This window comes from Citrobacter sp. R4 (assembly GCF_026719175.1).
In the GTDB taxonomy this organism is placed as follows: Bacteria; Pseudomonadota; Gammaproteobacteria; order Enterobacterales; family Enterobacteriaceae; genus Citrobacter_A; species Citrobacter_A sedlakii.
This window is the reverse complement of the sequence record NZ_JAPPSU010000010.1, coordinates 1-115343: the sequence shown is the minus strand read 5'-3', so window position 1 is coordinate 115343 and position 115343 is coordinate 1. Positions and strand designations below refer to the sequence as shown.

Sequence of the window (115343 nt, the reverse complement as noted above, 5' to 3'; positions counted from 1 at the left end):
ACGCGCAAACGTCTTATCGCCGGCCATATGACCGAAATTATGCAGCTGCTTAATCTCGACCTGAGCGATGACAGCCTGATGGAAACGCCGCATCGCATTGCGAAAATGTATGTCGATGAAATTTTCTCTGGTCTGGATTACGCCAACTTCCCGAAAATTACCGTCATAGAAAACAAAATGAAGGTGGATGAAATGGTGACGGTGCGCGATATCACGCTGACCAGTACCTGTGAGCACCATTTTGTGACTATCGACGGTAAAGCGACGGTCGCCTATATCCCGAAAGATTCGGTGATCGGCCTGTCAAAAATCAATCGCATCGTGCAGTTCTTCGCACAGCGTCCGCAGGTGCAGGAGCGCTTAACCCAGCAGATCCTGACCGCCTTGCAGACCCTGCTCGGCACGAACAATGTCGCGGTATCGATTGATGCTGTGCATTATTGCGTGAAAGCGCGCGGCATCCGCGATGCGACCAGCGCCACCACCACCACTTCGCTCGGCGGTCTGTTCAAGTCCAGCCAGAATACGCGTCAGGAATTCTTGCGCGCAGTGCGTCACCATAACTGATCGGGGCAGAGGCTATGGCGCGAAATGTCACGCTGGATGTTGTTCGTGGCGTCGCCGTTCTGGGCATTCTGCTTCTGAATATCAGCGCCTTTGGTTTACCAAAGGCGGCTTACCTTAATCCTGCCTGGTATGGCGAGATTACCGCGCAGGATGCCTGGACCTGGGCTGTACTCGATGTGTTCGCCCAGGCCAAATTCCTCACGCTTTTTGCCTTGTTGTTTGGCGCCGGACTGCAAATGCTGCTGCCGCGCGGAAAACGCTGGATCCAGGCGCGACTGACCCTGCTGGTTTTGCTGGGTTTTTTGCATGCCCTGTTGTTCTGGGATGGCGATATTTTGCTGGCTTATGGCCTGGTCGGGCTGATTTGCTGGCGGCTGGTGCGCGATGCGCCTTCGGTAAAAAGCCTGATGAATACGGGCATTCTGCTGTATCTGGTCGGTATTGGCGTATTACTGCTGCTCGGCGCGATCTCTGACAGCCAAACCAGTCGCGCGTGGACGCCAGACGACGCGGCGCTTCTGTATGAAAAATACTGGAAGGTGAACGGGGGTATGGAAGCCATCAGCAACCGGGTTGACGCGTTGTCCAACAGTCTGCTGGCGCTGGGCGCGCAGTATGGCTGGCAACTGGCCGGGATGATGCTGGTCGGGGCATCGCTGATGCGCAGCGGTTGGCTGAAAGGGCAGTATAGCCTTGCCCACTATCGACGCACCGGTTTCCTGCTGATTGCCGTTGGCCTGCTGATTAATCTGCCTGCCGTGGTTGCGCAGTGGCAACTGGCGTGGAGCTACCGCTGGTGCGCGTTTTTGTTACAAGCGCCGCGCGAGCTGAGCGCGCCGTTACAAACGATCGGCTATGCCGCGCTGCTGTTCGGCTACTGGCCGCAGCTAAGTCGTCTAAAACTCGTATTTGCCATCGCCTGCGTTGGGCGGATGGCGCTGACCAACTACCTGCTACAAACGCTCCTCTGTACCACGCTGTTTTATCAGTTTGGCTTATTTATGCAGTTTGATCGTAGCACGCTGCTGCTGTTCGTCATCCCCGTCTGGCTGGTAAACCTGCTGTTCTCCGTTTTCTGGTTGCGCTTCCTGCCGCAGGGGCCGGTGGAATGGGTATGGCGTCAGTTAACCCTGCGGGCATCAGGAGCGCGCATCTCTCATACATCCGGATAACGATCTGGATCACAATCATTAACAAAACGGATGTAAGCGCTTTCATCCCTGTGACCTTACTCACGTAGCGCTTTTCCTACCGCTGACAAAATAGCCGCCAGTTGTGCAGTGAACCACTGCATTGTCAAACAGGGTAGTGAATATGATCACCATACGTGATGTGGCGCGTCAGGCTGGCGTATCCGTGGCGACGGTTTCCCGGGTTTTAAACAACAGCGCGCTGGTCAGTCCCGATACGCGCGAGGCGGTAATGAAAGCGGTGACGCTGCTGGGCTATCGCCCCAACGCCAATGCGCAGGCGCTGGCGACGCAGGTGAGTGAAACCATCGGCGTGGTGGTGATGGATGTCTCTGATGCCTTTTTTGGCGCACTGGTGAAAGCGGTCGATATGGTCGCCCAACAGCATCAGAAATATGTCCTGATCGGCAACAGCTATCATGAGGCGGAAAAAGAGCGCCATGCGATTGAAGTGCTGATCCGTCAGCGATGTAACGCGCTGATCGTCCATTCAAAGGCGCTGAGCGATCGTGAACTGGGCGAATTTATGGATCAAATCCCCGGCATGGTGCTGATTAACCGTATCGTGCCTGGCTATGCTCATCGCTGCGTCTGCCTGGACAACATCAGCGGCGCGAAAATGGCGACCCGGATGCTGCTGAACAACGGTCACCAGCGGATTGGTTATTTGGCCTCCAGCCACGGTATTGAAGATGACGATATGCGCAGGGAAGGGTGGCTGAGCGCGCTTGGCGAGCAGGGGATAACGCCGCCGGAAAGCTGGACAGGCGTGGGCTCGCCGGACATGCAGGGCGGGGAGTCTGCAATGGTCGAACTGCTGGGGCGCAACCTGCAACTGACCGCCGTCTTCGCCTATAACGACAGCATGGCCGCCGGCGCGCTGACGGCACTCAAGGATAACGGCATTGCTATCCCGCTGCATCTTTCGATCATTGGTTTCGATGATATTCCCATTGCCCGTTACACCGATCCACAACTGACAACGGTGCGTTATCCCATCGCGTCAATGGCGAAACTGGCGACCGAACTGGCATTACAGGGCGCGGCGGGGACGCTGGACGCAACGGCGACCCACTGTTTTATGCCGACGCTGGTCAGGCGGCATTCCGTCGCCGCCCGGCAGAATGCGGTGGTGATCACTAACTCATGACGTCGGCAGATGTAACCGTTTTCAATATGTGAGTAAATTCACAGTATATTAACATTGCCGTCGCTATGATGGCACCGCTTAGCGCAGTGTAACTACGATGTAACCGTGAGTAATCACTTTTAACGAATAAAAGCTGCTTTAAGCAAAATTAAAGCCTACTTCTGGAGCGTTACCGGGCAAGGAAGAACGATTTTTTTAAAAAGAGCCTCGGCGTTCAATTAACACTTCATTAACGTTATGTCCCGCCGGGCATTTATCTGAAGCACTACCCTGCATAATAAAACCGGAGTTACCATGAATAAGAAGGTGTTGACCCTTTCTGCTGTAATGGCAGGCATGTTGTTCGGCGCGGCTGCGCACGCCGCGGATACTCGCATCGGTGTGACAATCTATAAATATGACGATAACTTTATGTCCGTGGTGCGTAAGGCTATCGAAGCAGACGCGAAAGCGGCGCCGGACGTCCAGTTGCTGATGAACGACTCGCAAAACGACCAGTCCAAACAGAACGATCAGATAGATGTCCTGCTGGCGAAGGGGGTGAAAGCGCTGGCGATCAACCTGGTCGACCCGGCGGCGGCTGGCACCGTTATTGAAAAAGCCCGCGGCCAGAACGTGCCGGTGGTTTTCTTCAACAAAGAACCTTCCCGTAAAGCGCTGGACAGTTATGACAAAGCCTATTACGTCGGCACTGACTCCAAAGAATCCGGTATTATCCAGGGCGATCTGATCGCGAAACACTGGGCGGCGAATCAGGGCTGGGATCTGAATAAAGACGGTCAGATTCAGTTCGTACTGCTAAAAGGCGAGCCGGGTCACCCGGACGCGGAAGCGCGTACCACTTACGTGGTTAAAGAATTGAACGACAAAGGCATCAAGACCGAACAGCTTCAGTTAGATACCGCCATGTGGGATACCGCTCAGGCGAAAGACAAAATGGACGCGTGGTTGTCCGGCCCGAACGCTAACAAAATTGAAGTGGTTATCGCTAACAACGATGCGATGGCAATGGGGGCGGTAGAAGCGCTGAAAGCGCACAACAAAACCAGCATTCCGGTCTTTGGCGTGGATGCGCTGCCAGAAGCGCTGGCGCTGGTGAAATCCGGAGCGATGGCCGGTACTGTGCTGAATGACGCCAACAACCAGGCGAAAGCGACATTCGATCTGGCGAAAAACCTGGCGGATGGCAAAGGCGCCGCAGACGGCACCAGCTGGAAAATTGAAAACAAAATTGTGCGCGTTCCTTACGTGGGCGTAGATAAAGATAACCTGGCCGAGTTCTCCAAAAAGTAAGACTGTTGGGCGCGATTGTGATCGCGCCCTTTAATCACGCACTCTGCGAGGCCGACAAGGTATAATTATGGTCAGCACAACGACACCGTCCTCAGGCGAATACTTGTTGGAAATGAGCGGTATCAACAAGTCTTTTCCCGGCGTTAAGGCACTTGATAATGTTAATTTAAAAGTCCGTCCACACTCTATTCATGCATTGATGGGAGAAAACGGCGCGGGGAAATCGACACTATTGAAATGTCTTTTTGGCATCTATCAAAAAGATTCTGGCAGCATATTATTTCAGGGGAAAGAGATCGATTTCCATTCAGCGAAAGAAGCGCTGGAAAACGGTATTTCAATGGTTCATCAGGAATTAAACCTGGTATTACAACGCTCCGTGATGGACAACATGTGGCTCGGGCGTTATCCCACCAAAGGCATGTTTGTCGATCAGGACAAAATGTATCGCGACACAAAAGCGATATTTGACGAACTGGATATTGATATCGACCCGCGGGCGCGCGTCGGGACGCTTTCCGTTTCGCAAATGCAGATGATCGAAATTGCCAAGGCGTTTTCCTATAATGCCAAAATCGTCATCATGGATGAGCCGACCTCGTCGTTAACCGAAAAAGAGGTTAATCATCTGTTTACGATTATTCGTAAGCTGAAAGAACGCGGCTGCGGCATTGTGTATATCTCGCATAAAATGGAAGAGATTTTCCAGCTCTGCGATGAGGTCACGGTGCTGCGCGACGGCCAGTGGATTGCCACTCAGCCGCTCGAAGGGCTGGATATGGACAAGATCATCGCCATGATGGTTGGACGCTCGCTGAACCAGCGTTTCCCGGATAAAGAGAACAAACCCGGTGAAGTGATACTGGAAGTGCGTAATCTGACGTCGCTGCGCCAGCCGTCGATTCGTGACGTCTCTTTTGATCTGCATAAAGGTGAAATTCTCGGTATTGCCGGGCTGGTAGGCGCAAAACGTACCGACATCGTCGAAACGCTGTTTGGTATTCGTGAGAAATCTTCCGGCACCATTACCCTGCACGGCAAAAAAATCAATAACCATAATGCGAACGAAGCCATCAATCACGGCTTTGCGCTGGTTACCGAGGAGCGACGCTCTACCGGTATTTATGCCTATCTGGATATTGGTTTTAACTCCTTAATCTCCAATATCCATAATTATAAAAACAAGGTCGGTCTGTTAGACAATTCGCGGATGAAAAGCGACACCCAGTGGGTTATTGACTCCATGCGGGTAAAAACCCCTGGCCACCGCACGCAAATTGGTTCGCTTTCCGGAGGCAACCAGCAGAAAGTGATTATTGGTCGCTGGCTGCTGACCCAGCCGGAGATATTAATGCTCGACGAACCCACGCGTGGAATTGACGTTGGCGCCAAATTTGAAATCTATCAGTTAATTGCGGAACTGGCCAAAAAAGGAAAAGGGATCATCATTATCTCCTCCGAAATGCCGGAATTGTTAGGGATAACCGATCGTATTCTGGTCATGAGCAACGGACTCGTGTCTGGAATTGTTGATACTAAAACGACTACGCAAAATGAAATTTTGCGTCTTGCGTCTTTGCACCTTTAAGATCAGGGGCTCCTCATGAGTGCGTTAAATAAGAAAAGTTTTCTCACTTATCTGAAAGAGGGCGGTATTTACGTCGTTCTTTTAGTGTTACTGGCAATTATTATTTTTCAGGATCCCACGTTCTTAAGTCTGCTTAACCTGAGTAACATTCTGACTCAGTCCTCGGTGCGCATTATTATCGCCCTCGGTGTGGCGGGGCTGATCGTCACCCAGGGGACAGACCTGTCAGCCGGGCGTCAGGTCGGGCTGGCGGCGGTGGTTGCGGCAACACTATTGCAGTCGATGGAGAACGCCAATAAGGTCTTTCCGGAAATGGCGACCATGCCGATTGCGCTGGTGATCCTGATTGTCTGCGCTATTGGCGCGATTATCGGCCTGATCAACGGCATCATTATCGCCTATCTGAACGTGACGCCGTTTATTACCACGCTGGGTACGATGATTATCGTGTACGGTATTAACTCCCTGTATTACGACTTCGTTGGGGCATCGCCGATTTCCGGCTTTGACAGCGGTTTCTCGACCTTCGCGCAGGGCTTTATCGCGTTAGGCAGCTTCCGGCTTTCCTATATCACGTTCTATGCACTGATCGCCGTGGCGTTCGTGTGGGTGTTGTGGAACAAAACCCGCTTCGGTAAAAACATTTTCGCTATCGGCGGCAACCCGGAAGCGGCGAAAGTGTCTGGCGTCAACGTCGCGCTGAACCTGCTGATGATCTATGCCCTCTCCGGCGTGTTCTACGCGTTTGGCGGTTTGCTGGAAGCGGGGCGTATCGGCTCCGCCACCAATAACCTCGGCTTTATGTATGAACTGGATGCGATTGCCGCGTGTGTCGTAGGCGGCGTATCGTTTAGCGGCGGCGTTGGGACGGTGTTGGGCGTGGTGACCGGGGTCATTATCTTTACGGTTATCAACTACGGTCTGACCTATATCGGCGTTAACCCGTACTGGCAGTACATTATCAAGGGCGGCATTATCATTTTCGCCGTTGCGCTGGACTCCCTGAAGTACGCACGTAAGAAGTAACCGGCAGGACAAAAAAACCGGCGCAGAGCCTCTGCGCCGGTTTTTTATTTAAAGAACACTAACCAGACGCCGACAACCAGCGCGCCAACGGCAACGCCAAAATAGGCGATAACGTAGCTCCAGTAGACGCCCGGTTGCCCGGTCCGCTGAATGATAAGCGGCGTCTGCGAGCCTTTTACCGTTTTTTCTACACTGCCTGCGCGTAGCGCTTTGAGCCCTTCACGAAAGGTCCACAGGACGATCATCAGTACGCCAATGACGATAAAAATCGTTTTATCTTCCATGTTATTTTCCCAGTTTCTTTTGCAATTCCAGCAACTGCTCTGGCGTAACCGCCGGGTAACCCTGCGCGTCATCGGGGATCTGATGCTGTGTCGGGATAGGCACCAGCGGGCCGAGGAAACGCGGTTCACGCTTAAACAAGTACAGGTCCGCCAGCGCGCCAAAGCGTGCGCCAAACTCGCGAACCCGAACCGTCAGCATATCCTTCGGCGACGGGACGGCGTAGCACTGCGCCTGAATGCCCATATGCAGAGCGATAAACAGCGCGCGCTCGCAGTGGAAGCGCTGAGTGATGATAATAAAGTCGTTGGTGTCAAAAACCTTGCGGGTGCGGACAATTGAATCCAGCGTGCGGAACCCGGCATAATCCAGCACGATGTCCGCCGGATCGACGCCTGCGGCAATCAGATCCTTACGCATGGTTCTCGGTTCGTTATAACTCTGCAGGGCGTTGTCGCCGCTAAGCAGCAAATAGTTCACTTTCCCGCTGTTATAGGCGTTGAGCGCGCCCTGAATGCGGTAACGGTAGTACTGGTTGATGACGCCAGCGCGATAATATTTCGCGGTGCCGAGCACCACGCCGACCTGACGATAGGGAAGGTCCTGCAGTTCATCATAAATATAAGGCGCGGTTTTCCAGCTCATCCAGCGGTCAAGGCCGAGCACGGTCAACAGCAGCAAGCCGATCAGGACTAACAGGCTGTAAAAAACGCGCTTTAGCATGAAGAAAACTCGGTAACGGGATGAAATTTCAATCAGGCTACTTTACCCGCCTGCGAAGCGCAAGAAACGGCAGTCTGATTGAAGGGATTTTCAGCAATACGCCCGGGAAAAAACGCGTAACATCCAGGCAGGAAAAAGCAACGGCAATTGTGCGGGAGGGGGACGTTGCTCACGCCGGCCTGGATGATGACAGGTTTATGCTAACAATACGCGGTCGATATTATTGCAGCCCAATGCCTTCAGCGTTGCGGCGGTGGCATCCCACTGAATCAACGAGGCGTCCGCTTTTTCCGCCAGCACCGCCCGCTGAATATCGGCAAAATCATATCCGTTGAGATTCAATAAATTCAGCGCGCCCTGAAGCGGCGGCAGAGTCGGGTTAAACGCCGCATTTTCGGCGTAGCTTCCGCTAAAAATGTTGCCGTCTTTGCACGCCAGCGCCACGCCGCTTGGTGACTGGCTGTAAGGCATATGTGAGCGGTTCGCCGCGGCAACGGCCGCCTGCGCCAGCGCGTCGCCTTCGGCGGAGAAGCCATGATCCTGCTCGTCCATCAAGAGCGTCTTAATGTCCAGATCTTTAGGGCCGAAGGCGTCCGGCAGATAGTCGCGCAGGGTATGCGGTTCGCGTCCTGGCAGATGAATGCGCAGATCCAGCCCGCTGTTCAGTTCATTCATAAACTGACGACAGTGACCACATGGCGTGTAGTTGACAGTGATCGCCGCAAGGCCTTTTTCCCCGCGCAGCCACGCGTGACTGATAGCGCTTTGCTCGGCATGGACGGTTTGCTGCATGGTGGCGCCCAGATATTCCATATTGCCGCCGAAATACCACGTGCCGCTGACGCCGCGCGCAATCGCGCCGACGTTGAAATGGGAGAGCGGGGTACAGGCGCAGGCCGCAGCCAGGGGCAGCAGCGCAAATGCCAGCGCGTCTTCGTCAAGTCCCGTGGCGCTTTTCAGCCACGCGACCTGCTCTGCGGTCAGCAAGGCGGGGAAATGCGTTTCCGCCAGGATCGGCGCCAGCGCTGATTGCAAATTATCCGCAAGTTGGCCAAAGGCAGTGTGAAAACGTGGGTGCATGGCGTTGCCTCAAAATAATGTAATGGGATCGTAGTGTACGGGCCTGCCAGGGCTTTATATGTGATATGAATCTCATTATTTGTGCAACTTATGAAACTTAAATGAAAAATGCGCGACGTATCGCAAATTTTAGCCGGCTACCGCCAGAATGAGCGGAAACAAAAACGGCGCGATCAGGGAGGTGATGATCCCGCAGATCACCAGCGCCAGCGAACTGAACGCCCCTTCCTGATAATCCAGCTCCGCGCAGCGGGCGGTGCCGAGGGCGTGAGAAGCCGTTCCCATCGCCAGGCCACGCGCGGCTTTAGTACGAATACGCATGGCATTTAACAGGGTGTGGCCAAAGACGGCGCCGAGAATACCGACAAATATCACGCAAACCGCGCTCACTGCCGGGATGCCGCCAATGCTGCCGCCCACCGCCATTGCGATTGGCGTGGTGACGGATTTTGGCAACACCGACGCGGCAATTTCCGGAGTTGCCCCCATCAGCAGCGCAACCGAGGTGCCGGTCACCATCGCCACAACGCTGCCGACAAAGCAGATGGTGATGATGGATTTCCAGCGGGCGCGGATTTGGTGCAACTGTTCATATAGCGGATAGGCCAGCGCCACGACCGCCGGTTGCAGCAGATCGTTTAACACTTCACTGCCTTTGAAATAGTGATCGTAGGGAATCCCCGTAAGCAGCAAAAACGGAATGATGACCACCATCGCCACCAGCAGCGGGTTCAGCAACGGAAACTTAAAGCGCGCCGCCAGCTTCCGCGCGGCAAAAAAGACCGCTAAGGTCAGCGGCAGCGACCACCAGATATAGGCCATCATTCTTTTGATCCTTTCTGTCCAACCACTTTACGTTCACCGTGAACCAGGTGCGAACTCCAGCTGACCACCAGAAAAACCACCAGCGTACTGATGGCGCACGAGACCACCACCGGGCCAAACTGCGCGCGCAGTAAGTCAAAATACTGCATCACGCCCACGCCAATTGGCACAAACAGCAGCGCCATATAGCGAATCAGGACATAGCAGCCAGGATTGACCCATTTAGCGGGGATGATTTGTAGCGCCAGCAGGACAAACAGGATCAGCATGCCGATAATGCTGCCGGAAATGGCGACAGGAAGCAGAGTTGCAATAAAAATGCCCGCATACAGGCAGGCATAGATCAGCACGAAAGCGCGTAAATATTGCCAGATGATATTCAGTGTCTTACTCATGGGATACGCCTTAAATGAGATGGATTCATCATACAATTAAACGTTAAAACGTGCTACCGATCACATCATGAATTCTTAGCATACTGAGGATAGACAACGGGAACATCGTGCCATGTTCTCCTTTCGTCGGGCTAGACCTGTGTCAAAAAGTGCAGAAAGCGGCTGAGCGCCGCCGAAGGCGTTTCGTTGTTGCGCCAGAACACGCCGACGCTGCCTTTCTGCTCTATCTTCGGCAGGTTCAGGATCACCAGTTGCTCCTGGCTGGCATAGCGCTGCGCCAGCCGTAAAGAAAGAATAGAGATCATGTCGCTGCTTTGCAGCAGGTTAGTGCTGACGTTCATGGATGCCGATTCAATGGTGTTTTCTGGCAGCATCACGCCGTTATCGACCAGCGCGTTATCAATGCTGATGCGGATGGGCGTCCCCGTGGGCCAGACGATCCAGCGCCAACTGGCGAGATCGTTCCAGGAGAGGCTGGCATGGCTGGCCAGCGGGTGATCCGGCCGCGCAACAAAGCAGACGGGTTCGGTATACAGGACCTGATAGTTCAGCGGAAGCTGGAGCGCCCGCCCGCCAACCCGGCCAACCACCACATCCACTGACCCCGCCAGCAGATCGTGCAGCAGCGGCGTCATCACTTTTTCTTCGATGTTGAGGTGCAGCGTCGGCATCTCGCTGAGCAAACCGAGGATCGCCTGTGACACACAGTCAGTCGCCACCGGCGAGCAACCGATTTTCAGGCTGCCGACCAGACCACCGGCCTTAAAGCGGGCAATTTCATACTGGGATCGCTCCATGTCGTTGATTAAGCGCTGAGCATGCTGCAACAACAATTTGCCGCCTTCGGACGGGCGCAGGCCTTTACTGTGACGTTCGAAGAGCGTGATCCCTATCTCATCTTCGAGCTGTGACAACCATTTCGACAGCGCGGGCTGGCTGATATTCATCATTCGCGCCACCTGCGTGAGATTGCCTTGCTCGCCCAGCGCCATCAGCGTTTGCAGGTGATGAAGTTTCAATTTCTGCGCCCAGTTTGCCATCCGCGATAACCTCCAGGTTATGTCTCTGCATGAAAAGCCATTGTACATTTTATCGCCCTATCTACAAACTCGTAACATACCAAAAACAAAAGAACCTCTTACCTTACCTGCACCGAGGCATACACAATGACTCAACGACGTGAACTACAGGCTCTGATCGATGCCGCCCCCGTCGGCAAAACCCAGTGGCGGGTGATCATCTGCTGCTTTCTGGTGGTGATGCTGGACGGCTTTGATACTGCCGCGATTGGCTTTATTGCACCCGACATTCGCAGCCACTGGCAACTGACCGCCGGTGACCTCGCGCCGCTGTTTGGCGCGGGACTGCTGGGGCTGACGGCGGGCGCGCTGCTCTGCGGCCCACTTTCCGACCGCTTTGGCCGCAAACGGGTTATCGAGCTTTGCGTGGCGCTGTTCGGCGCTCTGAGTCTGATCTCGGCGTTTTCGCCGGATCTGCAAACGCTGGTATTCCTGCGCTTTTTGACCGGGCTTGGGCTGGGCGGCGCGATGCCGAACACCATCACCATGACCTCTGAATATCTGCCTGCGCGGCGGCGCGGCGCGCTGGTGACCCTGATGTTCTGCGGCTTTACCCTCGGTTCGGCGATGGGGGGGATCGTCAGCGCCCAACTGGTGGCGGTCATTGGCTGGCACGGCATTCTGATCCTTGGCGGGGTGCTGCCGTTAATGCTGTTCGCCGCGCTGCTGTTCGTGCTGCCGGAATCTCCGCGCTGGCAGGTTCGTCGCCAACTGCCGCAGGCCACCATTGCACGCACGGTCAGCGCCATTACCCGTCAGCGTTACGAGGACACGCATTTTTACCTTAACGAAGCGGCGGCGATCGCCAAAGGCAGCATTCGTCAGCTTTTCGTGGGTCGCCAGTTGCCCATTACCCTGATGTTATGGGTGGTGTTCTTCATGAGCCTGCTGATTATTTATCTGCTTTCAAGCTGGATGCCCACGCTGCTCAACCACCGCGGCATTGACCTCCAGCAGGCCTCCTGGGTGACGGCGGCTTTCCAGATTGGCGGTACGCTGGGGGCGCTGGCGCTGGGCGTACTGATGGATAAACACAACCCGTTCCGGGTTCTGGCGGTGAGCTATGCGCTGGGCGCGGTGTGCATCATCATGATTGGCCTGAGCGAAAACGGCCTGTGGCTGATGGCGCTGGCGATTTTTGGTACCGGGGTAGGGATCAGCGGATCGCAGGTGGGACTGAACGCCTTAACCGCCACGCTCTACCCGACGCAAAGCCGCGCGACAGGCGTCAGTTGGTCAAACGCGGTGGGTCGCTGCGGCGCCATCGTCGGATCGCTCTCCGGCGGCGTGATGATGGCGATGAATTTCTCATTCGATACGCTGTTTTTCATTATCGCTGTCCCGGCGGCGATCAGCGCGGTGATGTTGACCCTGCTGATCGTGGTTGTCCGTCAGTCAGCCTCTGTCCCCGATAACGTACCGCGCACTGGCGGTATGGTAAATGAATAAGGAGAATCCCTATGTCTGAACATAACCAGGATGTCAAAAACAGCCGTCAGCAGTTCTATCAGCATATTTCGGGGCAAAACCTGACCCCGCTGTGGGAGTCGCTGCATCACCTGGTGCCGCAAACCCCGAACGCCAACTGCGCGCCGGCTTACTGGAACTACCAGGAAATTCGTCCGCTGCTGCTGGAGAGCGGCAACCTGATTGGCGCAAAAGAGGCGGTGCGCCGCGTGCTGGTGCTGGAAAACCCGATGCTGCGCGGACAATCCTCTATCACCTCGACGCTGTATGCCGGGCTTCAGCTGATCATGCCGGGAGAGGTCGCCCCGAGCCACCGCCATAACCAGTCGGCGCTGCGGTTTATTGTGGAAGGGAAAGGGGCGTTCACTGCCGTGGATGGCGAGCGTACGCAGATGCACGTCGGTGACTTTATTCTGACGCCGCAATGGCAGTGGCATGACCATGGCAACCCGGGCGATGAGCCGGTTGTCTGGCTTGACGGGCTGGACCTGCCGCTGGTGAATCTTCTCGGCTGCGGCTTTGCCGAGGATTACCCGGAAGATCAGCAACCGGTGACGCGCAAAGAGGGCGATTACCTGCCGCGCTATGCCGCTAACATGCTGCCGCTGCGTCAGCAAAAGGGGAATTCATCACCGATCTTCAACTATCGCTACGATCGCAGTCGCGAAGCGCTGCACGATCTGACCCGTTTCGGCGAGGCCGACGAGTGGGACGGCTACAAAATGCGCTACGTCAACCCGGTCACCGGCGGATACCCGATGCCATCGATGGGCACTTTCCTGCAGCTGTTGCCGAAAGGCTTTGTCTCGCGGATGGCGCGCACCACCGACAGCACCATTTACCACGTGGTGGAGGGCAGCGGCGAAGTGACCATCGGCAATGAAACCTTCACCTTTACCGCCAAAGACATTTTCGTGGTGCCGACCTGGCACGGCGTGTCGTTTACATCCTCCGATGACACCGTGTTATTCAGTTTTTCAGACCGGCCGGTACAGGAAGCGCTCGGGTTATTCCGCGAAGCACGTTATTAATAAGGGAGAAAACAATGACTCAGTATGTATTTGAACCGCAAGCGCCCGTTACCGTACCGGTGGTCGGCAGCGATGAACGCTTCCCCGTCCGCCGCGTGTATTGCGTCGGACGCAACTACGCCGCCCATGCCCGGGAAATGGGCTTCGACCCGGATCGCGAGCCGCCGTTCTTCTTCTGCAAGCCCGCCGATGCCGTAGTGCCGGTGCCGGCAGGTGAAACGCTCGAACTGCCGTATCCGGCGCAAACCGACAATTACCACTATGAAATTGAGCTGGTGGTGGCGATAGGCAAAAAAGGCAGTGATATCCCGTTAGAAAACGCCCATGAATATGTCTGGGGCTATGCCACCGGACTGGATATGACCCGCCGCGATCGGCAGATGGAGATGCGCCAGATGGGCCGTCCGTGGGAGATTGGCAAAGCGTTCGATCTCTCTGCGCCTATCGCGCCGCTGCATAAAGCCAGCCAGGCGCCGGACGTTAATGCCGCGCCTATCTGGCTCCAGGTCAACGGCGAAGATCATCAGCGCAGCGACATCCGCCACCTCATCTGGTCGGTGAACGAAACCATTAGCTATCTGTCCGGCTTTTTCGAACTGCAACCGGGGGATCTCATTTTTACCGGCACGCCGGAAGGGGTGGGGGCAGTGGTGAAGGGCGATGTGATCACCGGTAACGTGGACGGGTTAACCCCCCTCGCCGTGAAGATTGTCTGAGGTGAGACATGAAGCTGTACAGTTTTTTCAATAGTTCGGCCTCGTACCGCGTGCGCATTGCACTGGCGCTGAAAGGTATCGACTACCAGACGGTGGGCGTCAATATCCGCATTGGTCAGCAAAATGAACTGGCCTACCGGCGGATGAATCCGGTGGGGCTGGTGCCAACGCTGGTGACCGATGACGGCGACGCGCTTGGCCAGTCGCTGGCGATTATCGACTGGCTGGACCGGCATTTCCCGCAGTCGCCACTGCTGCCGGCCAGCGATCCGGCGCGCAGCCAGGTACTGGAGATTGTCTACGCTATCGCCTGTGATATTCATCCGGTGAATAATTTGCGGGTGCTGCGCTATCTCACTGACGAACTGAAGATCAGCGAAGAGGATAAAAAACGCTGGTACGCGCACTGGATCCAGCAGGGGCTGAGCGCTGTTGAACAGTTGTTGCGTCAAAGCCAGTCTCAGTCGTACTGCGTTGGAAACCGTCCAACGCTTGCCGACTGTTGCTTGATCCCGCAGTGGGCGAACGCGCTGCGTATGGGGTGTGACTTAAGCGCCTTTCCGCGCTGCAATGCGGTGTATGAAGCCTGCACACAGCTTCCGGCGTTTATCGCCGCCGCGCCCGAAAATCAACAAGATAAACTCTCAGCCTGAGAAGGAGAACGACAATGGCTAAAGTGAAGAGCGCAATTATCGTTGGCGGCGGCATCGGCGGGGCAGCAACCGCGCTTTCGCTGGCGCGCCAGGGTATCAAGGTGATGCTGCTGGAAAAGGCGCATGAGATTGGCGAGATTGGCGCAGGCATCCAGCTTGGCCCAAATGCCTTTTCGGCGCTGGACAGCCTCGGTGTTGGCGACGTAGCGCGCCAGCGGGCGGTATTTACCGACCATATCACCATGATGGATGCGGTAAACGCGGAGGAAGTTGTCCGCATTGAAACCGGCCAGGCGTTTCGCGACCATTTCGGCGGGCCGTATGCCGTGATTCACCGCGTCGACATTCATGCATCGGTCTGGGAAGCGGTGCTGACCCATCCTGATGTTGAATACCGGACGTCCACCAATGTGGTGGATATTCGCCAGACGCCGGACGACGTCACGGTATTTGATGAGCAGGGAAACAGCTGGACAGCCGATATTCTGGTGGGCTGTGACGGCGTGAAGTCGATTGTGCGCCAGAGTCTGCTGGGGGATTCCCCGCGGGTGACCGGACATGTGGTCTACCGGGCGGTGATTGACTGTGACGATATGCCGGAAGATTTACGCATTAACGCGCCGGTACTGTGGGCGGGGCCGCACTGTCACCTTGTTCACTATCCGCTACGCGGCGGCAAGCAGTACAACCTAGTGGTGACGTTCCATAGCCGTCAGCAGGAGGAGTGGGGGGTGAAGGACGGCAGTAAAGAAGAGGTGCTCTCGTATTTTGCCGGTATCCATCCTCGTCCACGTCAGATGCTCGACAAACCCACCTCCTGGCGTCGCTGGTCCACCGCCGATCGCGAACCGGTGGAAAAATGGGGAACGGAGCGCATTACGCTGGTCGGTGACGCCGCGCACCCGGTCGCGCAGTATATGGCCCAGGGCGCATGCATGGCGCTGGAAGATGCGGTGACCCTCGGCAAAGCGCTGGAAATATGCGAGGGCGATGCGGCAAGCGCCTTTGCGCTGTATGAGTCGGTGCGTATTCCGCGCACGGCGCGAATTGTCTGGTCGACCCGCGAAATGGGGCGCGTCTACCACGCTGCGGGCGTCGAACGTCAGGTGCGTAATCTGCTGTGGAAAGGCAAATCGCAGGCCGAATTTTATCGCGGCATGGAGTGGTTATACGGCTGGAAAGAGGATAACTGTCTGCTGCCGCGCTAGCGCTGTGCTTCATCTCCGGCCTGGGCAGCCGTTTTACCGCCATCCGGCAAAAGGTTTTGATCCTCGCAGAGAGGCGCTATGATAGCGCCTCTTTTTTTGCGGATAACCTTATGCGTGTTTTACTGGCGCCGATGGAAGGCGTACTCGACTCCCTGGTACGCGAGCTTCTGACGGAAGTGAATGACTACGATTTATGCATCACCGAATTTGTGCGCGTGGTGGATCAACTTCTGCCGGTAAAAGTGTTTCATCGCCTGTGTCCGGAACTGATGAACGGCAGCCGAACGCCTTCCGGGACGCTGGTGCGCGTGCAACTGCTGGGCCAATATCCACAGTGGCTGGCGGAGAACGCCGCCCGCGCCGTTGAGCTGGGATCCTACGGCGTCGATCTCAACTGCGGCTGCCCGTCGAAAATGGTTAACGGCAGCGGTGGCGGCGCGACGCTTCTGAAAGATCCGGAGCTGATTTATCAGGGCGCCAAAGCGATGCGTGAGGCGGTACCTGCCCACCTGCCGGTGACGGTAAAAGTCCGTCTCGGCTGGGACAGCGGCGATAAAAAATTTGAGATCGCCGACGCCGTGCAGCAGGCCGGGGCCAGTGAGCTGGTGGTGCATGGCCGCACGAAAGAGCAGGGCTACAAAGCCGAACACATCAACTGGCAGGCTATCGGCGAGATTCGCCAGCGTCTGACCATTCCGGTGATCGCCAATGGGGAAATCTGGGACTGGCAAAGCGCGCAGGCCTGCATGGCGGCAAGCGGCTGTGACGCGATAATGATTGGCCGTGGCGCGCTGAATATTCCTAACCTCAGCCGGGTGGTGAAATACAACCAGCCGCGGATGCCGTGGCCGGAGGTGGTGGCGCTACTGCAAAAATATACCCGTCTGGAAAAGCAGGGAGATACCGGGCTTTATCACGTGGCGCGCATCAAGCAGTGGCTGGGGTATTTGCGTAAAGAATATGATGAAGCCACCGTTCTCTTTCAGCACATCCGCGCGTTAAATCATTCACCGGACATTGCACGGGCGATCCAGGCGATAACCCTCTGATAACTGGCCGGGTAAGCGAAGCGTCGCTACCCGGCGCAGCCGTTAAAAAATCATCTTAAACACGCCGGTGACCACCAACAGCCCAATCAGAAAAATAATCAAAATCACCCACAGTAAAATCTTCATTGCCGTTCCCTTATTGGTAAGTTCAGATTAAGTATAGGAAATCTTCTGCAACCTGCCGCCGGGATATCGTCCGTAAATAACAAACACATAAATCAGATAAATAAATCCAATTAATGATATTTATTTGAAAAATACATTGCCGGATATGACGGTTATTTGCCAAAGATGTTATGCCACGCGTAACTAAAAAACCGCATTCAACAACGGGTAAGCTCCGCGCACCCTTTCTAAGCAGAACTTCTTCATGAATCGTAACTCTTTTCACGCTGTGAAAGCGTGCTTCCCCTTAGCACTTTTGCTGGCGGGATGCGCCCCCATGCATGACAGTCATCAGACGCTGGCGCAGCAAACCCCCGCGACTCACGTTGACGCCTCACTGCCTGCGTCACTCAAAAAAGGGTGGCCGGAAAGCCAATGGTGGCAGGTATATCACGATCCCCAGCTCAACGGTCTGATTGAGCACGCCCTGCTGCACTCGCCGGATATGCAGGTGGCTGAACAACGCATTCAACTGGCGGAAGCGCAGGCGAAAGCGGTTGAAACCCAGGACGGTCCGCAACTGGATTTTTCAGCGGATCTCGAGCGGCAGAAAATGTCAGCGGAAGGGTTAATGGGGCCGTTCGCACTGACCGATCCCGCGGCAGGCACCACGGGACCGTGGTATACCAACGGTACATTTGGCTTAACCGCCGGTTGGGATCTGGATTTATGGGGGAAAAATCGTGCGGAAGTGACGGCGCGAATCGGCGCGGTGAAAGCGCGGGAAGCGGAACGTGAGCAGACCCGCCAGTTGCTGGCAAGCAGCGTCACGCGGTTGTACTGGGAATGGCAAACGCAGGCGGCGTTAAGCACACTGCTCCAGCAAATCGAAGACGAACAACGCAATATTATTAACAGCGATCGCCAGCTGTACCAGAACGGGATAACGTCTTCGGTCGAGGGTGTTGAAACCGATATCGATGACAGCAAAACACAACAGCAACTGAATGATGCTGCCGGAAAGATGAAGGTCATAGAGGCGCGGCTCAGCGCGCTCATTAATGCCCAGTCGACCTCGCTGGCGCTTCACCCGGTGGCGCTGCCGAACGTGGAAAGCCGACTGCCGGATTGCCTGGGCTATGAATTGCTGGCGCGCAGGGCAGATTTGCAGGCGGCGCACTGGTATATCGAATCGTCGCTCAGCAGCGTGGAGGCGGCGAAAGCGGCGTTTTATCCTGATATCAACCTGATGGCTTTTCTGCAACAGGATGCGCTGCATTTAAGCGATCTGTTCCGCAGTTCCGCGCAGCAGATGGGCGTTACCGCCGGGCTGACGCTACCGATTTTCGACAGCGGCAGACTGAACGCGAATCTGGATATCGCCCAGGCGCAAAGCGATTTGTCGATCGCGAATTACAACAAAGCGGTGGTGGCGGCGGTAAATGACGTCGCACGCGCCGCCAGTCAGGTGGCAACGCTGGCGCAAAAAAATGCCCATCAGCAGCAGATTGAGCACGATGCCCGGCGGGTGGTAACGTTGGCTGAAGCGCGTTTCAGGGCGGGGATTATTGCCGGTTCCCGCGTTAGCGAGGCGAAAATTCCGGCGCTGCGCGAACAGGGTAAGGGCCTGATTTTACAAGGCCAGTGGCTGGACGCCTCGGTACAGCTCACCAGCGCGCTCGGCGGCGGCTACCCGCACTCCTGATCTTTCCGGCTCTCTCAGACTGAGCTTCTATACTTAGAGCCTGATGAGACAGATTCTTAAGGTTCAGTTTGATTCAACCGGAGATATTATGAGAAAAGTGGCCATTGTCACCGCGTCTGATTCAGGTATCGGCAAAGCCTGCGCCCTGCATCTGGCGCAGCAGGGATTTGATATTGGCATCACCTGGCATTCCGATGAACAGGGCGCGCGCGCGACAGCGCAAGAGGTGATGAAGCACGGCGTTCGCGCTGAGACCGTCCAGTTAGATCTCAGCCAGCTACCTGCGGGGGTACAGGCGCTTGAGCAACTGATTACCCGGCTGGGCCGGATTGACGTGCTGGTGAATAATGCTGGCACAATGCGCAAAGCCGCGTTTCTTGAGATGCCCTTCGATGACTGGCGACAGATTTTCACGGTGGACGTCGACGGCGCATTTCTCTGTTCCCAACTGGCTGCTCGCCAGATGGTAAAACAGGGGGAGGGCGGCCGTATTATCAATATCACCTCGGTACATGAGCATACGCCGCTGCCCGAGGCCAGCGCTTATACCGCCGCGAAACACGCCCTTGGCGGGCTGACCAAATCCATGGCGCTTGAACTGGTCAAACACAATATTCTGGTCAACGCCGTGGCGCCGGGAGCCATCGCCACCCCGATGAATGATATGGACGACAGCGACGTGAAGCCTGGCGCTGAACCGTCGATCCCACTGGGCAGAATGGGGGCGACGCGCGAAATTGCCAGCCTGGTGGCGTGGCTGTGTTCGGACGGGGCAAGCTACACCACCGGCCAGTCGCTGATCGTCGACGGCGGATTTATGCTCGCCAATCCACAGTTTACACCGCAGTAGCGTTCGTATTAGTCGGCTTTGCGGCGGCTGCGGCGTTTTAGCCACCCGCGAACGCCGACCACCAGCGCAATGGCAAGAAACAGCCAGACCAGATGTTTTAGATGGTGATCAAGGCTGTGCAGCCAGGGGGCAATGACTTCACCACCCGCGTAGCCGAGTATGGTGAAGATCAGCGCCCAGATCAGCGCCCCGAGAATATTCAGCGGCAGAAAAATTTTTGGCGGCAGATGGCTTGCGCCAATCAGCAGCGGGCCAATGACGCGAAAACCGTACATAAAGCGCGTGCCGATGACGAACAGATATGGACGACGCTGGATCATCTTTTGCGCCTGGCGGATTTTGTCACGATGACGGGAAAAACGGCGCAGGAGCGAGTCACCGTAGCGGCGCCCGAGCAAATACAATACCTGATCGCCAATCATGCCGCCTACGGCGACGGCCAATACCACCAAAGGAAACTTCAGTAATCCCTGATGAGAGGCGACGCCGCCCAGCAAGGTCACAGTTTCGCCTTCCGCCAGACTACCGATGACCAGCGCGGCATAACCGTATTGTGCAATAAGACTGTTTATATCCATATGTCTGAATGACCTCCGCACGTTTAAGCATACACCTTGTGAATTTATGTTGCTGAATGAAAAAGGAGGGAGGGGAGCGTCTGCCCTGACATTTCCTGATCTGTACATAAAATAATCGAAAAGCGAATTATACTTGAGGTGTTAGGGGCCGGAACTGACACAAGGGGGCGGTATGAACCATGTCTGGGGGTTGTTTTCCCATCCCGATCGTGAAATGCAGGTGATCAAAAGCGAGAATGAAACGGTATCGCATCACTACACCCATCATGTACTGCTGATGGCGGCGATTCCGGTTATCTGCGCGTTTATTGGCACCACGCAAATCGGCTGGAATTTTGGCGACGGCAACGTGCTGAAGCTGTCGCCGGTAACGGGGCTTGCGCTGGCTGTGCTGTTCTACGCCGTCATGCTCGCTGGCGTGGCGGTGATGGGACGGGTGATCTGGTGGATGGCGCGTAGCTTTCCGCAGCGCCCATCGCTGGCGCACTGTATGGTGTTTGCCGGTTATGTTGCGACCCCGCTGTTTCTGAGTGGGGTGGTGGCGTTGTATCCGCTGGTCTGGCTGTGCGCGCTGGTGGGAACGGTGGCGCTGTTTTATACCGGTTACTTACTGTATCTCGGTATACCGACCTTCCTGAACATTAATAAGGAGGAGGGGCTGAGCTTCTCCAGTTCGACGCTGGCGATTGGCGTGCTGGTGCTGGAAGTGCTGCTCGCGCTGACCGTTATTCTGTGGGGATACGGTTACCGGGTCTTCTGAGGTCATTCTCTGCATTGTTGGTGTAAAAGCCAGCAATGCAGCCTTTCCTGACGATTCTCTTATGGCGGCAACGTTATTAGCTCGCTATGATTCTTTCGCTAGCTTAAGTAAATTCTCACTCAAGCGGTGCGTGTTATCACACGTGTGAATCATTTTCTGAAATCTCATCATGCTGACATTCCGAGTTTCTGTTCTTAGCCTGGCGTTAATGCTGGCGGTGCCTTTTGCACCGCAGGCGATGGCCAAAGCGGCGGCGACGACCGCGGCCTCCCAACCGGAAATCGCCTCCGGTAGCGCGATGATCGTCGATCTGAACACCAATAAGGTGATCTATTCGAACCATCCGGATCGGGTGCGCCCGATCGCCTCGATAACCAAATTAATGACCGCGATGGTCGTGCTGGACGCGCGACTGCCGCTGGACGAGAAGCTGAAGATCGATATCAGCCAGACGCCAGAAATGAAGGGCGTCTATTCCCGCGTGCGGCTGAACAGTGAGATCAGTCGTAAAAACATGCTGTTGCTGGCGCTGATGTCCTCGGAAAACCGCGCGGCGGCAAGCCTGGCGCACCATTATCCGGGAGGCTATAACGCCTTTATTAAGGCGATGAATGCGAAGGCGAAAGCGCTCGGCATGACCCATACGCGTTTTGTCGAGCCGACCGGGTTATCCATTCACAACGTATCTACCGCGCGCGATCTCACCAAAATGCTGATTGCCAGCAAGCAGTATCCGCTGATTGGACAACTGAGTACGACGCGTGAGGATATGGCGACCTTCTCGAACCCGGCGTATACCCTGCCGTTTCGCAATACCAACCATCTGGTGTACCGCGACAACTGGGACATTCAGTTGACGAAAACGGGCTTCACGAATGCGGCGGGGCACTGCCTGGTGATGCGCACGGTAATTAATCACAAACCGGTGGCGCTGGTCGTGATGGACGCCTTTGGCAAATATACCCATTTTGCCGACGCCAGCCGTTTACGTACCTGGATTGAGACCGGCAAAGTGATGCCGGTTCCGGCGGCGGCATTAAGCTATAAAAAGCAAAAAGCCGCGCAGATGGCGCAGCAGACCGCGCAAAACGATTGAGCTGAAAGCCGAATAAGGCGGTTCTCCGCCATCCGGCGACATCAACGTTATTCCGGCAGCGTCCAGTCACCCTCGTTAAGCGGGCGCTGCATAATCAATGTGTCCCGCCAGTCGCCTTTCTTGTAGCCGACGCTGCGAAGCTGTCCGGCAATTTCAAAACCATGTTTTTTATGTAACCGTAATGAGCCAGGGTTATTGTGCCCGTCGCCGATCACCGCCACCATTTGTCGCCATGGGCCTGCTTCACAGCGACTGATGAGCGTGGACATTAACAGGCTACCGATACCGCGCCCGGTCATGCTGGCGTCAACGTATATCGACTCTTCCAGGGTATAACGGTAGGCGGGGCGAGGGCGGTACTGAGTGGCATAGCAATAGCCCACCACCACGCCGCGATACAAAGCCACCAGCCAGGGCAGGCCATACTGCGCGACCTTGAGCATTCTCTGGCGCATCTCTTCTACCGTCGGGGGGATCTCTTCGAAAGAGGCGCGACCATTCAGCACATGCCAGGCGTACAGCGCGGAAATGGCCTCTACGTCGCCGGGCGATGCGTCGCGCACCACAATATCATCACCAGAAAGCGTATCGGCAGCAGACATGGTTATCACCTTCAGGATAAAAAGCCGGAGTCATAGCTCCGGCACATGTCGTTACTTTTGCACGATATTTCGAGCAGATCCAGCCTGCACGGCGGGCCTGCTTACGCGGTTTGCCCGGTAGAGGGGTCTTTCCAGAATTTCTGCTTGCTGGTTTTGCCAATTCCGGGATTCATACTGTTGGTCGGGTCATTTTCGCGATAAAAACGGGTCAACGCCTCCGGTGCTTTGTACAGATGCCCGACGTTGTGCTCGGCGGGATACTGCGCGCCGCGCTGGTGAAGCAGTTCAAGCATCTGCGCTTTCAACGCATGTACGTCAACGCCTTTTTTAACGATGTAATCCTGATGAAAGACGTAGCACATAAAGTGTCCGTAATAGAGCTTATGCACTAACTGGCTGTCAAGTTCCGGCGGCAGATGTTCATACCACTCGGTGTCATTACGACGCAAGGCGATGTCCAGCGCCAGAATATCTTCCACGTCATCGGCATGCACTGCCTGATAGCGGATTGCCGCGCCCGCCGCCGCGAAACGGTGCAGGAATGCTTTGCTGCCTTCCTCCGGCGTACAGGCGAAGAAGTCGCCTTCTGCGGTTTTAAAGAATTCGCTCAGCCAGTTTTGCGCTTCCGCCACGCCGTCCCCGGCCATTTTTAACAGCAGATGATGCTCGTATTTATCGCGCCAGCTTTTCATTCGCGGCGGCAAATGACTGGGGAACAGATGACCGAACTTCTGCATTGCGCGGTCAGTGAAGTGCGGACGGAAAAATTTCACTTTCTCCAGCATTGCATCGGTACGGCCCTTCAGGGTAAAGAAGAACGGCATTTTGTCGGTACCGAGCTTGTCGATCATCAGGAACGTATCTTTACCGTACTGCTCCGCGATATCGTAAATATCACGATGCATATACTCGCCCGCGACCGGCAGATTCTCAAAGTTTGCCAGAATATGGCGGCGGATTTCGGTCAGCACGTCAGGCTGATTGGTGCCGATGTAAAACACCTGCTGGTTTTTTTCCGCTTCAAAAGTGTCGAGGCGTACCGCAAACACCGCCAGCTTTCCGGCGCAGCCGGAGGCTTCAAACAGGCGGTCCGGGTCGGCGTTATAACGCGCCGGCGTGTCAGCCTCGATATCGCGCACGCGGGTTACGTAGTCGTGATCGTGGGCGTGACGCCCGTCGTGACGCACGTTTTCTTCTTTGATGCGCTCATCGTCCAGTTGACTGAGGATCTGCTCCGGCGTTTGACCAAGGTCGATGCCGAGATGGTTAACCAACTGGAGCTTGCCGTTTTCATCAATACGCGCAAACAACGACATTTCGGTATAGGCAGGGCCGCGCTGAACCAGCGAGCCGCCGGAGTTATTACAGATGCCGCCAATCACCGAGGCGCCAATGCACGACGAACCAATGACCGAATGCGGTTCGCGTCCCAACGGTTTCAGCGCTTTTTCCAGTGAATACAGCGTGGTGCCCGGCCAGGCCAGCACCTGCTCGCCTTTGCCAAGGAGGTGCAGCTTGTCGAGGCGCAGAGTGCTGATAATCACAATATCGCGATCGTAGTCGTTGCCGTTTGGCGTTGAACCTTCGGTCAGGCCCGTGTTGGCGGCCTGCATCAGAATAATTTTGTCGGCATTCACGCAGGCGTTAAGGACGCGCCAGAGTTCAAGCAGCGAGCCGGGAAAGACCACCGCCAGCGCATCGCCCTGGCCGGAACGGAAGCCCTTGCGATAGCGGGCGGTTTTCTCAGGTTCAGTCAGCAGGTGTGAATGACCCACGAGACGGGCGAGTTCATTCAGAAAGGCTTTATTATCAGTTGTTGTCAGGGAAGACATTTTCCACTCCTTGTGGTGGGACAAAATATCACGTTCAAGCATAGCGCTTTGTCTGACCCTGCGCTTACTCATTTACCCTGTCTGTGAATCAGCGGCGGTGAAAATTAAGAGAATAACCTTCGCTTTCTGCGTGGCGGCCAATTAGGCTTATGGCAACGTGCGGTTTTTGTTATATTTTCGCAGCCACGTCGGGCTAATGAGAAAGAGAGAAACAACATGAAATGGCTATGTTCTGTAGGTGTCGCGGTGAGTCTGGCGTTGCAGCCAGCGCTGGCGGAAGATCTGTTTGGTAACCACCCGCTGACGCCGGAAGCGCGGGATGCGTTTGTGACTGAACTCCTGACCAAAATGACCGTTGACGAGAAGATTGGTCAGCTTCGCTTGATTAGCGTCGGCCCGGATAACCCGAAAGAAGCGATCCGTGAAATGATCAAGGACGGACAGGTTGGGGCGATCTTCAATACCGTCACCCGCCAGGATATCCGCAAAATGCAGGATCAGGTGATGGAACTGAGCCGCCTGAAGATCCCTCTCTTTTTCGCGTATGACGTGTTGCACGGTCAGCGTACCGTTTTCCCCATCAGCCTGGGCCTGGCTTCCTCTTTTAACCTTGAGGCGGTGAAAACCGTCGGGCGCGTGTCGGCATATGAAGCGGCAGATGACGGCCTGAATATGACCTGGGCGCCGATGGTCGACGTTTCCCGCGACCCGCGCTGGGGACGCGCTTCCGAAGGCTTTGGCGAGGACACCTATCTCACATCGATCATGGGCAAGACGATGGTGGAAGCGATGCAGGGTAAAAGCCCGGCGGACCGCTATTCGGTGATGACCAGCGTGAAGCACTTCGCCGCCTACGGCGCGGTGGAAGGCGGCAAAGAGTACAACACCGTCGACATGAGTCCACAGCGTCTGTTTAACGACTATATGCCGCCGTACAAAGCGGGGCTGGACGCGGGCAGTGGCGCCGTCATGGTGGCGCTGAACTCGCTGAACGGAACGCCCGCCACGTCTGATGCCTGGCTGCTCAAAGATATTCTGCGCGACAAATGGGGCTTTAAGGGGATTACCGTTTCCGACCACGGCGCGATCAAAGAGCTGATAAAACACGGCACCGCCGCCGATCCCGAGGATGCGGTGCGCGTGGCGCTCAAGTCCGGCATTAACATGAGCATGAGCGACGAGTATTACAGCAAATACCTGCCGGGGCTGATCAAATCCGGCAAGGTGACGATGGAAGAACTGGACGACGCCGCCCGTCATGTGCTGAACGTCAAATATGATATGGGGCTGTTCAACGATCCGTACAGCCATCTGGGGCCGAAAGAGTCTGACCCGGCGGACACTAACGCCGAAAGCCGCCTGCATCGTAAAGAGGCGCGAGAAGTGGCGCGCGAAAGTCTGGTACTGCTGAAAAACCGTCTGGAAACCCTACCGTTAAAAAAATCCGGCACCATTGCGGTGGTAGGCCCCCTGGCAGACAGCAAACGTGACGTGATGGGCAGTTGGTCCGCGGCGGGGGTGGCGGATCAGTCTGTGACCGTACTGACCGGCATTCAGAACGCCGTGGGTGATAAAGCAAAAATCGTTTACGCCAAAGGCGCGAATGTCACTGACGATAAAGACATCGTCACGTTCCTCAACCAGTACGAAGAAGCGGTGAAGGTGGATCCACGCACGCCGAAAGCGATGATCGACGAAGCGGTGAACGCGGCGAAACAGTCCGACGTGGTGGTTGCCGTCGTCGGTGAAGCGCAGGGCATGGCCCACGAAGCCTCCAGCCGGACCGATATCACTATTCCGCAGAGCCAGCGCGATCTGATCGCGGCGCTGAAAGCGACCGGCAAGCCGCTGGTGCTGGTGCTGATGAATGGCCGTCCGCTGGCGCTGGTGAAAGAAAATCAACAGGCCGACGCGATCCTGGAGACCTGGTTTGCCGGTACCGAAGGCGGTAACGCCATTGCCGACGTGCTGTTTGGCGACTACAACCCGTCCGGTAAACTGCCGATGTCTTTCCCGCGTTCCGTCGGGCAGATCCCGGTCTACTACAGCCACCTTAATACCGGTCGTCCGTATAACGCCGATAAACCCAATAAATACACGTCACGCTACTTTGACGAGGCTAACGGCCCGCTGTATCCGTTTGGCTACGGTCTGAGCTACACCACGTTTACCGTGTCTGACGTCAAACTTTCCGCCCCGAGCATGACGCGTGACGGCAGCGTAACCGCGAGCGTGCAGGTGACGAACACCGGTAAACGGGAAGGCGCGACGGTGATTCAGATGTACCTGCAGGACGTGACGGCGTCTGTGAGTCGTCCCGTGAAAGCGCTGAAGGGCTTTAAGAAGGTGACCCTGAAACCGGGGGAAACTCAGACCGTCAGTTTCCCGATCGACGTCGAGGCGTTGAAGTTCTGGAATCAACAAATGCAGTATGATGCCGAACCGGGCAAGTTTAACGTCTTTATCGGCGTAGACTCAGCGCGGGTCAAGCAAGGGGAATTTGAGCTGCTGTAACAGAGACGAGAGGCGGGCGTAATCCCGTCTCTCTTTTTTGCGCTGGCGCGAAAAAACTGAATTCTCCGGTTAAAGAGATACTTTTCGACTATGCTTTTTGCTCAAGTCGCTGAAAAGGGCGGCAAAAGGATGAGGAAAGCATAATGACACTCTCAAAGATCTGTGCGGGCTCGCTGGCGCTGTTAGCGGCGGTGAGTTTACCCCTGCAGGCGGCGTCGCCGGTGACGGTGGGGTCGAAAATCGACACCGAAGGGGCTCTGCTCGGCAATATCATTTTGCAGGTGCTGGAAAGCCACGGCGTTAAAACGGTCAATAAAGTCCAACTGGGCACGACTCCGGTTGTGCGCGGGGCAATCACCTCCGGCGAACTGGATATTTATCCGGAATACACCGGCAACGGGGCCTTCTTCTTTAAAGATGAAAACGACCCGGCGTGGAAAAACGCCAACGCGGGCTATGAGAAGGTCAAAAAGCTCGATGCCGAACAGCATAAGCTGGTGTGGTTAACGCCAGCGCCGGCCAATAATACCTGGACCATCGCAGTGCGTAGCGATGTCGCTGAGAAAAATAAACTCACTTCGCTGGCCGATCTCGGACGCTACCTGAAAGCGGGTGGAACCTTTAAGCTGGCCGCCTCGGCCGAGTTTATTGAGCGCGCCGATGCGCTTCCCGCTTTTGAAAAAGCCTACGATTTTAAACTGAGTCAGGATCAACTGCTTTCGCTGGCGGGCGGCGACACCGCGGTAACGATCAAAGCGGCAGCACAGCAAACGTCTGGCGTAAACGCGGCGATGGCTTACGGTACGGACGGTCCGGTGGCCGCGTTGGGGTTGCAAACCCTGAGCGATCCGAAAGGCGTACAGCCGATCTATGCCCCTGCGCCGGTAGTGCGTGAAGCAGTGCTGAAAGACTATCCTCAAATGGCCGAATGGCTGCAGCCGGTATTCGCCAGCCTTGATGCGAAAACCCTGCAGCAGTTAAACGCCAGTATTGCCGTGGAAGGGCTGGACGCGAAAAAAGTCGCCGCAGATTACCTGAAGCAAAAGGGATGGGTGAAGTAAAAGGACTGAAATAAGGCTGGGTGACGTGGCAAAAGTCAGTATTAACCGCGTGCTGTTGCTGCTGGTGGCGCTCACCGCAGTTGCCGCCGCGCTGCCGTTCGTAAACTATGCTCCTAACCGACTGGTTTCTGGCGAGGGGCGTCCGATCTGGGCAGTCTGGCCCGGTTCGGTTTCGCTGCTGGTGGGCGCCGGGTGCGCCTTGCTCACGCTGTGCTTCGTGCCGGGAAGACGAGGCGCTGCGCTCACGCTTGCTGTTGCGCAACTGTTGGTGATCCTGATGCTCTGGAGCGCGGGAAAAGCCGCCAGCCATCTGGCTGAAACGGGCTCGCCGTTGGCGCGGACCAGCCTGGGAAGCGGTCTGTGGCTGGCGCTGGCGTTAGGGCTGCTGGCCTGTAGCGACGCGATTCGCAGAATCACCGTCCAGCCGCTCTGGCGCTGGGTTCTGCATGCCCAGATCGCCATCGTGCCGCTGGCGCTGCTGTTTTCCGGCGCGTTCGACGCGCTTTCTCTGCTTAAAGAATACGCCAACCGGCAGGACGTCTTTGACGACGCGCTGGCGCAGCATCTGACGCTGCTGCTGGGAACCGTTTTGCCTGCGCTGGCGATTGGCGTGCCGCTGGGCATCTGGTGCCACTTTTCCGCTGCCCGTCAGGGACCGGTGTTTACCGTGTTAAACGTGATCCAAACCATTCCGTCGGTGGCGCTGTTTGGTCTGTTAATTGCGCCGCTCGCCGGGCTGGTAAAGGCCTTCCCGTGGCTTTCATCGTTGGGCGTCGCGGGAACCGGTCTGACGCCGGCGCTGATCGCGCTGGTGCTGTACGCGCTGCTGCCGCTGGTGCGCGGCGTGGTCGCCGGGCTGGACCAGGTGCCGCGTGACGTGCTGGAAAGCGCGCGCGCGATGGGCATGGGCGCCGCCCAGCGCTTTTTTCACGTCCAGTTGCCGCTGGCGTTACCGGTATTTTTGCGCAGCCTGCGCGTGGTCATGGTACAAACAGTCGGGATGGCCGTGATTGCCGCGTTGATTGGCGCGGGCGGCTTCGGCGCGTTGGTTTTTCAGGGACTGCTCAGCAGCGCCATCGATTTAGTGTTGCTTGGCGTGATCCCGGTGATTGTGCTGGCGGTAGTGATTGACGCGCTGTTTGACTTAGGGAGCGCTTTGCTGAAGGTAACCCATCATGATTGAATTTAACCACGTGAGTAAAACCTTCGGTGAGCAGAGAGCGGTTAACGATCTCAATCTGCATTTTAAAGAAGGCAGTTTTTCGGTGCTGATTGGCACCTCCGGTTCGGGAAAATCAACCACGCTGAAGATGATCAACCGCCTGGTGGAACATGACAGCGGACGAATTCGCTTTGCCGGTGAGGAGATCCGCTCTCTGCCGCTGCTCGAACTTCGCCGACGTATGGGATACGCCATTCAGTCGATCGGTCTGTTTCCACACTGGACCGTGGCGCAAAACATTGCCACCGTGCCGCAGTTGCTCAAGTGGTCGCGACAGAAACGTGACGATCGTGTCGATGAACTGATGGCGCTGCTGGGGCTGGAGCCGGGGCTGCGGGAACGCTATCCGCATCAGTTGTCCGGCGGGCAACAGCAGCGGGTGGGCGTAGCGCGCGCGCTGGCCGCCGACCCGCAGGTGCTGCTGATGGATGAGCCGTTTGGCGCGCTGGACCCGGTTACCCGTGGCGCATTACAGCAGGAGATGACCCGTATTCACCGCCTGCTCGGGCGAACCATTGTGCTGGTGACCCACGATATTGACGAGGCGTTACGCCTGGCGGAACATCTGGTACTGATGGACGGCGGCGAAGTGGTGCAGCAGGGCACGCCGCTCCAGATGTTGACCGCGCCGACCGATGATTTTGTTCGCCAGTTTTTCGGACGTAGCGAACTGGGCGTACGTCTGCTGTCGCTGCGTAACGTCGCCGACTATGTGCGGCGTGATGAGCACACTGACGGCGATGCGTTAACGGAAACGATGACGCTACGCGACGCGCTCTCCCTGTTTGTGGCGCATAACCGGGAAATCTTACCGGTGGTTAACCAGCAAGGCGTTGCCTGCGGTACGCTGCACTTTCGCGATTTGCTTTCGGAGACGTTGCGTGATGAAACGACTGACTGATCCGCTGCTCTGGCTTATCGTCGTATTTGTGCTGATGCTGGTAGGCTTGCCGCATAGCGAGGCGCTGTTCGCTCGCCTGTTTCCTGAACTGCCGCGTCCGGTCTACCAACAGGAGAGCTTTGTCGCGCTGGCGCTGGCCCACTTCTGGCTGGTCGGCGTGTCGAGCCTGATTGCGGTGCTGATTGGCGTCGGGGCGGGGATCGCGGTCACGCGACCTGCCGGGGCGGAGTTTCGTCCGCTGGTGGAAACCATTGCCGCAGTAGGACAAACCTTTCCGCCCGTCGCCGTGCTGGCAATCGCGGTGCCGGTGATGGGGTTTGGCCAGCAGCCGGCGATTATTGCGCTGATCCTCTACGGCGTGCTGCCGGTGCTACAGGCGACGCTGGCGGGGTTGGGGTCTGTCCCGGCAAGCGTACGGGAAATCGCCAGCGGGATGGGAATGAGCCGCGGCCAGCAGCTGCGAAAGGTCGAACTGCCGCTGGCTGCGCCTGTCATTCTGGCGGGGATCCGCACCTCGGTAATCATCAATATTGGCACGGCGACCATTGCCTCTACGGTTGGGGCGAGTACGCTGGGCACGCCGATCATTATCGGCCTGAGCGGCTTTAATACCGCCTATGTCATTCAGGGGGCGTTACTGGTCGCGCTGGCGGCGATCGTCATTGACCGCCTGTTTGAACGATTAGTTCAGCGGCTTAGCCAGCACGCAAAATGAAGGTATAACCCGCGAGCATGACGCCGCCGATACCGCCGATAGCCATGAGTAAAAAGAGGGCGATAACGCCGATTTTCGTTGCGCTCATGATGTTCTCCTTATGTTAACCAAGAGATTATACAGAGAAGCGCTCCTGTTAATGAATCATTAAATGCCAAGTGGATAAATATCGTATCCCTGGGCACGCCAGGTCGCCAGCTGCTGTTGCTGCGCCGGTGTCTGGTTTTCGCCGCACCACACCAGGAGGGTGCGGCCTTCAAACTGTTCCGGGCGAAGCTGGTTCAGGGAGTGCGCCAGTACGTCAACGCGCCAACCCTGCTGGCTGGCGATCCAGCCCTCAAGCCATAATCGGGTGGTGTCGTGAATATTCCAGCCTACCACCAGCGCGTCTTTGCCCTGTTTCTTTCTCGCCGAGGCGAGACAAATCGCAATGTAGTTAATTAACACGCCATCGAGAATGCCCAGCAGCGCCTGAAGCGTCGGCTGCGGGCACTGGAGACGGCGGCGTAGCGGAATAAACAGATGGCTGGTGAGCGTTTGCGCCGGATAATCCTGGCCGCGCTCTTTAAGCCAGACTCTGATGCTGTGCAGATTATTGTTTTGCAGGTAATGCAGGAGCGTTTCCTGATGCTCGCGCCAGCCGTTTTGCCGATCGAACGTGTCATTGCTCAACAGCACTTTGACTTTGCTGACCTGGACGCCGTTGTCGATCCAGCGTTTGATCTCGCGGATGCGGTCGATATCCGAGTCGTTGAAAAGACGATGTCCGCCGTCTGTTCGCTGCGGTTTCAGTAATCCATAACGCCGCTGCCACGCGCGAAGCGTGACAGGGTTGATATCACAAAGCAGAGCCACTTCACCTATGGTGTAAAGCGCCATCTTTTAATCCTTGCTCGCGAGGTCCCAGTTTAACTTTAGACGCTCTTTTTCGAACCAGGTAGTTTTGTCTGTTTTTTAATCAATTTAGCGGTAAAAATCTGAGAGTCGGCGGCGACATTGAGTGATCGTACTCACGATTTCATCTTTTTTTGCAACAGTTCAAAGAAAGATCAACGCAGTCGATGTATGTTACGCGGTTTTAATAGAAGTGTGGTCTGCGGGTATGTACGAGTTTAATCTGGTGTTGCTGCTGCTTCAGCAGATGTGCGTGTTTTTGGTTATCGCATGGCTGATGAGCAAAACGCGTCTGTTCATCCCCTTAATGCAGGTCACTGTCCGCTTACCGCACAAGCTGTTGTGCTACGTCACCTTCTCCATCTTTTGCATTCTCGGCACCTATTTTGGCCTGCATATCGACGATTCTATCGCCAATACCCGGGCGATAGGCGCGGTGATGGGTGGGCTGCTCGGTGGGCCGGTGGTCGGCGGATTGGTTGGGTTAACCGGCGGCCTTCATCGCTACTCCATGGGCGGGATGACCGCCCTGAGCTGCATGATCTCCACCATCGTCGAAGGTTTGCTCGGCGGGCTGGTACACAGCGTTCTGACGCGGCGGGGGCGGACCGACAAAGTCTTTAATCCGCTGACCGCAGGCGCGATTACCTTTGTCGCCGAACTGGTGCAGATGCTGATCATTTTGCTGATCGCCCGGCCTTTTGACGATGCGTATCGGCTGGTCAGTAATATCGCCGCGCCGATGATGGTGACCAACACCGTCGGGGCGGCGCTGTTCATGCGCATTCTGCTCGACAAGCGCGCCATGTTCGAAAAATACACTTCGGCGTTTTCCGCTACCGCCCTGAAGGTGGCGGCCTCGACGGAGGGGATTTTGCGCCAGGGCTTTAACGAAGTGAACAGCATGAAGGTCGCGCAGGTACTGTACCAGGAGCTGGATATCGGCGCGGTGGCGATTACCGACCGGGAGAAGCTGCTGGCCTTTACCGGCATTGGCGATGACCATCACCTGCCGGGCAAGCCGATCTCATCGAGCTATACGCTGCGGGCGATTGAAACCGGCGAGGTGGTTTACGCCGACGGTAACGAAGTGCCGTACCGCTGTTCGCTGCATCCGCAGTGCAAACTGGGATCAACGCTGGTGATCCCGCTGCGCGGCGAAAACCAGCGGGTGATGGGCACCATCAAGCTGTATGAAGCCAAGAACCGCTTGTTCAGCTCCATCAACAGGACGCTCGGGGAGGGGATTGCCCAGCTGTTGTCCGCCCAGATTCTGGCCGGACAGTACGAGCGCCAGAAAGCGATGCTGACCCAGTCGGAAATCAAGCTGCTGCACGCCCAGGTGAATCCGCATTTTCTGTTCAATGCGCTCAATACCATTAAAGCGGTGGTGCGCCGCGACAGCGAGCAGGCGGGCCAACTGGTGCAGTATCTGTCCACCTTCTTTCGCAAAAACCTGAAGCGACCCTCAGAAATTGTGACGCTTGCCGATGAAATTGAGCACGTCAACGCCTATCTGCAAATTGAAAAGGCGCGATTTCAGTCGCGCTTAAAGGTGAATCTGAACGTGCCGGAGGCGCTGGCTCACCAGCAACTTCCGGCGTTTACCCTTCAACCCATTGTGGAAAACGCCATCAAACACGGCACATCGCAACTGCTGGAGACGGGCGAAGTGTCCATTACCGCCCGTCAGGAGGGACAACACCTGATGCTGGACATAGAAGATAACGCCGGGCTGTATCAACCGACGACCAATGCCAGCGGCCTGGGAATGAATCTGGTGGACAAACGCCTGCGTGAGCGTTTTGGCGATGACTATGGCATTAGCGTGGCCTGCGAGCCTGACCGCTTTACCCGAATAACCCTACGACTTCCGCTGGAGGAGAACGCATGATTAAAGTGCTGATTGTGGATGATGAACCGCTAGCGCGGGAAAATCTGCGGATCCTGCTACAGGAACAGAGCGATATTGAGATTGTCGGGGAGTGCGCGAATGCGGTAGAAGCGATTGGCGCGGTGCATAAATTACGCCCGGACGTGCTGTTCCTCGACATTCAGATGCCGCGCATCAGCGGACTGGAGATGGTCGGTATGCTCGACCCGGAACACCGTCCATATATCGTTTTTTTGACCGCTTTTGATGAATACGCTATCAAAGCCTTTGAAGAACACGCCTTTGATTATCTGTTAAAGCCCATTGAAGAGGCGCGTCTGGAGAAAACCCTTAACCGCTTGCGCCAGGAGCGCAGCAAACAGGACGTTTCCGTGCTGCCGGAAAACCAGCAGGCGCTGAAGTTTATTCCCTGTAGCGGACACAGCCGGATTTATCTGTTGCAGATGGATGATGTCGCTTTCGTCAGCAGCCGAATGAGCGGCGTTTTTGTCACCAGCAGCGAAGGAAAAGAAGGCTTTACCGAACTGACGCTCAGAACACTGGAAAGCCGTACGCCGCTGCTGCGCTGCCACCGGCAATATCTTGTGAACATGGCGCATCTTCAGGAGATTCGGCTGGAAGATAATGGCCAGGCGGAGCTGATTTTACGCAACGGATTAACCGTGCCGGTGAGCCGGCGCTATCTGAAAAGTTTGAAAGAGGCGATTGGCCTGTAAAACTGGTACACTGCGCGCCAATGCATCATCGACAGTTGAAGGCTCTATGCTTAGTAATGATATTCTTCGTAGCTTGCGCTACACCCTGAAAGCCAATAATAACGACATGGTACGCATTCTTGCGCTTGCCGGTATGGAATCGACCTCTGCGGGTTTTGATACCTGGATGACCAAAGAGGATGAAGACGGTTTTGTGCGCTGCCCGGATATTGTCCTGAGCGGATTCCTCAACGGCCTGATTTATGACAAGCGCGGAAAAGACGATTCTGCGCCGGAATTGGCCCTCGAACGCCGCGTGAATAACAACACGGTGCTGAAGAAACTGCGCATCGCGTTTTCTCTGAAAACGGACGATATCCTCGCCATCATGACCGAACAGAATTTCCGCGTATCAATGCCGGAAATTACCGCGATGATGCGCGCACCGGACCATAAGAACTACCGCGAGTGCGGCGATCAGTTTATGCGTTATTTTTTACGCGGGCTGACGAACCGGGAACATAGTGCGAAGCCGCCACAGGGCAAGAAGGCGTAAAAAAAGCCGGAGACGATCTCCGGCTTTTTGGTTATTTAACCTGCTGACCCGGCTTTGCGCCTTCGTCAGGGGTTAACAGAAAGATATCTTTCCCGCCCGGGCCTGCGGCCATCACCATCCCTTCCGAGATGCCGAAGCGCATTTTACGCGGCGCGAGGTTAGCAACCATCACCGTGTGGCGGCCAATCAGCGCCTGCGGGTCAGGGTACGCGGAACGAATGCCGGAGAAGACGTTACGCTTCTCGCCGCCGAGATCCAGCGTCAGGCGCAGCAGCTTGTCCGAACCTTCCACAAACTCGGCGTTTTCAATCAACGCCACGCGCAGATCGACTTTGGCGAAGTCGTCAAAAGTGATGGTTTCCTGAATCGGATCGTCAGCCAGCGGACCGGTGACCGGCGCTGTCGCCGCCTTTACTTCCTCTTTCGACGCTTCAACCAGCGCTTCGACCTGCTTCATGTCGATGCGGTTATACAGCGCTTTGAAGGTATTTACCTTATGGCCCAGCAATGGCTGCTGGATAGCATCCCAGGTCAGTTCGGTGTTGAGGAAAGCCTCCACGCGTTCGGACAGGGTCGGAAGAACCGGCTTCAGATACGTCATCAGCACACGGAATAGGTTGATGCCCATTGAGCAGATCGCCTGCAGGTCGGCGTCACGGCCTTCCTGTTTAGCCACAACCCACGGCGCCTGTTCGTCCACGTAACGGTTTGCCAGGTCGGCCAGCGCCATGATTTCACGGATCGCTTTGCCAAATTCGCGGCTTTCCCACGCGTCGCCAATAACCGCTGCCGCGTCGGTGAAGGTTTTATACAGCTCAGGGTCAGCCAGCTCCGCCGCCAGTACGCCGTCGAAACGTTTATTGATAAAACCCGCGTTACGCGACGCCAGGTTAACCACCTTATTAACGATATCGGCGTTGACGCGCTGCACGAAGTCTTCCAGGTTCAGGTCAATATCGTCGATGCGGGAAGAGAGCTTGGCGGTGTAGTAGTAGCGCAGGCTGTCGGCGTCGAAGTGGTTCAGCCAGGTGCTGGCTTTAATGAACGTTCCGCGAGACTTGGACATCTTGGCGCCGTTCACCGTCACGTAGCCGTGTACAAACAGGTTGGTCGGCTTACGGAAGTGACTGCCTTCCAGCATCGCGGGCCAGAACAGGCTGTGGAAGTAAACAATGTCTTTGCCGATAAAGTGATACAGCTCGGCGCTGGAGTCTTTTTTCCAGTATTCGTCGAAGCTTACGCTGTCGCCGCGCTTGTCGCACAGGTTCTTGAACGACCCCATATAGCCAATTGGCGCATCCAGCCAGACGTAGAAGTATTTGCCCGGCGCGTTCGGAATTTCAAAGCCGAAGTAAGGCGCGTCGCGGGAGATATCCCACTGTTGCAGGCCGGATTCGAACCATTCCTGCATTTTGTTCGCGACCTGCTCCTGCAACGCGCCGCTGCGGGTCCACGCCTGTAGCATTTCGCTGAACGACGGCAGATCAAAGAAGAAATGTTCAGAGTCACGCATCACCGGCGTCGCGCCGGAAACCACGGATTTCGGCTCGATCAGCTCCGTCGGGCTGTAAGTCGCGCCGCACACCTCGCAGTTGTCGCCGTATTGGTCCGGCGATTTACATTTCGGGCAGGTGCCTTTCACAAAACGGTCCGGCAGGAACATGCCTTTTTCCGGATCGTACAGCTGAGAAATGGTGCGATTTTTAATGAAGCCGTTTTCTTTCAGACGGGTGTAGATAAGCTCTGACAGCTCACGGTTTTCCTCGCTGTGCGTGGAGTGATAGTTGTCGTAGCTAATGTTGAACCCGGCGAAATCGGTCTGGTGCTCCTGACTCATCTCGCCAATCATCTGCTCCGGCGTAATGCCAAGCTGCTGCGCTTTCAGCATGATCGGCGTGCCGTGGGCGTCGTCGGCACAGATGAAGTTGACCTCGTGGCCGCGCATTCGCTGGTAACGGACCCAGACATCAGCCTGGATGTGCTCCAGCATATGGCCGAGGTGGATTGAGCCGTTGGCGTACGGCAGCGCGCACGTTACCAGAATTTTCTTCGCGACTTGAGTCATAGTAGGTATTACTTCTTCTCTGTTAAAAGGGGGTTTTGATGTTACCTGAAAGGTAATAACTACGCCAAGAAATAAGGGCATCAAACCATAAATGATTAATCATTACCGCTGGAGTACACTAGGTCGCTACACTTGTACTTTTCAGAACAACAAAAAGGAGTCGGGATGAACGCACAATCCCAGGCCAAATCACCAGAGACCCTGCGCGCGATGGTCGCCGGGACGCTGGCGAATTTTCAGCACCCCACTTTGAAGCATAATCTGACGACCCTGAAAGCGCTGCACCATGTCGCGTGGATGGATGACACGCTGCACGTTGAGCTGGTGATGCCATTCGTCTGGCATAGCGCGTTTGAGGTGCTAAAAGAGCAATGCAGCGCTGATCTGCTGCGTATCACGGGTGCGAAAGCGATTGACTGGAAACTGTCGCATAACATCGCCACCCTGAAGCGGGTGAAAAATCAGCCGGGCGTGAACGGGGTGAAAAATATCATCGCGGTCAGTTCCGGGAAGGGCGGGGTCGGTAAGTCTTCTACCGCAGTTAACCTGGCGCTGGCATTAGCGGCGGAAGGGGCAAAAGTCGGTATTCTTGACGCCGATATCTATGGCCCGTCGATCCCCACCATGCTGGGGGCGGAAAATCAGCGCCCGACGTCGCCGGACGGAACCCACATGGCGCCGATTATGTCGCATGGCCTGGCAACCAATTCCATTGGCTATCTGGTAACCGACGATAACGCGATGGTGTGGCGCGGCCCGATGGCCAGCAAAGCGCTGTTGCAGATGCTGCAGGAGACGCTGTGGCCGGATCTGGATTACCTGGTACTGGATATGCCGCCGGGCACCGGTGACATTCAGCTGACGCTGGCGCAGAACATCCCGGTAACCGGTGCTGTGGTGGTGACCACGCCGCAGGATATCGCGCTGATCGACGCCAAAAAAGGCATCGTCATGTTTGAAAAAGTCGAGGTGCCGGTACTCGGTATCGTCGAAAATATGAGCATGCACATTTGCAGCAACTGCGGCCACCATGAGCCTATCTTTGGTACCGGCGGCGCGGAGAAGCTGGCTGCGCAATATCACACCCAACTGCTGGGGCAGATGCCGCTGCATATTAGCCTGCGCGAAGACCTTGACCGCGGTACCCCAACGGTAACCAGCCGTCCGGAAAGCGAATTTACCGCAATGTACCGTGCGCTGGCGGGACGTGTTGCCGCGCAATTGTACTGGCAGGGGGAAGTGATCCCCGGAGAAATCGCCTTCCGCGCCGTGTAATACCGCCCGACCGCCTGACATGGAAACGTTCACCGCATCAGTGCTATATTGATGTGGTGAATGATTTGAGTGGTTCACTTCAGGTAAATTCCCCTCGCGCCTTCCCTTTGGCGTTGACCGCAAAAACAACGCGTTCTTTACTCACCCTGAATAACGTTATATTTACGCCTGTAACGTAATACAGATCATTTAAATGAATGATTTGTATTTTTATATTCCTCAATAAAATAAAAAGCCTCTTAAACGCGTATTAATTCATTAATTCTAAATATACCTTTAAGCTTAATTCATTTGTTGCAATTATATTGCGCAATGTAAATTGTTTTAAATCAATAAAACAACGTGTTCACATTGCGATAACTTTCTGAGAGTGTAAATTTCACTGCGTTGGAAACACACTGTAATAAACGGAAATATCTTTAATAGGGAAAAGACTATGAACAATTCTATTATTGCTGCTGCAGTACTGTCGGGTATTTTTATGAGTGCAGGGGCGTTTGCTGCAAATGAAGATATGGGGGAATTAAAAATCAAAGGCGAAATTGTGGGAACATCCTGTACTTTCGAAGGAGAAAATAACGCGACTATTGAACTGTCCCAGGTCGGTGCCGACAGATTAACGGGTTTAAACGCAGGTGATGTTTACAGCGGATATACAAGCCCGGAAGTTAGCTTACAAGTTAAATGTGCAGATAATAATAATCCACGTATTAGTTTTAACCCTTCACAGTTTGTGGATGGGTTAAAGGTGACCAGAAATAACGCCGACGACAATGGGGCCGGTTTCGCGGTTTATCTTAATGGGAGCCAGGTAAAACCCGATGAAGCGGGTAATTTCCCCCTCAACAAAGATGATGCTGTCAATGGCGTTTATACTATGAAATTTTTTGCCCGCTATGCGGCGGTGACAACGAATGTCACTCCCGGCCCTGTTGAATCCGTTCTGACGATGACAGTCCTGACCGACTAAATATTTTGGGCGGCTAAATTTTGCCGCCTGCCTTACATGTAAAAGGTTAACTGCCATGAAAAGAATTATAGCGTTATGGCTGGTCTGCGCCGCTATGCCAGCGTGGAGCGGCATTTATATTTATGGAACACGCGTTATTTATCCCGCACAGAATAAAGATATTACAGTGCAATTAATGAATGATGACAAGCGAAGCGCTCTGATTCAGGCATGGATAGATGATGGCGATACCAGTCTGCCGCCGGAGAAAATACATGTTCCCTTTATGGTGACGCCGCCCGTCATCAGGGTCGCGACCAATTCAGGTCAGCAGCTGAAAATTAAGCAGCTTGCTCATCATTTACCGTCGGATCGTGAGAGTATGTTCTATCTGAACGTTCTGGATATTCCTCCAAACTCAGAAAGCAGCAAAGATAAAAATGTCATTAAATTTGCTTTGCAAAACCGAATAAAATTAATTTACCGACCACAAGGTATCAGGAGAGTTGATAAAAATACGTTTTCTCGCTTGCAGATTATCCGTACGCATACCGGGATAAAGCTAAAAAATAATTCAGCGAATTGGATTACCATTCCGGAAATTAAAGCGAAAGATAGAGTCAACAAACAAACGCTGCTGCTTGCCCCAGGAACGTCCCAGGCAATAACTTGCACGTCAATTGCGAATGACTTTACCGTGACGTTAATCGATGATTCAGGAAATTATTTGAGTGAATCAATAAAAGCAATAAATTAAAAATGGAAATAACATCTAAGGATAGGTAATGGAAAAGTTTAACACCATCACTCTGTCGATACTTTCAGCATTGCTCATTTCGCCCGCTTGGGCAGAAGAAGAATCATTCGATACGCATTTTATGTTCGGCGGAATAAAAGGCGAAAAAGTATCCCGATATCAGATCGACAGTAATAAACCTATGGCCGGGGTCTATGAGATGGATGTCTATGTCAATAAAGAGTGGCGCGGTACTTATAATATTGACATTCAGGATAAGACGGAAAATACCTGCATTCACCGGGAACTGATCGCCAGCCTGGGAATCAAATATCCGTCTCCAGTTGAAAGTTTAAGAAACGACTGCGTTCCTCTCAATAGTGTGGTGCAAGGTGGTAGCGTATTCTATGATACGGGTTCTTTTAACCTTTATCTTAGTGTGCCGCAGGCGTTTGTGCTGGAATATGAAGCTGGGTATTCGCCGCCGGAAACATGGGATCGTGGGATTAACGCATTTTATACCTCTTACTATGCCAGTGAATATTATAGCCATTATAAAAAGGGTGGCAGCGAGAAAAATACGTACGCGAACTTTGTCAGTGGGGTAAATCTACTGGGCTGGCAATTACATTCAAACGCGAATTTTTCCAAAAACGAGAACGCGAAAGGCAAATGGCAAAGCAATACCTTATATCTGGAGCGTGATTTCCCTTCGGTGATGGGAACGATGCGAATTGGCGAGCAGTACAGCAGCGGGGATATGTTCGAAACGGTACGCTTTCGCGGCGTGCGCTTCTGGCGGGATATGCAGATGTTGCCGCATTCTAAGCAAAATTTCGCTCCGGTTGTACGTGGTGTAGCGCAAAGTAATGCATTGGTAACGATTGAGCAAAACGGCTTTATTGTCTATCAAAAAGAAGTGCCCCCGGGGCCTTTTATGTTTGAGGATCTTCAGCTCGCCGGGGGCGGCGCCGATCTTGACGTGAGCGTTAAAGAGACAAATGGTTCCGTTTCTCGTTATATCGTTCCTTATTCTTCGGTTACCAATATGGTTCAACCCGGCGTGGCGAAGTATGAATTTGTCGCCGGGAAAAGTGATATTGAGGGAGCATCCGAGCAAACCGATTTTTTGCAAGGAACCTACCAGTACGGGATCAATAACCTGTTGACGCTATATGGCGGAACAATACTTGCCAACGATTATCGCTCGTTCACCCTTGGGTCAGGGTGGAATACATTTATTGGTGCGGTCTCAGTCGACGGAACACTCTCGTATAGCAAGCAGGACAATGGCGATGCATTGGACGGGCAAAGCTACCAGGTCGCCTGGAATAAATATTTACCGCAGTCGGCTACCCATTTTTCTCTTGCGGCTTATCGTTATTCATCACGTAACTATCGGTCTTTTAACGATCATATTTGGGCCAATAATCGGGATCATTATCAACGTGATGAGGATGATATATATGATATTGCAGACTATTACAAAAATGATTTTGGGCGTAAAAATACGTTCACGCTCAATATCAACCAGTCTTTGCCGGATGGCTGGGGTTATTTTACCGCCAGCGCGTTATGGCGAGACTATTGGGGACGTAGCGGTAGTGGAAAGGACTACCAGTTAAGTTACAGCACCGCATGGCAACGCGTGAGCTTTACCTTATCCGCCACTCAGACGTATGACAGTAACAACCGGGAAGACAAACGTTTTAATCTCTATTTCTCAGTCCCTTTTTCGTGGGGAGAAGCGGGGTCTGGCGTGCATCGCGAAAGCCATTTTTCGAATTCCACCACCTTTGACGAAAAAGGTTATGCGTCAAATAACGCCAGCTTAAGTGGTACCTTTGGCCAACGCGATCAGTTTAATTACACCACGAATCTAAGCAATCAGCGGCAGGAGCACCAAACGACATTTGGCGGAGCGCTAACCTGGAATACACCGTTAGCGACCGTCGCAGGCAGTTACAGCCAGTCCAGTCATTATCATCAGGTTGGCGGTAATATCCAGGGGGGGCTAGTGGCCTGGTCCGACGGCGTCCATTTAGCGCCGCGTCTTAATGATACTATTGCGATTATTAAGGCGCCGCACCTTAACGATGCGACCGTGCAGGGACGATCATATTTACGTACCAATGCGAAGGGTTACGCTGTCTATGAAGCATTAACCCCCTATCGGCAAAATTTCATTTCACTGGACGTCTCTGATACTGACAGTGAGGTCGCCCTGGTGGGTAACCGGAAAGTCACTGTACCTTACCGTGGGGCAGTCGTGTTAATGGTATTTGATACGGAAAAAAGTAAACCGTTTTATTTTCAGGCCCGGCGTCTAAATGGCGAACCGTTACCCTTTGGGTATGAGGTTGAAGATCATCACGGAAATAATGTTGGGCTGGTAGGTCAGGGAAGCCGGATATTCATTCGTACTGAAACCGTCCCCTCGTGGGTTAAAATCGCTACAGATAAACAACAAGGTCTTTTCTGTCAGATCACATTTGATAAGCAGATAGATGAAAACAACATTTATATTTGTCGTTAATATGCAGGTGATGCTATGAAAAGACTGTTATTTTTGTTTATGTTATCGTTATTGTCTCAGTTTAGTTATGCAGCATGCAGTGCGACAATAACGAATGCCAAAGATTATACTATTATTTCCGACAGTCTGATGCTGGGCGGTGAGGAGACAGTTCTTATTGCTAACACTTTTACTGATACTAACTGTACTGGTAATGATACCGTCTCTAAATTAGAAACATCTGAACATATTATAGGCATGGGTCCAAATGATAGCGTTAAATTGAAAGTGAAAGTGGAATGGCAAAGCAGTGCTTCGATAAGTATGCGTAACAAAAATGGTGTAATCGATTCGCCTTTTAAAATTACGCAATCTGAAATAAATACCACGGAAGCTGTGACGTATTCTGCGCAGGGGGGGTACTCTGCCACAATAGATAATATCGCCGTATTGTCAGGTGCAACAAATCAAAGAAGTTTAGGGGAATGGTTATACATCGGTTTACGGTACCTTGCGTGTCTGGGTAATCGTGAGTGTATAGCCGGAATTTTAGCTTCGCTGAATGGACAGGGAGTTTATAAGTCTAATTTAACAATAACGTATCATCGGAAAGAAACCACCTGTGCCCCGCAAAATTTAACTATTTCGTTGGATCCAATTCCTGTAACCAAACTTCGTACTAAAGGAGAAGTGAATGAATTTTTGCAACAAGGCGATATTCTCTTAGACTGTAAAAACCAGGTGCGTAACGCGGCGTTGGCATCCCGGCAGATTTCCGTCAATCTGCGAAGCGACTTTGTCTGGGATGAAAATGAAGCAGTACTGACCCCCGATACAGAAAACGGGGTAGGATTTATACTCAGGGATGCCGGTCGTCAACCGCTCAAAATAAATAAAGGGACCACGCTAAACAGTACGTTCAAAACGTTTAGCAAAGGCAGCGCCGTCAACGCGGTAGAATCCATTCCTGTTTTTGCCACCTACTACGTGATTGATCCCAAAAAAGTTAAAGCAGGCGCCTTGCAATCCAAAGCGTTAATCATTGTGACTTATAACTGAGCATCTTCTTGCCGCACTCTCCTGGAGGAGAGTGCGTATAGCGTCACCGATGATAAAAAATTTCGCCGTCGTAGGCTTTGATGATCTTACCGTCAGCGTCGTTGATCAGCACATACGCGCCACCCATGTAGGTCCAGTGGGTTCCGGCATCGGGCGCGGGCAGATTACGTAATTTCCACTGTTTGATGTTGTACTCATCGGTGCGGTACATCTCGGGAACCGTATCGCCGGGTTTAAAATGGGTGAAGTCAGCCACGAAGCTGCTGAGCTCATATTGATCAATCCCCTTTGCGGCGACGGTTGTAGCAGGTGCGGCCCAGACCGCGCTGGAAGCGAGCAGCAATGCGCCCAGCAACATAGTATTTTTTATACCCATACACACTCCACTCTTCGGGTTATCCATCAAGGTCGTACATGATTCAACCGCAGAGCCAGGTCAGGCAAGCGCCTTTTTGTGAGATTCCCGGCTTTTGAGTAAAAATTGTAACCTTCCTCTCCGGCGTTTCACAAACAGAGATTACTTCCGCCGCATCTCATTGCGACATGAGATATGTCTTATCTGAACAGACTGACTGGAGGAAAGCGTTCGAGCAAAACCCCGCGCCGGGCGGGGGGATGGTTATTTCTGCACCACCTGAAGGATACCGTGTACGCGGCTATGCGCTTTAGTGTAAGAGGCCGTTTCAACCCCTTCATCATTAAGCGAGATGGAGAGGATATATTCGTTACCGCTGACTTCGTAGTAAGCGGCATTGACGCGTTTGACGGTCGCTTTTTTGTGATTAATATGTGCAACGGTAAATCCGTTGTTAATACTGGCGTTCATCCCCGGCCCGCTGAATTCTGCCATTCGCAATGGATCGGCAACATGACTGGCGTTCGCTGCCTGTGCATGTTGCGCTATATCGTTAACATTTTTTTGCCCACCGTATTTTGCCATGCTGTCGGCTGGCGACGCACATGCCGCCAGCGCGACGACAACAGGAATCAGACATAACCTCGTTACGTTTTTCACATCACCACCATTATATTTAACCCCATACACAAAAGCTTAGTCGCTGGGCGTACATCGCCCCGGCGAAAAAGCCACAAAGCAGAAACAGAAAATACATACTGACCTGCAAAATTAAAAATTTTAAGTCTTTCAAAGTAATTAACGTACACGTTGGCCAGACTGAATTTGGAGTCAAGCGCGGAATGAGAGAGACATTGTATTAATGTCAGCAATCGGCCTGTTGAATATAAAGACTATGTTTTAAATAAGCCCGCATGACGTTGATGCAGATCATATGAAATGCCTCCTGGAAAATAAATGCCAAAAAATAAAATGATGACATTACGTTAATGTGGCGATTGCGTAAATAATTAGCGTGGGTTATTTGATAACAGGAGGCGGCGACGGGAAAATAATCTGATATAAGGTGATTCTTATCCTTCCTGCCTCCAGTTTAAAACCATCTTGCAAAGCGCAGAGGCTTACTTTACCCTTTTAATCTTGCATAACGCATTTATGCACATTGACTCGGGGTGCCCTTCCTGGTGAAGGCTGAGAAATACCCGTACCACCTGATCTGGATAATGCCAGCGTAGGGAAGTCAGACACTGCTCGTGTCCCTTCTTCGCGCGGGCAGGAGCGTAACTATGCAGCCTGACCTGCTCAGCCCCGCACTTGCGGTGCGTACTCTGCAACATTTTCGACAACACTCTCCGTTAACCCATTGCATGACCAATGATGTGGTTCAGAGCTTTACCGCCAATACCCTGCTGGCGCTCGGCGCTTCCCCCGCGATGGTGATTGAACCTGACGAAGCGTGTCAGTTCGCCGCGATTGCCAGCGCGCTGTTGATCAACGTCGGCACGCTAACCCAGCCGCGCGCAGTAGCGATGCGGGCGGCGGTTGAACGGGCGAACAGCGCGCATACTCCGTGGACGCTCGACCCCGTCGCGGTGGGAGCGCTCGACTATCGCCGTGAGTTCTGCCTGGACATATTGAACCTGAAACCCGCCGCCATTCGCGGCAATGCCTCTGAAATTCTCGCCTTAGCCGGTGAGCGAGCCGGCGGTCGCGGTGTGGATACCACCGACGCTGCCGCCGCTGCGTTGCCCGCGGCGAAGCGGCTGGCCTTACGGGTGGGGGCCGTTGTCGTGGTCACCGGGGAAATAGATTATGTCACCGATGGCGAACGTACTCTGATTGTCGCAGGCGGCGATCCGTTAATGACCCGCGTTGTGGGCACCGGCTGCGCGCTCTCGGCTGCTGTGGCGGCTGTCTGCGCGCTGCCGGGCAGTCGGACAGAAAATGTCGCATCCGCCTGCTGGTGGATGAAACGCGCCGGACAACGTGCCAGCGAAATCTGTCGCGGCCCGGGGAGTTTTATCCCGGCATTCCTCGACGCGCTGTATCAACTCGACCAGGAGGCGATAGCATGAAACGGATCAACGCATTAACTATCGCCGGGACGGACCCCAGCGGCGGCGCGGGCATTCAGGCCGATCTGAAAACCTTTTCTGCGCTTGGCGCGTATGGCTGCTCGGTCATCACCGCGCTGGTGGCGCAAAACACCCGTGGCGTGCAGTCGGTTTATCGTATTGAGCCTGATTTTGTCGCCGCACAGCTGGACTCGGTGTTCAGCGATGTGCGTATCGATACCACCAAAATCGGTATGCTCGCCGAAACCGATATTGTGGAAGCGGTAGCTGAACGTCTTCGGCGCCATCAGGTGAAAAATGTGGTGCTGGATACGGTTATGCTGGCGAAAAGCGGCGATCCGCTGCTATCGCCTTCGGCTGTCGCCACCCTGCGGACGCGTTTACTGCCGCAGGTTTCGCTGATTACGCCCAATCTGCCCGAGGCCGCGGCGCTTTTGTCATGTCCGCATGCCCGTACGGAAAAAGAGATGCTGGAGCAGGGACGTGCGTTGCTGGCGCTGGGATGTGGCGCGGTGCTGATGAAGGGCGGACATCTGGACGATACGCAAAGCCCGGACTGGCTTTTTACGCCGACGGGCGAGCAGCGTTTTACCGCGCCGCGGGTGATGACCAAAAATACCCACGGTACGGGCTGTACGCTCTCTGCGGCGCTCGCGGCGCTGCGCCCGCGCCATGCCGACTGGACCGAAACGGTGCGGGAGGCGAAAAGCTGGCTTTCTGCGGCGCTGGCCCAGGCGGATACGCTGGAAGTTGGGGAGGGGATAGGACCGGTTCATCATTTCCATGCCTGGTGGTAGCGTATATACTGGCAAAAGACTTGCTGTCAGGAAAAACGTCCATGGAACAAGCGCATACCCGGCTTATCGCACAGCTCAACGAACGTATCGCAGCGGTGGACAATACACCGTTGTACATTAAGTTCGCCGAAACGGTAAAAAACGCCGTGCGCAGCGGCGTGCTGGAGCATGGCAATATTCTGCCCGGCGAGCGCGATCTGAGTCAGTTGACCGGCGTTTCGCGCATAACGGTGCGCAAGGCGATGCAGGCGCTTGAGGATGAAGGCGTGGTGACGCGCGCGCGTGGGTACGGTACGCAAATTAACAACATTTTTGAGTACTCCCTGAAAGAGGCGCGCGGTTTCTCTCAGCAGGTGGTCCTGCGCGGGAAAAAACCGGACACCCTGTGGGTCAACAAGCGGGTGGTAAAATGCCCGGATGACGTGGCGCAACAGCTGGCGGTCGAAACCGGAAGCGATGTCTTTTTACTTAAGCGGATCCGCTATGTTGATGAAGAGGCGGTATCCATCGAGGAATCCTGGGTACCTGCGCATCTTATTCATGATGCGGATGATATCGGCGTATCATTATATGATTATTTCCGTAGTCAGCATATTCATCCGCAGCGAACCCGCTCACGGGTGAGCGCAAAAATGCCGGACGCCGAATTCCAGTCGCATATTCAGCTGGATGCTAAAATCCCCGTGCTGGTCATTAAACAGGTCGCGCTCGACCAGCAGCAGCGGCCCATTGAGTACAGTATTAGCTATTGCCGTAGCGATTTATATGTCTTTGTTTGCGAGGAGTAGCGCTTTTGCAGACCGGTCGTCTGCATGAGGCAGAAGCCGCACTGGTTTGCGCCGATGCGGCTTTATGATTTATCTCTTGAGCGAAACCAGCAGCTGTTCACGGAACGGCGCACAGTCGCCGCCCCGGTGTCCCACGACCCACGACGCGACGGCGTTACCAAGCAGCACCGCGTCCGCAACTGACCAGCCAGAGGCCAGACCGGCCAGCAATCCCCCGGCATGACTGTCGCCCGCGCCAATGGTATCAACCACCGTTGTCGGGAAGGCGGGGACGCAGCCAGCGGCATCGTCAGTGAAATACCATGCTCCGTCTTTGTCATGACGCACTACCAGTGGCGCAGCGAAACGCCTGACCCATTCTGCGCCAAATGTCCGGATTTCCTTGCTTAGCGTAAAGCGATCGCTGACGATGTCCGCCTCCTGGCGATTAAGCGACACCAGCGGACGACAGGCCAGAATACGGGCCATCAGCGCATCGGGGATATCGCCAATCCGCGGACCAAAATCAATAACGGGCGTCACGTCCGTGAGGTTTTCAAGCCAGTCCGCCAGTAATTCGCCGCACGGCGACGCAAGTTGATAGCCGGACAGATAAATCAGGCTACCTCGCGGCACCGAGAGCTGAGCCAGCCAGTCGGCGTTCAAGGCATTTTCCACGCCGCTAAAAGACATAAAGGTGCGTTCACCGTCCGGCTCAACCAGGGCAAGACACCAGCCGTTATCACCCTGAGCATGATCAATCGGGCTGTATAAGCCCTCTTTGGCCATCCGGTTGCGGATAATCTCCGCCCATACGCCCTGGCCGAGCGGCAGGGCATTGGTCGCCGTAATCCCAAGGCGCTTTAGCGCGACGGCGATGTTTAGCGCGCAGCCGCCGACGTTAACGCTTTGCTGCTTAAGCTCGATGTCGCAGCCGCGCCAGGGCAGAGCGTAAGCGTCGGCGATAACATCAATGACCGCCGCGCCGACTACCGTGACCGGCTGGCGGGAGTCGAGATCCGCAAGCATCCCGTACAGGCGTGAAGCGTTCATATTCCCTCCCGTCGCTGACGCAGACGCGCCAGCTCCGTAGCATAGCGGGTGAAATCGAGGCGGTTCACCGTATCCAGCTCTCGTTTCAGTGTGGAATCGATGGCATCAATGCCGTGCAGCGCGCCGCAAATGGCGGTCGCCATCGCGCCGATGGTATCGGTATCGCCGCCCAGGTTAGCGCAAAGTATCGCGCAGCGGTTCGGATCGGTCTGCGCCAGCTCGACCATAGCGATGGCGCAGGCGACCGACTCCAGCGTGCTGGTGCCCGCGCCCACGATCTGATACAGCTGTTCACTGGCGGCTTCAGGGCCATCGGCCTGGCGGACGATTTTTAACGCCAATTCCAGCCGTGCAGCCAGCGAGGCGCTGAAAGTGGTGATGCGTTTTTCCTGAGCGTGTCGGGCAATGGCGGGCAGTGATGCCACGATGTCGGACCACGCGTCGCCGTCTACCGCCCGGGAAATGGCCCAGGCCACCACTACCGCGCCGGCAATGGCCAGATCCGACTTGTGGGTGGGGCTGGACGCCAGCGCCACGTCATCAATAAAGGCGTCGAGATCGCGCGGCGGCAACAGGCATCCCAACGGCGACACGCGCATCGCCGCGCCGTTAGTGACGCCGTTGTTTTCCAGCTCCGCTACCGGTTTACCGTCGCGTATGGCGTTAAGTGCAATCTTCGACGTCGGCCCGAGAACATTTTTATTGAAAGCGTCAAAGCCCTGCGCCCAGTCGAGAATCGTGTGGCCAATCAGGTCGGGATCAATGTCGCCGTCGCGCGCCAGGAGCGCATCTGCCAGACAGAGCGCCATCGAAGTATCATCGGTAAACTCCGCACGCTTAAAATAACAGGCCGCGCTGTTCTCCTGCGGACCTGGCAGAAAGCGGTCGATCCAACCGAAGTGCGCTTTCACGCGGCTTCTCGGCCACAGCTCAGAGGGCATCCCCATCGCATCCCCTAACGCCTGCCCGTAAAGAGCACCGAGAATACGCTCTGCTTTCATTTTACTTCTCCTTGTGTCAACGCAGAATCGCGAACCTCAATAGCGGTGATCTCTTTGTCTGATTCGCGAAAGAAAATCATAAACAGTACGGCAATGACAGCGATCATCACCGCGCCGAACGTCCACATTCCCGCCCAGTTGAAGGTGAGACCGTTAACCGGTTCCTGATAAGCAAACATTTTTTCCATCATCACGCCGCCAAGACGATAGCCCAGCAGGCTGCCGAAGCCCTGACAGCATAGGGTGATCAGTCCCTGGGCCGCGGTGCGCATATGCACTGGCGCTTTTTTATCCACGTAGATATAGGCGGTCACGTAGTAGAAGTCGTAACTGACGCCGTGCAGCAAAATGCCAAGAAACAGCAACGCATAGGTGAAGTATTCCTCTGCGCCGCCGTAGATAAAGAACGCGTACCGGATCGCCGCGGTGATAAGACCAAGTAATAATACCTTCTTAATACCAAAACGTTTGGTAAAAAACGGCAGCGCCAGCATGAAGAAGATTTCGGAGAACTGACCGAGCGTCATCCAGCCGGTGGCGTTTTTCATGCCGACTTCCGTCAGATACCCGTTGGCGAAGATGTAATAAAACGCCAGCGGCATCGCGAACAAAAACGAACAGAAGAAAAAAACGAGGAAGTTACGGTCGCGCAGCAGGATCAGCGCGTCCAGCCCGAGCATGACCCGGAAGTCCATTTTCCCTGTGCTTTTTGGCGGAGTGTCCGGCAAAAAGAAAGCGAACACGCCCAGCAGCGCGGAACTGGCGGCGGTAATAAGCAACGGAATATTGGTCGGCGAGATATCGTTATAACCCAGCATCTGCGGCAGAAACCCGCAGGCAAGACCCGACGCAATCCAGCCAATCGTCCCCATTACGCGGATGCGCGGAAAATCACGTTCCACGTCCGGCACGTTGGCGAAAGCGATACTGTTGGTCAGGGCGATAGTGGGCATATAGGTCAGCGAATAGGCCAGCAGCAACGGAAAGAACCCGGCAAAGGTCGTTTGTCGGGCGGCAAAATACATCAGCGCCGCGCCTGCGAACATCAGCACAGCGAGCACCTTTTGCGCCGAGAAAAAGCGGTCGGTCAGCGAACCCACAAGGATCGGCGAGAGGATCGCCGCTATCGCCGTACAGGCGTAAGACCAGCCAATCTCACCGGCAGTAAAGCCGCTTTTGCTTAACCAGAGCCACAGCGGAACGAACCAGGCTCCCCAGATAAACCACTCAACGAACATCATGAATGACAGTTTCACTGTAGTTTTCATCATTAAATCCTTCATGACAGGTAAGGTACGTCATGACAGTACCATTAAATAATACCTTTAAAATACCTTTGCGGCGAAATCTTGACCGTCATAACACTTTTTCGTCAGTGAATCGTGCCAGCAGATAGCGCTGAAAAGTGCGCTGAAAATGGAAAAAATGGCCGGTCGGTACCAGGCTTAATGCTGCCCGCAAAAGCGGGTCAGGACAATCCACATTCCGAATCCCTCGGAACTTACGGGAGCATAGCTATGACTGATATTGCGCAGTTGCTTGGCAAAGACGCCGACAGCCTGTTACAGCATCGTTGTATGACCATACCTTCTGACCAACTTTATCTGCCAGGACATGACTACGTTGACCGCGTGATGGTGGACAATAACCGTCCGCCTGCGGTGCTGCGTAACATGCAGACGCTGTATAATACCGGACGTCTGGCGGGAACCGGTTATCTGTCTATTTTACCGGTTGACCAGGGCGTGGAACACTCGGCAGGCGCGTCGTTTGCCGCCAACCCGCTCTATTTTGATCCAAAGAATATTGTTGAGCTGGCGATTGAAGCCGGCTGTAACTGTGTGGCATCCACATACGGCGTGTTGGCTTCCGTCTCGCGCCGCTACGCCCACCGTATTCCGTTCCTGGTGAAGTTGAACCACAACGAAACGTTAAGCTACCCAACGGAATACGATCAGACCCTGTATGCCAGCGTCGAGCAGGCGTTCAATATGGGGGCGGTCGCCGTCGGCGCGACGATCTACTTCGGTTCCGAGCAGTCCCGTCGGCAAATTGAAGAGATTTCCGCGGCCTTTGAACGGGCGCATGAGCTGGGGATGGTCACCGTGCTGTGGGCGTATTTGCGTAATTCGGCGTTTAAGAAAGAGGGGACCGACTACCACGTTTCTGCGGATCTCACCGGCCAGGCTAACCATCTGGCGGCGACCATCGGCGCGGATATCGTGAAGCAGAAAATGGCGGAAAATAATGGCGGCTATAAAGCGGTTAATTTCGGCTACACCGACGATCGCGTCTACAGCAAACTGACCAGCGACAACCCGATCGATCTGGTGCGTTACCAGTTGGCGAACTGCTATATGGGACGTGCGGGTCTGATTAACTCCGGCGGCGCGGCGGGCGGCGAGACCGATCTGACCGACGCGGTACGTACGGCGGTCATCAACAAACGTGCTGGCGGTATGGGGCTGATCCTCGGCCGCAAAGCCTTCAAAAAGTCGATGGCGGACGGTGTGAAGCTGATCAACGCTGTACAGGATGTCTACCTCGACAATAAGGTCACTATCGCCTGACCAGCAGGGCTGCGGCGCGTGGTCGCAGCCTTTTCATCACGACCAGAAGGAAGCATTAACGCAACAACGGACAGTCCGGTGGTAAACGGCAGCGTAGCGCGGCGGGGAGGGTTTTAATATGAAAAGACTGACCGCTCAGCGGTTCGCCGTCCAGGTTAAAGGTAATGTCGTGCGGCGCGCGTATCTCGAACCACGAGGAGGCGCCGTCGACGATATTGGGATTTTCTTCCGGCGGCTTGAGGGTGGAAAACAGCGCGGGCAGGATCTCCTCGCCGGTAAAGATTCGCAGTTGCAGTAAACCATCGTTAATCAGCGCGTCCGGGCAGAGCTGCTGTCCGCCACCCGCCTGGCGACCGTTGCCAATGCCGATCACCAGCGCGTCACCCTGCCACTGAAAGTTCTCGCCGCGAATTTCGCAGCGGTCAGGTTTCAGCGTATCCATGCGCATCAGACCGTGGATGATATACGACACGCCCCCCAGCGCGGCCTTCAGCTTTTCCGGCGTTTCGGTGGTAATGCGGGTACCGAATCCGCCGGTCGCCATATTGATAAAGCAGGTTTTGTCGTTCACTTTTGCGATATCAATCGCGACGGCGTTCCCGGCGATGGCCAGCTTCAGCGCTTTATCCAGCGCGTCTGGTATGCCGACACTGGTAGCGAAATCGTTGGCTGTGCCGAGCGGCAGAATACCCAGCGCCGGAACGGCCTGGCCTTCGCACTGAATTAACGCGGTCGCCACTTCATTAATTGTTCCGTCGCCGCCGCCGGCAATCACCGTTTCCACGCCGAGACGGCGGGCTTCTTCAACATAGCGCTGCGCATCGCCTTTTTCCCACGTAACGCGAACATGAATTTCTACGCCTTCGTCACGAAGCAACCCAATCGCTTCACGAAGCGTGGGGTTATCGGCCCCCTTGCCGTTCAGAATCAGTAAACTGGCGGGAAAATTAGCCATTCTCGTTTTTGCCTTATTGTTTTATCAGAACACAAGAAGTGTATAGCAGAATGAAAAACCGCGCGGACAGAACTGACTGAAAAAGAGTTCCGCTTTTTGCAGAATGGCGGCTGGAAATAAAAAAACAGCCGCCCAAAAAATAAGCCTGCGTAAGGGAGATTACGCAGGCTAAGGAGGTGGTTCCTGGTACAGCTAGCATTTATGGGTTATGTTTTTCAGCACGGCGGATAATACCCTTAAAGAACGAAGCGGTATGTGATCGGTTTCTAAGAATCATCCTGGCATGAAAAAATAACCCTGATTAACTATTTACCGTGCGGATTACGCGTTGATTCACCGGAAAAATTGCGCATCAGCAGAGCATAATCCAGCGTAAGATCCTGCGGTACAGGGATCCATACGGTATAACCGTCGCCCGGTGCGACCGGCATCGCTTCGCCTTTGCCGTTTTCCATTTGTTCCAGAGTAAAGTTGACGTTGCCCTGCGGCGTCATCAGCTCAAGGCTGTCGCCGACAGAAAACTTGTTCTTTACCGCAACGGCGGCTAACTCACCTTTACGCTCGCCGGTGAATTCCCCCACGAACTGCTGGCGCTCAGACACCGAATAACCATAGTCATAGTTCTGGTAGTCGTCGTGGGTATGACGACGCAGGAAGCCTTCGGTGTAGCCACGGTGCGCCAGACCTTCCAGGGTTTCCAGCAACTGCGGATCGAACGGTTTACCGGCGGCGGCGTCGTCAATGGCTTTCCGGTACACCTGCGCGGTGCGGGCGCAATAGTAGAAAGATTTGGTGCGGCCTTCAATTTTCAGCGAGTGCACGCCCATGTGGGTCAGGCGCTCAACGTGAGCGATGGCGCGCAGATCTTTTGAGTTCATGATATAGGTGCCGTGCTCATCCTCGAACGCGGTCATGTACTCGCCGGGCCGTTGGGCTTCTTCTATCATGAACACTTTATCGGTAGGCGCGCCAATACCCAGCGTCGGCTCGACGTTTTGCACCGGAATCGGTTCGTATTTGTGAACAATATTGCCGACCACATCCTCTTTGCCTTCCTGGACGTTGTACTCCCAGCGGCAGGCGTTAGTGCAGGTGCCCTGATTCGGGTCACGTTTATTGATGTAGCCAGAGAGCAGGCAACGGCCGGAGTAGGCCATGCACAGCGCGCCGTGCACGAAAATTTCGATCTCCATGTCCGGCACCTGATTGCGGATCTCCTCTATTTCTTCCAGCGACAGTTCGCGGGAAAGGATCACGCGCGTTAACCCCATCTGATGCCAGAATTTTACCGTTGCCCAGTTGACGGCGTTGGCCTGTACGGAGAGATGGATCGGCATATCGGGGAAGTTTTCCCGCACCAGCATGATAAGCCCGGGGTCAGACATGATCAGGGCATCCGGACCCATTTCCACCACCGGTTTGAGGTCGCGGATAAAGGTTTTCAGCTTTGCGTTGTGCGGCGCGATGTTCACCACCACGTAGAATTTTTTCCCCAGCGCATGGGCTTCATTGATGCCAAGCTGAAGGTTTTCGTGGTTGAATTCGTTGTTGCGCACGCGCAGGGAGTAGCGCGGCTGGCCCGCATACACGGCGTCAGCGCCATAGGCGAAAGCGTAACGCATGTTTTTCAGCGTTCCCGCCGGGGAAAGGAGTTCCGGTTTAAACATAGTGTTCTCGTTCTGATGACAGGTCAGATCCGCTTCACCTGATGAAGCGGCAGGAGGAGAGTCCTCACGTTAAGGGCGGGCATTGTAGCGCCGCGAAGAAGGCAGGTAAAGTAAAGGGAAACTCCTTATCCGACCTGACGGAGGATAAACAGGCCGGATAAGCGTGGCGTCGTCAGGCCATCCTGCAGGCGTCCGCTTCCCAGCGGTAGCCTACGCCGTACACCGCGCGGATAAACGACTGCTCTTCGTCCAGCGCTTCCAGCTTACGGCGCAGGTTTTTGATATGGCTGTCAATGGTGCGGTCGGTGACGACCCGATAATCATCATACAAACGGTTGAGCAACTGTTCGCGGGAAAACACTTTTCCCGGTTCGTGCGAAAGGGTTTTAAGCAGACGAAATTCCGCCGGGGTCAGGTCGAGCATCTTCCCGCGCCAGGAGGCCTGGAAACGGCCTTCGTCGACAATCAGCGGGCTTTCGGCGTCCATCTGTTGTAGCTCGCGCTGCGGCTTACAACGGCGCAGGATGGTCTTCACGCGGGCGACGACTTCTCGCGGGCTGTACGGTTTGCAGATGTAATCATCCGCGCCAATCTCCAGCCCCAGCAGACGGTCGATCTCTTCAATCTTGGCCGTGACCATCACAATCGGCACGTCAGAGAAGCGGCGTATTTCACGGCACAGGGTCAGGCCGTCAGTCCCCGGCAGCATCAGATCCAGCAGGATCAGGTCGGGCGGCGTCTGGCGCACATAGGGCAGCACCTTGTCGCCATGGCTAATCAGCGTCGGGGCATAGCTCGCGGCGCGCAGATAGTCGATCAGTAACTGCCCCAGCTTGGGTTCATCTTCCACGATTAGAATACGCGGTGTGTTTTCATCAATGGGTAACTCAGTCATACGTCTCTCTGTATATCGCGTTCCAGCGGAAATTCTACTGTAATGCTAACCCCGCCAAAAGGCGAATGGGCAGCGTGGATGCGGCCATTGTGCGCTTCAACAATGTTGACGCAAATCGCCAGCCCCAGTCCGGAGCCGCCGCTGGCGCGGTTGCGGGAGCCTTCGGCGCGGTAAAAGCGCTCAAACAGTTTATGTAACTGCTCATCGCTGACGCCCGGCGCAGAATCGGCAAAAACGAGAAGCACCCGTTTGTCGCGCTGTTCGGCGCTGATGTGCAATTTTCCGCCGCTGTCGGTGTAGCGCAGGCTGTTTTCCAGCAGGTTGTTAAAAAGCTGCATCAGACGATCCCGATCGCCAAACATCTGGATGCTGTCCGGCAGGGAAAGCTGTAACGTCAGGTCACGGCTGGCAAAGCGTTCCCGGAACGCGCCTCCCGCCACTTCCAGCAGCGGGATTAAATCCACGGACGTTTTTTGATAGGCCAGCGCGCCTTCGTCGGACATGGAAAGCTGGTGCAGATCGTCCACCAGCTTGGTCAGCGTCGCCACTTCAGCCTGTAATGATGCCACCGACTCCGGCGTGAACTGGCGAACGCCGTCCTGAATCGCCTCCAGTTCTCCGCGCAGTACCGCCAGCGGCGTGCGCAGTTCATGAGAGATATCGGCCATGAAATCGCGGCGCATCTGCTGGTTCTTTTCCAGGGTACTGGCCAGTTGGTTAAAGTCCTGCGCCAGTTTGCCCAGCTCGTCAGCGCTGGTGGCGGTCACCCGGGTAGTAAAATCGCCCGCCGCCAGCTTGTGAGTCCCGTCAACCAGGCGTTTGACCGGGGCCAGCAGCCCACGCGCCAGCAGGAAGGTCGCCAGGGCCGCGAGCAGCGTGGCGAGCGCGACGATAAGCCAACTGGTACGCCGCTGCTGCTTGTCGAAATTAATGTCGGTATTGCGGGTCAGGCGCTCTACAGGAGAGGCGATCACTGCGCCAACCTCCACGCCATTGACGATAATCGGCCGCCGTGAGCCGTCGTGCGGCACCGGACCGCGTGGGCCGACCAGGACTCTGGCGTTTTGATCGACCACCCAGAACTGAGTGCGCCAGCCATGCGGCGGCATGCCGGGCCCGGGCTTGTCGTCATCTCTCTCATGCTCGAACGAGCGCAGGATCTGAAACACAAAGCGGTCGTTATTTCGCAAAAAGCGCCAGTTGCCGTGCAGCGCATACTGTTCGCCCAGCGCGTCGCCCAGCAGGGTTAAGCGCTGCTCGTTGCCGTGCTTGATGTAGTCGATAAATCCGCGCTCAAAGCTGATGCGAACCGCCCAATGCATACTGATAAGCAGTACGATGCAGGTGGCGAAAATCGCCAGAAACAGTTTGCCGGTAATGCCGGGCCGCCAGAGCTTCATCTGGTTCTCCTTTTGCGCCGCGCAATGACGACATTTTTATGCGTGTCATTGGGGACACGGGCAAAGACAATGGCGGGCAGAGCGATGATCACCGCCATGCAAAGCCAGGTGTATATAAAAACGGTGTGGGTTGCGCCGCTGTCGGCGGTGATGTGCTGCTGTCCGAACATACCCAACAGCAGGCCAGCCACGGTCACGCCGATACTCATCGACAGTTGCATAATCATCGACAATAAACTGTTGCCGCTGCTGGCCAGCTCATCCGGCAGATCTTTCAGCGTCAGGGTGTTCATGGATGAGAAACGCGTCGAGTTAATCATCCCCTGCAACAGCAGGACAAACGGCAACACGTAGTACCAGCCCAGCAGGGCGGCGGACATAAACAGCAGCGTTACGCCTGCGAGCCCCAGCGTGGTGCATACCAGCACCCGACGATAGCCAAAGCGGTTAACCACCTGCACCACAATGCGCTTCATGCCCATGCTGCCAAGGACCATCGGGATCATCATCAGCCCGGCGTGAAACGGCGAGAAGCCAAGGCCAATCTGCAAAAAGACCGGGGTCATAAAGGGCAGCATGCCGCTGCCGATGCGTCCGGCAAAACTGCCCAGCAAACCGAGCGAAAAGGTCGGCGTGTGAAACAGGGTCAGGCTGAACAGGGCGCGTGGATTGTTTCTGGCATGGTTGAGGTACAGCAAAATCGCCGCGATGCCGCATACCACCAGCGCGCCGAGGGTGAAGTGAGTCATTCCCGTCTCTTTGCTGCCGTCCAGCGCAATAGTCAGCAGCGCCATGCCGGCGGCCAGCAGCAGAAAACCCGACAGGTCGAAACGCCGGGTTTGCAGGGTGTAGTTGGGCATCAGCATCAGCGTGGCAATGGCGCCGACGATGCCCACCGGCAGATTAATCAGAAAGATCCAGTGCCAGGAGGCGTATTCCACGAGGATCCCGCCCAGCGCGGGTCCCAGCAGCGGACCGACCTGACCCGGCAGCGTGACGAAAGTCATCGCCGCCATGTACTGCGCGCGCGGAACGATCTTCATCACCGTCAGCCTGCCAACCGGCACCATCATTGCGCCGCCCACGCCCTGTAATACGCGCGCCATCACCAGTTCGTTTAGCGTGCTGGACCACGCGCAGAACAGCGATCCCAGCGTAAACAGCGTAATCGCCGTAAAAAAGATATTCCGCACGCCCACCCGATCCGCCAGCCAGCCGCTGGCGGGGAGCATCACCGCCACGGTCAGTACATATGACACAATCACCCTATGCATGTGAAGCGGGCTTTCCCCGAGACTTGTCGCCATCGAGGGAAGCGCGGTATTCACAATGGTGGTATCCAGCGACTGCATAAAAAAGCCGAAGGCTACAATCCACAGTTGCCAGCGGGTGCTGTTAGGAAGTTCTGTCATAGGTCAGTTATCGGGTCACCTTTATTCCGGGAAAAACGCAGCCGCAGGCGGTCGAAAAAGAGATACACCACCGGTGTGGTATAGAGCGTTAACAGCTGGCTCATCACCAGACCGCCGACAATGGTGATCCCCAGCGGCTGGCGCAGTTCGGAGCCGTCGCCGCCGGAAAGCACCAGCGGCAGCGCGCCAAATAACGCGGCCAGCGTGGTCATCATTATCGGGCGAAAACGCAGCAGACAGGCCTGGAAAATCGCTTCCTGCGGGCTGAGGTTACCCTGTCTTTGCGCTTCCAGCGCAAAGTCGACCATCATAATGGCGTTTTTCTTTACAATACCAATTAACAGCATGATGCCAATCAGCGCAATCAGGCTGAATGGGGCGTTGAAAATTTCCAGCGCCAGCAATGCCCCAACGCCCGCTGAAGGCAGGGTGGAGAGAATCGTGAGCGGGTGAACATAGCTTTCATACAATATTCCGAGCACGATATAGACCGTGGCGATCGCGGCGATAATCAGGATCACCTGTGAATTCATGGTTTCCTGGAACACCTGCGCGGTGCCGGCGAAACTGCCGCGTACGGTCGACGGCACGCCAAGCTGGGTCATCGCGCGGGTGATAGCCTCGCTGGCCTCAGACAGCGACGAACCGGTCGGCAGGTTAAAGGAAACGGTCGAAGCCGCAGACAGCCCCTGATGATTCACTGACAGCGGCGCGTTAGCCGGTCGCCATTTGGCGAAATAGGAGAGCGGAATTGCCTTGCCATCGCTGTTTATCACGAACATTTTCTCCAGCGCGCTGATGTCCTGGGTATAGCGCGGATCGACTTCCATCACCACTTTGTACTGGTTCATCGGCTGGTAAATGGTGGAGATTTGCCGCTGGCCAAAGGCGTTGTTCAACAGGCTGTTCGCCGCCTGCACGTCGATACCGAGGCGCGACATGGTTTCGCGATCGTAAACCAGATTCATCTCGGCGCCGTTATCCTGTTGATCCGAATTGACATCCGCCAGTTGGGGCAGGGCTGCCAGCGCTTTACGGATCTTCGGCTCCCATTCCCGCAGGGCGGCCAGATCGTCCGACAGCAGCGTGTACTGATAGCTGGCGTTCGACTGGCGTCCGCCGACACGAATATCCTGCACCGCCATCAGGAACAGGTTTGCTCCCGGCTCTTTTGCCAGCTTCACGCGCAGGCGGTCAATCACCTGCTGCGCCGTTTCATTACGCTCGCCGCGAGGTTTTAGGGTAATGAACATCATCCCGCTGTTAACGCGCGAACCGCCAGTGAAACCCGTAACATTATCCACGGCCGGGTCGTCACGAATGATTTTCATGAAGTCCTGGAGTTTCCCGCGCATTGCCTGGAAGGAGATACTCTGGTCGGCCTGGATCCCGCCCATCAGCACGCCGGTATCCTGTTCCGGAAAAAAGGTTTTCGGAATCGAAATATACAGCCAGACGTTAAGGGCAATGGTGCCGAGCAGCACCACGCCCACCAGGCGGGTATGATTCAATACCCATTTTAGCGATTTGCCGTATCCCTGCTGCAGGGCAACCAGCATCCGGCCAAAGCCGCGCAGCCGTTTTTGTTCGCGCGGTTTGCTGGATTTCAGCATCCAGCCGCACATCATCGGCGTCAGCGTCAGGGACACCAGCAGCGAAATGCCAATGGCGACCGACAGCGTGACGGCAAATTCGCGCAGCAGGCGTCCCGGTAAGCCGCCCATCAGCAGCAGCGGTAAAAACACCGCCACCAGCGACAGGCTCATCGAGAGGACGGTAAAGCCCACCTCGCGCGTTCCCTGCAGCGCCGCCTGCAACGGTTTCATCCCTGCTTCCAGATGACGCGAGATATTTTCCAGCACGACGATGGCGTCATCGACGACAAAGCCGGTAGCAATCGTCAGGGCCATCAGAGACAGGTTGTTCAGGCTAAAGCCGCAGAGATACATCGCGGCGAAGGTGCCTATCAGCGAAACGGGTACCGCCACGGCGGGGATCAGCGTTGCCCGCCCGGAGCGCAGGAACAAAAAGACCACCAGAATCACCAGCGCGACGGAAATCACCAGCGTTTGCTCGACTTCTTCCAGTGAGGCGCGGATGGTGGGAGAGCGGTCCTGGGCGATTTGCAGATCGATTGCCGCCGGAATGGTGGACTGTAGCTCCGGCAGCTTTGCCCGAATGCTGTCGACCGTCTGGATAATATTGGCTTCCGGCAGCTTGCGGATCATCAGCAAAATAGCCGGTTTAGCGTTGGTCATCCCGGCGTTGCGCACGTCCTGCACAGCGTCGGTCACCGTTGCGACGTCCCCCAGGCGTACCGCGCCGCCGTTGTTATAGTGGATCACCAGCGGCTGATAGTCTGTTGCGGTTTTCAGTTCGTCGTTGGTCTGGATCTGCCAGCGATGGCTGGCGTCCTCCAGCGCGCCCTGCGGTTTTCGCACGTTGGCATCGCTGATGGCGGTGCGCACGTCGTCAAGCGACACGCCCTGATTAAACAGCGCCTGCGGATTTAATCCCACGCGCACGGCGGGCAGCGAACTGCCGCCCACGTCAACATCCCCGACACCGTCTATCTGCGCGATAGTCTGCGCCAGCTGCGTGGAGGCGAAGTCATACAGCTCGCCCTGCGAATACGTGTCCGAGGTGAGCGTCAGGATCATGATCGGCGCATCGGACGGGTTGGCTTTACGGTAGGTGGGGCGGCTCGGCATCCCGCTGGGCAGCAGGCTTTGCGCGGCATTGATCGCCGCCTGTACGTCGCGCGCCGCACCGTTAATGTCGCGATCAAAATTAAACTGCAGAATGATCCGCGTGCTGCCAAGCGAACTGCTTGAGGTCATTTCGCTGACGCCGGCGATGCGACCCAGCGATCGCTCCAGCGGCGTCGCCACCGACGACGCCATGGTTTCCGGCGACGCGCCCGGTAGCGAGGCGCTGACCATAATCACGGGAAAATCCACCTGCGGCAGCGGGGCGACGGGCAGCAGACGAAACCCCAACACGCCGCACAAGGTAATGGCGACGGAAATCAAAATCGTCGCCACCGGGCGATAGATGAACAGGGCGAAAAATTTCATTTACGCTTCCTCATCCTGACGGGGGAAGCGGCTTTTTACGTACAGCGACAGCCGATCAAACAGCAGATAAATAACCGGCGTGGTAAACAACGTCAGCACCTGGCTCACCAGCAGACCGCCGACCATGCCAATCCCCAGCGGACGGCGCAGCTCTGCGCCAACGCCGGTGCTGAGCATCAGCGGCAGAGCGCCCAGCAGCGCGGCAAGGGTGGTCATCAGGATCGGGCGAAAACGCAGCAGGCAGGCCTGATAAATCGCGTCGCGCGGCGCCATGCCCTGTTCGCGTTCGGCGGCAAGGGCAAAGTCGATCATCATGATGGCGTTTTTCTTGACGATGCCGATCAGCAAAATGATGCCGATGATCGCTATCACATCCAGTTCGCTTCCGGCGATCATCAGCGCCAGCAGCGCGCCGACGCCAGCGGTTGGCAGGGTGGACAGGATGGTGATCGGATGAATAAAGCTCTCGTACAGCACGCCGAGCACGATGTACATCGCCACCACCGCTGCGACAATCAGCCACACCGTACTGCCCAGCGCAGCCTGGAAGGCGAGGGTGCTTCCCTGGAACTGGGTGGTGATGTCCACAGGCAGATTAAGCGTTTTTTCCGCGTCGAGAATCGCCTGCACCGCATCGCCCAGCGAATAGCCGTCCGGCACGTTAAACGACAGGGTGGCGACCGGAAACTGATCCAGATGGTTAATGGAGAGCGGCGCAAAGCGCTGTTCAACGCTGGCGATAGCGCTCAGCGGCACGATGCCGCCGTCGCTGCTGGTCAGGCGAATGGTGTCCAGCGCCGCCAGTCCTGGCGTGCTTTCGGTATTATGCTCCAGGACCACGCGGTACTGATTAGCCTGGGTATAAATCGTTGAAATCAGCCGCTGGCCAAAAGCGTTATACAGGGCGTTATCGACATCCGCCATGCTGATGCCTAACCGGCTGGCGCTGTCGCGATCGACCTTCACATACGCCACCAGGCCCTTGTCCTGCCAGTCGCTGCTGACATCGGAAAGCTGCGGCAACTGCTGCAGTTTGTCCATCAACTGAGGCACCCAGGCGCTGAGGGCGTCCAGTGACGTGGCCTGAAGCGTAAACTGATACTGGGTGCGGCTCACCTGGGTGTCGATGGTCAGATCCTGCGTCGGCTGAAGATAGAGGTTAACGCCGGGAACGCGCGCCACCGCCTCCTGCAGACGGGCGATCACCTTCTGCACCCGATCGTCACGATCGTCGAGCGGCTTCAGGTTGATTTGCAGCCGCGCGCTGTTCAGCGACGGGTTAGTGCCATCGACGCCAACGAACGCCGTTAAGCTCTCCACCGCCGGGTCTTTGAGGATCACGTCGGACACCTGCCGCTGACGCTGCGCCATGCTGACAAACGAACTGGACTGCGGCGCCTGCAGAGTGCCCTGAATAATGCCGTTATCCTGCACAGGGAAGAAGCCTTTCGGGATGACCACCCACAGCATCACGCTTAACAGCAGCGTGCCCAACGCCACGCTGAGCGTCAACCACGGGTGGTTAAGCACTTTCGCCAGCCAGCGGCCATACCCGGCGATCACCCGCTCAAACAGACGTTCCGAGGCCCGGGAAAAGCGATTTTGCTTGCGCAAGGATGCCTGGCTCAGCATTCGGGCGCACATCATCGGCGTCAGGGTAAGCGACACCACGGCAGAAATAAGTATTGCCACCGCCAGCGTGACGGCAAACTCGCGAAACAGGCGTCCAACGATATCGCCCATAAACAGCAGCGGAATCAGTACCGCAATCAGCGAGAGGGTGAGGGAGATAATGGTAAAACCGATTTCGCCCGCCCCTTTCAGTGCGGCGGCCAGCGGTTTTTCGCCCTTTTCGATATAACGCGAAATATTCTCAATCACCACGATGGCGTCGTCGACCACAAAACCGGTCGCGATGGTCAGCGCCATCAGCGTCAGGTTATTGATCGAGAAATCCAGAAACACCATCACCGCGAAGGTGCCCACCAGCGACAGCGGAACGGCGACGCCGGGAATAATGGTGGCGGGAACGTTACGCAGGAAAAGATAAATAATCATCACGACCAGCGCGATCGCCAGCATCAGTTCAAACTGGGTGTCGCTGACCGAAGCGCGAATGTTCGTGGTGCGGTCGGACAGCACCGTCACGTTTACCGACTTCGGCAGGCTTTCTTTCAGTTGCGGCAGCATCTGTTGAATGCTGTCGGCGGTAGCGATGATATTGGCGCCGGGCTGGCGCTGAACGTTCATCACAATCGCCTGTTCTTTATTGGCCCAGGCGCCGAGCCAGCTATTCTCCGCCCCTTGTTCGACGGTAGCGACATCGCCCAGCCGCACCGGCGCGCCGTTTTGATAGGCGATGATCAGTTGACGGTATTCCTCGGCGGACTGCATCTGGTCGTTGGCAGAGAGCGTCACCGCACGAGTCGGGCCGTCAAGGCTCCCCTTCGCCGAGTTAACGTTGGCGCCGGTGATGGCGTTGCGTACCGTTTCGCTGGTCAGTCCCAACGCGGCGATCGCCGGGGCGTTGAGCTTCACCCGCACCGCCGGACGCTGCCCGCCGGAGAGGGTCACCAGACCGACGCCGGATACCTGGGAAATTTTCTGCGCGACGCGCGTTTCCACCATATCTTCAACCTGCGTCATCGGCATGGCGCTGGAGGTGACGGCAAGCGTCATGATGGGCGGATCCGCCGGGTTGACTTTGCTGTACACCGGTGGGTTCGGCAGATCGTTTGGCAGCAGGTTGGTCGCCGCGTTAATCGCCGCCTGCACCTCCTGTTCGGCCACGTCCAGCGGCAGGGTGAGCTGGAACTGAAGCGTGACCACCGAAGCGCCGCCGGAACTTTGCGACGACATTTGCTTGAGGCCGGACATCTGGCCGAACTGGCGTTCTAACGGGGCGGTGACGGCGGAGGTCATCACATCCGGACTGGCGCCGGGATAGAGCGTGACCACCTGAATGGTTGGATAGTCCACCTCCGGCAGTGCGGAGATGGGCAGAAAACGATAGCCGATGATCCCGGCCAGCAGTATCGCCACCATCAGCAGGGTGGTGGCGACAGGACGCATAATAAACAGACGCGACGGGCCGCCGGTGCTGCCTGGAGGTAATACCTGCATCAGGAGCGCGCTCCTTTCTTGGCGTATTCGCGCGCGGTGGCTTTTGCTTCAGGCGCGGTGGCGCTTTGTGCTTCCACCACCTCCACTTTCGCCCCTTCGGTAAGACGGTCAATACCGTCGGTAACCACGCGGTCGCCAGCGGAAATCCCGGCGCTGATCACCACCTTCTGGCTGTCCTGAATACCGGTTTGTACCCGATGCTTACTGACTTTGTTTTCGTCATTTAACACCCAGACAAAATGACCTTCGTTGCCCATCTGCAGGGCGGCGGTGGGTATAACCACCGCGTTCTGTTCGGTATCCACCAGCATTCTCGCGTTAACAAACTGATTGGGGAACAGCGTGTCATCCTGGTTCGTGAAGCGGGCTTTCACTTTGATGGTGCCGGTGGTGGGGTCAATCTGATTGTCGAGACTCAGCAGCACGCCTTCGCTCAGCTTCTGCGCGTTGGTGCGATCCCAGGCTTCCACCACCAGCGGCTTACCGCTTTTTTTCGCCTGCATCACCGTGGCGATATCGCTTTCCGGCAGGGTAAAAATGAGATCGATCGGATGCGTCTGGGTGATCACCACAATACCTGTGGTGTCGCCGCTGGAAATCTGGTTACCCACATCCACCTGTTTCAGCCCCACGCGACCGTCCACTGGCGCGGTGATGCGGCTCCAGTCAAGCTGCAATTGCGCGCTGGCAACGCTGGCTTCATCGGCTTTAATCGTGCCTTCGGTTTCACTGACCAGCGCCTGTTGGGCGTCCAGCTCCTGGCGAGAAACTAAGTTGCTTTTGACCAGTTGCTGGTAACGGGCCAGATCGCGGCGGGCGTTCGCCAGCGTCGCTTTATCTTTCGCCAGTTGGCCCTGCGCCTGTGCCAGCGCGACTTTAAACTGGCTGGGGTCGATTTCAGCGAGCAGGTCGCCCGCTTTGACCTGTTGGCCTTCTTCGAAGTGCAGCGCCAGTAGCTGCCCGTCGACGCGACTGCGCACCGTCACGGTATTGGCGGCGGTAATCGTTCCTAATCCGCTGAGATAACGCGGCACCGCCTGTTCAACGGCGGTCGCCGCCTGTACGGGCGCCAGCGGACCGGCGCGCATCCCGCGACGACCCGCGCCCGCAGGCGCTTTCGCCTGCCCGGTCGCGCCCGGGGCCGCGCTCTGCGGCTCGCTATGGTTTTGCCAGAACCAGACTGCGGCGATGGCCGCCACGACCACCGCGAGAGCTATCACCCAGCGGGATTTGTTACTGCCTTTCATCGTTATGAGTTTCTCATCCTGAAACGTTTCACGGAATGATACTAGTTTAGACAGCCATCAAGGGAGAAAAATGGAGGAATTATGAAACCCGGTACGGATTCATCCTAATGGCGGCGCGCTTTGCGAGACGTTACGCAACAATCGATAACGAAAAAAGCGCTGGCGGAAAATGGCGATAGAGTGGCGGCAAGGCGATGAAGGAGGTAAGCCACGAATTTCAGCATGACGCTGAAAAGGGAAAGCCCCTCCCGAGGAAGGGGCCAGAATAAGGAAAGGGTTATGATGAAGTCAGTCATCATACTGGTGAGACTCTTAGTCATGAGCTTCCAGGCTTACTCAGACACCAGGGGGAGGGGCGACCCTCCCTTACCCTCACTCCTGAAACTAAGCCACACCAACGCTCATGTCAATGCGTTAGCTTGCAGCCTGCGAGGCGGTTAGCGGAAAACAACTTCCGCCCAGCGCGCCAGTCCGGCGGTCACCGAACCAAAGTCATCGCCGCCGGCAATCGGAATGCCCGGCAATTGCCTCGCCAGCGCTTTTTTAATCAGCGGCGAGCGGGCGCTGCCGCCGGTCAGGTAGATCACATCCGGTTTCTCCTGAGCGTTATCCAGCGCCAGTCGCACCTGTTCCAGAATGCGCGTTAACGGTTGATCCAGCGCTGTTTCAAGCCCCTGCTGGCTGATGGCGGTCGCCAGTTCATCGCTGATAAACGGCAGTGTGGCGGTAAATTCTGACTGGTCGGAAAGGGCGATTTTGCACTCCTCTGCGCGGCGCGCCAGACGATGGCTCAACCGCTGACTCCAGACTTTCACCAGCAACGCCACTTTTTCCGGTTCGCGGGCATCGCGTACCAGCGTGTCCAACAGGCGACCGTTGGCACTGCTGTAAAAATCGCTCTGCGCCGGAACGTCGTTGATGGCCACGGCGTTCCACCACGGCAGCACCGGCAGGGCAATGCCTTTTTCGGTCTCGCCGCCCATGCCGAGTAGCGGCATCAGGTTTTTGAACGCCAGCGCGATGTCGAGGTCGTTGCCGCCAACGCGGCAGCCGCTGTGTCCGAGCAGGCTGGAACCACGGTCGGCGCGATGGTGCCATTGGGGTCCCATCAGCAGCAGCGAACAGTCGGTGGTTCCGCCGCCGATGTCCACGACCAGTACGCGTTTTTCTTCCTGCAGGGTGGCTTCATAATCCAGCCCTGCCGCGACCGGCTCGTACTGAAAGACCACATCCTGGAATCCGGCGCGGGTAGCGGCCCGCTGCAGAATGCCCTGCGCCTGACGGTTGGCTTCGTCACCGCCCAGCCCCTGAAAGTTGATCGGGCGACCAATGACGGCCTGGGTAATCGCGTCGGCAAGCTGATGTTGCGCCTGATTTCGGATGTGCAGCATCATGGCGCAAACCAAATCTTCAAACAGCGCAACCTGCTGTGGTTTGAGTCCGTTGGCGCCCAAAAAAGACTTGGGCGACTTAACGAAGTAGACCTCTTCCGGATCGTCAACGTATTGCGCCAGCGAAGACAGGCCGAACTGGACGCTGCCGCCGTGAACCTCGATATCTTCGTCGCGGTTGAAGCGGATCGCCCGGCGCAGCAGCGCCTGCGTCTCTTCATCCGGCGTTGGTACAGCGTGATGGCGGAACAGCCATTCGCTCACGGCTTCCCGGGTGGGCGCGCAGAGCATTGACGGTAACAGCGTGCTGTCGTTTTCCATTTTCAGTAACTGCGGCGCGCCGTCGCGCATGATCGCGACCGAGCAGTTCGCGGTACCGTAATCAAAGCCAATAAACACCTAATAAATCCCCATGCCAGTGAAGAAGGGGCGTGACTTTAGCGAAATGTCATCGCGCCGACAACTGGAATATGAAAGCAAGGCGTAACAATGGAATAGGGGTTATGCTCAGGGTTTGCAGAAAAAGGAGTGGGTGATGTTTTTCCTGAACTGGCAGCCGCCTTATGACTGGTCCTGGATGTTGGGTTTTCTCGCCGCTCGTGCGGTGAGCGGTGTGGAAATGGTCGGTGATATGCGCTATACGCGTAGCCTGGCGGTAGGGGAGCATCGGGGGATAGTCACCGTGGTGCCCGATGAACGGACGCATACGCTGGCGGTCACCTTAACCGGGGGGCTGCTGCCGGTAGCGGATGTCTGTCTGGAAAAAATGGCGCGGTTGTTCGATCTCGGCTGCGAGCCGACGAAAATCACCCGGGCACTTGGCGATCTGGGCGCGGCGCGTCCGGGGTTGCGCCTGCCCGGTTCGGTAGATGCCTTTGAGCAAGGTGTACGGGCAATCCTGGGGCAGTTAGTCAGCGTGGCGATGGCGGCAAAGCTCACTGCAAAAGTGGCGCAGCGCTATGGCGAACCGCTGGCCGACGCGCCAGGCTACGTCTGTTTCCCCGGCCCTGACATCCTTGCCGGCGCCGATCCGCTGGATCTGAAAGCGCTGGGGATGCCGCTTAAACGCGCTGAGGCGCTGATCCACCTCGCGCTGGCCGCGCGTGACGGGATACTGCCCACCAGCGCGCCTGAAGATGTTGAGTCTGGGGTGAAAGCGCTACAGGCGTTTCCGGGGATTGGACGCTGGACGGCGAACTATTTCGCACTCAGAGGCTGGCAGGCGAAAGACGTGTTTTTGCCGGATGATTACTTGATCAAACAGCGATTTGCGGGCATGACGTCGGCGCAGATCCGGCGCTACGCGGAGCGCTGGAAACCCTGGCGCTCCTACGCCCTGTTGCACATTTGGTATACCGACGGCTGGCAACCGTCAGTTGATGGCGAAGTAACTGGTATTCAGTAGCAGATCCAGAGGCTGGGCTTCCGTAATGATGTCGCCATAGATCTGGTCGATGCCGATACCCGACAGCGTATCCATGACTACCGCCGCCTGCACCGGACCGGCGATAGTTTTGCATCCCAGACGCTGGGCGTGACCGTGGATGATCGATACCAGCATTTCATCCATCAGGTTACTGTGGATGCTGGCGCTAAGCTCGCTGTCGAGCAGCAGGTAGTCGGCCATATTGGGGGCCAGCAGATTAAAGATTTGCAGGTCGCGCCCGATCTGGCTGAGGATAATGCGACAGCCCGCCTGACGAAGGGTCCGCAAGGCGGGCGCGGCTTCTTGCGCGTGGAGCAGCAGTGCTTCCGCCGGAATAATCAGGTGCAGCAGACGCCCCGGCAGCGGACTTTTTTCCAGCTGTTGCAGCAGTTCGTCTATCAGTGTCGCGCTGGTTAATCCGGCGACGGACAGCGGCAGGGCGATGCTCAGTCCTTTGTGCGCGACCGCCGGGGCGGCATGATGGAAAAAGGCATGAAAGACCCGCCGATCCAACGCATGATTGAGCGCCGGGTCTGCCAGCCCGGCGCGAAACGCCTGTTCTTCCATAACCTCGCCCTCGCTGGTCCACAGACGAAGTGAGATGAGCCACAAGCTGCGCGCTTCCGGAATACGCGGCGACGCGACGCCGCGGGCTAACATCAGCAGATGGTTTTCTTTTATCATGTGCCACTGTTCATCCAGCGACATCATGGCGCGCGGGTGCTGCGCCATTTCCTGCTGCGGCTCGTAGACGGTGACCTGACCGCGACCGCTATTTTTCGAGGCGTAACAGGCGATATCGGCCTGTGACATCACTTCCACCGGCTGGCAGTTGTCGTCGTCAATGAGGGTGATGCCCGCGCTGGCCCCAACCCGGTGCAGACGGCCTTCCCACATAAAAGGGTACTCGTTAACCGCGGTGATGAGCCGGGTGGCGATAACGCGCGCGCTTTCAAGATGACAGTCCGGCAACAACAGGCCAAACTCATCACCGCCCAGACGCGCCAGTACGTCGCCAGGACGAAGCAAACTGAGCATCAGTTGGGCGAGTTCGCGCAGTAACGCGTCGCCCGCGGCGTGACCGGCGCTGTCATTGACAGCTTTAAAACGGTCGAGATCGATAAATACCAGCGCATGATGCTGGTGGGTACTGCGCACCGTTTGCAGCAACTGCTTTAGCCGGGTCTCAAAGCTGGGGCGATTAGTCAGCTGTGTGAGCGCATCATGCGTGGCGCTGTAGCTCAGTTGGCGCAGCATCTTGCGTGACTCGGTGACATCCTGGATCACAAGAACCGAACCAATGTTCCCGCCGTCCAGCGTCGTGAGCGGAGTGATGCTGTAGTGAATATCGTAGCTGCCGCCGTTGCGACAGTGCAGCACCACGTCCTGTTCGATGGCCGAGCGGGACATATCCGCGCTGTAGATGTTTTCCATCAGCGGACCGTTATTGCCCAAGGTAATGTGCAGCACTGTCAGTAAGGGTACGCCGATGGCGTTCTCTTGCTGCCAGCCGCTCATTTTTTCAGCGACCGGGTTCATAAAGGTGATTTTCATATCGACGTCTACACAGATCACCGCCTCGCCGATGGAGTCGAGGGTAATGTGCAGCCGCTCTTTTTCCTGAAACAGCGCTTCATTCAGGCGCTTATTTACCCATTCCGTGTGTTTAAGATCGTTAATGTCTTCAATCTGAGCAATAAAGTAGAGCGGCGTGCCGTCAGTATGACGAACCAGAGAAACCGCCAGCAGCGCCCACACCACTTCACCGCTGCGGGTGTAATAGCGCTTCTCCAGCGAATAGCTGTTGATGTCGCCGCGCACCAGCATGTCGAGCTGCTCCAGATCGTTATGCAGATCTTCCGGCCAGGTCAGTTGCTGAAACGTGAGCGTGCGCAGTTCGTCCTGCGGGTAGCCAAGAAACTGACACAACGCTTTGTTGACCTGTAACCACTGTCCTTCGGTGCCGACCAACGCCATGCCGATGGCGGAATATTCCATGGCGTTACGGAAGCGTTCTTCGCTTTCCGTAATGTGTTTACGTTCCGCGCGAAACGCATACATCACCATGGTCATGATATTCGCCGGCAGCAGGATCATCAGGAACGGCAGCCACGGCAGATGCGTCAGCAGATTCACCTTCGGCGTAACCAGCAGCGACGGGTCGGCGGCCAGCATCAGTGAAACCACCATCACCGTGGCGAGAAAGACTAAAAAAGCTTCCATGCGCGGCAGGCGCACCGCGCTCCACATCAGCAACACGATGACGCAGGTAAACGGCCAGGGGACAAACTTCATCGCCAGCCAGCTTAGCACCAGCGTGACGATCAGCGTCAGCAACGTTTCCAGCAGCAGGCGAGGGTTGCGGTGGCGCAGCAGATAGTGTGGCTTAAACAGCAAGCCCAATGGCACCAGCGCCAGCGCGCCGATGGATTCTGACAGCACCCAGAACAGAAACGCCCGCAGCGGGGTATCGTGCGGAGACAACATCCAGACCAGCATCCCGCCGAGCAGTGGGGGGATCACCGCGCTGCCGAAGGCCAGACGGATCCAGTCGTTCAGATTCTGTAACGGGTTATACCCAGGCAGGAGCTTGCGCAGCAACAGCGCGCCTGTTGCCGCTTCAATAATGTTTATCGCCGTATAGGTAAAGTTGAGCGCGCCCGGGGGAAACAGCACCAGCGAGGCGCCAATACTGCCCAGAGAACAGGCGAGGGCGATGCCCGGCCACATGCGACCGGCATGGCGGTAAAAAGCCACCATCATGATGGAGGTAGGAAACCACAGAGGCGCTAACGCATTGCCGAACTGGGATAATTCCAGTGAAAAGAGCGTAAAAACAAACGCCGCCAGACCTAAACTGACGAAGCGCAGCAGAGGGTGCGGTAAGGGAACTAAAACATGTTGGGTTGGTTTACTCATTACCCTATCCGAATAGCCGGGAACGTCGAAGCACGCCAGGACGCGTCAGTGTGAGTCTGTGTTTATGCTAGTACAAACTTTTTACCTTTTATATCCCGGCTGCGCATAATTTGCCGTCAATCCAGAAGTCATCAGGGCGCAGGGACGGGGCTGGCGTGACGTTTCGCCGCGATGCATCTTGTCTGAATTTGTGTATAATTGCCGGCGTTTGACGCTCCGGCGTCTCCCTTCCTTACAGGTTATTCAGGTCGCTAAATTTATGACTGATCAGTCTCATCAGTGCGTCATTATCGGTATTGCTGGCGCATCGGCTTCTGGCAAAAGTCTTATTGCCAGTACTCTTTATCGTGAATTACGTGAACAAGTCGGTGACGAACATATCGGCGTGATCCCCGAAGACAGCTACTATAAAGATCAAAGCCATCTGTCGATGGAAGAACGCGTAAAAACCAACTATGACCATCCCAACGCGATGGATCACAGCCTGTTGTTTCAACATCTGCAAGCGCTTAAGCGCGGCTGCGCGATTGAACTGCCGGTCTACAGCTACGTCGAACACACCCGCATGAAAGAAACCGTGCGCGTGGAGCCGAAGAAAGTCATTATTCTGGAAGGCATTTTGCTGCTCACCGACGCCCGTTTGCGCGAAGAGATGAACTTCTCTATTTTTGTCGATACACCGCTGGATATCTGCCTGATGCGCCGCATCAAGCGCGACGTTAACGAGCGCGGGCGTTCCATGGATTCCGTGATGGCGCAATACCAGAAAACGGTGCGTCCGATGTTCCTGCAGTTTATCGAGCCATCCAAGCAGTATGCGGATATTATCGTGCCGCGCGGCGGGAAAAACCGCATCGCCATCGATATTCTGAAAGCGAAAATCAGTCAGTTCTTTGAATAAGCCCTGCGAATTGTGTACCGTTCAGTGATAACCTGGTTTGCCCTTGCGACACAATGCGTTAAGGGCCTGCTGCACGAAAGGAGAAAGTGCCATGCGTCTGTGTGACCGAGATATTGAAGCCTGGCTTGATGAAGGCCGTTTGTCGATCAACCCGCGTCCGCCTGTGGAGCGTATTAATGGCGCGACGGTGGATGTGCGCCTTGGCAATAAATTCCGTACCTTCAGCGGCCACACCGCAGCATTTATCGATTTAAGTGGGCCAAAAGATGAAGTCAGCGCCGCTCTCGACCGCGTAATGAGCGACGAGATTGCGCTGGCCGACGGCGAAGCGTTTTATCTCCATCCGGGCGAACTGGCGCTGGCGGTGACCTATGAGTCGGTGACCTTACCCGCGGATTTAGTCGGTTGGCTGGATGGCCGCTCCTCCCTGGCGCGTCTTGGCTTGATGGTACACGTGACCGCCCACCGTATCGATCCCGGCTGGTCCGGCTGTATCGTGCTGGAATTTTATAACTCCGGTAAACTGCCGCTGGCGCTGCGCCCCGGCATGTTGATCGGCGCGCTGAGCTTTGAACCGCTTTCCGGTCCGGCGCTTCGCCCCTATAACCGTCGCGAAGATGCCAAATATCGCGATCAGCAGGGCGCGGTCGCCAGCCGGATTGATAAAGACTGAGTCTGATCCACTGAGGATAGCATGAGACGATTTCTGACGACGCTGATGATTTTGCTGGTCGTGCTGGTGGCCGGCTTTTCTGCGTTAGTAATGCTGGTCAACCCGAACGACTTCCGTACCTATATGGTGCAACAGGTCGCGGCGCGTAGCGGCTATCAGCTACAGCTGGATGGCCCATTGCGCTGGCACGTCTGGCCTCAGCTCAGTATCCTCTCCGGACGCATGGCGTTGACGGCGAAAGGCGCCAGTGAACCGCTGGTGCGCGCCGATAACATGCGGCTTGACGTTGCGCTGTGGCCGTTGCTTAGCCATCAGCTGAGCGTCAAGCAGGTGATGCTCAAAGGCGCGGTGATTCAGCTCACCCCGCAAACGGAAGCGGCGCGCAATGAGAACGCGCCGGTGCCTCCTAAAGACAATAACTTACCGGACGTCGCGGAAGATCGCGGCTGGTCGTTTGATATCGCCAGCCTGCGGGTAGCCGACAGCGTGCTGGTGTTCCAGCATGAAAATGATGAGCAGGTCACCGTTCGCGATATCCGCCTGCAAATGGAGCAGGATGCGCAGCATCGCGGCGCTTTTGAGTTTTCCGGGCGGATTAACCGCGATCAGCGTGATTTGAATCTGGCCTTAAACGGTACGGTGGATGCGTCCGACTATCCGCATAACCTCTCTGCCGGGATCCAGCAGCTTAGCTGGCAGCTCCAGGGAGCCGATCTGCCGAAACAGGGGATTCAGGGACAAGGACAGCTTCAGGCGCAGTGGCAGGAAGACGCGAAATTACTCTCGTTCAGCCAGCTTGACCTGACCGCGAACGACAGTACGCTGACCGGAAGCGCCCAGGTGACGTTGACGGAGCAACCGGCCTGGCGCATTAACCTGAATTTCGGCAAGCTGAATCTGGATTCCATTATTCCGCTGTCGGAAAACAGCAGCGGCGCTAACGGCGGTGGCGAGCAGGGCGTGACGTCATCGTCTCTGGCCCGACCGGTCATCGCCAGCCGGGTCGATGAACCGGCCTACCAGGGGCTGAAGGGGTTTTCCGCGGAGATCGCGCTGAATGCGGAGAGCGTATTATGGCGCGGGATGAATTTCTCGGCCGTTTCGACGCGAATGACGAATCAGGCCGGCGTGCTGAAAATCGCGCAGCTCGAGGGCAAGCTTGATGGCGGCACGATTTCACTGCCCGGCACGCTGGATGCCAGCGCTGACACTCCGCGCGTGGTGTTCCAGCCGCGTCTTAATGATGTGGAGATAGGCACGATTCTAAACGCGTTCCATTATCCCATTGCCCTGACCGGTAAAATGTCGCTGACGGGCGATTTTTCCGGCGCGGACATTGATGCCCATGCGTTTCGCCATAACTGGCAAGGCCAGGCGCGCGTCGAGATGCGCGATACGCGGATGGATGGCATGAACTTTCAGCAGTTGGTTCAGCAGGCGGTGGAGCGCAGCGGCGGCGACGTTGAGGCGATGCGTAATTACGATAACGCCACCCGTCTCGATCGTTTCGTCACTGACCTGACGCTCGACCACGGTAAGCTGGGGCTGAACAGCATGGAAGGCGAATCCTCTGTGCTGGCCCTGACCGGTAAAGGTACGCTCGATCTGGTCGGAGAGTCGTGCGACACGCAGTTTAACGTTCGGGTGCTCGGCGGCTGGAAAGGGGAAGGTAAGTTGATCGATTTCCTGAAGAACACGCCGGTGCCGCTGCGGGTTTACGGTAAGTGGCAGGCGCTGAATTATAACCTGCAGGTTGATCAAGTGCTGCGTAAGCATGTCCAGGATGAAGCGAAACGTCGTCTCAATGACTGGGCGGAGCGGAACAAAGATACCCGCGACGGCAAAGACGTCAGGAAGCTGCTGGATAAGCTGTAAACCGCCTCTGGCGAGTCCCTTTTTGTAAGGCCGGACAGGGCGCGAAGCGCCGCTGTCCGGCGATTGCCACTACGCGTCGTATTCCCCGTCTTCGTCCGCGCGTAACGGAATCAGTTGCACCTTCTGTACGCGATGACTTTCTACCTGTAGCGTTTTCAGCAAGTAGTCGCCCACCTGAACCTCCTCACCCTCTTTCGGTATACGCTGCAGATATTCCATCAACAGGCCGGCGATGGTGTGATACTCGCGTTTCTCATCGAGCGGCAGGGGAACGTATTGCACCAGATCGTCCAGCGGCATATGACCGTTTGCCGTCCACGAACCGTCCTGATTTTTCTGAATATCATGGCGGGCGTCGATCTCTTCCACTTCGTTCGGCAAATTACCGGCAATGGTTTCCATCACGTCGCTCAGCGTCACAATCCCTTCGACAGACCCAAACTCGTCAACCACAAAGGCAAAATGCGTGCGGGCGTTGCGGAACTGCTCCAGCGCCGGCAGCAGCGGGAGCGTTTCCGGGAACACCAGCGGCTGGCGTACCAGTACCCGCAGGTTGAGCGGCTCTCCACGCAGCGACTGCTGGAGCAGATCGATAACGTGCACCACGCCAAGCAGATCCTCCTGGTCATCTTCGCCGGTGACCACCAGTCGCGTATGCTGGTTTTTTTCGAGCAGGGCGCGGATATCCGCCTCGGGCGCGCAGAGATCGATATGCTCGATATCATGGCGCGAGGTCATAATGCTGCTGACGGTGCGCTGGTTCAGGTTGAGTACGCGCTCAATCATCCGCCGCTCCTGCGGGTTGAAAATTTGCGTGTCGTCATGATCCACCAGCATCGAGGCTGTTTCCGCGTCCAGTTCGGCATCCTCTTTCTTCCCGCTTAACAGGCGCATCACTGCTTCGGTCGTTCGCTGGCGCAGCGTATGGTTTGCGGAAAGAAAGCGGCGGCGGTTAAAGATAGCCAACTGGTTCAGGGCTTCAATCATCACCGAGAAGCCGATGGCGGCGTACAGGTAGCCCTTCGGAATGTGGAAACCAAAACCTTCCGCCACCAGGCTAAAGCCGATCATTAACAGGAAACTCAGACAGAGAATGACGATGGTCGGGTGGCTGTTGACAAAACGGGTCAGTGATTTGCTGGCGAGCAGCATCAGCGTAATCGCGATAATCACCGCCGCCATCATCACCGCCAGGTGATCCACCATGCCGACGGCGGTAATGACCGAATCGAGCGAGAAGATGGCGTCCAGCACCACGATTTGCGCCACCACGCCCCAGAATTTAGCCCCTTTGCGTTGGGTGGGGTTGTCGCTGTCTTTCCCTTCCAGCCGTTCGTTAAGCTCCATCGTGGCTTTAAACAGCAGGAAGAACCCGCCGAACAGCATGATCAGGTCGCGCGCGCTAAAGCTTAAGCTCTGAACGCTAAAGAGCGGCTTCGTCAGGGTGACCAGCCAGGAGATTGACGCCAGCAAGAGCAGGCGCATCAGCATCGCCAGAATCAGACCGGTGATGCGCGCGCGGTCTCGTTGCGCGGGCGGCAGTTTTTCGGCGAGGATGGCAATAAAGACTAAATTATCAATGCCAAGGACCAGCTCGATCACCACCAGCGTGACGAGACCGGCCCAGATTGACGGATCGGCAATCCATTCCATAGTAAGCGTAAAACCCTTCGTTATATGACAATTGTCACAATTCGATCATGGATAAAGCTGGCGGAAAATGCAATGCCAGAGCGGGATTTATCCTGCTTTTGTATTTCTTCCCACCCGTAATAATAACCTTAATGTTTCTGTTGGGAATAAATTCTGGATTAAAAACAATTTCGGATATATCGCAGGGTCGGTGGAATATATGCATTTTGTCAACATCAAGTAATTCCTAAAAATGCCGCTTTATATGACTTAATATTAATCTTAAAAAGACAAAATAGCAGGCTTGTTGCCTTGCCTGCTAATACGTTAGCTGTAACAATTCTTCCAGCGTTAATGAGGTGTGAAGAAATATATTGACCGGCATCGTTAATCATTAATCGCCGACATTCTTATTACCTTACGTATTTCTCTGTTGTGGCAGGAGAAAAATCACGAGGTTTGCAAAAATCTAACTTAATCAGTGTATTGGTAGCTAAAAAGCCAAGGGCGGTAGCGTGCCTGAACGCCTGATGACGAGTCTGCATTATTCTGTCAATAGCTTACGGATGAATTCAAATTTTTTAGGACTGATGCCAGTTAAATTTCTTTTCAATTAACTGCAATGTAAATGTGTACGGCGAAGTCGCTATTTAAATTGCACAGGATAATTACTCTGCCAAAGTGATAAATAATCAATGATGAAATCCAAAATGAAATTGATGCCATTATTGGTGTCGGTAACCTTGATAAGCGGTTGCACAGTACTTCCGGGCAGCAATATGTCTACGATGGGTAAAGACGTGATTAAACAGCAGGACGCTGATTTTGATCTCGACCGGATGGTGAATGTGTATCCACTCACCCCACGACTGGTTGAGCAATTGCGTCCGCGGCCAAACGTGGCGCAGCCGAATATGTCGCTGGACCAGGAGCTTGCCAGCTATCAGTACCGCGTCGGGGCAGGGGATGTTCTGAACGTGACGGTATGGGACCACCCTGAGCTGACAACGCCAGCGGGGCAGTACCGCAGCTCCAGCGACACCGGCAACTGGGTGCAGCCGGACGGCACGATGTTTTATCCCTATATCGGCAAGGTTAGCGTGGTGGGGAAAACACTCGCAGAGATCCGCAGTGATATTACCGGGCGCTTAGCGAAGTACATCGCTGACCCGCAGGTGGACGTTAATATCGCCGCGTTCCGTTCGCAAAAAGCCTATATCTCCGGCCAGGTGAACAAATCCGGCCAGCAGGCGATCACCAACGTGCCGCTCACCGTACTGGATGCGATCAACGCCGCAGGCGGCCTGACCGAAGACGCCGACTGGCGCAACGTCGTGCTGACCCATAACGGCAAAGAACAACGGATTTCCCTGCAGGCGCTGATGCAAAACGGCGATCTCAGCCAGAATCGCCTGCTGTATCCGGGCGACATTCTTTATGTTCCGCGCAATGACGATCTGAAAGTGTTTGTGATGGGTGAAGTGAAGAAACAGAGCACGCTCAAAATGGACTTCAGCGGCATGACGCTGACCGAAGCGCTGGGCAACGCCGAAGGTATCGATCTGACCACCTCCAACGCCAGCGGCATCTTCGTGATCCGTCCGCTGAAAGGCAAAGGTCCGGGCGGCAAGATTGCCAATATTTATCAGCTCGATATGTCTGATGCGACCTCTCTGGTCATGGCGACGGAATTCCGTCTGCAGCCTTATGACGTGGTGTATGTCACCACCGCACCGGTTGCGCGCTGGAACCGTCTGATCAATCAGTTGCTGCCGACCATCAGCGGTGTCCGTTATATGACGGATACGGCCAGCGACATTCACGCCTGGTAATCGTCATGTTTAACAAAATATTAGTTGTTTGCGTGGGGAACATTTGCCGTTCCCCAACGGCAGAACGCTTATTGAAGCGCTACCACCCGGCGCTGACCGTCGAGTCGGCGGGGCTTGGCGCGCTGGTGGGAAAGGGCGCAGACGCGTCTGCCCTTAGCGTGGCGGCCGATCACGGCCTGTCGCTGGAAGGACACTGCGCGCGGCAAATCACCGGACGGCTGTGTCGGGACTATGACCTGATCCTGGCAATGGAGAAAAGACACATTGCGTCTCTGCATGAGCTGGCGCCGGAAATGCGCGGCAAAGTCATGCTGTTTGGTCACTGGGACGATGAGCGCGACATTCCCGACCCGTATCGTAAAAGCCGCGAGGCGTTTGAAGCGGTGTACGCATTACTTGAACGGTCTGCCCGCCAGTGGGCGCAGGCATTGAACGCAGAGCAGGTAAAATAATGACAGAAAAAGTAAGACAGTCTGCCGCTCCGGTAACGGGCAACGATGAAATCGATATCGGCCGCCTGGTGGGCACCGTCATTGAAGCACGCTGGTGGGTGCTGGGGATTACGGCATTATTCGCACTTTGCGCAGTGATTTACACGCTCTTCGCCACGCCAATCTACAGTGCGGATGCGCTGGTGCAGATTGAACAGAACGCTGGCAGCTCGCTGGTGCAGGATATTAACTCGGCGTTGTCCGATAAACCCCCCGCTTCTGAGGCCGAAATTCAGCTGATTCGCTCGCGTCTGGTGTTAGGCAAAACGGTGGATGACCTGGACCTGGATATCTCCGTCAGCAAAAACACCTTCCCGCTGTTTGGCGCAGGCTGGGAACGGCTGATGGGACGCCAGAATGAGACGGTGAAAGTTACCACCTTTACCTTGCCGAAGGGAATGAACGACCAGGTTTTCACGCTGAACGTGTTGGACGATAAGTCCTACGCGCTGACCAGCGACGGCGGGTTTAGCGCCCGTGGGCAGATCGGTCAAACCCTGAACAAAGACGGCGTGACGATGGTGGTGAGCGAGATCCATGCCCGCCCCGACACCGAATTTACCGTCAATAAATTCTCCACGCTCGGGATGATCAACACCCTGCAAAACAACCTGACGGTAACCGAAACCGGCAAGGACACCGGCGTGTTAAGCCTGACGTTTACCGGTGAGGATCGCGAACAAATTCGCGAAATTCTCGACAGCATTACCCGCAACTACCTTGAACAGAACGTGGCGCGTAAATCGGAAGAGGCAGCGAAAAGCCTGGCATTCCTGGCAAAACAACTGCCGGAAGTGCGCAGCCGTCTGGACGTCGCGGAGAACAAACTCAACGCCTTCCGCCAGGATAAAGACTCCGTTGACCTGCCGCTGGAAGCAAAAGCGGTGCTGGACTCAATGGTCAATATCGACGCCCAGTTGAATGAGCTGACATTTAAAGAAGCGGAAATCTCTAAGCTGTACACCAAAGCGCACCCGGCTTACCGCACGCTGCTGGAAAAACGCCAGGCGCTGGAGGATGAAAAAGCGAAGCTCAACGGGCGCGTGACGGCAATGCCGAAAACGCAGCAGGAGATTGTGCGTCTGACCCGTGACGTGGAGTCCGGTCAGCAGGTCTACATGCAGCTGCTGAATAAGCAACAGGAGCTGCAGATCAACGAGGCCAGCACCGTCGGCGACGTGCGAATTGTTGACCCGGCGATTGCCCAACCGGGTGTACTGAAGCCGAAGAAGGGGCTGATCATACTGGGCAGCATTATTCTTGGCCTGATGTTGTCAATCGTCGGCGTCCTGCTGCGTTCGTTGTTCAATCGCGGTATCGAAAGCCCGCAGGTGCTTGAAGAGAACGGGATCAGCGTTTACGCCAGCATTCCGCTGTCGGAATGGCAGAAAGCGCGCGATAACGTGAAAACCATCAAAGGCGTGAAGCGTTACAAGCAGAGCCAGTTGCTGGCGGTAGGGAACCCGACCGATCTGGCGATTGAAGCGGTGCGTAGTCTGCGTACCAGCCTGCACTTCGCCATGATGCAGGCGCAGAACAACGTGCTGATGCTGACCGGGGTCAGCCCATCAATCGGTAAAACTTTTGTCTGCGCCAACCTGGCGGCGGTCATCAGCCAGACCAACAAGCGCGTGTTGTTGATCGACTGCGACATGCGCAAGGGGTACACCCATGAGTTGCTCGGCACCAACAACGTGAACGGCCTGTCCGATATTCTGGTCGGCAAGGGAGATATTTCCGCCTGCGCCAGACCAACCTCTATCCCAAACTTCGATCTCGTCCCGCGTGGCCAGGTGCCGCCAAATCCGTCGGAACTGCTGATGAGTGAACGTTTTGGCGAGTTGATCAAGTGGGCCAGCAGTCACTATGACCTGGTGCTGATCGATACGCCGCCGATTCTGGCCGTGACTGACGCGGCGATTGTCGGTCGCCACGCGGGAACCACCCTGATGGTGGCGCGTTACGCCGTGAATACTCTGAAAGAGGTGGAGACCAGCCTCAGCCGCTTCGGGCAAAACGGCATTCAGGTGAAAGGGGTGATCCTCAACTCTATCTTCCGTCGCGCCACCGGATACCAGGATTACGGGTATTACGAGTACGAATATAAGTCAGATTCCAAATAAAAAACGAGAATACCGGATGGCAGCGAAACGCCATCCGGCGAAAACGCTTTGGGGAACGAGCATGAATAAAGACAACCCGCTGATTTCAATCTATATGCCCACCTGGAACAGGCAACAACTGGCGATTCGGGCCATCAAATCGGTGCTGCGCCAGGACTATACCCACTGGGAAATGATCATTGTCGATGATTGCTCCAGCGCCTATGAACAGCTGCAGCAGTTCGTCGAAGGGTTAAACGATCCACGGGTGCGTTATACCCATAACGACGTCAATTCCGGCGCCTGCGCGGTGCGTAACCAGGCGATCCGACAGGCGAACGGGCAGTACATCACCGGTATTGACGATGACGATGAATGGACGCCAAATCGCCTGAGCGTGTTTCTCGCCCATAAGCATCAGTTGGTCACTCATGCGTTCCTTTACGCGAACGATTATGTCTGTGAGGGCGAAGTCTATTCGCAACCGGCCAGTCTGCCGCTCTACCCGAAGTCCCCGTACTCTCGCCGCCTGTTCTACAAGCGCAACATCATCGGCAACCAGGTGTTTACCTGGGCGTGGCGTTTTAAAGAGTGCCTGTTCGACACTGAACTGAAGGCGGCGCAGGATTACGATATTTTCCTGCGCATGGTGGTGGAGTACGGCGAACCGTGGAAGGTGGAAGACGCGACGCAGATCCTGCATATCAACCACGGCGAAATGCAGATCACCTCGTCGCCGAAAAAATTCTCCGGCTATTTCCATTTTTATCGCAAGCACAAAGATAAATTCGACCGCGCGAGCAAGAAATATCAGCTGTTCACCCTTTACCAGATCCGCAATAAACGGATGACCTGGCGCACGTTGCTCACGCTGCTGTCCGTTCGTAACGGCAAACGGCTGGCTGACGGACTGCGAGGGCGTTAAGCATGCTGGAAGATATTCGCGCCAACAGCTGGAGTCTGCGCCCGTGCTGCATGGTGCTGGCTTATCGCGTCGCCCACTTTTGTTCCGTCTGGCGCAAAAAAAATGTCCTTAACAACCTGTGGGCCGCGCCGGTGCTGGTGCTGTATCGCCTGATCACCGAATGCCTGTTTGGCTACGAGATACAGGCCGCAGCGACCATTGGCCGACGTTTCACTATTCATCACGGTTATGCCGTGGTGATAAATAAAAACGTGGTCGCCGGGGACGATTTTACGATTCGTCATGGTGTCACCATCGGCAACCGCGGCGCCGACAGCCTCGCCTGCCCGGTGATTGGCAACGGGGTGGAGCTGGGCGCGAACGTCATTGTGCTGGGTGATATCACTATTGGTAATAACGTGACCATTGGCGCCGGGAGCGTGGTGCTTGACGCCGTGCCGGACAATGCGCTGGTGGTAGGCGAGAAGGCACGAGTGAAGGGAATAAAATGAACATTCTGCAATTTAATGTGCGGCTGGCGGAAGGCGGTGCGGCTGGGGTGGCATTAGATCTGCATCAGCGCGCGCTGCAAAAAGGACTGGCTTCACGTTTCGTGTACGGCTACGGCAAAGGCGGAAAGAAAAGCGTCAGCCACAATCATTATCCGCATGTGAGTAAGCAGACGCCACGGTTGACGTCGGTGGCGAATATCGCTCTGTTTCGTCTGTTTAACCGCGACCTGTTTGGCAATCTCAATAATGTATACCGCAGCGTCACCCGCACGCCGGGGCCGCTGGTGCTGCATTTTCACGTCCTGCACAGCTACTGGCTGAATCTGGCCGAGGTGGTGGCGTTTTGCGAAAAGGTGAAAAACCACAAGCCGGACGTCACGCTGGTCTGGACGCTGCACGACCACTGGAGCGTAACTGGCCGCTGCGCCTTTACCGACGGTTGCGAAGGCTGGAAGTCGGACTGCCGGAAATGCCCGACGCTGAACAATTACCCACCGGTGAAGGTCGACCGCGCCCATGCGCTGGTGCACGGTAAGCGCCAGCTTTTCCGTGACATGCTGGCGCTCGGCTGTCAGTTTATCTCACCAAGCCAGCACGTCGCCGATGCCTTTAACAGCCTGTACGGGGCAGGGCGTTGCCGCATCATCAATAACGGTATCGACGTGGCGACCGAAGCGATTCTCGCGGAGCTGACCCCGGTCAGCGCGACGGAAGGAAAACCGAAAATCGCGGTGGTGGCCCACGATCTGCGCTATGACGGTAAAACCAACCAGCGGCTGGTGCGCGAAATGATGGCGCTGGGCGAGGCGATCGAATTACATACCTTCGGTAAGTTTTCGCCGTTTGACGGAACGAACGTGGTCAATCACGGATTTGAAACCGACAAGCGTAAGCTGATGAGCGCACTGAACCAGATGGACGCGCTGGTGTTCAGTTCACGGGTGGATAACTATCCGTTGATTCTCTGCGAAGCATTGTCGATTGGCGTGCCGGTTATCGCCACCCATAGCGAGGCGGCGCAGGAGGTCCTGCAAAAATCCGGCGGTAAAACCTTCGACGACAGCGTCGTACTTCGCCTGGTGCAATTAGGCAAAGCCGATATCGCGCAGGCCGTCTTTGGCACTTCGCTCGACGCCTTTCGCGAGCGCAGCCGGGCGGCTTACAGTGGACAACAGATGCTGGAGGAATATGTCTCGTTCTATCAGAATCTGTAGCTATCTGCTGCTGCCGCTGATCTACCTGCTGGTCAACGTCAAAATTGCCCAGTTGGGCGAAAGTTTTCCCATCACCATCGTCACCTTTTTGCCGGTTTTGCTGCTGCTTTATGTGGAACGCATCAACCTGAAAAAACTGATGATTGCATTGGGGATCGGCGCCGGGCTGACGGCGTTTAACTACCTTTTCGGCCAGTCGCTGGACGCCAGCAAGTACGTCACTTCCACCATGCTGTTTGTTTACATTGTGATCATTATCGGCATGGTCTGGAGTATTCGCTTTAAAACTATTTCGCCGCACAACCACCGCAAGATCCTGCGCTTTTTTTATCTGGTGGTAGGGCTGGTGGTACTGCTCGCCGCTGCCGAGATGGCGCAAATTATCCTCACCGGCGGCAGCAGCTTAATGGAAGTGATTTCGAAATATCTTATTTACAGTAACAGTTATGTACTGAACTTTATTAAATTTGGCGGCAAGCGAACCACCGCACTCTATTTCGAACCGGCCTTTTTTGCTCTGGCGTTAATCTCAATTTGGCTCAGCATCAAACAGTTTGGTATCAAAACACCTAAAACCGATGCTATGATTCTGGCAGGGATAGTATTATCAGGATCGTTTTCAGGGGTAATGACATTTATCTTGTTTTACCTGCTGGAATGGGCATTTCAGTATCTGAATAAGGATGCGATTAAGAAAAAACTGCCGCTGGCGATAATTTCATTAACCGTATTTCTGGTGGGGGTGATGTTCGCATTTCCTTATATCTCCACGCGCCTCGGTGATTTAGGCACAGAAGGGTCATCGTCTTATTATCGTATCGTCGGCCCGCTGGTTATGGTCGGCTATTCTTTGACCCATATTGACGGCGTTGTCAGATTTGGCTCACTTTACGAATATGTCGCATCATTCGGAATCTTTAACGGTGCGGATGTCGGAAAAACAATAGACAATGGTTTGTATCTGCTGATTATTTATTTTTCCTGGTTCGCGGTGCTCATGACTCTGTGGTACATGGGGAAAGTGGTAAAAATGACGCTTAATGCGTTTGGTGATAATCAGAATTTTCGGGTGCAGCTTTATCTTTTTACCCCGGTGTCACTGTTTTTTACCGGTTCAATATTTAGCCCGGAATATGCGTTTTTAATTGTCTGTCCGTTTATTTTGCGCAAAGCGCTCAATATTACAAAAGTATGATGAGGTTATTCCTATGCTGCTCAGCATTATCACCGTCGCGTTTCGCAATCTGGACGGCATTGTCAAAACCCATGCGTCACTTGCGCACCTGGCCCAGGCAAATGATATCAGCTTCGAGTGGATTGTGGTGGATGGCGGCTCGAACGACGGGACCCGCGAGTTTCTCGAAAACCTCAATGGCGAGTACGACTTACGCTTTGTGAGCGAACCGGATAATGGCATCTATGATGCGATGAATAAGGGCATAGAGATGGCGCAGGGAACGTTTGCGCTGTTCCTCAATTCCGGTGATATTTTTCATCCGGATGCTGCCCGGTTCGTGCGTCAGCTGAAGACACAAAAAGATGACGCCATGATGACCGGTGATGCGCTGCTGGATTTTGGCAATGGTCATAAAATTAAACGCAGCGCGAAACCCGGCTGGTATATCTATCACAGTCTGCCAGCCAGCCATCAGGCGATCTTTTTCCCGGTCAGAGGGTTAAAAATCTGGCATTACGATTTGCAATATAAAGTGTCATCCGACTATGCGCTGGCCGCCAGAATGTATAAAGCGGGTTATCGTTTTAAAAAATTAAATGGCCTGGTGTCTGAATTTTCTATGGGCGGCGTGTCGACAACGAATAATCTTGAACTCTGCGAAGATGCGAAAAAGGTCCAGCGTAACATATTACATGTCCCCGGTTTCTGGGCGGAGTTGTCATGGCATTTACGCCAGCGCACGACGGGTAAAACGAAAGCCTTATATAACAAATCATAAATATAAGGAAATAATATGCAGGATTTACGCGGCTTTTCCGTGCCGAAAGGTTTTCGTGGCGCGAATGGCATAAAAGTTCAATTGTGGTGGGCGGTACAGGCGACATTATTTGCCTGGTCTCCGCAGGTCCTTTATCGCTGGCGCGCATTTTTGCTCCGATTATTTGGCGCAAAAATAGGAAAAAACGTAGTCATCCGACCTTCGGTAAAAATTACCTATCCGTGGAAATTAACGTTAGGGGATTACGCCTGGGTCGGCGATGAGGTCAATTTATACACCCTCGGCGAGATTATTATCGGCGCAAACTCGGTGGTCTCGCAAAAAAGTTATTTATGTACCGGCAGTCACGATCACGCCAGCGCGCATTTTGATATTACCGCCACGCCGATTGTGATTGGCGAGAAGTGCTGGCTGGCAACCGATGTCTTCGTTGCGCCCGGTGTGACGATTGGCGATGGCACGGTCGTTGGCGCCCGCAGCAGCGTTTTTAAATCGCTACCGGCAAATACGATTTGCCGTGGCAATCCCGCAGTGGTGATACGCGAACGCGTTGAAACGAAGAGCCCGGTTCAGAATGGCAAGACAGATAGCCTTATGAGCAGGGTTTGAAAACTTTGATAAGTACAGAGGAAAATAAACATGTCTAAAGTCGCTCTCATCACCGGCGTTACCGGACAAGATGGTTCTTACCTGGCAGAGCTGCTACTGGAAAAAGGGTATGAAGTGCACGGTATTAAGCGTCGTGCCTCTTCTTTTAACACGGAACGTGTTGATCATATTTATCAGGATCCGCACGCCAGCAACCCCAAATTCCATCTGCATTACGGTGACCTGACGGACTCTTCCAACCTGACCCGTATCCTGCAGGAAGTGCAGCCGGATGAAGTGTATAACCTGGGCGCGATGAGTCACGTTGCGGTCTCCTTCGAGTCGCCGGAATACACCGCCGATGTTGACGCCATGGGGACCCTGCGTCTGCTGGAAGCGATTCGTTTCCTGGGCCTCGAAAAGAAAACCCGTTTCTATCAGGCGTCCACCTCTGAGCTGTACGGTCTGGTGCAGGAAATTCCGCAGAAAGAGACCACGCCGTTCTATCCGCGTTCACCGTATGCCGTGGCGAAACTGTATGCCTACTGGATCACCGTTAACTACCGCGAGTCTTATGGCATTTACGCCTGTAACGGCATTCTGTTCAACCACGAATCCCCACGCCGCGGCGAAACCTTTGTCACCCGCAAAATTACCCGCGCGATCGCTAACATCGCGCAGGGCCTGGAGTCATGCCTGTACCTCGGCAACATGGATTCCCTGCGTGACTGGGGCCATGCGAAAGATTACGTCAAGATGCAGTGGATGATGCTGCAGCAGGAACAGCCGGAAGACTTCGTTATCGCCACCGGCGTGCAGTACTCAGTGCGTCAGTTCGTTGAGATGGCCGCGGCACAGCTGGGCATCAAACTGCGCTTTGAAGGCGAAGGCGTAAATGAGAAAGGCATTGTCGTCTCCGTCACGGGCCACGACGCGCCAGGCGTGAAGGCAGGCGATGTGATTGTTGCCGTCGACCCGCGTTATTTCCGTCCTGCGGAAGTGGAAACCCTGCTGGGCGATCCGAGCAAAGCGCACGAGAAGCTGGGCTGGAAACCGGAAATTACCCTGCAGGAAATGGTTTCCGAAATGGTCGCGAAAGATCTGGAAGCGGCGAAGAAACACTCCCTGCTGAAGTCTCACGGTTACGAGGTTGCCATCGCGCTGGAGTCCTGAGAATGAGCAAACAACGAATTTTCATTGCCGGCCATCGCGGGATGGTCGGTTCCGCGATAAAACGCCAGCTTGAACAGCGCGGCGACGTGGAACTGATCGTGCGCACTCGTGAGGAACTGAACCTGCTGGACAGTCGTGCCGTTCATGACTTCTTCGCCAGTGAACGCATCGATCAGGTGTATCTGGCGGCGGCGAAAGTGGGCGGCATTGTCGCGAATAACACCTACCCGGCGGATTTCATCTTTGAGAACATGATGATGGAAAGCAACATCATCCATGCCGCGCACCTGAATAACGTCAATAAGCTGTTGTTCCTCGGGTCATCGTGCATCTACCCGAAGCTGGCGAAACAGCCGATGGCTGAGAGCGAGCTGTTGCAGGGAACGCTTGAGCCAACCAATGAGCCTTACGCCATTGCCAAAATTGCCGGGATCAAGCTGTGCGAGTCCTACAACCGTCAGTATGACCGCGACTATCGCTCGGTGATGCCGACCAACCTGTACGGGCCGCACGACAACTTCCACCCGAGCAATTCCCATGTGATCCCGGCGCTGCTGCGTCGTTTTCATGAGGCGACCGTGGAAAACGCGCCGGATGTGGTGGTGTGGGGCAGCGGTACGCCGATGCGTGAATTCCTCCACGTTGACGACATGGCCGCCGCCAGCATTCACGTGATGGAGCTGGATCGCGAAGTCTGGCAGGAAAACACCCAGCCGATGCTGTCGCACATTAATGTCGGTACCGGCGTTGACTGCACCATCCGCGAGCTGGCGCAGACGATCGCGCATGTGGTGGGCTACAAGGGCCGCGTGGTGTTCGACGCCACCAAACCGGACGGCACGCCGCGCAAACTGCTCGACGTCACCCGCCTGCATCAACTGGGCTGGTATCACGAGATCTCGCTGGACGCTGGCCTCGCCAGCACCTACCAGTGGTTCCTTGAGAATCAGCACCGGTTCCGGGGGTAAGCATGTTTTTACGTCAGGAAGATTTTGCCACGATCGTTCGTTCCACGCCGCTGATCTCCATTGATTTGATTGTGGAAAACGAACGCGGCGAGTTCCTGCTGGGAAAACGAACGAATCGTCCTGCACAGGGCTTTTGGTTCGTGCCCGGCGGGCGTGTGCAGAAGGATGAAACGCTCAGCGATGCCTTTGCGCGCCTTACTCTGGCGGAACTGGGCCTGCGACTGCCGATGGCAGCGGGCCAGTTTTACGGGGTCTGGCAGCACTTCTATGACGATAACTTTTCGGGCAGCGACTTCACCACGCACTACATCGTGCTGGGGTTCCGTCTGAAGGTGAGAGAGGCAGACCTGCCTCTGCCTGATTCTCAGCATGACGACTACCGCTGGCTGTCGCCAGAGGCGCTGCTTGCCAGCGACAACGTGCACGACAACAGTCGTGCCTATTTCCTGGCCGATCGTCAGTCCGGAGTGCCGGGCTTATGAAAATTTTGGTGTATGGAATCAACTACTCGCCGGAGCTGACCGGCATCGGCAAATACACTGGCGAGATGGTCGAGTGGATGGCGCGTCAGGGGCATGAGGTGCGGGTCATTACCGCGCCGCCGTACTACCCGCAGTGGAAGGTGGGCGAGCGCTATTCCGCCTGGCGCTACCGCCGGGAAGAGGGCGATGCCACCGTCTGGCGTTGCCCGCTATATGTGCCGAAGCAACCCTCGACGCTGAAACGATTATTGCATCTCGGCAGTTTCGCGCTGAGCAGCTTTTTCCCGCTGATGGCCCAGCGCCGCTGGAAGCCGGATCGCATTATCGGCGTGGTGCCGACGCTGTTTTGCACACCGGGCATGCGCCTGCTGGCGAAGCTGTCTGGCGCGCGCACCTTACTGCATATTCAGGATTATGAAGTGGACGCGATGCTTGGACTCGGTCTGGCCGGAAAGGGCAAGAGCGGCAAAGTGGCGAAGCTGGCCTCCGCCTTTGAGCGCAGCGGCCTGCATAACGTCGACAACGTTTCCACCATTTCGCGTTCAATGATGAATAAAGCGCAGGAAAAAGGCGTCCCGGCGGAAAAAGTGATTTTCTTTCCGAACTGGTCGGAAGTGGCGCGCTTTCAGAACGTCAATGACGCGGATGTGCTTGCGCTGCGCAATCAGCTTGGTCTGCCGGATGACAAAAGAATCGTGCTTTATTCCGGCAATATCGGCGAAAAGCAGGGGCTGGAAAACGTCATCGAAGCCGCGGCTCAGTTGCGCGATAAGCCGCTGGTGTTCGCCATTGTCGGGCAGGGCGGCGGCAAAGCGCGACTGGAAAAAATGGCCCGTGAGCGCGGCCTCGATAACATCAGGTTTTATCCGTTGCAGCCTTACGAAGCGTTGCCTGCGCTGCTGAAAATGGGCGATTGCCATCTGGTGGTGCAAAAGCGCGGCGCGGCGGATGCGGTTTTACCGTCCAAGTTAACCAACATTCTGGCGGTCGGCGGCAACGCGGTCATCACCGCCGAACCGGAAACGGAACTGGGCCAGTTGTGCAGCAACGCGCCGGGTATCGCCGTTTGCGTTGAGCCGGAATCGGTCCCGGCGCTGGTCGCGGGGATTACCACCGCACTCGCCATGCCAAAACACAACACGGTGGCACGTGAATATGCCGAACGCACGCTCGATAAAGAGAACGTGTTACGTCAATTTATTACAGATATTCGGGGATGAATCATGGGGCAAAATAAACTCTATCCGGTTGTGATGGCTGGTGGCTCCGGTAGCCGTTTGTGGCCGCTTTCCCGCGTACTTTATCCAAAGCAGTTTTTATGCCTGAAGGGCGATCTGACCATGCTGCAAACGACCATTTGTCGTCTGAACGGCGTGGAGTGCGAAAGCCCGGTGGTGATCTGCAACGAGCAGCACCGTTTTATTGTCGCCGAACAGCTGCGACAGCTCAATAAACTCACGGAAAACATCATTCTCGAACCGGCGGGTCGTAACACCGCGCCGGCGATCGCGCTGGCTGCGCTGGCGGCAAAACGCCACAGTCCGGACAGCGATCCGCTGATGCTGGTGCTGGCGGCCGATCATGTGATTGCCAACGAAGACGCTTTCCGTGAGGCCGTACGTAACGCCATGCCGTACGCTGAGGCGGGTAAGCTGGTGACTTTTGGCATCGTGCCGGATCTGCCGGAAACCGGCTATGGCTATATTCGTCGCGGCGAGGTGGTGCCGGGCGAGAAAGACGCGGTGGCCTTTGAGGTGGCGCAGTTTGTCGAAAAACCGAATCTGGAAACCGCTCAGGCGTATGTGGCAACCGGCGATTACTACTGGAACAGCGGTATGTTCCTGTTCCGCGCCGGTCGTTATCTGGAAGAACTGCAAAAATACCGTCCCGATATTCTGTCGGCCTGCGAAAAAGCGATGAGCGTCGTTGACCCGGATCTGGACTTCATTCGGGTGGATGAAGAGGCGTTTCTCGCCTGTCCGGAAGAATCGGTGGATTACGCGGTAATGGAACGCACGGCGGATGCGGTAGTGATGCCGATGGACGCGGGCTGGAGCGACGTGGGTTCCTGGTCCTCGCTATGGGAGATTAGCGCGCATACCGCCGAAGGTAACGTACACCACGGCGATGTGATCAGCCACAAAACCGAGAACAGCTACGTCTATGCCGAGTCTGGCCTGGTGACGACCGTTGGCGTGAAAGACCTGGTGGTGGTGCAGACCAAAGACGCGGTGCTGATTGCCGATCGCAACGCGGTGCAGGATGTCAAAAAAGTGGTTGAACAAATCAAAGCCGACGGGCGTCATGAACACCATATTCACCGTGAAGTGTACCGTCCGTGGGGCAAATACGACTCTATCGACGCCGGTGACCGCTACCAGGTGAAACGCATTACCGTTAAACCGGGCGAGGGGCTGTCGGTGCAGATGCACCACCACCGCGCCGAACACTGGGTGGTGGTGGCGGGCACCGCCAAAGTCACCATCAACGGCGAGATCAAACTGCTTGGTGAAAACGAGTCTGTTTATATTCCGCTGGGCGCGACCCACTGTCTGGAAAACCCGGGAAAAATTCCGCTCGACTTAATTGAGGTGCGCTCCGGCGCCTATCTGGAAGAGGACGACATCGTTCGCTTCGAGGATCGCTACGGCCGCGTCTGACCATCATCTTTCGCGGCGCAGGGGCGCAGGCTTCCTGTAACGCGAAATCGAATGGGTATCCGAAATGATAATTCTCCTTCCGGGAGAGGGCTAACTGTTGCCTGAAGAAGGGTAAAAAAACATGACAAAATTAACCTGTTTCAAAGCCTACGATATTCGCGGCAGACTGGGCGAAGAATTAAACGAAGATATTGCGTGGCGGATTGGCCGCGCCTACGGCGAATTTCTCAAACCGAAAACCATTGTACTCGGCGGCGACGTGCGTCTGACCAGTGAGGCGCTGAAGCTGGCGCTGGCGAAGGGGTTGCAGGACGCGGGCGTCGATGTGCTGGATATCGGCCTTTCCGGCACCGAAGAGATCTATTTCGCCACCTTCCACCTCGGCGTTGACGGTGGCATTGAAGTCACCGCCAGCCATAACCCGATGGACTACAACGGCATGAAGCTGGTGCGCGAGGGCGCGCGCCCCATCAGCGGCGACACCGGCCTGCGCGACGTCCAGCGCCTGGCGGAAGCCAACGACTTCCCGCCGGTCAATATGGCTAAGCGCGGCAGCTATAAACAGCTCACCCTGCGCGACGCCTATATCGATCATCTGTTTGGCTACATCAACGTCAACAACCTGACCCCGCTGAAGCTGGTGATCAACTCGGGTAACGGCGCGGCGGGTCCGGTGGTGGACGCTATTGAAGCGCGCTTTAAGGCCCGGGGCGTACCGGTGGAGTTCATCAAGGTGCATAACACCCCGGACGGCAACTTCCCGAACGGTATTCCTAATCCGCTGCTGCCGGAATGCCGCGACGATACCCGCAATGCGGTGATTGAGCACGGCGCGGACATGGGGATTGCTTTTGACGGCGATTTCGACCGCTGCTTCCTGTTCGACGAAAAAGGGCAGTTTATTGAGGGCTACTACATCGTCGGCCTGCTGGCGGAAGCGTTCCTCGAAAAACACCCGGGCGCGAAGATCATCCACGACCCGCGCCTGTCCTGGAACACCGTCGATGTGGTGAAGGCCGCAGGCGGCACGCCGGTGATGTCGAAAACCGGTCATGCGTTCATCAAAGAGCGGATGCGTGCGGAAGATGCTATTTACGGCGGCGAAATGAGCGCCCACCACTACTTCCGTGATTTCGCCTACTGCGACAGCGGGATGATCCCGTGGCTGCTGGTGGCGGAGCTGGTATGCCTGAAAGGGCAGTCGCTGGGCGAGCTGGTCCGCGACCGGATGGCGGCGTTCCCGGCGAGCGGTGAAATCAACAGCCAGCTGGCGGAACCGGCGACGGCGATCGCCCGCGTGGAGGCGCATTTCGCGAAAGAGGCGCTGTCGGTGGATCGCACTGACGGCATCAGCATGTCGTTTGCCGACTGGCGCTTTAACCTGCGTTCGTCAAACACCGAGCCGGTGGTACGCCTGAACGTCGAATCGCGCGGTGATATCCCGCTGATGGAAGCGCGAACGCGCACTCTGCTGACGCTGCTGAATCAGTAAGGTCAGGTCTTCCCTTACCCGGTCGCGGGTAAGGGGCTAATAACAGGAACAACGATGACAAATCTAAAAAAGCGCGAACGAGCGAAAACCAATGCATCGTTAATCTCTATGGTGCAACGCTTTTCAGATATCACCATCATGTTTGGTGGGCTGTGGCTGGTCTGCGAAGTGAGTGGATGGCCCTTCCTGTATATGCACCTGTTGGTGGCGCTGATTACGCTGGTTGTTTTTCAGATGCTGGGCGGCATGACCGATTTTTACCGATCCTGGCGCGGCGTCAAAATTTCCACAGAACTGACGCTCCTGCTGCAAAACTGGACGCTGAGCCTCGTTTTTTGCGCGGGTCTGGTGGCGTTTAACCAGGATTTCGATAATCGCCTGGGCACCTGGCTGGCGTGGTATCTGTTGAGCAGCATCGGCCTTGTGCTCTGCCGTTCGTTTATCCGCTACGGCGCGGGCTGGCTGCGCAACCGCGGCTATAACAAACGCCTGGTGGCGGTAGCGGGCGACCTGCCAGCCGGACAGGCGCTGCTCGACAGTTTTCGCAACGAACCGTGGCTGGGCTTTGAGGTGGTCGGCGTCTATCACGACCCGAAACCGGGCGGTGTATCTTCCGACTGGGCCGGAAATTTTGAACAATTGATTGAGGATGCCAAAGCCTCACGCATCCATAACGTCTATATCGCCATGTCGATGAGCGACGGCGCGCAGGTCAAAAAGCTGGTGCGCGAACTGGCGGATACCACCTGTTCGGTGATCCTTATCCCGGACGTCTTTACCTTCAACATCCTGCATTCGCGCATTGAAGAAGTGAGCGGCGTGCCGGTGGTGCCGCTGTATGACACGCCGCTGTCGGGCATTAACCGACTGCTGAAACGCGCGGAGGATATTGTGCTCGCCTCGCTTATCCTGCTGCTGATTTCACCGGTACTGTGCGGTATCGCGCTGGCGGTGAAGCTGACCTCGCCAGGTCCGGTAATCTTCCGCCAGACCCGCTACGGTATGGACGGCAAGCCGATCAACGTGTGGAAGTTCCGTTCAATGAAGGTGATGGAAAACGACAAGGTGGTTACGCAGGCGACGCAGAACGATCCGCGCGTGACGAAAGTGGGTAATTTCCTGCGCCGCACTTCGCTTGATGAGCTGCCACAGTTTATCAATGTGCTGACCGGCGGGATGTCGATTGTCGGCCCGCGTCCACATGCGGTGGCGCACAACGAACAGTATCGACAACTGATTGAAGGCTACATGCTGCGCCACAAGGTAAAGCCAGGCATTACCGGATGGGCGCAGATCAACGGCTGGCGCGGCGAAACCGACACGCTGGAGAAAATGGAAAAACGCGTCGAATTCGACCTGGAATACATCCGCGAATGGAGCATCTGGTTCGACATCAAAATCGTTTTTCTGACCGTTTTCAAAGGTTTCGTTAACAAAGCGGCGTATTAAGATGAGCTTACGAGAAAAAACCATCAGCGGCGCCAAATGGTCGGCCATCGCCACGGTCATTATCATCAGTCTTGGGCTGATTCAGATGACCGTCCTTGCGCGGATTATCGATAATCATCAGTTCGGCCTGCTGACCGTCTCGCTGGTCATCATCGCATTGGCGGATACCCTGTGCGACTTCGGCATTGCCAACTCGATTATCCAGCGCAAAACGATCAGTCACCTCGAGCTTACCACCCTGTACTGGCTGAACGTGGGGCTGGGAATTGTGGTGTGCGTGGCGGTATATCTGCTGAGCGATGTTATCGCGGGCGTGTTGCATAATCCGGATCTGACGCCGCTGATAAAAACCCTTTCGCTGGTGTTTGTCGTGATCCCGCATGGGCAGCAGTTCCGCGCGCTGATGCAAAAAGAGCTGGAGTTCAACAAGATCGGTATGATCGAAACCAGCGCGGTGCTGGCGGGCTTTACTTTCACGGTAGTCAGCGCCCATTTCTGGCCGTTGGCGTTAACCGCGATTCTGGGGTATCTGGTCAACAGTGTCGTGCGCACCCTGCTGTTCGGTTATTTTGGCCGCAAGATTTATCGCCCGGGCCTGCATTTTTCCCTGAAGTCCGTCTCGTCAAACCTGCGCTTTGGCGCCTGGCTGACGGCGGACAGCATCGTCAACTACGTCAATACTAACCTTTCCACGCTGGTACTGGCGCGCATTCTCGGCGCCAGCGTCGCGGGTGGCTACAATCTGGCTTATAACGTGGCGGTGGTGCCGCCAATGAAGCTTAACCCGATCATCACCCGCGTGCTGTTCCCGGCGTTTGCCAAGATTCAGGACGACACGGAAAAGCTGCGCGTGAACTTTTACAAACTGCTGTCCGTTGTGGGAATCATTAACTTTCCGGCGCTGCTCGGGCTGATGGTGGTTTCGGATAACTTCGTGCCGCTGGTGTTTGGCGAAAAGTGGAACAGTATTATCCAGGTGCTGCAACTGCTGTGCATCGTCGGTCTGCTGCGCTCGGTGGGTAACCCGATTGGTTCCTTACTGATGGCGAAAGCGCGGGTGGATATCAGTTTTAAATTCAATGTGTTTAAAACTTTTCTCTTTATTCCGGCAATCATTATCGGCGGGCAGATGGGGGGGGCGATTGGCGTGACGCTGGGCTTCCTGCTGGTGCAGATCGTGAATACCGTACTGAGCTATTTCATCATGATTAAGCCGGTGCTCGGTTCCAGCTACCGCCAGTACATTCTGAGTCTGTGGCTACCGTTTTATCTCTCGTTGCCCACATTTATCACCGCCTACGGCGCAGGGAAGTTATTTGACAAAGCCTTGCCGCTGTCCGGTGTCTTCACTTTACAGGTCGTGGTCGGAATAGTGAGTTTTATTTTAATGCTTATTTTTTCACGCAACGCGCTGGTCATGGAAATGAAAAGACAGCTGTTCGGCAGTGCAAGAATGAAAAAATTATTACGTGTCGGATGACAGGTAAATAAATCGATAAGAGGCAACTTATGAAATTATTAGTATTAGGCAACCACACCTGTGGGAACCGTGGTGATAGCGCCATTATGCGCGGTTTACTCGATGCCATCCGCCAACAAGAACCTGAAGTCGACATGGATGTGATGAGCCGTTTCCCGGTCAGTTCCGCCTGGTTACAGGGACGGCCAATTATTGCCGATCCGCTGTATCAACTAAGCCAGAAACAGCAGCAGATGACCGGGCTGAATGGCCGGGTCAAAAAAGTGTTGCGCCGTCGCTTTCAGCACAAAATTTTACTGGCGAAGGTTGCGCAGGAAGGATCGCTGCGTAACTTTGTGCTAGCGCCGGAATTTGCCGACTTTGCCCGGTTTATCGCCCAGTATGACGCGGTCATTCAGGTTGGTGGCTCTAACTACGTGGACCTGTACGGCCTGACCCATTTTGAGTATCCCTTATGCGCGTTTATGGCGAACAAACCGATTTATATGGTCGGCCATAGCGTCGGGCCTTTCCAGAACCCGGACTTTAATCAGTTGGCTCATTACGTTTTTGGGCGCACTGATGCGCTGATCCTGCGTGAAACGGTCAGCCGCGATTTGATGACCGCCGCCCAAATCGACACCCGTAAAGTGGAACAAGGCGTGGATACCGCATGGCTGGTAGAGCGCCGCCATGATGATTTTGTCGCCAGTTATGCGGTACAGCACTGGCTGGATGTCACCGCGCGGAGAAAAACCGTGGCCATCACCTTGCGCGATCTCGAGCCCTTCGACAAACGTCTGGGCACGACTCAGCAAGCGTATGAGCAGGCTTTTGCGGAAGTTGTGAACAGACTGATTGACGATGGCTATCAGGTGCTGGTGCTTTCAACCTGTACCAGTATTGACCGCTATAACCGCGATGACCGCATGGTGGCGCTCCGGATGGCGAAATTTGTGAAGCCATCGGCGCATTTCCATATCGCGATGGATGAACTGAACGATGTGGAACTGGGCAAGATCCTTGCTTCCTGTGTTTTGACCATCGGTACTCGTCTGCATTCCGCCATCATTTCGATGAACTTTGGCACGCCCGCTATCGCGATTAACTACGAGCACAAATCCGCCGGGATCATGCAGCAGTTAGGCCTGCCAGAGCTGGCGATTGATATTCGTCACCTGCTGAACGGGTCGCTGCAAGGCGTGGTCGCGGATACGCTGGCGCAACTGCCCGCGCTCAGTGAAAAAGTGGATAACGCCGTCACGCAGGAGCGAACCAAGGGGTTTGCCATGATTAAATCCGTTCTCGACAGAATTCGGGAGGGGCGATGAAGGTCAGCTTTTTTCTGCTGAAATTCCCACTCTCATCAGAGACGTTTGTCCTTAATCAGATCACGGCGTTTATTGATATGGGATTTGATGTGGACATCGTCGCCCTGCAAAAAGGTGATACGCAAAACACCCATGCCGCCTGGGAAAAATACAACCTGGCGGCGAAGACCCGCTGGCTGCAGGATGAACCGCAGGGTCGGCTGGCGAAACTGCGTTACCGGGCGTTGAAAACGCTGCCGGGACTGCACCGGGCGGCGACGTGGAAATCACTGAATTTCTCCCGCTATGGCGACGAATCACGCAATCTGATCCTGTCGTCTATTTGCGCGCAGGTGAGCGCGCCTTTGCAGGCCGATGTGTTCATCGCGCATTTTGGCCCTGCCGGCGTAACGGCGACCAAGCTGCGTGAACTGGGGGTGATCAGAGGCAAAATTGCGACCATTTTCCACGGCATTGATATCTCCAGCCGGGAGGTTCTGAATCACTATGCCTCTGAATACCAGCAGTTGTTTCACCGTGGCGACCTGATGCTGCCTATTAGCGACCTGTGGGCTAAGCGCCTGAAAAGCATGGGCTGCCCGGCGGAAAAAATCGCCGTCTCGCGGATGGGGGTGGACATGGCGCGCTTCAGCCATCGCCCGGTGAAAGCGCCCGGCACGCCGCTTGAGATGATCTCTGTGGCGCGTCTGACCGAGAAAAAAGGGCTGCACGTGGCGATAGAAGCCTGTCGCCAGCTCAAAGAGCAGGGCGTCGCGTTTCGTTATCGTATCCTCGGGATGGGGCCATGGGAACGGCGTTTGCGGACGCTTATCGAACAGTATCAGCTTGATGACGTGATTGAGATGCCGGGCTTCAAACCGAGCCACGAAGTGAAGGCGATGCTCGACGAGGCGGATCTCTTTTTGCTGCCCTCCATTACTGGCGCGGATGGCGATATGGAAGGCATTCCGGTCGCGCTGATGGAGGCGATGGCGGTGGGGATCCCCGTTGTTTCCACCGTCCACAGCGGTATTCCGGAACTGGTCGAAGCCGGAAAGTCAGGCTGGCTGGTGCCGGAAAACGATGCGCAGGCGCTGGCGGCGCAGCTTGCCGGGTTTAGCCAGATCGATCGCGCAACGCTTGAGCCAGTGGTGAAGCACGCACGTGAAAAAGTTGAACACGATTTTAACCAGCAGGTGATCAACCGTCAGTTAGCCAGCCTGCTGCAAACGATGTAAACCGAGGTTGTATGCCAGAAACGACGCTCTCCCGACGCACCTTCCTGGCGGCAGGCTCCGTGCTTGCCGCGCTTCCTGCACTCCATTCTCCTTTTGCCCGCGCCGTGACCGCGGGCAACACCGCCAACATCCAGGACTATAACCCCAAAGACTGGATCGCTTCCTTCAGGCAGGCCTTTGCCGACGCACAAACCGTGCGGGTTCCGGCGGGTCTGGTTTGCGACAACATCAACGCCGCTATTTTTATTCCGCCGGGTAAGACATTACGGGTGGAAGGGGCGTTGCGCGGCAATGGACGTGGGCGTTTTGTTCTTCAGGACGGCAGCCAGGTCACCGGTGAGAAGGGCGGCAGCCTGCACAATATCACGCTGGACGTGCGCGGCTCTGACTGTGTCATCAGGGATATTGCGATGAGCGGCTTCGGCCCGGTGACGCAAATTTATATCGGTGGGAAAAAACCGCAGGTGATGCGTAATCTGGTCATCGACAACATCACTGTGACCCAGGCGAACTATGCCATCCTGCGTCAGGGTTTTCATAATCAGGTTGACGGCGCGAGGATCACCAACGGGACATTCACCGACTTACAGGGCGACGCCATTGAGTGGAATGTGGCGATTAATGACCGCAACATCCTCATTTCTGACCATGTGATTGAGCGGATTAACTGTACCAACGGCAAGATCAACTGGGGTATTGGGATTGGCCTGGCGGGCAGCACTTACGACAACACCTATCCAGAAACACAGACGGTTAAAAATTTTGTCGTCGCCAACATCACCGGTTCCGACTGCCGCCAACTGGTACACGTCGAGAACGGCAAGCATTTTGTCATTCGCAACGTAAAGGCGAAAAATATCACTCCCGATTTCAGTAAAAAGGCCGGGATTGATAACGCAACGGTGGCTATTTATGGCTGTGATAATTTCGTCATTGATAATATCAATATGGTAAATAGCGCCGGCATGCTGATTGGCTACGGGGTGGTAAAAGGCAACTACCTGTCGATTCCGCAAAATTTGAAATTGAATAATATCCGCCTGGATAATACCCAACTTGCGTATAAACTGCGCGGAATACAAATTTCATCCGGCAACGCGACTTCTTTTGTCGCCCTCACCAACATCGACATGAAGCGGGCAACGCTGGAGTTACACAACAAGCCTCAGCACCTTTTCTTACGCAATATCAAGGTGATGCAGGAATCCACCGTTGGCCCGGCGCTGAAGATGCATTTTGACCTGCGCAAAGACGTGCGCGGTAAGTTTATGGCCAAAAACGACACCCTGCTGTCGCTGGCGAATGTGCAGGCGGTCAACGAAAAAGGCCAAAGCTCGGTCGACATTGACCGGATAAATCATCAGGTCGTGAATGTGGACGCGATTAACTTCCGGTTGCCGGAGGGGAGGGGGTAGTTTTGCGACCATTCCTGGCGAAACTGACCCATACTTAGGAATATGGCTACTGCAATTCACAGGTGATACGCGTAGCATCAGACGTCACGGCAATGATTTCACAAAATAATTCATGCTGGCGAAAACGAGTCAAAGAGCTATAATTCAGCAACCATTTTACAGGTGGATGAAATAATGATTAATTTGAAAGCAGTTATACCGGTAGCGGGTCTGGGTATGCACATGTTGCCTGCCACTAAGGCAATACCCAAAGAGATGCTGCCGATCGTCGACAAGCCGATGATTCAATACATCGTTGACGAGATCGTGGCTGCAGGGATCAAAGAAATCCTTCTGGTGACTCATGCGTCCAAGAACGCCGTTGAGAACCACTTCGACACCTCCTATGAATTAGAGTCGCTTCTCGAGCAACGCGTGAAGCGCCAACTGCTGGCGGAAGTGCAATCCATTTGCCCGCCGGGCGTGACGATCATGAACGTCCGTCAGGCGCAGCCGCTGGGGTTGGGCCATTCCATTCTCTGTGCCCGACCGGTAATTGGCGATAACCCGTTTGTCGTCGTCCTGCCTGACATCATCATTGATAATGCCAGTGCCGATCCGCTGCGCTATAACCTCGCGGCGATGGTGGCGCGCTTCAATGAAACCGGCCGCAGCCAGGTGTTGGCGAAACGTATGAAGGGTGACCTTTCTGAATACTCCGTCATCCAGACCAAAGAACCGCTGGATAACGAAGGTAAAGTCAGCCGCATCGTCGAATTTATTGAGAAACCGGATCAGCCGCAGACCCTGGATTCCGATCTGATGGCTGTGGGGCGTTATGTGCTTTCCGCAGATATCTGGGCAGAATTGGAGCGCACCGAACCGGGCGCTTGGGGACGTATCCAGTTGACCGACGCCATTGCAGAACTGGCCAAAAAACAATCGGTTGACGCGATGCTGATGACCGGCGACAGCTACGACTGCGGTAAAAAAATGGGCTATATGCAGGCGTTTGTGAAGTACGGACTGCGGAACCTGAAAGAAGGGCCTAAGTTCAGGAAAAGCATTGAGAAGTTGCTTAGCGAGTAAGCGAAATTAACGGTTGGTTTGACCAACGCGAAACAGTTAACGGCAGTAAACATTCTAGGCATATTTAACCTGTGCCGGGTATGTTTACTGCCGTTTTTGTTGAAATAAGAAAATACGTATCTTTTCAAAGAGTTATCTATTGAAATTTAAACCGCTTTTTGCAGGATTTTTGCTTGTTTCTAACATCATTTGGTAAGACAATTAGCGTTTGAGTTTAGAAAGCCTGCGCGTAAAGGCGGGCTTTGACATACCTTTGAAAGAGCGCAGTGCACTGGTAGCTGTAAAGCCAGGGGCGGTAGCGTGTCGAAACTAATTCATTTTTTAATTAATAATCGGTACCTCAATGCCGATTTTGTTAACTTATTCGGAATCGTAACGTGAAAATACTTGTTACTGGTGGTGCAGGTTTTATTGGTTCTGCGGTGGTTCGCCATATAATAAATAATACCCGCGATAGCGTAATTAATATCGATAAACTCACATATGCTGGTAATCTGGAATCACTTAATGATATTTCAGAAAGCGACCGTTATATTTTTGAACATGCGGATATCTGCGATTCGGCAGCAATGGCGCGTGTATTTGCCGAGCATCAGCCAGATGCGGTAATGCATTTGGCGGCAGAAAGCCATGTTGATCGCTCTATTACCGGGCCTGCTGCATTTATCGAAACCAACATCGTCGGTACCTATGTGCTTCTGGAAGCGGCACGCGAATACTGGTCGTCGCTTGATAGTGAGAAAAAGACAGCCTTCCGTTTTCACCACATTTCAACTGATGAAGTCTATGGGGACTTACCGCACCCGGATGAAGTGGAAGTGGGTAGTAAACTTCCGCTGTTTACTGAAACAACAGCGTATGCGCCAAGCAGTCCGTATTCAGCATCAAAAGCGTCAAGCGATCATCTTGTTCGTGCATGGTTGCGGACATATGGTTTGCCAACCATTGTGACCAATTGTTCAAACAACTACGGTCCGTATCACTTCCCGGAAAAACTGATCCCGTTGGTTATCCTCAATGCACTGGAAGGAAAACCGTTGCCTATTTATGGTAAAGGCGATCAGATTCGTGACTGGCTGTATGTTGAAGATCACGCCCGCGCGCTCTATACCGTTGTCACCCAGGGAACGCCTGGTGAGACCTATAATATTGGCGGTCACAACGAGAAGAAAAATCTCGATGTCGTCCATAACATCTGTGATTTGCTGGATGAGATTGTGCCCAAAGAGGGATCGTATCGCGATCAAATCACCTACGTTACGGATCGTCCGGGTCACGATCGCCGCTATGCGATTGATGCTGATAAAATTAGTCGCGAGTTGGGCTGGAAACCGCAGGAAACCTTTGAAAGTGGGATTCGTAAAACTGTGCAGTGGTATTTAGCAAACGCGCAGTGGGTTGAAAACATTAAAAGCGGTGCTTATCAGAGCTGGATCGAACAAAACTATGGGGAACGTCAGTAATGAACATCCTTTTGTTCGGTAAGACAGGGCAGGTGGGCTGGGAGTTGCAACGTTCACTCGCACCATTAGGAAACCTTATTGCACTTGATGTTCATTCTACCGACTACTGTGGCGATTTTAGTGATCCTGAAGGTGTCGCAGAGACGGTTCGCCGCATCCGCCCCGATGTCATTGTCAATGCAGCAGCGCATACCGCCGTGGATAAAGCAGAAACAGAGGTTGAGTTTGCCCAGTTACTGAACGCAACGAGCGTCGAAGCGATAGCAAAAGCTGCGCAAGAGATGGGGACCTGGGTGGTGCATTATTCCACCGACTATGTTTTTCCGGGTACTGGTGAGACACCATGGCGCGAGACAGATGCAACGGCTCCACTGAATGTTTATGGTGAAACAAAGCTGGCAGGTGAAAAGGCACTACAGACGCATTGTTCCCGGCATCTGATATTCCGTACCAGTTGGGTCTATGCAGGTAAGGGCAATAACTTTGCGAAGACCATATTACGCCTCGCGAAAGAACGCGCTGAAATGGCTGTTATTAACGATCAGTATGGTGCGCCAACGGGGGCTGAGCTGCTCGCGGATTGTACTGCACATGCCATTCGTGTTGCCATGGTTAAACAGGAAGTGGCAGGGCTTTATCATCTGGTGGCCAGTGGCACAACCACCTGGTATGACTATGCTTCTTTTGTATTCGCTGAAGCGCAGAAATCGGGAGTAAATTTAGCTCTGACCAGGCTTAAAGCGGTCCCAACCAGCTCATACCCGACTCCAGCGAAACGTCCTGCTAACTCCAGACTGAACTCGGATAAATTCCAGAAAACTTTTGATTTAGTCCTCCCACAATGGGAAACGGGTGTCAAACGTATGCTGGATGAGTTGTTTACAACGACAGCAATTTAACAATTTTTAATGCCCGAATGTGGGCATTTTGTGTTTAAGAGAAGAAGATATGAAAACGCGTAAAGGGATTATTCTCGCTGGTGGCTCCGGCACTCGTCTTTACCCGGTTACAATGGCTGTGAGTAAACAATTGCTGCCTATTTATGATAAGCCAATGATTTACTATCCGCTTTCTACCCTGATGCTAGCGGGTATTCGGGATATTCTCATTATCAGCACTCCACAGGACACGCCACGCTTTGAGCAACTGCTTGGCGATGGTAGTCAGTGGGGATTAAATCTTCAGTATAAAGTGCAGCCAAGCCCTGACGGTCTGGCGCAGGCATTTATCATTGGCGAAGAATTTATTGGTAATGATGATTGTGCATTAGTACTTGGGGATAATATTTTCTACGGTCACGATCTTCCGAAACTGATGGACGCTGCCGTGAATAAAGAAAGCGGGGCGACTGTTTTTGCATATCATGTGAACGACCCCGAGCGCTATGGCGTGGTGGAGTTTGATAAAAATGGTACTGCTATCAGCCTGGAAGAAAAACCGCTTGAGCCAAAAAGCAATTATGCGGTAACGGGGCTTTATTTCTACGATAACAGTGTTGTTGAGATGGCCAGAAATCTGAAGCCTTCCGCGCGTGGTGAACTGGAAATCACCGATATCAACCGTATTTATATGGAACAGGGAAGATTATCTGTTGCCATGATGGGCCGTGGCTATGCCTGGCTGGATACCGGAACGCATCAAAGCCTGATAGAGGCGAGCAATTTTATTGCCACAATTGAGGAACGTCAGGGGCTGAAGGTCTCTTGTCCGGAAGAGATTGCTTATCGTAAGGGTTTTATTGATGCGGCACAGGTTAAAAAGTTGGCTGAGCCATTGAAAAAAAATGCCTATGGCCAGTATCTTTTAAAAATGATTAAGGGTTATTAATAAAATGAAGGTTATTAAAACAGAAATTCCTGATGTACTAATTTTTGAACCTAAGGTATTTGGCGATGACCGTGGGTTCTTCATGGAAAGCTTTAATCAAAAAGTTTTTGAAGAAGCCGTAGGCCGAAAGGTTGAGTTTGTCCAGGATAATCATTCAAAATCTACTAAAGGAGTGCTGCGCGGTCTGCATTATCAGATGCCTCCATTTGCGCAAGGTAAATTAGTACGCTGTGTTGTAGGTGAGGTTTTTGATGTTGTCGTTGATATCCGAGCTAATTCAGTAACATATGGAAAATGGGTGGGCATCAATATTTCTGCAGAAAATAAACGGCAATTATGGATTCCAGAAGGTTTCGCTCATGGCTTTTTAGTATTAAGTGATAACGCAGAGTTTCTTTATAAAACTACTAATTATTATTCTAAAGAACATGAAAAAATATTGAGTTGGAATGATAAAACTATCGAAATAAATTGGCCAATTAATCAGGAACCCATTCTTTCAGATAAAGATAAAAATGCAGAGCCTTTTTATGGGATTAATGAAGCGAAATAAGAATCTAAGCTATTCCTTGCTGCTAAATGTTGTAAATGCTTTTTTCCCGATGTTTAGCATTCCTCTAATAACAGTCTCTGTTGGTTTAAGTAGTTACGGGCATTATGTATATGCAGGATTGATAACCAATATTTTGATCGCAATATTTTCAAATGGCCTTTTTTCATATTATCTTAGAGCTTATCTAAGTGATCATGAGACCCTTGGTGAAATCATTGGTGTTCAGTTTTTATTCATATTATTTGCATTTATAATACAACTTATATTCATTTTTGCAATGAATGTTTATAATGATCCAATCTTTATTATATTTTCGGTAGTTACTTTATCACACTGCATCTGTGTTGAATGGTATTTTTATGGGAAAGGCGAACTAAGTATTTTATTCTATAGAACATTAGCTATAAAAATCTTATCATTAATTGCTATATATGTTCTTTCGAATATTACGAGTAATATTATTTACTTTGCATTAGTAAGTGCTGGAGCATTAATTGCTTCAAATATTACAGGCTATTTATTACTTATTAAAGATGAAAGAATAATAATAAAAATATCATCCCCCAAAAAAAATCTCTCTAATGTAAATTATTTTATTTCTAATGCAGCTCTTGGTTCAATATATCAATATTTGGATCAAGTTATTATCTCTATTGTTGCCAGTAGACAAGATTTAGCGTTTTTGAATCTATATAAGCAACTGATTAATGGTGTGAATTCTTTTCCAGGAATAATTAATCGTGTTCTTATGAAGGATAGCCAAAAAGAATATGAAAAAGAAAATTTCAAAGCCCACGTTACTCGCTTGTTTAGTCGATATTTTTTTATAACTGCAACAGGATGCATTGGACTTTTTTTTACTATAAATATGGTTGCGGAATATTTAGCAAGGGTAGCTATTCCTACAATAAATTTAACTTCATTTATATCCTCTTTTCTGGTATTTGCTGTAGCAATGGCTGTCTTCATTGATACACAAATTAGTGTAATCACACATAAAGAGAAAATTACAACTTATGCTAATTTAGGTGTAGCAACAACAACTTTATTATTAATGATACCATTGGTTCAAAGATTTAATTTTAACGGAGGATTGTTATCTCTTGCTATAGGGGAAACAGTTGGTGTCGCAATCATGATTTTTCTTCATATAAAATCCGGGACGTTTAAACAAAGACATGAAATATAAAATAGCTACAATTTTTGAGGGTTTTGAATCTGTTCACTGGACAAAAGATGTGGGTATAATACCTCAGATTTTTACAGAGCTGACAAAAGAGCCTGGAATAATAATATGTCGTGGCAAAAAAAAATATGAAGAAGAATTTAATGGTGTAAAGCTATATAGTATTTCTAGTCGATTATGGATGACATATTTTATTAAAGCTTTGTTTATAATTGTTATAAATAGAGTTACCCTGATAAATGTTTATCATCTAAGTAAAAAAAATTATATCTGGCTTGTTTTTGCGAAATTGCTGGGAGTTAAGTCTTTTCTTAAGCTTGATATGGACATGCCAAATGCTTTACGAATGATGAAACATATAGCTGAGAATAAAATAAAGACTAGGTTTACCTTATATCTACAAGTATTACTGTGTGATTTTATTACTATTGAGGATTCTGAACTCTATGTCTTACTAAAGAAACATACTTTTTTTAAAAAACTGCAAGTTTTACCGAATTGCATTTGGGATGATAATAGAGTTATTTCTCATATGGTAGAACAATGCGTTGAGCGAGAAAATGTTATAATTGTTGTTGGCAGAATTGGTGCATATCAAAAAAATCATGAAATTATACTCGAAGCTGTAAGAGATGTAACATGGAAAGATGATTGGAAAATGTTATTTATAGGTGGTTATAATAATGATTTTGAGATACAACTGAAAAAGCTTCTGGAGCAAGATCCCGTACTTAAAAATAATATTTTCTTATGTGGAAACAAAGATCGAGATGAATTGGATAAAATATATCTTAGGGCAAAGGTCTATTTGTCAACTTCCCGCTGGGAAGGATTTTCGTTAGCAATGACTGAAGCTGCTTATCACGGATGTTATATCATTTCTACTCCTGTCGGTGGAGTTAAAGATATCACCAATAATGGTAAGTACGGTAAAATCATTCGTTCAAGCAAACATGAAGTTGCAAAGGAAATACAAGAAATTATAGATAATGCACAGGATCTAACTAATTCCTATAAAGAAAGAGTAAATTATGTCCACCAGAACTTTGAGTGGACCATTAGAATAAAAAAAATATTTGCAGATGGTGTATATTAAGGAAAGCAAGATGGTATATATTTGCGTACTTATGTGGAACAATGTTAAAGATACGATAGCATGCATTGATTCACTAAGTTTATTGGAATATAAAAAAACCAGCATTGTGATTATAGATAATAAATCAGAGGAACGATTTATTAATGAATTTCACAAAATTCTGGCAGAGAAAAAGTATAGTTATAATTCTTATACTATAGCAGATTCGGTTATAAGCAAAAAAGATAGTGTATACGGAAATGGTGAGAAATCTATAAGTATACTATATAATGATAAGAATGCAGGTTTTGCTGCAGGTAATAATATAGGGATAAAATTTTCATTAACACAAGTTGATTGTGAGTATATTTGGATATTAAATAATGATACGATTGTTGATATGTATTCGCTTTCGAATATGATATCTTCTTGTCAGGAAAAAGATACAACTCATATATGTGGTTCTAAACTCATATACTATCCCGATACCAGTCTTGAACAGGGGATCGGAGGTCGGTTTAGTAAAATTTCATTATCAACGAGACATATTAAATCTTCTGACATTATAGATGCACATGAAAAAAATATTGATTATATAATAGGTGCATCGATGTTAGTGCCTAGGGAAATTTTTGATGCCATTGGTTTACTTGACGAAAATTTTTTTCTTTATTTTGAAGAATTGGATTTTTGCTTGCGGGCGAGAAAAAAAGGATATACATTGAATTACTGTCTTGAATCCATCGTATATCATAAGGAAAGTGCAACTATCGGCGATCAAAAATCTTACTTCTCGACTTACCATTATTTTCGTAGTCAGAGAATATTTTTAAAGAAACATTATCCGAAATTAATTATATTGATGAATATAAAATTAATTATGTTGATCATTAATTCATTAAGGAAGGGAAATTTAGCACAAGCGAAAAAAATGTTTAGAATATGGTATGATATTTCTAAAGTAAGATAGATTTTACTCGATTAGATTATGTTATATTTGGAGCAAGGATGATTTATTACTTATTTTGCTTTATATTTCCTTTTGTGGCTTTTATAAAAACAACAGTCTATAAAAATGTTTCCTTATTCTTGGGAGGGGCTTTTTTAGTTTTGTTTAGTGCCTTAAGATGGGAAACGGGTACTGACTGGTTACCCTATTATGAGGATTTTTTAGTTCCGAATCAGCGACATGATTTTGAACCGGGATATGTTTTATATGTAAATTTGATTCGTTTTTTTACCAATAACTATACTATATTTTTGATTATCACTTCGCTTATTCCTGTTTATCTTCTTTTTAAGACATGTAAAAACTTAATTAAAGATTATGAGTTAATAGTTATTGCAATTGCATTTTTTTATTCTTACTATTATTTGGGGTCTTTTTTTGGGGCAGAAAGAAGAATTATAGCTATTGGTATTCTGTCCTTTTCTTTGTGTTATTTATTTACAAACAGAATGCTAAAAGCTTCACTTTTAATTATGTTAGCTGCAACATTTCATGCGTCAGCCTTAATTATGTTCTTGGGAATATTCATAAAGAAGAGTAAAGTTAGAGACCAGTATATATTATTAGTTATTTCAATGGTTGCTTTCATACCTCTTTCATTGTTTTTAAAGAATATATTATTTGAAGTTTTGAACTATATTCCAGGAGAGGTTATTAAAGCTAAGCTTAACGCATATATTGATTCACCTGAACAATATGGAAGTTTAGGGTTTGGTGGAATATTAAAGAGAAGCATCGTAGTTGTGATATTTACATACGTAATATTTAAAACTGAGTTAAAAAATAATGAAATGGTGATTTCGTTTTTAAAATTTTATTTGGCAGGCATTTCCTTTTACCTGCTGTTTTCTCCAGTATCGGCTATGTTTTCGGTCATGAGTATCTACTTTACTATAACCGAAATATTTATTTGGCCATATGTTTTCAAAAAAATAGGGGGGTTTTCAAGGTCTCCTGTTTTTATATTTTTATTAATAGCGTATTTATGTTTTCAAAGTAACTCAATTTTGAAATCATACCCTGAATTGTTTTATCCATACTTGTCAATTTTTTCTTCAGAACACAGAGTAGGTCTTGAGTGATGATTCTTTTTTATACAGGTTCGTATCCACCGGATAAATGCGGTGTAGGAGATTATCTTTATAATCTAAATAAATCTTTAACTCAGATGACTTCAACAGTAATTATTAAGTCTGGCCTGTGGGATTATGTTAGAAATATACTTCTGTCAAAAGATAAAATTCAACTCATTAATATTCAATATCCAACTGTAGGATATTCGAAAAACAAATTTACTGCCTTTACACCTCATCTGGCTTTTTTATTCGCTTTCTTACTAAATCTTAATATATCATTGACACTACATGAGTATAGTAGCCTTTCACGGCGGGCTCGTATCTTTTTAAAAATCTTTAAGTTGTGCAAGACAATAATTGTAACAAATATATATGAGTATGAGGTCTTAGCTACAGATGGATTTAAGCCCAGCAGGATTAAAATAATACCTATTGCTTCGAATATACCAATGGCAAGGAAATCAAAAAATAAAATATTTGATGTTGTGTATTTTGGCATAATTTCTAAAGGGAAAGGGATCGAACATTTTTTTGATGCTGTAACTAATTTAAAAATGGTACACCCTGAAGCAAATATCTTACTCTTAGGTTTTAAGCCAGGTATTGATCTAAAATATGAAGAAAATGTTTTACAAAAGGCCAATTTATTAAACATTAAACTAATCTTAAATAAAGATGAGAATGAAGTGGCAGAGTTGCTAGCTTCTTCACGTATTGCACTATTACCTTTCCCTGACGGAATATCTGAGCGGCGAGGTACTGCACTTGCGGCCATGCAAAATGACGCATTAATTATCAGTTATAAAGGGAAATTTTCCTCTTCGTTTAAAGATAAATGTATTTTGTGTAACACTCTTGATGAATTGAAAACTTCTCTCATTAATAATTACCTAAGGCCTAATGATTCATTGCAACTTTTAAAAGCTGCCAGTATATATGCTGAGTCATTTCGTTGGGAGCAAATTGCGCAACAATATAAGGAATTGAGTGATGAGAATTGTCATTAATAATTACTTTTGGGGAGTATTGAAAAGAGGAATTCCCATTTATACATCGGAATTAGTTAAACAATTAAAAAAAGAAAATTTTGAAGTTATAGAGTTAACGTGTCCTAAATTTTTGAGAAGGATGCCGAATATTATACACAATATCTTATTTGTGATTTATGAACAGCTGATTACTCCTTTTGTGGGAGGGGTGATTAGTTCGAAAATTAATATATATCCCTATAATAGTGCATCAATTGTTGATATACTGGCAAATAAATCTTTAGTAATTATTCATGATTTAATCAGTTTAAAACAAGTTAATAAATCTCTTTCTTCTCGTTATGTATCTTTCTGTATTTTATATGCATCCAGACATGGGTCAAGATTTTCCTTTATATCAAAAAGTACTTCTCGCCTTATAAAAAGATTGCGACTTTTTCAGAGAAGTAAATCTTATCATTTCCCTAATACTTTCTTCTCATTTGAAGAAATTGCAAAAAAAACAAAAAGTGATAATGGGCAATTTATACTCCTGGTTTCGGGGCATGGAGATAATAAAGACTTAGTTGGGGCGCTGCGTTTGTTTTCAACCTTGCCAAGCGATCTGCAGATTCCGTTGAAAATTTTAGGGCTCGGTCGTAACATAAATTTCGCAAAACAAGTTTTAAAAAACTATCCTGATTTAAAGAAAGTTGAAGTGGTTGGCTCTGTTTCTTTAGAGGAAGTGGTGTCATTATATGCAAACTGCTCGTTTGTGTGGGCCCACTCAAAAGCGGAGGGGTATGGTAGGGCAGTCGCCGAGGCAAAATTGATTAATAAGAATGTACTTTGTTCGAATATAGATCCTTTTCTGGAGCAAAAATCAAATAATACTTTTTTTTATAATGATGATATGACATTTAATATAGCTGTACGCAGGTGCTTTACTCATAAAAATGATCAAACTGATTGTGAATTATTAGAGCATAAATTAATAAAAGACGAATTGTGTAGGCTATATGAAGAAAAATAAAATTCTTGTGTTAACTCCCCGTTTTCCTTTTCCTGTAGTTGGTGGGGACAGGCTTAGAATCTATAAAATATGCCAGGAACTATCAAAATATTACGAATTAACTCTCCTTAGTCTATGTGAAGATCAGACTGAGTTAAAATACAGAGTTGAAGAACCAATCTTTACTAAAATTTATCGTATCTTTCAGCCTCGTTTATATTCATATTTTAATGTGCTTAAGGCTATCCCTACTAAAAAACCTCTTCAGATTGCTTATTACTATAATGAAGATTTTAAGTTGAAAGTCGAAAAGCTAATTGAAGAACATGACTTAACTCTCTCACACCTGATAAGAGTTGGTGATTATGTCAAAGATAAAAAGGGTCTGCATGTTTTAGAAATGACTGACGCTATCTCAATGAATTATGAACGCGCCAGTAATTCGCCTTCCTTATTCTCGTTTAAAAAAATAATATATAGTTTTGAAAGATCTCGATTATATAATTATGAAAAAGCAATGGTTAATCATTTTTCTCTGATTTCGTTGATTTCAAGTGTCGATAAGAACTACCTTTACGCTGAACCAACTATAAATAATATTGTCGTTAGTGGTAATGGAGTTGATGTCGAAAAGTATCCATTTATAGCTCGAAAAATTGACTTGAGTGATACGGTGAATTTAATATTTATCGGAAATATGGATACGTTGCAAAATTTTGATGCTGTGACATGGTTTGCAAAAAATATATTGCCTGAATTGCAGGTTATTCATACTTTTAATCTTAAGGTTGTAGGGAAAATATCTGAAAAAAACAAATGTAAATTGAAAAAAATTCCATACATAAACGTTGTTGGTATGGTTGATAACATTTCTGTAAATGTTATCGATGGGCACGTGGGTATCTGTCCAATGAGAATCGGCGCGGGCGTACAAAATAAGATACTGGAATATATGGCGCTAGGGTTGCCCACGATTACTTCATCCGTTGGGTTTGAAGGGCTAGGTGCTATTAAAGAAAAAGAAATAATTGTCGCTGATACTGTCGAAGAGTATAAGAAAGCGCTCACTTTATTATTACGGGATCTTGGTTATTACAAGAAAATTGCTGAAAATGGGTTGGATTTTGTTAGTAACAAATTTAGTTGGCAATCGCAATTAACAAATTTAGTTTCAGGAATTGGGAGGTTGTTAGAAAAATGATATATCCTATTATTATGGCCGGAGGTACGGGATCCAGACTATGGCCATTATCGCGTGATCTTTACCCTAAACAATTCCAATGTTTGCAGGGAGATCAAACAATGCTGCAAACCACTATCAAGCGTCTTGATGGATTGAAATGTACCAAGCCAATAGTTATTTGTAACGAAAGTCATCGCTTCATCGTGGCAGAACAATTGCGCCAAATTGACATGCTAACTAATAATATTATCCTAGAACCGATTGGTCGAAATACAGCGCCTGCGATTGCAATTGCTGCATTGAATTTATGCAATAGACAAGAGAATGAAGAAGATCCTTTAATGTTGGTATTAGCTGCTGACCATATAATTGGTGATGAAAAAGCATTCCACTTAGCGGTTAATTATGCAATACCCCACGCTAAACAAGGTAAGTTAGTAACATTTGGTATTATACCAGATTCTCCCGAGACGGGATACGGATATATACGTCGTGGCACTGCTTGCGATATATCATCAAAAGCATTCTCTGTTGAGGAGTTTGTAGAAAAACCTGATTTGGAAACGGCAGAAAGCTATATATCATCGGGAGAGTATTACTGGAATAGTGGTATGTTTCTTTTTTGTGCAGGAAGATATTTAGAAGAGCTTAATAAACACAGGCCAGATATCTTAAATGCATGTAAGAAAGCGATAAGTACTATTTCTCAGGATTTAGATTTTGTACGTATTGATCGTGATTCCTTCATTGCTTGCCCTGACGAATCGATAGATTATGCCGTTATGGAAAATACTGATGAAGCAGTTATTGTACCAATGAACGCTCAGTGGAGCGATGTTGGTTCATGGTCATCCTTATGGGCAATTAGCAATAAAGATGAAGCTGGTAATTGTATAAAAGGAGATGTAATAAAATATGACACCAACGGCTGTTACATTTATGCAGAATCAAATTTAGTTTCGACAATTGGTGTTAGTGACTTGGTCATTGTGCAAACTAAAGATGCAGTTCTTGTCTCGCATCGCGATCGAGTTCAGGATGTCAAAAAAGTCGTTGAGCAGATTAAAGCAAACGGTCGTTTGGAATGTTATAGGCATCGAGAAGTTTATCGCCCTTGGGGAAAATATGATTCTGTCGATGTTGGTAAACGCTACCATGTTAAACGACTTACTGTAAATCCCGGAGAGGGTTTGTCCTTACAAATGCATTATCACCGCTCAGAGCATTGGATTATTGTAGCTGGCACGGCTAAAGTAACTATCGATGAAGAAGTGAAACTAGTTGGTGAAAATGAATCAGTATATATTCCTTTAGGCATGGTTCATACCTTAGAAAATCCAGGGAAAATTCCTTTGGAGTTAATTGAGGTTCGTTCTGGAGATTATTTGGAAGAGGATGATATTGTACGAATTAGTGACCGATACGGAAGGTTATAACTCACTTAATAATTAAAAAATTCTATCTTCTTATGTTTGATGTTATTACTATTTGACATATTAACGATTATTGTAGAGATAATAATGGTAAAATTAACCTGTTTCAAAGCCTATGATATTCGCGGCAGGCTGGGCGAAGAGCTGAACGAAGAAATTGCGTGGCGGATTGGCCGCGCCTACGGCGAATTTCTCAAACCGAAAACCATTGTACTCGGCGGCGACGTGCGTCTGACCAGTGAGGCGCTGAAGCTGGCGCTGGCGAAGGGGTTACAGGACGCGGGCGTCGATGTGCTGGATATCGGCCTTTCCGGCACCGAAGAGATCTATTTCGCCACCTTCCACCTCGGTGTTGACGGTGGCATTGAAGTCACCGCCAGCCATAACCCGATGGACTACAACGGTATGAAGCTGGTGCGTGAGGGCGCGCGCCCAATCAGCGGCGACACCGGCCTGCGCGACGTCCAGCGCCTGGCGGAAGCCAACGACTTCCCGCCGGTCAATATGGCTAAGCGCGGCAGCTATAAACAGATCACCCTGCGCGACGCCTATATCGATCATCTGTTTGGCTACATCAACGTCAACAACCTCACCCCGCTGAAGCTGGTGATCAACTCGGGTAACGGCGCGGCGGGTCCGGTGGTGGACGCTATTGAAGCGCGCTTTAAGGCCCGGGGCGTACCGGTGGAGTTCATCAAGGTGCATAACACCCCGGACGGCAACTTCCCGAACGGTATTCCTAATCCGCTGCTGCCGGAATGTCGCGACGATACCCGCAATGCGGTGATTGAGCACGGCGCGGACATGGGGATTGCTTTTGACGGCGACTTTGACCGCTGCTTCCTGTTCGACGAAAAAGGGCAGTTTATTGAGGGCTACTACATCGTCGGCCTGCTGGCGGAAGCGTTCCTCGAAAAACACCCGGGCGCGAAGATCATCCACGACCCGCGCCTGTCCTGGAACACTGTCGACGTGGTGAAGGCCGCAGGCGGCACGCCGGTGATGTCGAAAACCGGTCATGCGTTCATCAAAGAGCGGATGCGTGCGGAAGATGCTATTTACGGCGGCGAAATGAGCGCCCACCACTACTTCCGTGATTTCGCCTACTGCGACAGCGGGATGATCCCGTGGCTG

The 115343-nt window shown here is 53.4% G+C and carries 100 protein-coding genes, 1 pseudogene and 1 riboswitch (1 of these 102 running past the window's edge); of the genes and pseudogenes, 72 read left to right on the top strand and 29 right to left on the bottom strand.

Annotated features, from left to right (window positions below):
• The 6 genes from folE to mglC all read left to right on the top strand — a co-directional run.
• Nucleotides 1-567: the 3' portion of a GTP cyclohydrolase I FolE gene (folE, locus tag OOJ60_RS18680; RefSeq protein ID WP_042284508.1), read on the top strand. Its footprint begins 102 nt before the window's first position; only the last 567 of its 669 coding nucleotides appear in the window; its start codon lies beyond the left edge, outside the window; its stop codon occupies nt 565-567.
• Nucleotides 568-581: 14 nt separating this feature from the next.
• Complete coding sequence (gene yeiB, locus OOJ60_RS18675) at nt 582-1739, top strand: DUF418 domain-containing protein YeiB (protein WP_042284505.1); 1158 nt, start codon at nt 582-584, stop codon at nt 1737-1739.
• A 142-nt stretch (nt 1740-1881) separates the two neighbouring features.
• Nucleotides 1882-2907: an HTH-type transcriptional regulator GalS gene (gene galS, locus OOJ60_RS18670; RefSeq protein WP_042284501.1), complete on the top strand. Its 1026-nt coding sequence runs from the start codon at nt 1882-1884 to the stop codon at nt 2905-2907.
• Between the two features lie 294 nt (nt 2908-3201).
• Complete coding sequence (mglB, locus tag OOJ60_RS18665) at nt 3202-4200, top strand: galactose/glucose ABC transporter substrate-binding protein MglB (protein ID WP_042284499.1); 999 nt, start codon at nt 3202-3204, stop codon at nt 4198-4200.
• A 67-nt stretch (nt 4201-4267) separates the two neighbouring features.
• The gene (gene mglA, locus OOJ60_RS18660) at nt 4268-5788 is read left to right on the top strand and encodes a galactose/methyl galactoside ABC transporter ATP-binding protein MglA (RefSeq protein WP_181822901.1); all 1521 of its coding nucleotides are present in this window, start codon (nt 4268-4270) and stop codon (nt 5786-5788) included.
• 15 nt (nt 5789-5803) lie between these two features.
• Nucleotides 5804-6814 (top strand): galactose/methyl galactoside ABC transporter permease MglC, encoded by a 1011-nt coding sequence (gene mglC, locus OOJ60_RS18655; RefSeq protein ID WP_042284495.1) that lies wholly within the window; start codon nt 5804-5806, stop codon nt 6812-6814.
• 44 nt (nt 6815-6858) lie between these two features.
• Here mglC and OOJ60_RS18650 read toward each other — a convergent pair whose 3' ends face one another.
• The 6 genes from OOJ60_RS18650 to OOJ60_RS18625 all read right to left on the bottom strand — a co-directional run bounded on the left by OOJ60_RS18650 (nt 6859) and on the right by OOJ60_RS18625 (nt 11159).
• Nucleotides 6859-7098, bottom strand: a complete 240-nt coding sequence (locus OOJ60_RS18650; RefSeq protein ID WP_042284493.1) for a DUF2542 family protein — start codon at nt 7096-7098, stop codon at nt 6859-6861.
• Nucleotide 7099: 1 nt separating this feature from the next.
• Complete coding sequence (gene sanA / locus OOJ60_RS18645; protein ID WP_042284490.1) at nt 7100-7819, bottom strand: outer membrane permeability protein SanA; 720 nt, start codon at nt 7817-7819, stop codon at nt 7100-7102.
• Between the two features lie 195 nt (nt 7820-8014).
• Nucleotides 8015-8899: a cytidine deaminase gene (gene cdd / locus OOJ60_RS18640; protein WP_042284488.1), complete on the bottom strand. Its 885-nt coding sequence runs from the start codon at nt 8897-8899 to the stop codon at nt 8015-8017.
• Between the two features lie 129 nt (nt 8900-9028).
• A complete protein-coding gene (locus tag OOJ60_RS18635; protein WP_042284486.1) occupies nt 9029-9724 on the bottom strand; it encodes a CidB/LrgB family autolysis modulator in 696 nt (231 codons plus the stop codon).
• Nucleotides 9721-10119 carry a CidA/LrgA family protein gene (locus OOJ60_RS18630; RefSeq protein ID WP_042284484.1) on the bottom strand — a complete coding sequence of 133 codons (399 nt, stop codon included), beginning with the start codon at nt 10117-10119 and terminating at the stop codon, nt 9721-9723. The genes OOJ60_RS18635 and OOJ60_RS18630 overlap by 4 nt, the downstream gene beginning before the upstream one ends.
• Nucleotides 10120-10250: 131 nt before the next feature.
• On the bottom strand, nt 10251-11159 hold the full coding sequence (locus OOJ60_RS18625; protein ID WP_205613034.1) for a LysR substrate-binding domain-containing protein: 909 nt from the start codon (nt 11157-11159) through the stop codon (nt 10251-10253).
• A gap of 126 nt (nt 11160-11285) precedes the next feature.
• Here OOJ60_RS18625 and mhbT point away from each other — a divergent pair, with 126 nt between their 5' ends.
• The 6 genes from mhbT (at nt 11286) to dusC (ending at nt 17322) form a co-directional block, all read left to right on the top strand.
• Nucleotides 11286-12647 carry a 3-hydroxybenzoate transporter MhbT gene (mhbT, locus tag OOJ60_RS18620; RefSeq protein WP_060569313.1) on the top strand — a complete coding sequence of 454 codons (1362 nt, stop codon included), beginning with the start codon at nt 11286-11288 and terminating at the stop codon, nt 12645-12647.
• Nucleotides 12648-12658: 11 nt separating this feature from the next.
• Complete coding sequence (gene gtdA / locus OOJ60_RS18615; protein ID WP_042284478.1) at nt 12659-13696, top strand: gentisate 1,2-dioxygenase; 1038 nt, start codon at nt 12659-12661, stop codon at nt 13694-13696.
• A gap of 14 nt (nt 13697-13710) precedes the next feature.
• Nucleotides 13711-14412 carry a fumarylacetoacetate hydrolase family protein gene (locus OOJ60_RS18610; RefSeq protein WP_042284475.1) on the top strand — a complete coding sequence of 234 codons (702 nt, stop codon included), beginning with the start codon at nt 13711-13713 and terminating at the stop codon, nt 14410-14412.
• Between the two features lie 8 nt (nt 14413-14420).
• Nucleotides 14421-15065 carry a maleylacetoacetate isomerase gene (gene maiA, locus OOJ60_RS18605; protein ID WP_042284474.1) on the top strand — a complete coding sequence of 215 codons (645 nt, stop codon included), beginning with the start codon at nt 14421-14423 and terminating at the stop codon, nt 15063-15065.
• Between the two features lie 14 nt (nt 15066-15079).
• Nucleotides 15080-16273, top strand: coding sequence for a 3-hydroxybenzoate 6-monooxygenase (locus tag OOJ60_RS18600; RefSeq protein ID WP_205613033.1), 1194 nt, complete (start codon nt 15080-15082; stop codon nt 16271-16273).
• 110 nt (nt 16274-16383) lie between these two features.
• Nucleotides 16384-17322: a tRNA dihydrouridine(16) synthase DusC gene (gene dusC, locus OOJ60_RS18595; protein ID WP_042284470.1), complete on the top strand. Its 939-nt coding sequence runs from the start codon at nt 16384-16386 to the stop codon at nt 17320-17322.
• A gap of 42 nt (nt 17323-17364) precedes the next feature.
• Here dusC and yohP read toward each other — a convergent pair whose 3' ends face one another.
• Nucleotides 17365-17448, bottom strand: a complete 84-nt coding sequence (yohP, locus tag OOJ60_RS24875) for a small membrane protein YohP (protein WP_015572324.1) — start codon at nt 17446-17448, stop codon at nt 17365-17367.
• Nucleotides 17449-17692: 244 nt separating this feature from the next.
• Here yohP and mdtQ point away from each other — a divergent pair, with 244 nt between their 5' ends.
• Nucleotides 17693-19132 (top strand): multidrug resistance outer membrane protein MdtQ, encoded by a 1440-nt coding sequence (gene mdtQ / locus OOJ60_RS18590; protein ID WP_205613032.1) that lies wholly within the window; start codon nt 17693-17695, stop codon nt 19130-19132.
• An 88-nt stretch (nt 19133-19220) separates the two neighbouring features.
• Nucleotides 19221-19982 carry an SDR family oxidoreductase gene (locus OOJ60_RS18585; RefSeq protein ID WP_042284467.1) on the top strand — a complete coding sequence of 254 codons (762 nt, stop codon included), beginning with the start codon at nt 19221-19223 and terminating at the stop codon, nt 19980-19982.
• Nucleotides 19983-19990: 8 nt separating this feature from the next.
• On the opposite strand, the gene OOJ60_RS18580 is transcribed toward OOJ60_RS18585, so the two are convergent.
• Nucleotides 19991-20560, bottom strand: a complete 570-nt coding sequence (locus OOJ60_RS18580) for a DedA family protein (protein ID WP_205613031.1) — start codon at nt 20558-20560, stop codon at nt 19991-19993.
• Nucleotides 20561-20732: 172 nt separating this feature from the next.
• Between OOJ60_RS18580 and OOJ60_RS18575 the strand changes: the two genes are divergently transcribed.
• Together OOJ60_RS18575 and pbpG are read left to right on the top strand one after the other, a co-directional pair.
• The gene (locus OOJ60_RS18575) at nt 20733-21320 is read left to right on the top strand and encodes a Yip1 family protein (RefSeq protein ID WP_042284461.1); all 588 of its coding nucleotides are present in this window, start codon (nt 20733-20735) and stop codon (nt 21318-21320) included.
• Between the two features lie 169 nt (nt 21321-21489).
• Nucleotides 21490-22416: a D-alanyl-D-alanine endopeptidase gene (gene pbpG / locus OOJ60_RS18570; protein ID WP_205613030.1), complete on the top strand. Its 927-nt coding sequence runs from the start codon at nt 21490-21492 to the stop codon at nt 22414-22416.
• Between the two features lie 47 nt (nt 22417-22463).
• On the opposite strand, the gene OOJ60_RS18565 is transcribed toward pbpG, so the two are convergent.
• Nucleotides 22464-23018, bottom strand: a complete 555-nt coding sequence (locus OOJ60_RS18565) for a GNAT family N-acetyltransferase (protein WP_205613029.1) — start codon at nt 23016-23018, stop codon at nt 22464-22466.
• Between the two features lie 101 nt (nt 23019-23119).
• On the bottom strand, nt 23120-24850 hold the full coding sequence (dld, locus tag OOJ60_RS18560; protein WP_205613028.1) for a D-lactate dehydrogenase: 1731 nt from the start codon (nt 24848-24850) through the stop codon (nt 23120-23122).
• A 216-nt stretch (nt 24851-25066) separates the two neighbouring features.
• On the opposite strand from dld, the gene bglX reads away from it, so the two are divergent.
• The 5 genes from bglX to OOJ60_RS18535 all read left to right on the top strand — a co-directional run bounded on the left by bglX (nt 25067) and on the right by OOJ60_RS18535 (nt 31263).
• Nucleotides 25067-27364, top strand: coding sequence for a beta-glucosidase BglX (gene bglX / locus OOJ60_RS18555; RefSeq protein WP_042284453.1), 2298 nt, complete (start codon nt 25067-25069; stop codon nt 27362-27364).
• Nucleotides 27365-27507: 143 nt separating this feature from the next.
• Nucleotides 27508-28425, top strand: a complete 918-nt coding sequence (gene osmF, locus OOJ60_RS18550; protein ID WP_042284451.1) for a glycine betaine ABC transporter substrate-binding protein OsmF — start codon at nt 27508-27510, stop codon at nt 28423-28425.
• Between the two features lie 16 nt (nt 28426-28441).
• Entirely contained in the window at nt 28442-29608 is a 1167-nt protein-coding gene (locus OOJ60_RS18545; RefSeq protein WP_042284449.1) for an ABC transporter permease, read from the top strand.
• Nucleotides 29601-30548: an ABC transporter ATP-binding protein gene (locus OOJ60_RS18540; protein WP_200034364.1), complete on the top strand. Its 948-nt coding sequence runs from the start codon at nt 29601-29603 to the stop codon at nt 30546-30548. Before OOJ60_RS18545 ends, OOJ60_RS18540 begins: the two co-directional genes overlap by 8 nt.
• The gene (locus tag OOJ60_RS18535) at nt 30532-31263 is read left to right on the top strand and encodes an ABC transporter permease (protein WP_042284443.1); all 732 of its coding nucleotides are present in this window, start codon (nt 30532-30534) and stop codon (nt 31261-31263) included. Before OOJ60_RS18540 ends, OOJ60_RS18535 begins: the two co-directional genes overlap by 17 nt.
• Here OOJ60_RS18535 and OOJ60_RS18530 read toward each other — a convergent pair.
• A complete protein-coding gene (locus OOJ60_RS18530) occupies nt 31244-31351 on the bottom strand; it encodes a protein YohO (RefSeq protein ID WP_042284438.1) in 108 nt (35 codons plus the stop codon). The genes OOJ60_RS18535 and OOJ60_RS18530 overlap by 20 nt on opposite strands.
• A 59-nt stretch (nt 31352-31410) precedes the next feature.
• Nucleotides 31411-32142 carry an HTH-type transcriptional regulator MlrA gene (mlrA, locus tag OOJ60_RS18525; RefSeq protein ID WP_042284435.1) on the bottom strand — a complete coding sequence of 244 codons (732 nt, stop codon included), beginning with the start codon at nt 32140-32142 and terminating at the stop codon, nt 31411-31413.
• Between the two features lie 223 nt (nt 32143-32365).
• Here mlrA and OOJ60_RS18520 point away from each other — a divergent pair, with 223 nt between their 5' ends.
• From OOJ60_RS18520 to OOJ60_RS18510, 3 genes are read left to right on the top strand one after another with little or no spacing between them, the layout of a single operon-like run.
• The gene (locus OOJ60_RS18520) at nt 32366-34051 is read left to right on the top strand and encodes a sensor histidine kinase (RefSeq protein ID WP_181822912.1); all 1686 of its coding nucleotides are present in this window, start codon (nt 32366-32368) and stop codon (nt 34049-34051) included.
• The gene (gene btsR, locus OOJ60_RS18515) at nt 34048-34767 is read left to right on the top strand and encodes a two-component system response regulator BtsR (protein ID WP_042284427.1); all 720 of its coding nucleotides are present in this window, start codon (nt 34048-34050) and stop codon (nt 34765-34767) included. Before OOJ60_RS18520 ends, btsR begins: the two co-directional genes overlap by 4 nt.
• 46 nt (nt 34768-34813) lie before the next feature.
• On the top strand, nt 34814-35302 hold the full coding sequence (locus OOJ60_RS18510; RefSeq protein ID WP_042284424.1) for a DUF1456 family protein: 489 nt from the start codon (nt 34814-34816) through the stop codon (nt 35300-35302).
• A gap of 31 nt (nt 35303-35333) precedes the next feature.
• On the opposite strand, the gene metG is transcribed toward OOJ60_RS18510, so the two are convergent.
• Complete coding sequence (gene metG, locus OOJ60_RS18505; RefSeq protein WP_181822914.1) at nt 35334-37367, bottom strand: methionine--tRNA ligase; 2034 nt, start codon at nt 37365-37367, stop codon at nt 35334-35336.
• Between the two features lie 165 nt (nt 37368-37532).
• Here metG and apbC point away from each other — a divergent pair, with 165 nt between their 5' ends.
• From apbC to OOJ60_RS18480, 5 genes are all read left to right on the top strand, one after another.
• The gene (apbC, locus tag OOJ60_RS18500) at nt 37533-38642 is read left to right on the top strand and encodes an iron-sulfur cluster carrier protein ApbC (RefSeq protein WP_205613027.1); all 1110 of its coding nucleotides are present in this window, start codon (nt 37533-37535) and stop codon (nt 38640-38642) included.
• Between the two features lie 436 nt (nt 38643-39078).
• Nucleotides 39079-39612 carry a fimbrial protein YehD gene (yehD, locus tag OOJ60_RS18495; protein ID WP_060569301.1) on the top strand — a complete coding sequence of 178 codons (534 nt, stop codon included), beginning with the start codon at nt 39079-39081 and terminating at the stop codon, nt 39610-39612.
• Between the two features lie 55 nt (nt 39613-39667).
• The gene (locus tag OOJ60_RS18490) at nt 39668-40348 is read left to right on the top strand and encodes a fimbrial assembly chaperone (protein WP_042284413.1); all 681 of its coding nucleotides are present in this window, start codon (nt 39668-39670) and stop codon (nt 40346-40348) included.
• Nucleotides 40349-40376: 28 nt separating this feature from the next.
• Complete coding sequence (locus OOJ60_RS18485; protein WP_042284410.1) at nt 40377-42863, top strand: fimbrial biogenesis outer membrane usher protein; 2487 nt, start codon at nt 40377-40379, stop codon at nt 42861-42863.
• A gap of 15 nt (nt 42864-42878) precedes the next feature.
• Nucleotides 42879-43901, top strand: coding sequence for a fimbrial protein (locus OOJ60_RS18480; RefSeq protein WP_205613026.1), 1023 nt, complete (start codon nt 42879-42881; stop codon nt 43899-43901).
• Between the two features lie 43 nt (nt 43902-43944).
• Here the strand turns inward: OOJ60_RS18480 and rcnB are convergent, their stop codons facing one another.
• Together rcnB and OOJ60_RS18470 are read right to left on the bottom strand one after the other, a co-directional pair.
• On the bottom strand, nt 43945-44277 hold the full coding sequence (gene rcnB / locus OOJ60_RS18475) for a Ni(II)/Co(II) efflux transporter accessory subunit RcnB (protein ID WP_042284405.1): 333 nt from the start codon (nt 44275-44277) through the stop codon (nt 43945-43947).
• A gap of 243 nt (nt 44278-44520) precedes the next feature.
• Nucleotides 44521-44916, bottom strand: coding sequence for a hypothetical protein (locus OOJ60_RS18470; RefSeq protein WP_205613025.1), 396 nt, complete (start codon nt 44914-44916; stop codon nt 44521-44523).
• Between the two features lie 498 nt (nt 44917-45414).
• A riboswitch (TPP riboswitch) is annotated at nt 45415-45511 on the top strand.
• Nucleotides 45512-45542: 31 nt separating this feature from the next.
• Between OOJ60_RS18470 and thiM the strand changes: the two genes are divergently transcribed.
• From thiM to OOJ60_RS18455, 3 genes are read left to right on the top strand one after another with little or no spacing between them, the layout of a single operon-like run.
• Nucleotides 45543-46331 (top strand): hydroxyethylthiazole kinase, encoded by a 789-nt coding sequence (gene thiM, locus OOJ60_RS18465; RefSeq protein WP_205613024.1) that lies wholly within the window; start codon nt 45543-45545, stop codon nt 46329-46331.
• Nucleotides 46328-47128, top strand: coding sequence for a bifunctional hydroxymethylpyrimidine kinase/phosphomethylpyrimidine kinase (gene thiD, locus OOJ60_RS18460; RefSeq protein ID WP_205613023.1), 801 nt, complete (start codon nt 46328-46330; stop codon nt 47126-47128). Before thiM ends, thiD begins: the two co-directional genes overlap by 4 nt.
• Nucleotides 47129-47169: 41 nt before the next feature.
• Nucleotides 47170-47916 (top strand): GntR family transcriptional regulator, encoded by a 747-nt coding sequence (locus OOJ60_RS18455; protein WP_042284394.1) that lies wholly within the window; start codon nt 47170-47172, stop codon nt 47914-47916.
• Between the two features lie 69 nt (nt 47917-47985).
• Here the strand turns inward: OOJ60_RS18455 and OOJ60_RS18450 are convergent, their stop codons facing one another.
• The 3 genes from OOJ60_RS18450 to OOJ60_RS18440 are packed head-to-tail and all read right to left on the bottom strand — an operon-like array spanning nt 47986 to nt 51217.
• Nucleotides 47986-48948: a PfkB family carbohydrate kinase gene (locus tag OOJ60_RS18450; RefSeq protein ID WP_205613022.1), complete on the bottom strand. Its 963-nt coding sequence runs from the start codon at nt 48946-48948 to the stop codon at nt 47986-47988.
• Nucleotides 48945-49949 (bottom strand): ADP-ribosylglycohydrolase family protein, encoded by a 1005-nt coding sequence (locus OOJ60_RS18445; protein WP_205613021.1) that lies wholly within the window; start codon nt 49947-49949, stop codon nt 48945-48947. The genes OOJ60_RS18450 and OOJ60_RS18445 overlap by 4 nt, the downstream gene beginning before the upstream one ends.
• Nucleotides 49946-51217: a nucleoside permease gene (locus tag OOJ60_RS18440; protein WP_181823253.1), complete on the bottom strand. Its 1272-nt coding sequence runs from the start codon at nt 51215-51217 to the stop codon at nt 49946-49948. The genes OOJ60_RS18445 and OOJ60_RS18440 overlap by 4 nt, the downstream gene beginning before the upstream one ends.
• A gap of 249 nt (nt 51218-51466) precedes the next feature.
• On the opposite strand from OOJ60_RS18440, the gene fbaB reads away from it, so the two are divergent.
• On the top strand, nt 51467-52519 hold the full coding sequence (gene fbaB, locus OOJ60_RS18435) for a class I fructose-bisphosphate aldolase (RefSeq protein WP_042284383.1): 1053 nt from the start codon (nt 51467-51469) through the stop codon (nt 52517-52519).
• Nucleotides 52520-52574: 55 nt separating this feature from the next.
• Here fbaB and yegS read toward each other — a convergent pair whose 3' ends face one another.
• From yegS to OOJ60_RS18395, 8 genes are all read right to left on the bottom strand, one after another.
• Nucleotides 52575-53474, bottom strand: a complete 900-nt coding sequence (yegS, locus tag OOJ60_RS18430) for a lipid kinase YegS (protein ID WP_060569289.1) — start codon at nt 53472-53474, stop codon at nt 52575-52577.
• 305 nt (nt 53475-53779) lie between these two features.
• Entirely contained in the window at nt 53780-55141 is a 1362-nt protein-coding gene (gene trhP, locus OOJ60_RS18425; RefSeq protein WP_042284379.1) for a prephenate-dependent tRNA uridine(34) hydroxylase TrhP, read from the bottom strand.
• A 172-nt stretch (nt 55142-55313) separates the two neighbouring features.
• On the bottom strand, nt 55314-56036 hold the full coding sequence (gene baeR, locus OOJ60_RS18420) for a two-component system response regulator BaeR (RefSeq protein ID WP_042284377.1): 723 nt from the start codon (nt 56034-56036) through the stop codon (nt 55314-55316).
• The gene (gene baeS / locus OOJ60_RS18415) at nt 56033-57436 is read right to left on the bottom strand and encodes a two-component system sensor histidine kinase BaeS (protein ID WP_205613020.1); all 1404 of its coding nucleotides are present in this window, start codon (nt 57434-57436) and stop codon (nt 56033-56035) included. Before baeS ends, baeR begins: the two co-directional genes overlap by 4 nt.
• Nucleotides 57433-58848 (bottom strand): MFS transporter, encoded by a 1416-nt coding sequence (locus OOJ60_RS18410; protein WP_205613019.1) that lies wholly within the window; start codon nt 58846-58848, stop codon nt 57433-57435. The genes baeS and OOJ60_RS18410 overlap by 4 nt, the downstream gene beginning before the upstream one ends.
• Nucleotides 58845-61925, bottom strand: a complete 3081-nt coding sequence (gene mdtC, locus OOJ60_RS18405; RefSeq protein ID WP_042284371.1) for a multidrug efflux RND transporter permease subunit MdtC — start codon at nt 61923-61925, stop codon at nt 58845-58847. The genes OOJ60_RS18410 and mdtC overlap by 4 nt, the downstream gene beginning before the upstream one ends.
• Nucleotides 61926-65048: an MdtB/MuxB family multidrug efflux RND transporter permease subunit gene (locus OOJ60_RS18400; protein WP_205613018.1), complete on the bottom strand. Its 3123-nt coding sequence runs from the start codon at nt 65046-65048 to the stop codon at nt 61926-61928.
• On the bottom strand, nt 65048-66295 hold the full coding sequence (locus OOJ60_RS18395) for an MdtA/MuxA family multidrug efflux RND transporter periplasmic adaptor subunit (protein WP_205613017.1): 1248 nt from the start codon (nt 66293-66295) through the stop codon (nt 65048-65050). Before OOJ60_RS18395 ends, OOJ60_RS18400 begins: the two co-directional genes overlap by 1 nt.
• 279 nt (nt 66296-66574) lie before the next feature.
• Between OOJ60_RS18395 and OOJ60_RS18390 the strand changes: the two are divergent.
• Nucleotides 66575-66631 (top strand): annotated as a pseudogene (locus OOJ60_RS18390) (type I toxin-antitoxin system Ibs family toxin); the annotation flags it as partial.
• A 101-nt stretch (nt 66632-66732) separates the two neighbouring features.
• Here OOJ60_RS18390 and yegD read toward each other — a convergent pair.
• A complete protein-coding gene (gene yegD / locus OOJ60_RS18385) occupies nt 66733-68085 on the bottom strand; it encodes a molecular chaperone (RefSeq protein WP_205613015.1) in 1353 nt (450 codons plus the stop codon).
• A gap of 136 nt (nt 68086-68221) precedes the next feature.
• Here yegD and alkA point away from each other — a divergent pair, with 136 nt between their 5' ends.
• The gene (alkA, locus tag OOJ60_RS18380) at nt 68222-69091 is read left to right on the top strand and encodes a DNA-3-methyladenine glycosylase 2 (RefSeq protein WP_205613014.1); all 870 of its coding nucleotides are present in this window, start codon (nt 68222-68224) and stop codon (nt 69089-69091) included.
• Here the strand turns inward: alkA and OOJ60_RS18375 are convergent.
• Complete coding sequence (locus OOJ60_RS18375; RefSeq protein WP_205613013.1) at nt 69059-72031, bottom strand: diguanylate cyclase domain-containing protein; 2973 nt, start codon at nt 72029-72031, stop codon at nt 69059-69061. The genes alkA and OOJ60_RS18375 overlap by 33 nt on opposite strands.
• Nucleotides 72032-72290: 259 nt before the next feature.
• On the opposite strand from OOJ60_RS18375, the gene udk reads away from it, so the two are divergent.
• From udk to asmA, 3 genes are all read left to right on the top strand, one after another.
• On the top strand, nt 72291-72932 hold the full coding sequence (udk, locus tag OOJ60_RS18370) for a uridine kinase (RefSeq protein ID WP_042284352.1): 642 nt from the start codon (nt 72291-72293) through the stop codon (nt 72930-72932).
• A gap of 91 nt (nt 72933-73023) precedes the next feature.
• On the top strand, nt 73024-73605 hold the full coding sequence (gene dcd / locus OOJ60_RS18365; RefSeq protein WP_042284348.1) for a dCTP deaminase: 582 nt from the start codon (nt 73024-73026) through the stop codon (nt 73603-73605).
• Between the two features lie 21 nt (nt 73606-73626).
• On the top strand, nt 73627-75480 hold the full coding sequence (gene asmA / locus OOJ60_RS18360) for an outer membrane assembly protein AsmA (protein WP_205613012.1): 1854 nt from the start codon (nt 73627-73629) through the stop codon (nt 75478-75480).
• A gap of 69 nt (nt 75481-75549) precedes the next feature.
• On the opposite strand, the gene OOJ60_RS18355 is transcribed toward asmA, so the two are convergent.
• Nucleotides 75550-77133 carry a TerC family protein gene (locus tag OOJ60_RS18355; protein ID WP_060569279.1) on the bottom strand — a complete coding sequence of 528 codons (1584 nt, stop codon included), beginning with the start codon at nt 77131-77133 and terminating at the stop codon, nt 75550-75552.
• Nucleotides 77134-77807: 674 nt separating this feature from the next.
• Here OOJ60_RS18355 and OOJ60_RS18350 point away from each other — a divergent pair.
• The 34 genes from OOJ60_RS18350 to cpsG (OOJ60_RS18185) form a co-directional block, all read left to right on the top strand.
• Complete coding sequence (locus OOJ60_RS18350; protein WP_042284340.1) at nt 77808-78944, top strand: polysaccharide export protein; 1137 nt, start codon at nt 77808-77810, stop codon at nt 78942-78944.
• Nucleotides 78945-78949: 5 nt separating this feature from the next.
• A complete protein-coding gene (wzb, locus tag OOJ60_RS18345; RefSeq protein ID WP_042284338.1) occupies nt 78950-79396 on the top strand; it encodes a low molecular weight protein-tyrosine-phosphatase Wzb in 447 nt (148 codons plus the stop codon).
• Nucleotides 79396-81558, top strand: a complete 2163-nt coding sequence (gene wzc, locus OOJ60_RS18340; RefSeq protein ID WP_060569278.1) for a tyrosine-protein kinase Wzc — start codon at nt 79396-79398, stop codon at nt 81556-81558. The genes wzb and wzc overlap by 1 nt, the downstream gene beginning before the upstream one ends.
• Before the next feature lie 61 nt (nt 81559-81619).
• Complete coding sequence (wcaA, locus tag OOJ60_RS18335; protein ID WP_042284758.1) at nt 81620-82462, top strand: colanic acid biosynthesis glycosyltransferase WcaA; 843 nt, start codon at nt 81620-81622, stop codon at nt 82460-82462.
• A 2-nt stretch (nt 82463-82464) separates the two neighbouring features.
• Entirely contained in the window at nt 82465-82953 is a 489-nt protein-coding gene (wcaB, locus tag OOJ60_RS18330) for a colanic acid biosynthesis acetyltransferase WcaB (RefSeq protein ID WP_199956717.1), read from the top strand.
• Nucleotides 82950-84167 (top strand): colanic acid biosynthesis glycosyltransferase WcaC, encoded by a 1218-nt coding sequence (gene wcaC, locus OOJ60_RS18325; protein WP_205613011.1) that lies wholly within the window; start codon nt 82950-82952, stop codon nt 84165-84167. The genes wcaB and wcaC overlap by 4 nt, the downstream gene beginning before the upstream one ends.
• A complete protein-coding gene (gene wcaD, locus OOJ60_RS18320) occupies nt 84142-85362 on the top strand; it encodes a colanic acid polymerase WcaD (protein WP_205613010.1) in 1221 nt (406 codons plus the stop codon). The genes wcaC and wcaD overlap by 26 nt, the downstream gene beginning before the upstream one ends.
• 13 nt (nt 85363-85375) lie before the next feature.
• The gene (gene wcaE, locus OOJ60_RS18315) at nt 85376-86122 is read left to right on the top strand and encodes a colanic acid biosynthesis glycosyltransferase WcaE (RefSeq protein WP_200034287.1); all 747 of its coding nucleotides are present in this window, start codon (nt 85376-85378) and stop codon (nt 86120-86122) included.
• Nucleotides 86123-86137: 15 nt separating this feature from the next.
• On the top strand, nt 86138-86731 hold the full coding sequence (wcaF, locus tag OOJ60_RS18310; RefSeq protein ID WP_060569275.1) for a colanic acid biosynthesis acetyltransferase WcaF: 594 nt from the start codon (nt 86138-86140) through the stop codon (nt 86729-86731).
• A 30-nt stretch (nt 86732-86761) separates the two neighbouring features.
• Nucleotides 86762-87883, top strand: a complete 1122-nt coding sequence (gene gmd, locus OOJ60_RS18305) for a GDP-mannose 4,6-dehydratase (protein WP_042284320.1) — start codon at nt 86762-86764, stop codon at nt 87881-87883.
• 2 nt (nt 87884-87885) lie between these two features.
• The gene (gene fcl / locus OOJ60_RS18300) at nt 87886-88851 is read left to right on the top strand and encodes a GDP-L-fucose synthase (protein ID WP_200034285.1); all 966 of its coding nucleotides are present in this window, start codon (nt 87886-87888) and stop codon (nt 88849-88851) included.
• A 2-nt stretch (nt 88852-88853) separates the two neighbouring features.
• Nucleotides 88854-89333, top strand: coding sequence for a GDP-mannose mannosyl hydrolase (locus tag OOJ60_RS18295; protein ID WP_042284315.1), 480 nt, complete (start codon nt 88854-88856; stop codon nt 89331-89333).
• Complete coding sequence (gene wcaI / locus OOJ60_RS18290; protein ID WP_205613009.1) at nt 89330-90553, top strand: colanic acid biosynthesis fucosyltransferase WcaI; 1224 nt, start codon at nt 89330-89332, stop codon at nt 90551-90553. The genes OOJ60_RS18295 and wcaI overlap by 4 nt, the downstream gene beginning before the upstream one ends.
• 3 nt (nt 90554-90556) lie before the next feature.
• The gene (gene cpsB / locus OOJ60_RS18285) at nt 90557-91993 is read left to right on the top strand and encodes a mannose-1-phosphate guanyltransferase (protein ID WP_060569271.1); all 1437 of its coding nucleotides are present in this window, start codon (nt 90557-90559) and stop codon (nt 91991-91993) included.
• A gap of 121 nt (nt 91994-92114) precedes the next feature.
• Complete coding sequence (cpsG, locus tag OOJ60_RS18280; RefSeq protein WP_205613008.1) at nt 92115-93485, top strand: colanic acid biosynthesis phosphomannomutase CpsG; 1371 nt, start codon at nt 92115-92117, stop codon at nt 93483-93485.
• Nucleotides 93486-93539: 54 nt separating this feature from the next.
• A complete protein-coding gene (gene wcaJ / locus OOJ60_RS18275) occupies nt 93540-94934 on the top strand; it encodes an undecaprenyl-phosphate glucose phosphotransferase (RefSeq protein WP_205613007.1) in 1395 nt (464 codons plus the stop codon).
• A 1-nt stretch (nt 94935) separates the two neighbouring features.
• Entirely contained in the window at nt 94936-96414 is a 1479-nt protein-coding gene (gene wzxC / locus OOJ60_RS18270; RefSeq protein WP_205613006.1) for a colanic acid undecaprenyl disphosphate flippase WzxC, read from the top strand.
• A 29-nt stretch (nt 96415-96443) separates the two neighbouring features.
• A complete protein-coding gene (gene wcaK / locus OOJ60_RS18265; RefSeq protein ID WP_205613005.1) occupies nt 96444-97724 on the top strand; it encodes a colanic acid biosynthesis pyruvyl transferase WcaK in 1281 nt (426 codons plus the stop codon).
• Entirely contained in the window at nt 97721-98941 is a 1221-nt protein-coding gene (wcaL, locus tag OOJ60_RS18260; RefSeq protein WP_205613004.1) for a colanic acid biosynthesis glycosyltransferase WcaL, read from the top strand. The genes wcaK and wcaL overlap by 4 nt, the downstream gene beginning before the upstream one ends.
• A gap of 11 nt (nt 98942-98952) precedes the next feature.
• Nucleotides 98953-100356: a colanic acid biosynthesis protein WcaM gene (gene wcaM, locus OOJ60_RS18255; RefSeq protein ID WP_205613003.1), complete on the top strand. Its 1404-nt coding sequence runs from the start codon at nt 98953-98955 to the stop codon at nt 100354-100356.
• Between the two features lie 174 nt (nt 100357-100530).
• On the top strand, nt 100531-101424 hold the full coding sequence (galF, locus tag OOJ60_RS18250; RefSeq protein WP_205613002.1) for a UTP--glucose-1-phosphate uridylyltransferase GalF: 894 nt from the start codon (nt 100531-100533) through the stop codon (nt 101422-101424).
• A gap of 377 nt (nt 101425-101801) precedes the next feature.
• On the top strand, nt 101802-102887 hold the full coding sequence (gene rfbB / locus OOJ60_RS18245) for a dTDP-glucose 4,6-dehydratase (protein ID WP_205613001.1): 1086 nt from the start codon (nt 101802-101804) through the stop codon (nt 102885-102887).
• Nucleotides 102887-103786 (top strand): dTDP-4-dehydrorhamnose reductase, encoded by a 900-nt coding sequence (gene rfbD, locus OOJ60_RS18240; RefSeq protein ID WP_205613000.1) that lies wholly within the window; start codon nt 102887-102889, stop codon nt 103784-103786. The genes rfbB and rfbD overlap by 1 nt, the downstream gene beginning before the upstream one ends.
• A gap of 49 nt (nt 103787-103835) precedes the next feature.
• Nucleotides 103836-104714, top strand: a complete 879-nt coding sequence (gene rfbA / locus OOJ60_RS18235) for a glucose-1-phosphate thymidylyltransferase RfbA (protein ID WP_205612999.1) — start codon at nt 103836-103838, stop codon at nt 104712-104714.
• A 4-nt stretch (nt 104715-104718) separates the two neighbouring features.
• Nucleotides 104719-105267 carry a dTDP-4-dehydrorhamnose 3,5-epimerase gene (gene rfbC / locus OOJ60_RS18230; RefSeq protein ID WP_205612998.1) on the top strand — a complete coding sequence of 183 codons (549 nt, stop codon included), beginning with the start codon at nt 104719-104721 and terminating at the stop codon, nt 105265-105267.
• A complete protein-coding gene (locus tag OOJ60_RS18225; protein ID WP_205612997.1) occupies nt 105245-106456 on the top strand; it encodes a hypothetical protein in 1212 nt (403 codons plus the stop codon). Before rfbC ends, OOJ60_RS18225 begins: the two co-directional genes overlap by 23 nt.
• Entirely contained in the window at nt 106446-107549 is a 1104-nt protein-coding gene (locus OOJ60_RS18220; protein WP_205612996.1) for a glycosyltransferase family 4 protein, read from the top strand. The genes OOJ60_RS18225 and OOJ60_RS18220 overlap by 11 nt, the downstream gene beginning before the upstream one ends.
• Before the next feature lie 10 nt (nt 107550-107559).
• Nucleotides 107560-108498 (top strand): glycosyltransferase family 2 protein, encoded by a 939-nt coding sequence (locus OOJ60_RS18215; protein WP_205612995.1) that lies wholly within the window; start codon nt 107560-107562, stop codon nt 108496-108498.
• A 38-nt stretch (nt 108499-108536) separates the two neighbouring features.
• Nucleotides 108537-109619: an EpsG family protein gene (locus OOJ60_RS18210; RefSeq protein WP_205612994.1), complete on the top strand. Its 1083-nt coding sequence runs from the start codon at nt 108537-108539 to the stop codon at nt 109617-109619.
• Complete coding sequence (locus OOJ60_RS18205) at nt 109616-110620, top strand: glycosyltransferase family 1 protein (protein WP_205612993.1); 1005 nt, start codon at nt 109616-109618, stop codon at nt 110618-110620. Before OOJ60_RS18210 ends, OOJ60_RS18205 begins: the two co-directional genes overlap by 4 nt.
• Entirely contained in the window at nt 110604-111614 is a 1011-nt protein-coding gene (locus tag OOJ60_RS18200) for a glycosyltransferase (protein WP_205612992.1), read from the top strand. The genes OOJ60_RS18205 and OOJ60_RS18200 overlap by 17 nt, the downstream gene beginning before the upstream one ends.
• Nucleotides 111601-112794, top strand: coding sequence for a glycosyltransferase family 4 protein (locus OOJ60_RS18195; protein WP_205612991.1), 1194 nt, complete (start codon nt 111601-111603; stop codon nt 112792-112794). The genes OOJ60_RS18200 and OOJ60_RS18195 overlap by 14 nt, the downstream gene beginning before the upstream one ends.
• Entirely contained in the window at nt 112791-114212 is a 1422-nt protein-coding gene (locus tag OOJ60_RS18190) for a mannose-1-phosphate guanylyltransferase/mannose-6-phosphate isomerase (protein ID WP_205612990.1), read from the top strand. The genes OOJ60_RS18195 and OOJ60_RS18190 overlap by 4 nt, the downstream gene beginning before the upstream one ends.
• 84 nt (nt 114213-114296) lie before the next feature.
• Nucleotides 114297-115343: colanic acid biosynthesis phosphomannomutase CpsG (gene cpsG / locus OOJ60_RS18185; RefSeq protein ID WP_205612989.1), on the top strand; the 1047-nt coding region annotated here is incomplete at its 3' end.

Excerpts from the sequence above, each read along its gene's own strand:
- OOJ60_RS18625 (WP_205613034.1), bottom strand. The coding sequence starts at position 11,159 with ATGGCAAACTGGGCGCAGAAATTGAAACTTCATCACCTGCAAACGCTG.
- OOJ60_RS18400 (WP_205613018.1), bottom strand. The coding sequence starts at position 65,048 with ATGCAGGTATTACCTCCAGGCAGCACCGGCGGCCCGTCGCGTCTGTTT.
- fcl (WP_200034285.1), top strand. The coding sequence starts at position 87,886 with ATGAGCAAACAACGAATTTTCATTGCCGGCCATCGCGGGATGGTCGGT.
- OOJ60_RS18580 (WP_205613031.1), bottom strand. The coding sequence starts at position 20,560 with ATGGATATAAACAGTCTTATTGCACAATACGGTTATGCCGCGCTGGTC.
- wcaM (WP_205613003.1), top strand. The coding sequence starts at position 98,953 with ATGCCAGAAACGACGCTCTCCCGACGCACCTTCCTGGCGGCAGGCTCC.
- bglX (WP_042284453.1), top strand. The coding sequence starts at position 25,067 with ATGAAATGGCTATGTTCTGTAGGTGTCGCGGTGAGTCTGGCGTTGCAG.
- OOJ60_RS18575 (WP_042284461.1), top strand. The coding sequence starts at position 20,733 with ATGAACCATGTCTGGGGGTTGTTTTCCCATCCCGATCGTGAAATGCAG.
- thiM (WP_205613024.1), top strand. The coding sequence starts at position 45,543 with ATGCAGCCTGACCTGCTCAGCCCCGCACTTGCGGTGCGTACTCTGCAA.
- wcaD (WP_205613010.1), top strand. The coding sequence starts at position 84,142 with ATGTCTCGTTCTATCAGAATCTGTAGCTATCTGCTGCTGCCGCTGATC.
- OOJ60_RS18585 (WP_042284467.1), top strand. The coding sequence starts at position 19,221 with ATGAGAAAAGTGGCCATTGTCACCGCGTCTGATTCAGGTATCGGCAAA.
- OOJ60_RS18650 (WP_042284493.1), bottom strand. The coding sequence starts at position 7,098 with ATGGAAGATAAAACGATTTTTATCGTCATTGGCGTACTGATGATCGTC.
- rfbA (WP_205612999.1), top strand. The coding sequence starts at position 103,836 with ATGAAAACGCGTAAAGGGATTATTCTCGCTGGTGGCTCCGGCACTCGT.
- OOJ60_RS18410 (WP_205613019.1), bottom strand. The coding sequence starts at position 58,848 with ATGACAGAACTTCCTAACAGCACCCGCTGGCAACTGTGGATTGTAGCC.
- OOJ60_RS18295 (WP_042284315.1), top strand. The coding sequence starts at position 88,854 with ATGTTTTTACGTCAGGAAGATTTTGCCACGATCGTTCGTTCCACGCCG.
- baeR (WP_042284377.1), bottom strand. The coding sequence starts at position 56,036 with ATGACTGAGTTACCCATTGATGAAAACACACCGCGTATTCTAATCGTG.
- rfbC (WP_205612998.1), top strand. The coding sequence starts at position 104,719 with ATGAAGGTTATTAAAACAGAAATTCCTGATGTACTAATTTTTGAACCT.
- OOJ60_RS18510 (WP_042284424.1), top strand. The coding sequence starts at position 34,814 with ATGCTTAGTAATGATATTCTTCGTAGCTTGCGCTACACCCTGAAAGCC.
- rfbD (WP_205613000.1), top strand. The coding sequence starts at position 102,887 with ATGAACATCCTTTTGTTCGGTAAGACAGGGCAGGTGGGCTGGGAGTTG.
- gmd (WP_042284320.1), top strand. The coding sequence starts at position 86,762 with ATGTCTAAAGTCGCTCTCATCACCGGCGTTACCGGACAAGATGGTTCT.
- yehD (WP_060569301.1), top strand. The coding sequence starts at position 39,079 with ATGAACAATTCTATTATTGCTGCTGCAGTACTGTCGGGTATTTTTATG.
- fbaB (WP_042284383.1), top strand. The coding sequence starts at position 51,467 with ATGACTGATATTGCGCAGTTGCTTGGCAAAGACGCCGACAGCCTGTTA.
- wcaE (WP_200034287.1), top strand. The coding sequence starts at position 85,376 with ATGCTGCTCAGCATTATCACCGTCGCGTTTCGCAATCTGGACGGCATT.
- OOJ60_RS18635 (WP_042284486.1), bottom strand. The coding sequence starts at position 9,724 with ATGATGGCCTATATCTGGTGGTCGCTGCCGCTGACCTTAGCGGTCTTT.
- cdd (WP_042284488.1), bottom strand. The coding sequence starts at position 8,899 with ATGCACCCACGTTTTCACACTGCCTTTGGCCAACTTGCGGATAATTTG.
- yegS (WP_060569289.1), bottom strand. The coding sequence starts at position 53,474 with ATGGCTAATTTTCCCGCCAGTTTACTGATTCTGAACGGCAAGGGGGCC.
- dld (WP_205613028.1), bottom strand. The coding sequence starts at position 24,850 with ATGTCTTCCCTGACAACAACTGATAATAAAGCCTTTCTGAATGAACTC.
- OOJ60_RS18490 (WP_042284413.1), top strand. The coding sequence starts at position 39,668 with ATGAAAAGAATTATAGCGTTATGGCTGGTCTGCGCCGCTATGCCAGCG.
- OOJ60_RS18540 (WP_200034364.1), top strand. The coding sequence starts at position 29,601 with ATGATTGAATTTAACCACGTGAGTAAAACCTTCGGTGAGCAGAGAGCG.
- wzxC (WP_205613006.1), top strand. The coding sequence starts at position 94,936 with ATGAGCTTACGAGAAAAAACCATCAGCGGCGCCAAATGGTCGGCCATC.
- asmA (WP_205613012.1), top strand. The coding sequence starts at position 73,627 with ATGAGACGATTTCTGACGACGCTGATGATTTTGCTGGTCGTGCTGGTG.
- OOJ60_RS18485 (WP_042284410.1), top strand. The coding sequence starts at position 40,377 with ATGGAAAAGTTTAACACCATCACTCTGTCGATACTTTCAGCATTGCTC.
- osmF (WP_042284451.1), top strand. The coding sequence starts at position 27,508 with ATGACACTCTCAAAGATCTGTGCGGGCTCGCTGGCGCTGTTAGCGGCG.
- OOJ60_RS18190 (WP_205612990.1), top strand. The coding sequence starts at position 112,791 with ATGATATATCCTATTATTATGGCCGGAGGTACGGGATCCAGACTATGG.
- mdtC (WP_042284371.1), bottom strand. The coding sequence starts at position 61,925 with ATGAAATTTTTCGCCCTGTTCATCTATCGCCCGGTGGCGACGATTTTG.
- alkA (WP_205613014.1), top strand. The coding sequence starts at position 68,222 with ATGTTTTTCCTGAACTGGCAGCCGCCTTATGACTGGTCCTGGATGTTG.
- rcnB (WP_042284405.1), bottom strand. The coding sequence starts at position 44,277 with ATGGGTATAAAAAATACTATGTTGCTGGGCGCATTGCTGCTCGCTTCC.
- OOJ60_RS18445 (WP_205613021.1), bottom strand. The coding sequence starts at position 49,949 with ATGAAAGCAGAGCGTATTCTCGGTGCTCTTTACGGGCAGGCGTTAGGG.
- mhbT (WP_060569313.1), top strand. The coding sequence starts at position 11,286 with ATGACTCAACGACGTGAACTACAGGCTCTGATCGATGCCGCCCCCGTC.
- pbpG (WP_205613030.1), top strand. The coding sequence starts at position 21,490 with ATGCTGACATTCCGAGTTTCTGTTCTTAGCCTGGCGTTAATGCTGGCG.
- trhP (WP_042284379.1), bottom strand. The coding sequence starts at position 55,141 with ATGTTTAAACCGGAACTCCTTTCCCCGGCGGGAACGCTGAAAAACATG.
- udk (WP_042284352.1), top strand. The coding sequence starts at position 72,291 with ATGACTGATCAGTCTCATCAGTGCGTCATTATCGGTATTGCTGGCGCA.
- OOJ60_RS18355 (WP_060569279.1), bottom strand. The coding sequence starts at position 77,133 with ATGGAATGGATTGCCGATCCGTCAATCTGGGCCGGTCTCGTCACGCTG.
- btsR (WP_042284427.1), top strand. The coding sequence starts at position 34,048 with ATGATTAAAGTGCTGATTGTGGATGATGAACCGCTAGCGCGGGAAAAT.
- thiD (WP_205613023.1), top strand. The coding sequence starts at position 46,328 with ATGAAACGGATCAACGCATTAACTATCGCCGGGACGGACCCCAGCGGC.
- dcd (WP_042284348.1), top strand. The coding sequence starts at position 73,024 with ATGCGTCTGTGTGACCGAGATATTGAAGCCTGGCTTGATGAAGGCCGT.
- wzb (WP_042284338.1), top strand. The coding sequence starts at position 78,950 with ATGTTTAACAAAATATTAGTTGTTTGCGTGGGGAACATTTGCCGTTCC.
- OOJ60_RS18195 (WP_205612991.1), top strand. The coding sequence starts at position 111,601 with ATGAAGAAAAATAAAATTCTTGTGTTAACTCCCCGTTTTCCTTTTCCT.
- OOJ60_RS18630 (WP_042284484.1), bottom strand. The coding sequence starts at position 10,119 with ATGAGTAAGACACTGAATATCATCTGGCAATATTTACGCGCTTTCGTG.
- yohP (WP_015572324.1), bottom strand. The coding sequence starts at position 17,448 with ATGAAGATTTTACTGTGGGTGATTTTGATTATTTTTCTGATTGGGCTG.
- galS (WP_042284501.1), top strand. The coding sequence starts at position 1,882 with ATGATCACCATACGTGATGTGGCGCGTCAGGCTGGCGTATCCGTGGCG.
- OOJ60_RS18610 (WP_042284475.1), top strand. The coding sequence starts at position 13,711 with ATGACTCAGTATGTATTTGAACCGCAAGCGCCCGTTACCGTACCGGTG.
- maiA (WP_042284474.1), top strand. The coding sequence starts at position 14,421 with ATGAAGCTGTACAGTTTTTTCAATAGTTCGGCCTCGTACCGCGTGCGC.
- wcaJ (WP_205613007.1), top strand. The coding sequence starts at position 93,540 with ATGACAAATCTAAAAAAGCGCGAACGAGCGAAAACCAATGCATCGTTA.
- OOJ60_RS18565 (WP_205613029.1), bottom strand. The coding sequence starts at position 23,018 with ATGTCTGCTGCCGATACGCTTTCTGGTGATGATATTGTGGTGCGCGAC.
- OOJ60_RS18480 (WP_205613026.1), top strand. The coding sequence starts at position 42,879 with ATGAAAAGACTGTTATTTTTGTTTATGTTATCGTTATTGTCTCAGTTT.
- wcaA (WP_042284758.1), top strand. The coding sequence starts at position 81,620 with ATGAATAAAGACAACCCGCTGATTTCAATCTATATGCCCACCTGGAAC.
- yeiB (WP_042284505.1), top strand. The coding sequence starts at position 582 with ATGGCGCGAAATGTCACGCTGGATGTTGTTCGTGGCGTCGCCGTTCTG.
- wcaK (WP_205613005.1), top strand. The coding sequence starts at position 96,444 with ATGAAATTATTAGTATTAGGCAACCACACCTGTGGGAACCGTGGTGAT.
- OOJ60_RS18520 (WP_181822912.1), top strand. The coding sequence starts at position 32,366 with ATGTACGAGTTTAATCTGGTGTTGCTGCTGCTTCAGCAGATGTGCGTG.
- cpsB (WP_060569271.1), top strand. The coding sequence starts at position 90,557 with ATGGGGCAAAATAAACTCTATCCGGTTGTGATGGCTGGTGGCTCCGGT.
- sanA (WP_042284490.1), bottom strand. The coding sequence starts at position 7,819 with ATGCTAAAGCGCGTTTTTTACAGCCTGTTAGTCCTGATCGGCTTGCTG.
- wcaC (WP_205613011.1), top strand. The coding sequence starts at position 82,950 with ATGAACATTCTGCAATTTAATGTGCGGCTGGCGGAAGGCGGTGCGGCT.
- apbC (WP_205613027.1), top strand. The coding sequence starts at position 37,533 with ATGAACGCACAATCCCAGGCCAAATCACCAGAGACCCTGCGCGCGATG.
- OOJ60_RS18535 (WP_042284443.1), top strand. The coding sequence starts at position 30,532 with ATGAAACGACTGACTGATCCGCTGCTCTGGCTTATCGTCGTATTTGTG.
- wcaI (WP_205613009.1), top strand. The coding sequence starts at position 89,330 with ATGAAAATTTTGGTGTATGGAATCAACTACTCGCCGGAGCTGACCGGC.
- wcaF (WP_060569275.1), top strand. The coding sequence starts at position 86,138 with ATGCAGGATTTACGCGGCTTTTCCGTGCCGAAAGGTTTTCGTGGCGCG.
- mglB (WP_042284499.1), top strand. The coding sequence starts at position 3,202 with ATGAATAAGAAGGTGTTGACCCTTTCTGCTGTAATGGCAGGCATGTTG.
- cpsG (WP_205613008.1), top strand. The coding sequence starts at position 92,115 with ATGACAAAATTAACCTGTTTCAAAGCCTACGATATTCGCGGCAGACTG.
- OOJ60_RS18450 (WP_205613022.1), bottom strand. The coding sequence starts at position 48,948 with ATGAACGCTTCACGCCTGTACGGGATGCTTGCGGATCTCGACTCCCGC.
- OOJ60_RS18225 (WP_205612997.1), top strand. The coding sequence starts at position 105,245 with ATGGGATTAATGAAGCGAAATAAGAATCTAAGCTATTCCTTGCTGCTA.
- mdtQ (WP_205613032.1), top strand. The coding sequence starts at position 17,693 with ATGAATCGTAACTCTTTTCACGCTGTGAAAGCGTGCTTCCCCTTAGCA.
- OOJ60_RS18455 (WP_042284394.1), top strand. The coding sequence starts at position 47,170 with ATGGAACAAGCGCATACCCGGCTTATCGCACAGCTCAACGAACGTATC.
- OOJ60_RS18350 (WP_042284340.1), top strand. The coding sequence starts at position 77,808 with ATGATGAAATCCAAAATGAAATTGATGCCATTATTGGTGTCGGTAACC.
- OOJ60_RS18440 (WP_181823253.1), bottom strand. The coding sequence starts at position 51,217 with ATGAAAACTACAGTGAAACTGTCATTCATGATGTTCGTTGAGTGGTTT.
- mglC (WP_042284495.1), top strand. The coding sequence starts at position 5,804 with ATGAGTGCGTTAAATAAGAAAAGTTTTCTCACTTATCTGAAAGAGGGC.
- OOJ60_RS18220 (WP_205612996.1), top strand. The coding sequence starts at position 106,446 with ATGAAATATAAAATAGCTACAATTTTTGAGGGTTTTGAATCTGTTCAC.
- OOJ60_RS18210 (WP_205612994.1), top strand. The coding sequence starts at position 108,537 with ATGATTTATTACTTATTTTGCTTTATATTTCCTTTTGTGGCTTTTATA.
- mlrA (WP_042284435.1), bottom strand. The coding sequence starts at position 32,142 with ATGGCGCTTTACACCATAGGTGAAGTGGCTCTGCTTTGTGATATCAAC.
- baeS (WP_205613020.1), bottom strand. The coding sequence starts at position 57,436 with ATGAAGCTCTGGCGGCCCGGCATTACCGGCAAACTGTTTCTGGCGATT.
- OOJ60_RS18600 (WP_205613033.1), top strand. The coding sequence starts at position 15,080 with ATGGCTAAAGTGAAGAGCGCAATTATCGTTGGCGGCGGCATCGGCGGG.
- OOJ60_RS18200 (WP_205612992.1), top strand. The coding sequence starts at position 110,604 with ATGAGAATTGTCATTAATAATTACTTTTGGGGAGTATTGAAAAGAGGA.
- OOJ60_RS18395 (WP_205613017.1), bottom strand. The coding sequence starts at position 66,295 with ATGAAAGGCAGTAACAAATCCCGCTGGGTGATAGCTCTCGCGGTGGTC.
- galF (WP_205613002.1), top strand. The coding sequence starts at position 100,531 with ATGATTAATTTGAAAGCAGTTATACCGGTAGCGGGTCTGGGTATGCAC.
- wzc (WP_060569278.1), top strand. The coding sequence starts at position 79,396 with ATGACAGAAAAAGTAAGACAGTCTGCCGCTCCGGTAACGGGCAACGAT.
- OOJ60_RS18375 (WP_205613013.1), bottom strand. The coding sequence starts at position 72,031 with ATGAGTAAACCAACCCAACATGTTTTAGTTCCCTTACCGCACCCTCTG.
- wcaL (WP_205613004.1), top strand. The coding sequence starts at position 97,721 with ATGAAGGTCAGCTTTTTTCTGCTGAAATTCCCACTCTCATCAGAGACG.
- metG (WP_181822914.1), bottom strand. The coding sequence starts at position 37,367 with ATGACTCAAGTCGCGAAGAAAATTCTGGTAACGTGCGCGCTGCCGTAC.
- mglA (WP_181822901.1), top strand. The coding sequence starts at position 4,268 with ATGGTCAGCACAACGACACCGTCCTCAGGCGAATACTTGTTGGAAATG.
- OOJ60_RS18530 (WP_042284438.1), bottom strand. The coding sequence starts at position 31,351 with ATGAGCGCAACGAAAATCGGCGTTATCGCCCTCTTTTTACTCATGGCT.
- OOJ60_RS18215 (WP_205612995.1), top strand. The coding sequence starts at position 107,560 with ATGGTATATATTTGCGTACTTATGTGGAACAATGTTAAAGATACGATA.
- wcaB (WP_199956717.1), top strand. The coding sequence starts at position 82,465 with ATGCTGGAAGATATTCGCGCCAACAGCTGGAGTCTGCGCCCGTGCTGC.
- gtdA (WP_042284478.1), top strand. The coding sequence starts at position 12,659 with ATGTCTGAACATAACCAGGATGTCAAAAACAGCCGTCAGCAGTTCTAT.
- dusC (WP_042284470.1), top strand. The coding sequence starts at position 16,384 with ATGCGTGTTTTACTGGCGCCGATGGAAGGCGTACTCGACTCCCTGGTA.